The 115343-nt window shown below is 38.1% G+C and carries 114 protein-coding genes, 1 pseudogene and 2 other annotated features (1 of these 117 running past the window's edge); of the genes and pseudogenes, 97 read left to right on the top strand and 18 right to left on the bottom strand.

What is annotated here, in order from left to right; genetic code table 11:
• From QM859_RS00005 to QM859_RS00115, 23 genes are all read left to right on the top strand, one after another.
• Positions 1 to 126 (top strand): LPXTG cell wall anchor domain-containing protein (locus tag QM859_RS00005; protein WP_414262178.1); only part of this gene is annotated, 126 nt, incomplete at its 5' end.
• 151 nt (positions 127 to 277) lie between these two features.
• Positions 278 to 454 (top strand): 30S ribosomal protein S21, encoded by a 177-nt coding sequence (gene rpsU, locus QM859_RS00010; RefSeq protein WP_000048054.1) that lies wholly within the window; start codon positions 278 to 280, stop codon positions 452 to 454.
• A gap of 64 nt (positions 455 to 518) precedes the next feature.
• Positions 519 to 1481: a hypothetical protein gene (locus QM859_RS00015; RefSeq protein WP_414261644.1), complete on the top strand. Its 963-nt coding sequence runs from the start codon at positions 519 to 521 to the stop codon at positions 1479 to 1481.
• 135 nt (positions 1482 to 1616) lie between these two features.
• Positions 1617 to 2552 (top strand): HPr(Ser) kinase/phosphatase, encoded by a 936-nt coding sequence (hprK, locus tag QM859_RS00020; protein WP_247912109.1) that lies wholly within the window; start codon positions 1617 to 1619, stop codon positions 2550 to 2552.
• Entirely contained in the window at positions 2545 to 3333 is a 789-nt protein-coding gene (lgt, locus tag QM859_RS00025; RefSeq protein ID WP_414261645.1) for a prolipoprotein diacylglyceryl transferase, read from the top strand. Before hprK ends, lgt begins: the two co-directional genes overlap by 8 nt.
• A 1-nt stretch (position 3334) precedes the next feature.
• A complete protein-coding gene (locus tag QM859_RS00030) occupies positions 3335 to 3718 on the top strand; it encodes a DUF948 domain-containing protein (RefSeq protein WP_414261646.1) in 384 nt (127 codons plus the stop codon).
• A 14-nt stretch (positions 3719 to 3732) separates the two neighbouring features.
• Positions 3733 to 4128, top strand: coding sequence for a YtxH domain-containing protein (locus QM859_RS00035; protein ID WP_414261647.1), 396 nt, complete (start codon positions 3733 to 3735; stop codon positions 4126 to 4128).
• An 85-nt stretch (positions 4129 to 4213) separates the two neighbouring features.
• Entirely contained in the window at positions 4214 to 5344 is a 1131-nt protein-coding gene (gene hemW, locus QM859_RS00040) for a radical SAM family heme chaperone HemW (RefSeq protein WP_414261648.1), read from the top strand.
• A gap of 4 nt (positions 5345 to 5348) precedes the next feature.
• Entirely contained in the window at positions 5349 to 6086 is a 738-nt protein-coding gene (locus QM859_RS00045) for an acyl-ACP thioesterase domain-containing protein (RefSeq protein ID WP_414261649.1), read from the top strand.
• Positions 6087 to 6096: 10 nt separating this feature from the next.
• On the top strand, positions 6097 to 6870 hold the full coding sequence (locus QM859_RS00050; RefSeq protein ID WP_045615608.1) for a TIGR01457 family HAD-type hydrolase: 774 nt from the start codon (positions 6097 to 6099) through the stop codon (positions 6868 to 6870).
• The gene (locus QM859_RS00055; RefSeq protein WP_414261650.1) at positions 6860 to 7492 is read left to right on the top strand and encodes a TIGR01906 family membrane protein; all 633 of its coding nucleotides are present in this window, start codon (positions 6860 to 6862) and stop codon (positions 7490 to 7492) included. Before QM859_RS00050 ends, QM859_RS00055 begins: the two co-directional genes overlap by 11 nt.
• 137 nt (positions 7493 to 7629) lie before the next feature.
• Positions 7630 to 8031: a Spx/MgsR family RNA polymerase-binding regulatory protein gene (locus QM859_RS00060; RefSeq protein ID WP_006148218.1), complete on the top strand. Its 402-nt coding sequence runs from the start codon at positions 7630 to 7632 to the stop codon at positions 8029 to 8031.
• The gene (locus QM859_RS00065; RefSeq protein WP_004252549.1) at positions 8032 to 8310 is read left to right on the top strand and encodes a UPF0223 family protein; all 279 of its coding nucleotides are present in this window, start codon (positions 8032 to 8034) and stop codon (positions 8308 to 8310) included.
• Positions 8300 to 9067 carry an inositol monophosphatase family protein gene (locus QM859_RS00070; protein ID WP_414261651.1) on the top strand — a complete coding sequence of 256 codons (768 nt, stop codon included), beginning with the start codon at positions 8300 to 8302 and terminating at the stop codon, positions 9065 to 9067. Before QM859_RS00065 ends, QM859_RS00070 begins: the two co-directional genes overlap by 11 nt.
• Before the next feature lie 6 nt (positions 9068 to 9073).
• On the top strand, positions 9074 to 10387 hold the full coding sequence (locus QM859_RS00075) for an RsmF rRNA methyltransferase first C-terminal domain-containing protein (RefSeq protein WP_414261652.1): 1314 nt from the start codon (positions 9074 to 9076) through the stop codon (positions 10385 to 10387).
• 109 nt (positions 10388 to 10496) lie between these two features.
• Positions 10497 to 11375, top strand: a complete 879-nt coding sequence (locus tag QM859_RS00080; RefSeq protein WP_414261653.1) for a phosphate ABC transporter substrate-binding protein PstS — start codon at positions 10497 to 10499, stop codon at positions 11373 to 11375.
• A complete protein-coding gene (gene pstC, locus QM859_RS00085; protein ID WP_006148223.1) occupies positions 11375 to 12292 on the top strand; it encodes a phosphate ABC transporter permease subunit PstC in 918 nt (305 codons plus the stop codon). Before QM859_RS00080 ends, pstC begins: the two co-directional genes overlap by 1 nt.
• Positions 12282 to 13166 (top strand): phosphate ABC transporter permease PstA, encoded by an 885-nt coding sequence (gene pstA, locus QM859_RS00090; protein WP_414261654.1) that lies wholly within the window; start codon positions 12282 to 12284, stop codon positions 13164 to 13166. The genes pstC and pstA overlap by 11 nt, the downstream gene beginning before the upstream one ends.
• A gap of 10 nt (positions 13167 to 13176) precedes the next feature.
• Positions 13177 to 13980 (top strand): phosphate ABC transporter ATP-binding protein PstB, encoded by an 804-nt coding sequence (gene pstB / locus QM859_RS00095; protein WP_060955554.1) that lies wholly within the window; start codon positions 13177 to 13179, stop codon positions 13978 to 13980.
• Positions 13981 to 13992: 12 nt separating this feature from the next.
• The gene (pstB, locus tag QM859_RS00100) at positions 13993 to 14751 is read left to right on the top strand and encodes a phosphate ABC transporter ATP-binding protein PstB (protein ID WP_006148225.1); all 759 of its coding nucleotides are present in this window, start codon (positions 13993 to 13995) and stop codon (positions 14749 to 14751) included.
• Between the two features lie 10 nt (positions 14752 to 14761).
• Positions 14762 to 15415, top strand: coding sequence for a phosphate signaling complex protein PhoU (gene phoU, locus QM859_RS00105; RefSeq protein ID WP_004252561.1), 654 nt, complete (start codon positions 14762 to 14764; stop codon positions 15413 to 15415).
• A 92-nt stretch (positions 15416 to 15507) separates the two neighbouring features.
• Positions 15508 to 15975: an NUDIX hydrolase gene (locus QM859_RS00110; RefSeq protein WP_414261656.1), complete on the top strand. Its 468-nt coding sequence runs from the start codon at positions 15508 to 15510 to the stop codon at positions 15973 to 15975.
• Between the two features lie 118 nt (positions 15976 to 16093).
• On the top strand, positions 16094 to 16909 hold the full coding sequence (locus QM859_RS00115) for an ABC transporter substrate-binding protein (RefSeq protein WP_414261657.1): 816 nt from the start codon (positions 16094 to 16096) through the stop codon (positions 16907 to 16909).
• Between the two features lie 118 nt (positions 16910 to 17027).
• Here QM859_RS00115 and QM859_RS00120 read toward each other — a convergent pair whose 3' ends face one another.
• Complete coding sequence (locus tag QM859_RS00120) at positions 17028 to 18356, bottom strand: aminotransferase-like domain-containing protein (RefSeq protein WP_414261658.1); 1329 nt, start codon at positions 18354 to 18356, stop codon at positions 17028 to 17030.
• A gap of 283 nt (positions 18357 to 18639) precedes the next feature.
• On the opposite strand from QM859_RS00120, the gene budA reads away from it, so the two are divergent.
• From budA to alaS, 10 genes and pseudogenes are all read left to right on the top strand, one after another.
• The gene (gene budA, locus QM859_RS00125; RefSeq protein ID WP_214262084.1) at positions 18640 to 19368 is read left to right on the top strand and encodes an acetolactate decarboxylase; all 729 of its coding nucleotides are present in this window, start codon (positions 18640 to 18642) and stop codon (positions 19366 to 19368) included.
• 12 nt (positions 19369 to 19380) lie between these two features.
• Positions 19381 to 20130 carry a YhfC family intramembrane metalloprotease gene (locus tag QM859_RS00130; RefSeq protein WP_414261659.1) on the top strand — a complete coding sequence of 250 codons (750 nt, stop codon included), beginning with the start codon at positions 19381 to 19383 and terminating at the stop codon, positions 20128 to 20130.
• Between the two features lie 118 nt (positions 20131 to 20248).
• On the top strand, positions 20249 to 21154 hold the full coding sequence (gene murB / locus QM859_RS00135; protein WP_414261661.1) for a UDP-N-acetylmuramate dehydrogenase: 906 nt from the start codon (positions 20249 to 20251) through the stop codon (positions 21152 to 21154).
• Between the two features lie 134 nt (positions 21155 to 21288).
• On the top strand, positions 21289 to 22446 hold the full coding sequence (locus tag QM859_RS00140) for an ABC transporter ATP-binding protein (protein ID WP_414261662.1): 1158 nt from the start codon (positions 21289 to 21291) through the stop codon (positions 22444 to 22446).
• Entirely contained in the window at positions 22427 to 23233 is an 807-nt protein-coding gene (locus QM859_RS00145) for an ABC transporter permease (protein ID WP_414261663.1), read from the top strand. Before QM859_RS00140 ends, QM859_RS00145 begins: the two co-directional genes overlap by 20 nt.
• Positions 23230 to 24003: an ABC transporter permease gene (locus QM859_RS00150; RefSeq protein ID WP_006150756.1), complete on the top strand. Its 774-nt coding sequence runs from the start codon at positions 23230 to 23232 to the stop codon at positions 24001 to 24003. Before QM859_RS00145 ends, QM859_RS00150 begins: the two co-directional genes overlap by 4 nt.
• Entirely contained in the window at positions 24000 to 25070 is a 1071-nt protein-coding gene (locus QM859_RS00155) for an ABC transporter substrate-binding protein (protein WP_414261664.1), read from the top strand. Before QM859_RS00150 ends, QM859_RS00155 begins: the two co-directional genes overlap by 4 nt.
• Positions 25071 to 25212: 142 nt before the next feature.
• Positions 25213 to 25476, top strand: coding sequence for a hypothetical protein (locus QM859_RS00160; protein WP_025170558.1), 264 nt, complete (start codon positions 25213 to 25215; stop codon positions 25474 to 25476).
• 261 nt (positions 25477 to 25737) lie between these two features.
• Positions 25738 to 26223 (top strand): annotated as a pseudogene (locus tag QM859_RS00165) (LURP-one-related/scramblase family protein).
• 15 nt (positions 26224 to 26238) lie between these two features.
• Positions 26239 to 28857: an alanine--tRNA ligase gene (gene alaS, locus QM859_RS00170; protein WP_414261665.1), complete on the top strand. Its 2619-nt coding sequence runs from the start codon at positions 26239 to 26241 to the stop codon at positions 28855 to 28857.
• Between the two features lie 92 nt (positions 28858 to 28949).
• Here the strand turns inward: alaS and gdhA are convergent, their stop codons facing one another.
• Positions 28950 to 30296: an NADP-specific glutamate dehydrogenase gene (gene gdhA / locus QM859_RS00175; RefSeq protein WP_414261666.1), complete on the bottom strand. Its 1347-nt coding sequence runs from the start codon at positions 30294 to 30296 to the stop codon at positions 28950 to 28952.
• Positions 30297 to 30523: 227 nt separating this feature from the next.
• Between gdhA and QM859_RS00180 the strand changes: the two genes are divergently transcribed.
• From QM859_RS00180 to QM859_RS00205, 6 genes are all read left to right on the top strand, one after another.
• Positions 30524 to 31459, top strand: a complete 936-nt coding sequence (locus QM859_RS00180; RefSeq protein WP_414261667.1) for a dihydroorotate oxidase — start codon at positions 30524 to 30526, stop codon at positions 31457 to 31459.
• A 32-nt stretch (positions 31460 to 31491) separates the two neighbouring features.
• Positions 31492 to 32529, top strand: coding sequence for a DNA polymerase III subunit delta (gene holA / locus QM859_RS00185; RefSeq protein WP_414261668.1), 1038 nt, complete (start codon positions 31492 to 31494; stop codon positions 32527 to 32529).
• 69 nt (positions 32530 to 32598) lie between these two features.
• Positions 32599 to 33204 carry a superoxide dismutase SodA gene (gene sodA, locus QM859_RS00190; protein ID WP_414261669.1) on the top strand — a complete coding sequence of 202 codons (606 nt, stop codon included), beginning with the start codon at positions 32599 to 32601 and terminating at the stop codon, positions 33202 to 33204.
• Positions 33205 to 33360: 156 nt separating this feature from the next.
• Positions 33361 to 34269 (top strand): LysR family transcriptional regulator, encoded by a 909-nt coding sequence (locus QM859_RS00195; RefSeq protein ID WP_414261670.1) that lies wholly within the window; start codon positions 33361 to 33363, stop codon positions 34267 to 34269.
• Entirely contained in the window at positions 34266 to 34727 is a 462-nt protein-coding gene (lspA, locus tag QM859_RS00200) for a signal peptidase II (RefSeq protein ID WP_414261671.1), read from the top strand. The genes QM859_RS00195 and lspA overlap by 4 nt, the downstream gene beginning before the upstream one ends.
• Positions 34717 to 35607: an RluA family pseudouridine synthase gene (locus tag QM859_RS00205; protein WP_414261672.1), complete on the top strand. Its 891-nt coding sequence runs from the start codon at positions 34717 to 34719 to the stop codon at positions 35605 to 35607. The genes lspA and QM859_RS00205 overlap by 11 nt, the downstream gene beginning before the upstream one ends.
• Positions 35608 to 35636: 29 nt before the next feature.
• On the opposite strand, the gene ffh is transcribed toward QM859_RS00205, so the two are convergent.
• Together ffh and QM859_RS00215 are read right to left on the bottom strand one after the other, a co-directional pair.
• Entirely contained in the window at positions 35637 to 37202 is a 1566-nt protein-coding gene (ffh, locus tag QM859_RS00210) for a signal recognition particle protein (RefSeq protein WP_414261673.1), read from the bottom strand.
• 11 nt (positions 37203 to 37213) lie between these two features.
• Positions 37214 to 37546 carry a putative DNA-binding protein gene (locus QM859_RS00215; protein ID WP_414261674.1) on the bottom strand — a complete coding sequence of 111 codons (333 nt, stop codon included), beginning with the start codon at positions 37544 to 37546 and terminating at the stop codon, positions 37214 to 37216.
• Between the two features lie 153 nt (positions 37547 to 37699).
• Here QM859_RS00215 and rnc point away from each other — a divergent pair, with 153 nt between their 5' ends.
• The 6 genes from rnc (at position 37700) to ftsY (ending at position 45891) form a co-directional block, all read left to right on the top strand.
• Positions 37700 to 38398 (top strand): ribonuclease III, encoded by a 699-nt coding sequence (gene rnc / locus QM859_RS00220; RefSeq protein WP_414261675.1) that lies wholly within the window; start codon positions 37700 to 37702, stop codon positions 38396 to 38398.
• Positions 38389 to 41928: a chromosome segregation protein SMC gene (gene smc, locus QM859_RS00225; protein WP_414261676.1), complete on the top strand. Its 3540-nt coding sequence runs from the start codon at positions 38389 to 38391 to the stop codon at positions 41926 to 41928. Before rnc ends, smc begins: the two co-directional genes overlap by 10 nt.
• Positions 41929 to 42017: 89 nt before the next feature.
• A complete protein-coding gene (locus QM859_RS00230) occupies positions 42018 to 42677 on the top strand; it encodes a trimeric intracellular cation channel family protein (RefSeq protein ID WP_006148259.1) in 660 nt (219 codons plus the stop codon).
• Between the two features lie 149 nt (positions 42678 to 42826).
• A complete protein-coding gene (locus tag QM859_RS00235; protein WP_414261677.1) occupies positions 42827 to 43618 on the top strand; it encodes a Cof-type HAD-IIB family hydrolase in 792 nt (263 codons plus the stop codon).
• Positions 43618 to 44436, top strand: coding sequence for a Cof-type HAD-IIB family hydrolase (locus QM859_RS00240; protein ID WP_414261678.1), 819 nt, complete (start codon positions 43618 to 43620; stop codon positions 44434 to 44436). Before QM859_RS00235 ends, QM859_RS00240 begins: the two co-directional genes overlap by 1 nt.
• 3 nt (positions 44437 to 44439) lie before the next feature.
• Positions 44440 to 45891, top strand: coding sequence for a signal recognition particle-docking protein FtsY (gene ftsY / locus QM859_RS00245; RefSeq protein ID WP_414261679.1), 1452 nt, complete (start codon positions 44440 to 44442; stop codon positions 45889 to 45891).
• A gap of 39 nt (positions 45892 to 45930) precedes the next feature.
• On the opposite strand, the gene zwf is transcribed toward ftsY, so the two are convergent.
• From zwf to QM859_RS00260, 3 genes are all read right to left on the bottom strand, one after another.
• Positions 45931 to 47418, bottom strand: coding sequence for a glucose-6-phosphate dehydrogenase (gene zwf / locus QM859_RS00250; RefSeq protein ID WP_414261680.1), 1488 nt, complete (start codon positions 47416 to 47418; stop codon positions 45931 to 45933).
• 148 nt (positions 47419 to 47566) lie between these two features.
• Positions 47567 to 48307, bottom strand: coding sequence for an amino acid ABC transporter ATP-binding protein (locus QM859_RS00255; protein WP_004252615.1), 741 nt, complete (start codon positions 48305 to 48307; stop codon positions 47567 to 47569).
• Positions 48307 to 49752: an amino acid ABC transporter substrate-binding protein/permease gene (locus QM859_RS00260; protein WP_414261681.1), complete on the bottom strand. Its 1446-nt coding sequence runs from the start codon at positions 49750 to 49752 to the stop codon at positions 48307 to 48309. The genes QM859_RS00255 and QM859_RS00260 overlap by 1 nt, the downstream gene beginning before the upstream one ends.
• A 179-nt stretch (positions 49753 to 49931) precedes the next feature.
• On the opposite strand from QM859_RS00260, the gene uvrB reads away from it, so the two are divergent.
• Genes uvrB through QM859_RS00285 form a run of 5 tightly spaced genes read left to right on the top strand, consistent with a single transcriptional unit; the run spans position 49932 to position 55223 of the window.
• A complete protein-coding gene (uvrB, locus tag QM859_RS00265) occupies positions 49932 to 51920 on the top strand; it encodes an excinuclease ABC subunit UvrB (protein WP_414261682.1) in 1989 nt (662 codons plus the stop codon).
• An 18-nt stretch (positions 51921 to 51938) separates the two neighbouring features.
• Positions 51939 to 53750: a DUF2971 domain-containing protein gene (locus QM859_RS00270; RefSeq protein ID WP_414261683.1), complete on the top strand. Its 1812-nt coding sequence runs from the start codon at positions 51939 to 51941 to the stop codon at positions 53748 to 53750.
• Positions 53751 to 53798: 48 nt separating this feature from the next.
• A complete protein-coding gene (locus QM859_RS00275) occupies positions 53799 to 54299 on the top strand; it encodes a hypothetical protein (RefSeq protein WP_414261684.1) in 501 nt (166 codons plus the stop codon).
• A gap of 2 nt (positions 54300 to 54301) precedes the next feature.
• The gene (locus tag QM859_RS00280) at positions 54302 to 54736 is read left to right on the top strand and encodes a hypothetical protein (RefSeq protein WP_414261685.1); all 435 of its coding nucleotides are present in this window, start codon (positions 54302 to 54304) and stop codon (positions 54734 to 54736) included.
• Between the two features lie 19 nt (positions 54737 to 54755).
• Positions 54756 to 55223 (top strand): 8-oxo-dGTP diphosphatase, encoded by a 468-nt coding sequence (locus QM859_RS00285; RefSeq protein WP_414261686.1) that lies wholly within the window; start codon positions 54756 to 54758, stop codon positions 55221 to 55223.
• On the opposite strand, the gene QM859_RS00290 is transcribed toward QM859_RS00285, so the two are convergent.
• Together QM859_RS00290 and QM859_RS00295 are read right to left on the bottom strand one after the other, a co-directional pair.
• Positions 55220 to 55735, bottom strand: coding sequence for a transcription repressor NadR (locus QM859_RS00290; RefSeq protein ID WP_414261687.1), 516 nt, complete (start codon positions 55733 to 55735; stop codon positions 55220 to 55222). The genes QM859_RS00285 and QM859_RS00290 overlap by 4 nt on opposite strands.
• A 10-nt stretch (positions 55736 to 55745) precedes the next feature.
• Positions 55746 to 56273, bottom strand: coding sequence for an ECF transporter S component (locus QM859_RS00295; RefSeq protein ID WP_414261688.1), 528 nt, complete (start codon positions 56271 to 56273; stop codon positions 55746 to 55748).
• A gap of 636 nt (positions 56274 to 56909) precedes the next feature.
• Positions 56910 to 57045: a sequence feature (ribosomal protein L10 leader region), on the top strand.
• Positions 57046 to 57083: 38 nt separating this feature from the next.
• Here QM859_RS00295 and rplJ point away from each other — a divergent pair.
• The 4 genes from rplJ to QM859_RS00315 all read left to right on the top strand — a co-directional run bounded on the left by rplJ (position 57084) and on the right by QM859_RS00315 (position 60538).
• Positions 57084 to 57584, top strand: coding sequence for a 50S ribosomal protein L10 (rplJ, locus tag QM859_RS00300; protein WP_004252632.1), 501 nt, complete (start codon positions 57084 to 57086; stop codon positions 57582 to 57584).
• A 75-nt stretch (positions 57585 to 57659) separates the two neighbouring features.
• A complete protein-coding gene (gene rplL / locus QM859_RS00305; protein WP_001196963.1) occupies positions 57660 to 58028 on the top strand; it encodes a 50S ribosomal protein L7/L12 in 369 nt (122 codons plus the stop codon).
• A gap of 153 nt (positions 58029 to 58181) precedes the next feature.
• The gene (locus tag QM859_RS00310) at positions 58182 to 59030 is read left to right on the top strand and encodes a hypothetical protein (RefSeq protein WP_414261689.1); all 849 of its coding nucleotides are present in this window, start codon (positions 58182 to 58184) and stop codon (positions 59028 to 59030) included.
• 44 nt (positions 59031 to 59074) lie between these two features.
• Positions 59075 to 60538: an Eco57I restriction-modification methylase domain-containing protein gene (locus tag QM859_RS00315; RefSeq protein ID WP_414261690.1), complete on the top strand. Its 1464-nt coding sequence runs from the start codon at positions 59075 to 59077 to the stop codon at positions 60536 to 60538.
• Positions 60539 to 60941: 403 nt separating this feature from the next.
• On the opposite strand, the gene QM859_RS00320 is transcribed toward QM859_RS00315, so the two are convergent.
• Positions 60942 to 61586, bottom strand: a complete 645-nt coding sequence (locus QM859_RS00320) for a hypothetical protein (RefSeq protein WP_414261691.1) — start codon at positions 61584 to 61586, stop codon at positions 60942 to 60944.
• 343 nt (positions 61587 to 61929) lie between these two features.
• Between QM859_RS00320 and QM859_RS00325 the strand changes: the two genes are divergently transcribed.
• From QM859_RS00325 to QM859_RS00365, 9 genes are all read left to right on the top strand, one after another.
• Complete coding sequence (locus tag QM859_RS00325) at positions 61930 to 62409, top strand: hypothetical protein (protein WP_414261692.1); 480 nt, start codon at positions 61930 to 61932, stop codon at positions 62407 to 62409.
• 117 nt (positions 62410 to 62526) lie between these two features.
• Positions 62527 to 62883 carry a hypothetical protein gene (locus QM859_RS00330; protein ID WP_414261693.1) on the top strand — a complete coding sequence of 119 codons (357 nt, stop codon included), beginning with the start codon at positions 62527 to 62529 and terminating at the stop codon, positions 62881 to 62883.
• Positions 62870 to 64141, top strand: coding sequence for an FtsK/SpoIIIE domain-containing protein (locus tag QM859_RS00335; RefSeq protein ID WP_414261694.1), 1272 nt, complete (start codon positions 62870 to 62872; stop codon positions 64139 to 64141). The genes QM859_RS00330 and QM859_RS00335 overlap by 14 nt, the downstream gene beginning before the upstream one ends.
• Positions 64142 to 64467: 326 nt before the next feature.
• Positions 64468 to 65151 carry a rolling circle replication-associated protein gene (locus QM859_RS00340; RefSeq protein WP_414262179.1) on the top strand — a complete coding sequence of 228 codons (684 nt, stop codon included), beginning with the start codon at positions 64468 to 64470 and terminating at the stop codon, positions 65149 to 65151.
• Complete coding sequence (locus tag QM859_RS00345; protein ID WP_414261695.1) at positions 65138 to 65362, top strand: DUF3173 family protein; 225 nt, start codon at positions 65138 to 65140, stop codon at positions 65360 to 65362. Before QM859_RS00340 ends, QM859_RS00345 begins: the two co-directional genes overlap by 14 nt.
• A gap of 18 nt (positions 65363 to 65380) precedes the next feature.
• On the top strand, positions 65381 to 66559 hold the full coding sequence (locus QM859_RS00350; RefSeq protein ID WP_414261696.1) for a tyrosine-type recombinase/integrase: 1179 nt from the start codon (positions 65381 to 65383) through the stop codon (positions 66557 to 66559).
• 650 nt (positions 66560 to 67209) lie between these two features.
• Positions 67210 to 68127, top strand: coding sequence for a glycine--tRNA ligase subunit alpha (glyQ, locus tag QM859_RS00355; RefSeq protein ID WP_000038760.1), 918 nt, complete (start codon positions 67210 to 67212; stop codon positions 68125 to 68127).
• A gap of 212 nt (positions 68128 to 68339) precedes the next feature.
• Positions 68340 to 70376, top strand: a complete 2037-nt coding sequence (gene glyS, locus QM859_RS00360; protein WP_414261697.1) for a glycine--tRNA ligase subunit beta — start codon at positions 68340 to 68342, stop codon at positions 70374 to 70376.
• A gap of 29 nt (positions 70377 to 70405) precedes the next feature.
• The gene (locus tag QM859_RS00365; RefSeq protein ID WP_070678121.1) at positions 70406 to 70663 is read left to right on the top strand and encodes a DUF896 family protein; all 258 of its coding nucleotides are present in this window, start codon (positions 70406 to 70408) and stop codon (positions 70661 to 70663) included.
• 83 nt (positions 70664 to 70746) lie between these two features.
• Here the strand turns inward: QM859_RS00365 and QM859_RS00370 are convergent, their stop codons facing one another.
• The 3 genes from QM859_RS00370 to QM859_RS00380 are packed head-to-tail and all read right to left on the bottom strand — an operon-like array spanning position 70747 to position 73572.
• Positions 70747 to 71994 (bottom strand): NAD(P)H-dependent oxidoreductase, encoded by a 1248-nt coding sequence (locus tag QM859_RS00370; RefSeq protein ID WP_004252639.1) that lies wholly within the window; start codon positions 71992 to 71994, stop codon positions 70747 to 70749.
• Between the two features lie 17 nt (positions 71995 to 72011).
• Entirely contained in the window at positions 72012 to 72617 is a 606-nt protein-coding gene (locus QM859_RS00375; RefSeq protein WP_004252640.1) for an NADPH-dependent FMN reductase, read from the bottom strand.
• 34 nt (positions 72618 to 72651) lie between these two features.
• Complete coding sequence (locus QM859_RS00380) at positions 72652 to 73572, bottom strand: FAD:protein FMN transferase (protein WP_303405138.1); 921 nt, start codon at positions 73570 to 73572, stop codon at positions 72652 to 72654.
• 317 nt (positions 73573 to 73889) lie between these two features.
• Here QM859_RS00380 and nox point away from each other — a divergent pair, with 317 nt between their 5' ends.
• Positions 73890 to 75269: a H2O-forming NADH oxidase gene (gene nox, locus QM859_RS00385; protein WP_195184180.1), complete on the top strand. Its 1380-nt coding sequence runs from the start codon at positions 73890 to 73892 to the stop codon at positions 75267 to 75269.
• A 63-nt stretch (positions 75270 to 75332) separates the two neighbouring features.
• On the opposite strand, the gene QM859_RS00390 is transcribed toward nox, so the two are convergent.
• Complete coding sequence (locus QM859_RS00390; RefSeq protein WP_414261698.1) at positions 75333 to 76193, bottom strand: YitT family protein; 861 nt, start codon at positions 76191 to 76193, stop codon at positions 75333 to 75335.
• A gap of 62 nt (positions 76194 to 76255) precedes the next feature.
• Positions 76256 to 77908 (bottom strand): Rqc2 family fibronectin-binding protein, encoded by a 1653-nt coding sequence (locus QM859_RS00395; RefSeq protein ID WP_414261699.1) that lies wholly within the window; start codon positions 77906 to 77908, stop codon positions 76256 to 76258.
• 104 nt (positions 77909 to 78012) lie between these two features.
• Here QM859_RS00395 and ybeY point away from each other — a divergent pair, with 104 nt between their 5' ends.
• From ybeY to QM859_RS00540, 29 genes are all read left to right on the top strand, one after another.
• A complete protein-coding gene (ybeY, locus tag QM859_RS00400) occupies positions 78013 to 78510 on the top strand; it encodes an rRNA maturation RNase YbeY (protein WP_414261700.1) in 498 nt (165 codons plus the stop codon).
• Entirely contained in the window at positions 78491 to 78886 is a 396-nt protein-coding gene (locus tag QM859_RS00405) for a diacylglycerol kinase family protein (protein WP_004252647.1), read from the top strand. The genes ybeY and QM859_RS00405 overlap by 20 nt, the downstream gene beginning before the upstream one ends.
• 17 nt (positions 78887 to 78903) lie before the next feature.
• Positions 78904 to 79803, top strand: coding sequence for a GTPase Era (era, locus tag QM859_RS00410; RefSeq protein ID WP_004252648.1), 900 nt, complete (start codon positions 78904 to 78906; stop codon positions 79801 to 79803).
• 48 nt (positions 79804 to 79851) lie between these two features.
• Complete coding sequence (gene mutM / locus QM859_RS00415) at positions 79852 to 80676, top strand: DNA-formamidopyrimidine glycosylase (RefSeq protein WP_414261701.1); 825 nt, start codon at positions 79852 to 79854, stop codon at positions 80674 to 80676.
• On the top strand, positions 80676 to 81269 hold the full coding sequence (gene coaE / locus QM859_RS00420) for a dephospho-CoA kinase (RefSeq protein WP_414261703.1): 594 nt from the start codon (positions 80676 to 80678) through the stop codon (positions 81267 to 81269). The genes mutM and coaE overlap by 1 nt, the downstream gene beginning before the upstream one ends.
• An 83-nt stretch (positions 81270 to 81352) precedes the next feature.
• Positions 81353 to 81502, top strand: coding sequence for a 50S ribosomal protein L33 (rpmG, locus tag QM859_RS00425; RefSeq protein ID WP_007519517.1), 150 nt, complete (start codon positions 81353 to 81355; stop codon positions 81500 to 81502).
• 39 nt (positions 81503 to 81541) lie between these two features.
• On the top strand, positions 81542 to 81775 hold the full coding sequence (gene secG / locus QM859_RS00430) for a preprotein translocase subunit SecG (RefSeq protein ID WP_000282517.1): 234 nt from the start codon (positions 81542 to 81544) through the stop codon (positions 81773 to 81775).
• A gap of 93 nt (positions 81776 to 81868) precedes the next feature.
• Positions 81869 to 84211 carry a ribonuclease R gene (gene rnr, locus QM859_RS00435; protein ID WP_414261705.1) on the top strand — a complete coding sequence of 781 codons (2343 nt, stop codon included), beginning with the start codon at positions 81869 to 81871 and terminating at the stop codon, positions 84209 to 84211.
• Positions 84174 to 84641, top strand: a complete 468-nt coding sequence (gene smpB, locus QM859_RS00440) for an SsrA-binding protein SmpB (protein ID WP_001051741.1) — start codon at positions 84174 to 84176, stop codon at positions 84639 to 84641. The genes rnr and smpB overlap by 38 nt, the downstream gene beginning before the upstream one ends.
• A gap of 14 nt (positions 84642 to 84655) precedes the next feature.
• Positions 84656 to 85516: an SAM-dependent methyltransferase TehB gene (tehB, locus tag QM859_RS00445; RefSeq protein ID WP_414261706.1), complete on the top strand. Its 861-nt coding sequence runs from the start codon at positions 84656 to 84658 to the stop codon at positions 85514 to 85516.
• 188 nt (positions 85517 to 85704) lie between these two features.
• Positions 85705 to 86853, top strand: coding sequence for a PDDEXK family nuclease (locus QM859_RS00450; RefSeq protein WP_414261707.1), 1149 nt, complete (start codon positions 85705 to 85707; stop codon positions 86851 to 86853).
• 237 nt (positions 86854 to 87090) lie between these two features.
• On the top strand, positions 87091 to 88047 hold the full coding sequence (locus QM859_RS00455) for a competence protein CoiA (protein ID WP_414261708.1): 957 nt from the start codon (positions 87091 to 87093) through the stop codon (positions 88045 to 88047).
• A gap of 18 nt (positions 88048 to 88065) precedes the next feature.
• On the top strand, positions 88066 to 89868 hold the full coding sequence (gene pepF / locus QM859_RS00460; protein WP_414261709.1) for an oligoendopeptidase F: 1803 nt from the start codon (positions 88066 to 88068) through the stop codon (positions 89866 to 89868).
• Position 89869: 1 nt separating this feature from the next.
• The gene (locus QM859_RS00465) at positions 89870 to 90583 is read left to right on the top strand and encodes an O-methyltransferase (protein ID WP_414261710.1); all 714 of its coding nucleotides are present in this window, start codon (positions 89870 to 89872) and stop codon (positions 90581 to 90583) included.
• A 74-nt stretch (positions 90584 to 90657) separates the two neighbouring features.
• Entirely contained in the window at positions 90658 to 91599 is a 942-nt protein-coding gene (gene prsA / locus QM859_RS00470; protein WP_414261711.1) for a peptidylprolyl isomerase PrsA, read from the top strand.
• A gap of 212 nt (positions 91600 to 91811) precedes the next feature.
• Positions 91812 to 93023 (top strand): cell division peptidoglycan polymerase FtsW, encoded by a 1212-nt coding sequence (ftsW, locus tag QM859_RS00475; protein ID WP_414261712.1) that lies wholly within the window; start codon positions 91812 to 91814, stop codon positions 93021 to 93023.
• Between the two features lie 23 nt (positions 93024 to 93046).
• The gene (ppc, locus tag QM859_RS00480) at positions 93047 to 95872 is read left to right on the top strand and encodes a phosphoenolpyruvate carboxylase (protein ID WP_414261713.1); all 2826 of its coding nucleotides are present in this window, start codon (positions 93047 to 93049) and stop codon (positions 95870 to 95872) included.
• A 94-nt stretch (positions 95873 to 95966) separates the two neighbouring features.
• Positions 95967 to 96181: a binding site (T-box leader), on the top strand.
• Positions 96182 to 96315: 134 nt separating this feature from the next.
• Positions 96316 to 97314 (top strand): tryptophan ABC transporter substrate-binding protein, encoded by a 999-nt coding sequence (gene trpX / locus QM859_RS00485; RefSeq protein ID WP_414261714.1) that lies wholly within the window; start codon positions 96316 to 96318, stop codon positions 97312 to 97314.
• Between the two features lie 60 nt (positions 97315 to 97374).
• Positions 97375 to 98241, top strand: coding sequence for an ABC transporter permease (locus tag QM859_RS00490; protein WP_414261715.1), 867 nt, complete (start codon positions 97375 to 97377; stop codon positions 98239 to 98241).
• On the top strand, positions 98238 to 98996 hold the full coding sequence (locus QM859_RS00495; RefSeq protein WP_414261716.1) for an ABC transporter ATP-binding protein: 759 nt from the start codon (positions 98238 to 98240) through the stop codon (positions 98994 to 98996). The genes QM859_RS00490 and QM859_RS00495 overlap by 4 nt, the downstream gene beginning before the upstream one ends.
• Before the next feature lie 250 nt (positions 98997 to 99246).
• On the top strand, positions 99247 to 101007 hold the full coding sequence (gene dnaG, locus QM859_RS00500; protein WP_414261717.1) for a DNA primase: 1761 nt from the start codon (positions 99247 to 99249) through the stop codon (positions 101005 to 101007).
• 2 nt (positions 101008 to 101009) lie between these two features.
• On the top strand, positions 101010 to 102119 hold the full coding sequence (rpoD, locus tag QM859_RS00505; protein WP_004252673.1) for an RNA polymerase sigma factor RpoD: 1110 nt from the start codon (positions 101010 to 101012) through the stop codon (positions 102117 to 102119).
• Between the two features lie 17 nt (positions 102120 to 102136).
• Positions 102137 to 102466, top strand: a complete 330-nt coding sequence (locus QM859_RS00510; RefSeq protein WP_004252676.1) for a metal-sulfur cluster assembly factor — start codon at positions 102137 to 102139, stop codon at positions 102464 to 102466.
• A 109-nt stretch (positions 102467 to 102575) separates the two neighbouring features.
• Complete coding sequence (locus QM859_RS00515; protein ID WP_414262180.1) at positions 102576 to 103619, top strand: glycosyltransferase family 4 protein; 1044 nt, start codon at positions 102576 to 102578, stop codon at positions 103617 to 103619.
• Between the two features lie 8 nt (positions 103620 to 103627).
• Positions 103628 to 104944: a glycosyltransferase family 4 protein gene (locus tag QM859_RS00520; RefSeq protein ID WP_414261718.1), complete on the top strand. Its 1317-nt coding sequence runs from the start codon at positions 103628 to 103630 to the stop codon at positions 104942 to 104944.
• Between the two features lie 26 nt (positions 104945 to 104970).
• Positions 104971 to 105162, top strand: coding sequence for a PspC domain-containing protein (locus QM859_RS00525; RefSeq protein WP_247912244.1), 192 nt, complete (start codon positions 104971 to 104973; stop codon positions 105160 to 105162).
• Positions 105163 to 105191: 29 nt separating this feature from the next.
• Positions 105192 to 105326: a DUF4044 domain-containing protein gene (locus QM859_RS00530; protein ID WP_000863850.1), complete on the top strand. Its 135-nt coding sequence runs from the start codon at positions 105192 to 105194 to the stop codon at positions 105324 to 105326.
• Between the two features lie 76 nt (positions 105327 to 105402).
• The gene (gene obgE / locus QM859_RS00535) at positions 105403 to 106713 is read left to right on the top strand and encodes a GTPase ObgE (RefSeq protein WP_033630851.1); all 1311 of its coding nucleotides are present in this window, start codon (positions 105403 to 105405) and stop codon (positions 106711 to 106713) included.
• Positions 106714 to 106722: 9 nt separating this feature from the next.
• Positions 106723 to 106884 carry a hypothetical protein gene (locus QM859_RS00540; protein ID WP_414261719.1) on the top strand — a complete coding sequence of 54 codons (162 nt, stop codon included), beginning with the start codon at positions 106723 to 106725 and terminating at the stop codon, positions 106882 to 106884.
• A gap of 49 nt (positions 106885 to 106933) precedes the next feature.
• Here the strand turns inward: QM859_RS00540 and QM859_RS00545 are convergent, their stop codons facing one another.
• Positions 106934 to 109213, bottom strand: coding sequence for a Xaa-Pro dipeptidyl-peptidase (locus QM859_RS00545; protein WP_414261720.1), 2280 nt, complete (start codon positions 109211 to 109213; stop codon positions 106934 to 106936).
• Between the two features lie 170 nt (positions 109214 to 109383).
• On the opposite strand from QM859_RS00545, the gene mutY reads away from it, so the two are divergent.
• The 4 genes from mutY (at position 109384) to QM859_RS00565 (ending at position 113469) form a co-directional block, all read left to right on the top strand.
• Positions 109384 to 110538, top strand: a complete 1155-nt coding sequence (gene mutY / locus QM859_RS00550) for an A/G-specific adenine glycosylase (protein WP_414261721.1) — start codon at positions 109384 to 109386, stop codon at positions 110536 to 110538.
• Positions 110539 to 110608: 70 nt separating this feature from the next.
• A complete protein-coding gene (yycF, locus tag QM859_RS00555; protein WP_414261722.1) occupies positions 110609 to 111316 on the top strand; it encodes a response regulator YycF in 708 nt (235 codons plus the stop codon).
• The gene (vicK, locus tag QM859_RS00560; RefSeq protein WP_414261723.1) at positions 111309 to 112658 is read left to right on the top strand and encodes a cell wall metabolism sensor histidine kinase VicK; all 1350 of its coding nucleotides are present in this window, start codon (positions 111309 to 111311) and stop codon (positions 112656 to 112658) included. Before yycF ends, vicK begins: the two co-directional genes overlap by 8 nt.
• A 1-nt stretch (position 112659) precedes the next feature.
• Complete coding sequence (locus QM859_RS00565) at positions 112660 to 113469, top strand: MBL fold metallo-hydrolase (RefSeq protein WP_414261724.1); 810 nt, start codon at positions 112660 to 112662, stop codon at positions 113467 to 113469.
• A 34-nt stretch (positions 113470 to 113503) separates the two neighbouring features.
• On the opposite strand, the gene QM859_RS00570 is transcribed toward QM859_RS00565, so the two are convergent.
• Together QM859_RS00570 and QM859_RS00575 are read right to left on the bottom strand one after the other, a co-directional pair.
• Entirely contained in the window at positions 113504 to 113851 is a 348-nt protein-coding gene (locus QM859_RS00570; protein WP_268720826.1) for a thioredoxin domain-containing protein, read from the bottom strand.
• 106 nt (positions 113852 to 113957) lie between these two features.
• Positions 113958 to 115343, bottom strand: the 3' portion of a protein-coding gene (locus QM859_RS00575) for a phospho-sugar mutase (RefSeq protein ID WP_414261725.1). 333 nt of this gene lie beyond the right edge of the window; only the last 1386 of its 1719 coding nucleotides appear in the window; the start codon falls outside the window, past its right edge; it ends in the stop codon at positions 113958 to 113960.

Below are 115343 nucleotides of genomic sequence, written 5' to 3' on the forward strand. Positions count from 1 at the left end.
GTTACAACAACAGAAGATAAACCTGGTCTTCCATTTACTGGTGAAGCTACAGGAGCAACACTTGTGTTGGCAGGTGTGGTAATCTTGTCAGGTACTGTAGTAATGAAACGTAAATTTTCTAAATAATCATGTTTAGAAAATCTATAATTTCTTGAAGAGGACTATATAGTCCTCTTTCTTTATGAATCAAAATTAATAGGTACACTATTTTTTCTTGACAATTTTCACCAATTCATGTAGAATAGAATAGATCTTGAACTTGAAGGGAGTGAAAAAAATGTCTAAAACAGTAGTACGTAAGAATGAATCTCTTGACGATGCTCTTCGTCGTTTCAAACGTGCGGTTACTAAAGCTGGTACTCTTCAAGAAACACGCAAACGTGAATTCTATGAAAAACCTTCTGTAAAACGTAAACGTAAATCAGAAGCAGCTCGTAAACGTAAAAAATTCTAATTGAAATGAAAGGCTAGACTTGTCTAGTCTTTTTTTGCACATTGTTTAGAGATATGAGGAACTTATGAAAGAGTATATAAAAGAATATCAAAAGATGCGCGAAGTACGTTTTAAGGATTGGGGTTATTATTCAACTCCTATAAACTGGCAGGAATTTGAAGAGTCTAATCAGAGGATTTTTCAAAAGTATTTGAAGGATTCGAAAGTATTGTCCGATAATGTTTTAAGGACAAAGTTGTACAGTAGCTTATTGCTAGATGATATCAAGTATTTTGCATACTATATAGCTTTTTTAGACGGAGATTACAAACAATTAAATAATGCTCTGTGGCAAACAGGAAGAGAAGAATTGATCAGAGGAGGTTTGCTTGCAAGTGGAACAATCTATACAGATGGTATTTTGAGAGGCTTATTTACCTCTTTTGCATGTAACGATTTTTCAGTCATTTCATCTTATATACCAAAAGACTTGCCTTTACTGAAAGGAACCTATTATCCCCAAAATGTCATCAATCTTTTGCACGCTCTTTATTATCAGGATGAAGACAGATTATCAGAGTCTATCATATTGGCACAACAGTTTCTAGAGAAGAAAAAACGAACAGGTATGGAAGAATTTTCTGTTCGTTACTTTATAAACTTGGCAAGAAAAGACGCAGCTGGGATAAGCCAAAACTTACAAAACTTATGCCTAGCTTATCAGAGACGGGGTTATCCCTTTGAAAAGATAGATAAATGCTTCGCTGATGAAGTTCATGGTCTTTATCGCTTGGTGAAATATTTTGATGATTCCATGTTTGAAGAGGTTAGTATGCCATCTCATAAGACTTTTCTGCAGGAATTTGAAAAATGGCAAGTTCAAAATCAGTTTCCACAAGGACAACAGTTCTATATCTATCCACAAGATATGGCTGATGCAAACAAAATACTAAAAAATGAACTTCCGAGAATTCACATAGAAAAATCAGGAAGGGATTTGGGAATAGATGTTGATCGATTTGCAGTGGATTTGTCTCAACTGATTTGAGAAAGTACGAGAAGACCCACATGCTAAATCATTTTTAAGGCAACTTTAAATAAATACTGTAAATCTTGCAAAAAAAGGAAACTTCCAGCTACAATCTGATATAATAGTAAGAGAACTCGATTTAAGGAGAAATATATGTCGGTTTCAGTAAAAGAAGTAATTGAGAAGCTTAGATTAGACATTGTCTATGGGGAGCCTGAATTACTTGAAAAGGAAATTAATACTGCAGATATAACGCGACCTGGTCTCGAAATGACAGGCTATTTTGATTACTATACTCCAGAGCGTATTCAATTGTTGGGGATGAAGGAATGGTCTTACCTAGTCTCTATGCCTTCTCAAAATCGTTACGATGTCTTGAAAAAAATGTTTCAACCGGAGACACCTGCGGTCATTGTTGCGCGTGGTCTAGTTGTTCCTGAGGAAATGTTAAAGGCAGCTAGAGAATGTAAAATCGCAATTTTAACAAGTCGTACAGCAACCAGTCGTTTGTCTGGAGAACTATCTAGCTATCTTGATTCTCGTCTAGCAGAACGTACTAGTGTACACGGTGTCCTAATGGATATCTATGGTATGGGTGTTCTCATTCAAGGTGATAGTGGAATTGGTAAGAGTGAGACAGGTTTAGAACTAGTTAAACGTGGTCACCGCTTGGTGGCAGACGATCGAGTAGATATCTATTCTAAGGATGAAATGACTCTCTGGGGTGAACCTGCTGAAATTTTGAAACATCTGATTGAAATTCGTGGAGTTGGTATCATTGATGTCATGAGTCTTTATGGAGCTAGTGCTGTTAAGGATTCTTCACAGGTCCAGCTAGCTGTTTATTTGGAAAATTACGATACACATAAGACCTTTGACCGCTTGGGGAACAATGCTGAAGAGTTGGAAATTTCAGGTGTTTCTATTCCGCGTATTCGGATTCCTGTAAAAACAGGTCGCAATATTTCTGTGGTCATCGAAGCTGCTGCCATGAACTATCGTGCTAAGGAAATGGGCTTTGATGCGACACGTCTCTTTGAAGAAAGATTGACGAAATTAATTGAAAAGAACGAGGTGCAAAATGATTGATCCAGTTGCTTTTCAAATAGGTCCCTTTGCTGTTCGCTGGTATGCTATCTGCATTGTATCTGGATTAATACTAGCAGTTCTTCTTGCAATGAGAGAAGCACCCAAAAAGAAAATTTTATCTGATGATATTATTGACTTTATCCTAGTAGCCTTTCCTCTGTCCATTATTGGTGCAAGACTCTACTATGTCATCTTTAAGTTTGACTATTATAGTCAACATATTGGAGAAATCTTTGCTATATGGAATGGTGGTCTTGCGATTTACGGCGGTCTAATTACTGGAGCGATTGTACTTTATATTTTCGCAGACCGTAAATTAATCAATACCTGGGATTTCTTGGATATTGCAGCTCCGAGCGTTATGATTGCTCAGAGTCTAGGACGTTGGGGAAATTTCTTTAACCAAGAAGCTTATGGCGCAGTTGTAGAGAGTCTTGACTACTTGCCTGGTTTCATTAAGAATCAGATGTATATTGATGGCTCATATCGACAACCAACCTTCCTGTACGAGTCCATTTGGAATCTGATTGGTTTCGCTTTAATTGTTATTTTTAGACGCCGATTAAAGGGTATTCGTCGTGGTCATATCACAGCTTTTTATCTAATTTGGTATGGATTTGGCCGTATGATTATTGAAGGTATGCGTACAGACAGTCTGATGTTCTTAGGAATTCGAGTATCTCAGTTGTTATCTGTCTTCTTAATTGGTCTTGGAATTTATATTATTATGTATCAAAACCGAAAAAAAGCACCATTTTATAATGTAAAAAAGGAGAATTAAAATGTTAGAAGTTGCTTATATTTTTGTGGCTATCGCCTTGATTGTATTTATAGTTTATTTGATTATTACGCTTCAAAAAGTTGGACGTGTAATCGATGAAACTGAAAATACTGTTAAAACGCTAACTTCAGATGTAAATGTTACTCTACATCACACAAACGAGCTTCTTGCCAAGGTCAATGTTCTTGCTGATGATATCAATGTCAAAGTTGCAACCATTGATCCACTCTTTACAGCTGTTGCAGATCTTTCTGTTTCTGTTTCTGATTTAAATGAGCAGGCTCGTGTCTTGAGTAAAAAAGCATCATCTGCAGGTTCAAAAACATTAAAGACTAGTGCAGGTTTGTCTGCCATTCGTGTTGCAAGTAAATTTTTTAAAAAATAAAAAGGAGATAAGTCATGGGTAAATTATCATCAATCCTTTTAGGAACTGTTTCAGGTGTGGCTGTTGCCTTGTTTTTAACAAGTGAAAAAGGGAAACGCGTTACGAGTCAAGCACAAGACTTTTTAGAAGATCTGAAAGAAGATCCAGAATACGCAAAAGAACAAGTCTGTGAAAAGCTGGCTGATGTCAAAGATCAAACCAAAGAATTTGTTCTTAAAACTAAGGAACAAATCGAATCTGGGGAAATTACGATTGATACAGTCCTAGATAAAGCAAAATACCATGCTCAACAAGCGACTGAAGCTTCAAAAGAGACCTTGAACAATCTCAAGGAACAATTGGAAGAAAAAGTAGTTGTTGAAGAGCAAGAAGACGGTCAAGAAATCATCATTGAAATCGAAGAAGACTAAAATAGAATCACTATTCTTGATTTTCTAAAGAATCAGGAATGGTGATTTTTTTCTTGAGGCAAGTCTTTGTGGTATAATAAATACTATGCAGAAGAAACCAACATCAGCTTATGTGCACATCCCTTTTTGTACACAAATCTGTTATTATTGTGACTTTTCTAAGGTCTTTATAAAAAATCAACCGGTAGATAGCTATCTAGAGCATCTCTTAGAAGAGTTTGCTTCTTATGATATTCAAAAGTTGCGTACTCTCTATATTGGAGGAGGGACACCGACAGCCTTGTCTGCTTCACAATTGGAAGTTTTATTAGACGGTTTGACTAGGAATCTGGATTTGTCTGTTTTAGAAGAGTTAACCATAGAGGCCAATCCTGGCGATTTGGATGAGGATAAGATTGCAGTTTTAAAGAATTCAGCTGTCAATCGTGTTTCACTAGGTGTCCAAACCTTTGATGACAAATTGCTGAAAAAAATTGGTCGGAGTCACTTGGAGAAGGATATTTATGAAAACATTGATCGTCTAAAGTCAGCAGGGTTTGATAATATTTCCATTGACTTGATCTACGCTCTTCCAGGTCAAAACATGGAACAAGTCAAGGACAATGTTGCCAAGGCCATCGCTTTGGACATTCCCCACATGAGTCTCTATAGCTTGATTTTGGAAAACCATACGGTCTTTATGAATCGTATGCGTCGTGGGAAATTACCACTTCCTAAAGAAGAAGTAGAAGCTGAAATGTTCGAATATATCATTGCTGAATTAGAGCGTGCTGGTTTTGAGCATTATGAAATTTCAAATTTTTCAAAACCTGGCTTTGAAAGTCGTCACAATCTTATGTACTGGGATAATGCTGAGTATTATGGTATAGGTGCAGGTGCGTCTGGCTATGTAAACGGTGTTCGCTATAAAAACCATGGCCCTATCCGCCATTATCTAAAGGCAGTAGAAGAAGGCAATGCTCGCATCAATGAGGAACACCTGAGTCTAAGGGAACAAATGGAAGAAGAGATGTTTCTTGGACTTCGCAAGAAGACAGGAGTTTCAAAAGCAAGATTCGAAGAAAAATTTGGTACATCTTTTGAAAATTTATATGGTCAAGTTGTAAGAGATTTGTGTCATCAAGGTCTTTTACAAGTAGAAGGTCAACAAATACGAATGACAAAAAAAGGTCTCTTTTTAGGAGATACAGTAGCAGAACGATTTATATTGGAGTAGAATTATGGGCTTAACTTATCAAATGAAGATGAAAATTCCTTTTGATATGGCTGATATGAATGGCCATATCAAACTACCAGACGTTATTTTGTTGTCCCTTCAGGTATCAGGGATGCAGTCAATTGAGCTGGGGGTGAGTGACAAGGATGTTTTAGAACAGTATAATCTAGTCTGGATTATCACTGATTATGATATCGATGTTGTACGTTTACCTCAATTTGCTGAGGAGATTACAATCGAAACAGAGGCCTTGACCTACAATCGTCTATTTTGCTACCGCCGATTTACTATTTATGATGAAGATGGTCAAGAAATCATTCGCATGGTAGCTACCTTTGTCCTTATGGATCGTGAGAGTCGTAAGGTCCACCCTGTAGAACCAGAAATTGTCGCTCCTTATCAATCTGAGTTTTCTAAGAAACTCCTTCGCGGGCCAAAATACGCAGAGCTGGAAGAAGCGATTAGCAAAGATTACCATGTTCGTTTTTACGACTTGGATATGAATGGTCATGTCAATAATAGCAAATACCTAGACTGGATTTTTGAGGTCATGGGGGCAGATTTCCTAACCAATCATATTCCTAAAAAAATCAACCTCAAGTATGTCAAGGAAGTTCGACCAGGTGGTATGATTACTTCTAGTTACGAATTGAATCAACTAGAAAGCAATCACCAGGTCACAAGTGATGGCGATATTAATGCTCAGGCAAAGATAATTTGGCAAGAAATTAACACAGATTAGAAAGTAATATATGACTTATAAAGGCTATTTAATTGATTTAGACGGTACAATTTATAAAGGAAAAGATAGAATTCCAGCGGGAGAAGCTTTTGTTCACGAGCTGCAGAAAAGAGAGATTCCCTATCTTTTTGTAACAAACAACACTACTCGTACACCTGAAAGTGTCCAAGAGATGTTGGCAAATCAGTTTAATATCGACACACCTGTATCGACAATCTATACTGCAACCTTAGCGACCATTGATTACATGAATGACCTGGGACTTGAAAAGACCGTTTATGTGATTGGAGAAGCAGGGCTCAAGGAAGCTATTCAAGCAGCTGGTTATGTTGAAGATAAAGAAAATCCAGCCTATGTGGTTGTTGGTCTAGACTGGCAAGTAGACTATGAAAAATTTGCTACGGCAACCCTAGCTATCCATAAAGGTGCTCACTTTATCGGTACTAACCCAGATTTAAATATTCCAACTGAACGTGGTCTTTTGCCTGGTGCTGGTTCACTGATTACTCTTCTCGAAGCAGCAACTCGCGTAAAACCAGTTTATATTGGGAAGCCAAACGCTATTATTATGGATAAGGCTGTCGAGCACTTAGGACTTGAGCGCCAAGAAATTGTCATGGTCGGGGACAATTATCTGACTGATATTCGAGCTGGTATTGACAATGGAATTCCGAGCCTTTTGGTGACGACAGGGTTTACAAAACCTGAAGAAGTAGCTGATTTACCAATCGCGCCAACCCATGTCCTCTCAAGTCTTGCGGAGTGGAATTTCGATGAAAACTAAGTTTACTTTTGGTGGGAGTCTTCTCTTTCTTCTCTCCCTTGCCATTTTATTGACCATTTATCTAGCTTGGTTGGTTTACCCTCTGGAGATTTCTTGGTTAAATCTGACCAGCCGTATTCCTTTCCAATCTCAGACCATCCAACATAACTTTAATGTTTTGATGGATTATTTGACCAATCCATTGAGTCAAGTATTAGCAATGCCAGATTTTCCTTCGTCTGCTTCTGGAATTCACCACTTTGTGGTTGTAAAGGGACTCTTCCATCTGACTCAAGGAGTAGCCATAGTTACTCTACCGATTTTTTATCTTTTTTGGAAGCAAGTCATTCAGAAAGGTTTTCTGTCTCTATATCGCAGGGGTCTCTTGATTATGCTGTCTTTACCTTTGGTTCTTGGTTTAGTTGGCGTCTTCATTGGTTTTGAACAATTCTTTACCTTGTTTCATCAGATTCTATTTGTAGGTGATGATACCTGGCTTTTTGATCCCGCTAAAGATTCGGTCATTCTTATTTTACCAGAGGATTTTTTCCTGCATGCCTTTCTCCTATTTTTCTGCTTGTATGAGTTAATTTTTGGATTCGTTTATCTACTAAGTTGGAAAAAATTACCGAAAAGAGAATAAATGCATAAAAATGTTTTAAAAATTTTACGAAAAACTTATTTTTCTTTAAAAAGTAGGTTTTTTTACGGAAATAACTAGTCAAGCGCTTTATTTTTTTGTATAATAGAGTTAGAAAAGTATGCAAAGTAGAGAATAGCATGATTACACTATTTTTATCACCGAGTTGTACATCATGTCGTAAGGCAAAGGCCTGGCTTGATAATCATAAAGTGCCTTTCCAAGAGCACAACATTATGACCAGTCCTTTATCAAGAAAAGAATTGCAACACATTCTTTCCTTGACCGAAAACGGTACCGATGACATCATTTCAACTCGTTCAAAAATTTTCCAAAAGTTAAATATCGATGTGGAAAGTATCTCGGTGACAGAGTTGCTTAATTTAATTGAGCAATATCCTAGTCTTTTGCGTCGTCCAATCATCATTGATGATAAACGTATGCAGATTGGCTTTAATGAAGATGAGATTCGTGCATTTCTTCCTCGTAGTTATCGTAAGCAAGAATTGAAAGAAGCTACATTAAGAGCTGGTATTAATTAGATGAATAAACAGTATAGTTACCCACTAGATTTGTCGTGGAGCACTGAAGAACTTGCTTCAGTGCTTTCTTTTTTTAATGATGTTGAAGCTGCCTATGAGACACAGGTAGATGCTAAGAAACTATTAGATTCCTACAAGGTATTCAAGTCAGTTGTGCCTAGCAAGAGCGAAGAAAAACGTTTGGGACGTGAGTTTGAATCAGTTAGTGGATACTCTTTCTACCGTGCAGTCCAGTTGGCCAAAGAAAAAGGAGAAGGGAAGATTTCACTTGGAAAATAAATTTACATTTGCCAAAGAAATTGTCAGGGAAGCTGGGGAATACATTCTCCAGCATATGAAAGAAGATCTCCATGTTGAGAAAAAGTCTTCCCCTACAGATTTGGTAACTAAGTTAGATAAAGAAGTTCAAGACTTACTTATTAAAAAAATCCGTTCTCGCTATCCAGATGATCTATTTTGTGCAGAAGAAGGCTGCATGCGTGCAGCAGTAGGACAAGGTTCTGTATGGATTATTGATCCTATTGATGGAACCAACAACTTCGTAGCACAAGGTGAAGATTTTGCCGTTATGCTGGCCTATTTTGAGGATGGTATTGGTAAGTTTGGTATTATTTATGATGTCATGAAAGGTGATTGTTACCATGGTGGAGGAGACTTCCCGCCCTGTCGCAATGACGAACCTTTACCACTCTTTAAAAAGAAACCCTTGAGAGAATTTTTGGTGTCTGGTAATTCTAGAATGCTAGCGACTAACGAATGGGGCTTAGCGGATTTGGGAAATGCTGCACTTGGAACACGAGTTTATGGCAGCGCCGCTATTAGTTTTGCCAAGGTGCTATCAGGTCGACTTTTAACTTATATCACTTATTTACAACCTTGGGATTATGCGGCTGCAAGTATCCTAGGTGAGAGTTTGGGTTATAAGGTTTTTACGATTGCTGGTGAGGAAGTCGATTTTCAAACACGACAGGCCGTTATGATGGTGCCAGTCGAGATGAAAGATGAGATTCAATCCTATATCTATGAAAGGAAATAAACCTACATGCAATTTCCAGATGGATTTGTAAAAAAATACGAAACAATATTGGGAGATGAGGCAAGAGCTTTTCTTGCCTCTTTTGATGATGAGGCCATCTCAGCCTTTCGCAGCAATCCCTTAAAAGAAGCCCAAGGCACTTTCTCTGACCCTATTCCTAACACACCCTGGGGCTACTATGGGAAGGTTTCAGGAAAATCACCAGAACATGTAACTGGCTTGGTCTATTCACAAGAACCTGCCGCACAAATGGTCGCTCAAATAGCTCAGCCAAAACCTGGAATGAAGGTCTTAGACTTGGCAGCGGCTCCCGGTGGGAAATCCACTCAACTGGCCTCCTATCTTGCAGGAGACGGTCTTCTTGTTTCAAATGAGATTTCAAGCAAACGGTCAAAGATTTTAGTTGAAAATATGGAACGTTTTGGTGCGACTAATGTCGTTGTGACCAATGAATCAGCAGACCGTTTAGCCAAGGTTTTTAAAGGCTATTTTGACCTGATCGTTTTAGATGCACCTTGCTCAGGAGAAGGGATGTTTCGTAAACAACCTGATGCTATGGATTATTGGAGTGTCGATTATCCTAGCCAGTGCGCTAGTTTACAACGTGAGATTTTAGCCGATGCAGTTACTATGTTGGCTGATGGTGGTCGACTAGTCTATTCAACCTGTACCTGGGCGCCAGAAGAAAATGAAGAAATTGTCCAATGGTTACTGGATAGCTATCATTTTGAATTGATTCCAATCCAACACATCAATGGAATGGTACCTGGGATTGATTTACCTGAAACAGCTAGAATGTACCCCCATCGCTTTAAGGGAGAAGGTCAGTTCGTGGCTCATCTTCAGTTTAAGGGACAAAACAAGGCTGGGAAGTTCAAACCTTCTAAATCCAACCTATCTCGTGAACAGCTTTCCTTATGGCAGGATTTTGAGAAAAAACACCTTAAAGAAAAACTGACTGGTGTCCTACAAGTTTTTGGAGACCAGCTTTATCTCTTGCCAGAAGTGCTACCCGATATAGGAAAACTCAAGATAGCTCGTAATGGTCTTCATCTTGGAACTTTTAAGAAAAAACGTTTTGAACCAAGTTTTGCTCTTGGCTTAGCTTTAAAACCAAGCCAAGTCAAGCAAGGAATCGAAATTAATCAAGAAGACTTTGTCAAATATGTGGCTGGTGAAACGGTCCAATTAGCTGAAACTCTTCCAAATGGTTGGTACCAAGTTTTGGTTGGTGGAAATGGTCTAGGTTTTGCAAAAGTAACCGGAAATACCTTGAAGAATTATTTTCCCAAGGGATTGAGGTTTCAGGTGAAAAACTAGTCAAAAACTGTATTCTATGTTATAGTTGAAATATGGATTTTCCCTGAAAACAATAGAAAATAAGGGCGAAAATTCAAGCTATTCATCATTATTTTCAAGGAGACAAATAGTGAAAAAATTTAAAAAACTCACCATCTCTCTTGCAACTCTTTTACTTGCTGGTTCGCTAGCAGGATGTGCAAGTTGGATTGATCGTGGGGAGTCTATGACGGCTGTCGGTTCAACTGCCCTTCAACCTTTAGTCGAGGCGGCAGCAGATGAATTTGCGTCCGCACACGTTGGTAAAACAGTCAATGTCCAAGGTGGTGGATCTGGTACTGGGCTATCGCAAGTTCAGTCTGGAGCGGTAGATGTCGGTAACTCGGATGTATTTGCCGAGGAAAAAGACGGGATCGATGCCTCTGCCTTAGTTGATCACAAGGTAGCTGTTGCGGGGATAGCTGTTATCATCAATAAAGAAGTAGATGTCGATAATCTGACGACAGACCAGCTCCGACAAATCTTTACAGGAGAAATTACCAACTGGAAGGAAGTCGGCGGTAAGGATTTAGCTATCTCTATTATTAACCGAGCTGCTAGCTCAGGTTCTCGTGCTACCTTTGACAGTGTGATTATGGATGGAAAATCTGCAATACAAAGTCAGGAGCAAGATTCAAACGGTATGGTGAAGTCCATCGTTTCCCAAACCCCTGGAGCTATTTCCTACCTTGCCTTTGCTTATGTTGATGATTCGGTTGGGACCATCAAGCTCAATGGTTATGAGCCAATTTCAGAAAACGTTACAACGAATAACTGGCCTTTGTGGTCTTATGAACATATGTATACACTTGGTGAGCCAAATGAATTGGTTGCCGAATTCCTAAACTTTGTCCTTTCAGACGAAGCTCAGAATGGAATCGTTAAAGGAATGGGTTATATTTCTGTCAAGGAAATGAAGGTTGAAAAAGATGCTGCAGGTACTGTGACAGCCATAGAAGGGAGCCAATAATGAATCAAGAAGAATTATCTAAAAAATTGCTCTCTCCTTCAAAAAACTCTCGTCTTGAGAAATTAGGAAAAGGACTAACCTTTGCCTGCCTATCTTTGATTGTTATCATTGTTGCAATGATTTTGATCTTTGTAGCCCAAAAAGGCTTGTCGACCTTCTTTGTTAATGGTGTGAATATCTTTGATTTTCTTTTTGGTGCAACTTGGAATCCGTCAGGTAAACAATTTGGTGCCCTTCCAATGATTTTAGGTTCCTTTATTGTTACCATCCTGTCAGCTCTTATTGCAACACCATTTGCCATTGGTGCAGCAGTCTTTATGACAGAGGTATCTCCAAAAGGAGCTAAGATTTTGCAACCTGCTATTGAACTCTTAGTTGGGATTCCTTCAGTAGTTTATGGATTTATCGGTTTGCAGGTCGTGGTACCATTTGTACGTACTGTCTTTGGTGGAACAGGTTTCGGTATTTTATCAGGAATTTTCGTTCTCTTTGTTATGATTTTGCCGACTGTAACCTTCATGACAACAGATAGCCTACGTGCGGTTCCTCGTCACTACCGTGAAGCAAGTTTAGCCATGGGAGCGACTCGTTGGCAAACCATCTGGCGTGTAACCTTGAAGGCTGCTCGTTCAGGTATTTTTACGGCAGTAGTCTTCGGAATGGCGCGTGCCTTTGGTGAAGCCCTGGCTATTCAGATGGTTGTTGGTAACTCAGCAGTTGTTCCAACTTCATTGACAACACCAGCAGCGACTTTAACATCTGTATTGACTATGGGAATTGGTAATACTGTTATGGGAACTGTTGATAATAATGTTCTTTGGTCACTGGCCTTAGTATTGCTTTTAATGAGTCTGGCCTTTAACAGTGTGATTAAATTGATTACAAAAGAGAGAGGAAAGAAAAACTATGCACGCTAAGAAATTAGATAAACTTGCAACGGCTGTCCTCTACACCATCGCAGGAATCATTGTGACCATTCTAGCTTCCTTGATTCTTTATATCTTGGTTCGAGGCTTGCCTCATGTTTCTTGGTCATTCTTGACAGGAAAATCATCCTCCTATCAAGCAGGTGGTGGTATTGGAATTCAGCTTTATAATTCCTTCTTCCTTTTGGTGATTACCTTATTCATCTCTGTGCCTCTATCAATGGGAGCTGGAATTTACTTGGCTGAATATGCTAAAAAAGGTCGTATTACCAATTTCGTTCGTACCTGTATTGAAATCTTGTCTTCTCTACCATCCGTTGTTGTAGGTCTCTTTGGTTATCTCATCTTTGTAGTTCAGTTTGAGTATGGATTTTCTATAATTTCAGGTGCCTTGGCTTTGACCGTCTTTAACCTACCTCAGATGACTCGTAACGTTGAAGACAGTTTAAAACATGTTCACCATACGCAACGTGAAGCTGGTTTGGCACTAGGTATTTCTCGTTGGGAAACTGTCCTTCATGTCGTTATTCCTGAAGCTCTTCCTGGAATTGTAACGGGGATCGTGCTTGCATCAGGTCGTATCTTTGGTGAAGCTGCAGCCCTTATCTACACAGCAGGTCAATCTGCACCAGCTCTTGACTGGTCTAACTGGAATGTTCTCAGCGTAAGTAGTCCAATCTCAATCTTCCGTCAAGCAGAAACCTTGGCTGTCCATATCTGGAAAGTCAATAGTGAAGGAACTATTCCTGATGGAACACTTGTTTCAGCAGGTTCTGCTGCGGTGCTCCTAATCTTTATCTTAATCTTTAACTTTGGAGCACGTAAACTCGGAAGCTATCTACATAAGAAATTAACCGCATCCTAAAGGAGAAGCCATGTCAAAATATAATTGGGATGAAAGGCATATTATTACTTTTCCAGAAGAAAAAGTGGCACTCTCTACGAAGGATTTACATGTTTACTACGGTAAGAATGAATCCATTAAGGGCGTGGATATGCAATTCGAAAAAAATAAAATTACGGCCTTGATTGGTCCATCAGGTTCTGGGAAATCAACCTACTTACGCAGTCTCAATCGTATGAATGATACCATTGATATTGCTAAGGTTACAGGACAGATTCTCTATCGAGGTATTGACGTTAACCGTCCTGAAATCAATGTTTATGAAATGCGTAAACACATCGGAATGGTGTTCCAACGTCCAAACCCATTTGCTAAATCAATTTACCGCAATATCACCTTTGCACATGAACGTGCAGGAGTTAAGGACAAGAAAGTTCTTGATGAAATTGTAGAAACCTCACTTCGTCAGGCCGCCCTCTGGGACCAGGTCAAAGATGACCTTCACAAGTCTGCCTTGACGCTTTCAGGTGGTCAACAGCAACGTCTCTGTATCGCTCGTGCTATTTCTGTAAAACCAGACATCCTCTTAATGGATGAGCCGGCATCAGCCTTGGATCCGATTGCGACAGCTCAGCTCGAGGAAACTATGCTTGAGTTGAAGAAGGACTTCACCATCATCATCGTTACCCACAGTATGCAACAGGCTGCGCGTGCAAGTGACTACACTGGATTTTTCTACTTGGGTGATTTGATTGAGTACGATAAAACGTCAAACATTTTCCAAAATGCCAAGCTACAGTCTACCAATGACTATGTAACTGGACACTTTGGTTAGAAAGGAAACAGTATGACAGAACCGATTTTGCAGGTTAAAGACCTGTCTGTTTATTACAACAAAAAGAAGGCCTTGAATAGTGTTTCCTTATCATTCCAACCCAAGGAAATTACCGCCCTTATCGGTCCCTCTGGATCTGGGAAATCAACACTTCTAAAGGCTATCAATCGTATGGGAGATTTAAATCCTGAAGTGACCACTACTGGTTCAGTGGTTTATAATGGTCACAATATTTATAGCCCTCGTACTGATACCGTTGAGTTACGTAAGGAAATCGGAATGGTTTTCCAACAACCCAATCCATTCCCAATGTCTATCTACGAAAATGTTGTCTATGGACTAAGAATTAATGGAGAGAAAGACAAGCAAGTCTTGGACGAAGCTGTGGAGAAAGCTTTACAGCGTGCTTCAATCTGGGATGAGGTCAAGGATCGCTTGCATGATTCAGCAATTGGTCTATCAGGTGGACAACAACAACGTGTCTGCGTCGCCCGTGTTTTGGCGACTAGTCCAAAGATTATCCTCTTGGATGAGCCGACCTCAGCCTTAGACCCTATCTCGGCTGGAAAAATCGAAGAAACCCTATATAGTCTTAAGGACAAGTACACCATGCTATTGGTTACTCGTTCCATGCAGCAAGCATCTCGAATCTCTGATAAAACAGGCTTTTTCCTCAATGGAGATTTGATTGAATTTAACGATACCAAGGAAATGTTCCTCTATCCACAACATAAGGAAACAGAAGATTACATTTCAGGTAAATTTGGATAAGGAGAAAAAGATGTTACGATCTCAATTTGAAGAAGATTTAGAGAAATTGCATAACCAATTCTACGCTATGGGACAAGAAGTTCTTTCCCAAATCAATCGTACTGTACGTGCTTTTGTCACCCATGACCGTGACTTGGCTAAAGAAGTCATCGAGCAAGACGCAGAAGTCAATGAATACGAATTGAAACTTGAAAAGAAATCATTTGAAATCATTGCCCTTCAACAGCCAGTATCACAAGACTTACGTACAGTTCTAACAGTTCTAAAGGCAGTTTCAGACTTGGAACGTATGGGTGACCACGCAGTATCCATTGCTGAGGCAACGATTCGAATGAAGGGGGAACAACGCATCCCAGCAGTCGAAGAAGAAATCAAAAAAATGGGACGTGATGTTAAAGATTTCGTAGAAACAACCCTCGAACTTTATCTAAACGGATCCGTTGATAAGGCCTATGAAGTTGCAACCATGGATGAAAAAATCAACCATTACTTTGAAAATATTCGTGATTTGGCAACTGAAGAAATCAGAAAGAATCCAGATGCTATCGTCACAGGTCGTGATTACTTCCAAGTGATTTCATACTTGGAGCGCATCGGTGACTATGCAAAAAATATCTGTGAATGGGTTGTTTACTTTGAAACAGGTAAGATTGTCGAATTGTAAAATATTTAGAAGATAAAAATTATTGTGAAAGCTTACTTTTTAATATAGTAAGCTTTCATTGTATCGATAGTTTACTTTGTCAGAGGTGAATAATGAACTATATACAGAGTATAAGAAAAAAAGTTGGAAAAGATAAAATTATTTTAAATTTTACTTGTGGAATTTTAAGTCAATCAGGAAAAATATTATTACAAAAACGAGCAGACAAAGGAACTTGGGGTTTACCAGGTGGCGCTATTGAATTAGGTGAATCGGCTGTAGAAGCATTAGAGCGAGAGTTTTATGAAGAAACTGGAGTGAAAGTAACAGTGAAAAAACTCTTAAATGTTTATACAAAATATTCAGATAGTTATCCAAATGGTGATGAGGCACAAGTTATTACAATGTTGTATTTAGTTACATCTGAAACTTCGATCTCTACAAATGTTTTTACGAGTGATGAAACTTTAGAATTAGGGTTGTTTGATAACAGGGACATGCAAAATATCACAATTGTAAACCAGCAACATCAAGATATGATAAATGATTTTTTTGAAAATTGTTTCCCAATAGATAGATAAACCAATCATTGAATTTGTATTTTTTATAAATATATTCTATGGAAAACGCAAGAAAATGTTGACAATTATTTTTAATTGAGTTATAATTATACAAAATTTATAGAGAGGTTGTTTATTTATGAAATTTAAAAAATGGATATTTGTCTTATGTAGTTTTCTTGCAAGTTTCTTTTTAGTTGCTTGCCAATCGTCTAGTTCAAGTTCACAGTCTGCAGTAGAGGCAATCAAACAAAAAGGTAAATTAGTGGTCGCAACTAGCCCAGACTATGCACCATTTGAGTTTCAAGCACTTGTGGATGGAAAGAACCAAGTCGTAGGTGCTGATATTGATATGGCACAAGCTATTGCTGATGAACTTGGAGTAAAATTGGAAGTTTCCAGCATGAGTTTTGATAATGTTTTGACCAGTCTTCAAACAGGGAAAGCATATTTGGCCATTGCGGGAATTAGTGCAACTGAAGAAAGAAAAGAAGTCTTTGATTTCTCAATTCCTTACTATGAGAACAAGATTAGCTTCCTAATCAGAAAAACTGATCTTGAAAAATACAAAGATTTGGATTCTCTAGCAAGTGCAAATATTGCAGCTCAAAAAGGAACTGTCCCTGAATCTATGGTTAAAGAGCAACTTCCTAAAGCGCAGTTGACTTCATTGACAAATATGGGTGAAGCTGTTAATGAACTTCAATCAGGTAAGGTTGATGCTGTTCATATGGACGAGCCAGTAGCCCTCAGCTATGCAACTAAAAATTCTGACTTGGCTGTCGCAACAGTAAGCTTGACTATGAAAGAAGGCGAAGAAAATGCAGTTGCTATCAAGAAAGGCAACTCAGATTTGAAGGAAGTAGTTGATAAGGTTATTCAAAAACTGAAAGATGACGGTACTTATCAAACATATCTTGAAAAAGCTGCCAAGCTAACAGAAGTAGAGCAATAAAAAATAACAGAGGCTGGGACAAAAGTCCTAGCCTCTCAATTGTCATTGGATTATCAAGCAAGACGCAGTGGTTGAGTGGGCTCTACTACGCTGATTCCATCAGCTTTTACAGCCTTACTCAACTGTGCGGAGGTGGGACGACGAAATCGAATTCTAACGAATTACCGATTTCTGTCCCACTCTCTGTTTTTAAGTAATTTAATGTTGTTTCAAGATTTTCTAAAGGAACCTTAGCAAATTGATAAGGGCAAGTCTCAATGTAGGACGATTCGAAAAAGTCTAGATTTAAAGAGCTATGTTTGAGGCTTGCAATCTTAGGATAGTTCCTGAGATCAAGCAAAAGTCCATCATGGAGAGGATAGTTTGGTAGGGAAAGGGGATAAGATTTTAATAACCTATGAATGAAGTCTTGACTTTTCTCTTGTAGTGCAAATCTTGCTACTCTATTTTTTTCAAAGAGTTGACTATCAATATAGAGTGATAAAGCCTTTTGCATAATGAGGTTGTTATCATAGTCCAGAATGTTTTTATAAGAGACAAAAGCATCTTTCATAACATTTGGAAGTATGAGAGCAGTGATTCGAAGTGCGGGGAAAATACTTGTTGAAAAAGACTTGATGTAGATGACCAAATCATTTTGATCCAGATAATGAAAGGTTTGTCCCATTTTAGGATCTAGATCTCCCAGATAATCATCTTCAACGATATAAATTTGATATTTGGCTGCTAGAACAAGGATAGCACGTTTCTCCTCTTCAGAATATGAATGACCCAGCGGATAGTGGAATCGAGGAATGGTGTAGAAAAACTTAATGTTACCACTTTTAAAATGTTTCTCAAGTTCTTTCAGGTCAATGCCATCCACGCGACGTTCAATGGTTTGATAGGGAATATTTTGAGCCAGCAGAAGTTGGTTCATTCGGTGATAGGTTGGTTGTTCGACCAGTATTTCTTGGCTCTTACCTGGAAAGTCAATTTGAGAAAGAATAAACAGTGCTTGCTGGGTTCCAGTTGTCATGACTAATTGATCGGGTTTACTATAGATAGCTTGGTCAAACAGTAGTTTCTGAACAGACTTTCGTAATTCTTCTAAACCCTCTTGGTGTTCATAGTAGTTGTAGAGATAATTTTCTCGACCAATCAAGCTTTCATTGACACAAAGACGAAAATCATCATAGGCAGCAGCATGTTCGTCATTGACAGAGATAACGAGGTCTTCGTGGCTAGCTTGTTGTTCTAAAACATAATAGCCACTTTGAGGTTTGGAGTAAATGTATTTCTCGTATCGGAGTTCCAAAAGTGCACGCTGCACAGTATCTTTACTACAGTGGAAGTCTTGACTGAGTTTTCGGATAGAAGGTAGACGACTTCCTGTTTGAAGTTTTCCTGATTCAATCTCTTCTTTTAGATAGTGAACAACTTGTTCGTACTTACTTTCTTGCTTCATTCCAGACCTCTCTTGATTTTGTTACATTGTACCCTTTTTTTAGTTGTTTGGCAATGTTATACTCTTCGAAAATCTCTTCAAACCGCGTCAACGTCGCCTTGCCGTATGTATGTTACCGACTTCGTCAGTTCTATCCACAACCTCAAAACAGTGTTTTGAGCAAACTGCGGCTGATTTCCTAGTTTGCTCTTTGATTTTCATTGAGTTTTAAACGGCAGTCCAGCGTTCAATTCTAAGAAGAAATGTGATATACTTAGTAAGTAAATTTTCAAAGAAGAGTGAGATGATAAAGGTGCAAGAACCAGTTAAATTATTCCAATACAATACCTTGGGAGCCTTGATGGCTGGACTATACGGTGGGACCATGACCGTTGGTGAGTTGCTTGAACATGGGGATTTAGGACTAGGAACCTTGGACTCTATTGATGGAGAACTGATTGTCTTGGATGGGAAAGCCTATCAAGCTAAGGGTTCAGGGGATAAGCCTGAAATCGTAGAAGTTTCACCAGACGCACTGATTCCTTATGCGGCAGTTGTCCCCCACCAAGCAGAAGTTATTTTCCGTCAGCGTTTTGAGATGACTGATAAGGAACTAGAAAAACGAATTGAATCCTACTATGATGGGGAAAATCTTTTCCGTTCGATTAAAATTCATGGTGATTTTAAACACATGCATGTTCGCATGATTCCCAAATCAACATCCGAAACAAAGTTCGCTGAGGTTGCGACTCATCAGCCTGAATATAGTTGCGAAAATGTCTCTGGGACTATCGTTGGATTCTGGACACCTGAAATTTTCCATGGTGTCAGTGTTGCAGGCTATCATTTGCACTTTATCTCAGATGACCTAACCTTTGGTGGTCACGTTATGGACTTTGTCATCAAGGAAGGAATCGTAGAGGTTGGAGCTGTCGATCAGTTGGATCAACGTTTCCCTGTCCAGGATCGTCAGTACCTCTTTGCTAAGTTCAATGTTGATGAGATGAAAAAAGATATCGATCAGGCTGAATAAAAGGAGAAAAGTATGAAAATTCATGTAATAATCACAATGATAGCTTTATTTGTAATTCTCATAGCTGCCATTTGGTTCTCAAAAAAGAAGTACAAGATTAACCTTTCAGTTTTAGGCCTTGGGGCAGTCGCATTTTTTGTCTCATCTCAGGTACTGGAGAAAATTGTTCACCTTATCGTTCTTCATCCACAAAAAGATGGAACCATTTCGCTTATGCAGGAGCATCCTTTTCTATATGTCCTTTATGGAATCGCTATGGCAGCTTTCTTTGAAGAAACGGCGCGCCTTGTCTTCTTTAAATGGTTAGAGAAGAAGAGAGCTTTGAAAGATTCGGATGCCCTCGCCTATGGACTTGGTCATGGTGGCTTGGAATTGCTCTACCTCGGAGTGGGGAGCTTGATTAGTCTTTTGATCCTCTTTTCGTTATTAGAGTCTTCAAATCCAGATTTGGCAAATATCCTTCCCCAAAATACACTTGAAACAGTTCAATCTCTATCTGGATGGCAGGTTTATTTACTAGGTGTTGAGCGTGTGCTTGCTCTGATTATGCAAATCGGTCTCACTTTCTGGGTTTATCAAGCAGTTCGTCAAAAGAATTGGATTTATCTAGCAACTGCTTATGGCTTACATGCCTTCTTTGATTTGGCTCCGAGTCTATCTCAGGTTGGTTGGATTTCAAATCCGCTTCTAGTCGAAGGGTTGTTAGCAGTGGAAGTTGTCCTATTTGTATACTTTACAAAAACAATCTTATATAAAAAATAATCATGCAAAAGAGGTCTAACCTCTTTTTTATCTGCATGGATAAAAAAGCTCATCAAATCATCGAAAAATGCTCCTAAAAATGGTATAATAGAATGTATTTTATAAAAGGAAGAGTAAAATGACTGTATTAGATAAAATAAATGAAACCTTAAAAGGAATCGATATTCGTTTCGATGAGCCCTTAAAATCTTATGCCTATACAAAAGTCGGAGGAAAGGCAGATTACTTGGTTTTTCCTCGCAATCGTTATGAGATGGCTCGTGTGGTGAAGTTTGCCAATCAAGAAAATATCCCATGGATGGTTCTCGGAAATGCTAGTAATATTATCGTCCGAGAAGGCGGAATTCGTGGCTTTGTCATTATGTGTGATAAGTTAAATAATGTCACAGTTGATGGCTATACAATTGAGGTAGAAGCTGGAGCTAACTTGATTGAAACGACTCGTATTGCTCTACGTCATAGTTTGACGGGTTTTGAGTTTGCCTGTGGAATTCCAGGAAGCGTCGGTGGTGCTGTCTTTATGAACGCTGGTGCCTATGGTGGTGAGATTGCTCATATCTTGCAATCGTGTCAGGTTTTAACAAAAGATGGTGAAATCGAGACTTTATCTGTCAAAGACTTAGCCTTTGGTTATCGTCATTCAGCCATTCAAGAATCTGGAGCAGTCGTCTTATCAGCTAAATTCGCACTATCTCCAGGAAATTATGAGACTATCAAACAAGAAATGGAACGCTTGACTCATTTACGAGAACTCAAACAACCGTTGGAGTATCCATCTTGTGGTTCTGTCTTTAAACGTCCGGTTGGGCATTTTGCAGGACAATTGATTTCAGAAGCTGGTTTGAAGGGCTACCGTATCGGCGGTGTCGAAGTCTCAGAAAAGCATGCAGGCTTTATGATAAATGTAGCTGATGGAACTGCTAGAAATTATGAAGACTTAATTGAGTCTGTCATTGAAAAAGTTAAAGAACATTCTGGTGTTACCCTTGAGCGAGAGGTTCGTATCTTGGGTGAACACGAATAACATTATTATTAAACATTATACAAAGATTGGGATTTTATCGCTAGATATGGTTTGGGTCAATTCCTTACAGTCATTGCTAGCATTTTACAAGGTCCCAATCTGTTAATTTACGAAGAAAAAGGAATTTAGAGGAATTGAAAAAACCAATTATCGAATTCAGAAACGTTTCTAAAGTTTTTGAAGATAGTGACACTAAGGTTCTCAAGGATATTAACTTTGAGTTGGAAGAAGGAAAATTTTATACACTGCTAGGAGCTTCTGGTTCAGGAAAATCAACCATCCTAAATATCATTGCAGGTTTGCTAGACGCAACGACGGGTGATATTTTGCTGGATGGCGTAAGAATCAATGATATCCCTACCAATAAGCGCGATGTTCACACGGTCTTCCAATCTTACGCCTTGTTCCCGCACATGAATGTCTTTGAAAATGTTGCCTTTCCATTGCGATTGCGAAAGGTCGATAAAAAAGAAATCGAACAACGTGTCTTAGAAGTTCTCAAGATGGTACAGCTTGAAGGCTACGAAAAACGTTCTATCCGTAGGTTATCTGGAGGCCAACGCCAGCGTGTAGCTATTGCGCGTGCGATCATCAACCAACCTCGATTGGTCCTATTAGACGAACCTTTATCAGCCTTGGACTTAAAGTTGCGAACAGACATGCAGTACGAACTGCGTGAACTGCAACAACGATTGGGCATTACCTTTGTCTTTGTTACCCACGATCAGGAAGAAGCCTTGGCCATGAGCGACTGGATTTTCGTTATGAATGACGGTGAAATCGTTCAGTCTGGTACACCAGTTGATATCTACGATGAGCCTATCAACCACTTTGTTGCTACCTTTATCGGTGAATCAAACATCTTGCCAGGAACCATGATCGAGGACTACTTGGTCGAGTTCAATGGCAAACGATTTGAAGCGGTCGATGGTGGTATGAAGCCAAATGAACCAGTCGAAGTCGTGATTCGTCCAGAGGACTTGCGCATCACTCTTCCTGAAGAAGGGAAACTTCAAGTTAAGGTTGATACGCAGCTCTTCCGTGGAGTTCACTATGAGATTATCGCCTATGACGAGCTTGGCAATGAATGGATGATTCACTCGACTCGTAAGGCCATCGTTGGTGAGGAAATCGGTCTGGACTTTGAACCAGAAGACATCCACATCATGCGTCTCAATGAAACAGAAGAAGAGTTCGATGCTCGTATCGAAGAATACGTAGAAATCGAAGAGCAAGAAGCAGGTTTGATTAACGCTATCGAGGAGGAGAGAGATGAAGAAAACAACCTCTAAACTCTTTGTAGTGCCCTACATGCTTTGGATTGCACTCTTTGTATTGGCACCCCTGGTCTTGATTTTTGGACAATCATTTTTCAACATCGAAGGCCAGTTTAGTTTAGAAAACTATAAATCCTATTTTGCGTCACAAAACTTAACCTATCTCAAAATGAGCTTCAACTCTGTTCTTTATGCAGGGATTGTGACTCTAGTGACACTCTTGATTAGCTATCCAACAGCCCTCTTTTTGACTCGTCTCAAACACCGTCAACTCTGGCTCATGCTGATCATCTTACCAACTTGGATCAACCTACTGCTCAAGGCTTATGCCTTTATCGGAATTTTTGGTCAAAATTGCTCTATTAATCAATTCCTAGAATTTATCGGAATCGGTTCTCAGCAGTTGCTATTTACAGATTTCTCATTTATCTTTGTCGCAAGCTACATCGAGCTTCCATTTATGATTTTACCTATCTTCAACGTTTTGGATGATATGGATAATAATCTCATTAATGCTAGCTATGACCTCGGTGCAACTAAGTGGGAAACCTTCCGCCATGTCATCTTCCCTCTGTCAATGAATGGGGTAAGAAGTGGGGTTCAATCTGTCTTTATCCCAAGTTTGAGTCTCTTCATGTTAACACGTTTGATTGGGGGGAACCGAGTCATTACCTTGGGGACTGCCATCGAGCAGAACTTCCTAACTAACGACAATTACGGTATGGGTTCAACTATCGGTGTTGTTCTTATCCTGACCATGTTTGTCACTATGTGGGTGACTAAGGAAAGGAGAGAACGATGAAAAAATTATCGAATCTTTACCTAGCCTTCGTTTTTATCGTCCTCTATCTGCCAATCTTCTACTTGATTGGTTATGCCTTCAATGCTGGGGATGATATGAACAGCTTTACAGGCTTTAGTTTATCTCACTTTGAAACCATGTTTGGAGATGGAAGGCTCATGCTGATCTTGGTTCAAACCTTTTTACTAGCCTTTCTATCAGCCTTGATTGCGACAGTGATTGGTACCTTTGGTGCCATTTACATTTATCAATCACGTAAAAAGTACCAAGAAGCCTTTCTATCTCTCAATAACATTTTGATGGTTGCGCCCGACGTTATGATTGGTGCCAGCTTCTTGATTCTCTTTACCCAACTCAAGTTTTCACTTGGTTTTCTGACGGTACTTTCCAGTCACGTAGCCTTCTCGATTCCAATCGTAGTGCTCATGGTCTTGCCTCGATTGAAAGAGATGAATGGAGATATGATTCATGCGGCCTATGACCTTGGAGCTAGTCAGTTCCAAATGTTCAAGGAAATTATGCTTCCTTACCTGACGCCGTCTATCATCGCAGGCTACTTTATGGCTTTCACTTATTCACTAGATGACTTTGCCGTGACCTTCTTTGTAACGGGGAATGGTTTTTCAACCTTGTCAGTCGAGATTTACTCTCGGGCTCGTAAGGGAATTTCGCTAGAAATCAATGCTCTTTCAGCCTTGGTCTTTCTCTTTAGTATTATCCTAGTAGTTGGATATTACTTCATTTCACGTGAGAAGGAGGAGAAAGCATGAAACGACTCTATTCATTTTTAGCAGGAATTTTAGCCATTATCCTTGTCTTGTGGGGAATTTCCTATCATCTTGATAGTAAAATCAATAGTCGGGATAGCCAAAAATTGGTTATCTACAACTGGGGAGACTATATCGACCCTGAACTTCTGGAGAAATTTACAGAAGAAACAGGAATCCAAGTTCAGTACGAAACCTTTGACTCTAACGAAGCCATGTACACCAAAATCAAGCAGGGCGGGACAACCTATGATATTGCCATCCCAAGTGAGTACATGATTAATAAGATGAAGGACGAAGACCTCTTGGTTCCATTAGATTATAGTAAGATTGAGGGAATTGAGAATATTGGTCCAGAATTTCTCAACCAGTCCTTTGACCCAAACAATCAGTACTCTATCCCATACTTCTGGGGAACTTTGGGAATTGTCTACAATGAAACCATGGTGGAAGAAGCGCCTGAACATTGGGATGACCTCTGGAACCCAGAATACAAGGATTCGATTATGCTCTTTGATGGGGCGCGTGAAGTGCTTGGTTTAGGTCTTAACTCACTAGGCTATAGTCTTAACTCAAAAGATCCTCAACAACTATCACAAACGGTCGATAAACTCTATGAGGTAACTCCTAATATCAAGGCAATTGTAGCCGATGAGATGAAGGGTTACATGATTCAGAATAATGCTGCTATCGGTGTGACTTTCTCAGGAGAAGCCAGTCAGATGTTGGAAAAGAATCCTAACCTCAAATATGTCGTGCCGACAGAAGCAAGCAATCTCTGGTTTGACAACATGGTTATTCCTAAAACTGTCAAGAACCAAGATGCAGCTTATGCCTTCATCAACTTCATGTTGAAGCCTGAAAATGCTCTCAAGAATGCAGAGTATGTTGGCTATTCAACACCAAACAATGCTGCTAAGGAAATGCTCCCAGAGGAGACAAAAGAGGATAAATCCTTCTATCCAGATGCAGATACAATGAAACACCTCGAAGTTTATGAAAAATTTGACCATAAATGGACAGGAATCTATAGCGACCTCTTCCTACAATTTAAGATGTATCGGAAGTAGGAGTAAATAAACTAAAAACGAATCAATCAAGCTGGTTCGTTTTTTGAATAGTTGTATAGCTATTTATTTTTACTATCCTATTTGCTTATTTTATTTCCTAGTAGTATACTAATCTTATCATAATAGAAAGCGGTAACAAATCATGAAAATGTCTACTTTTTTCAAAAAAAGTTACTGGCCAACCTTTTTGATTGTTGACCAAACAATTATACTATTCCATTTAAAGGATGGCTTGGATCGGCAATATCTAACAACTGATTCCATACATTTGGTGATAGGGTTCTTTATATTTGCAAATATTTTCGTAGCTATCTTTAGCAATTCGAAAATGTGGGATAAAAGTTGGGATAAAAAGAGTGATAGCAGTAAGAAAAAATATATCCTGAAAAAGTCATCAGGGATATAGGGAGTTGGTTATTTAAATGAGGATTATTCCCAGTTGACGCAAGCTTAAAAAAACGTTATAATAAGAGAGTTGAGAATTGATTTTCTCTCCATCTTAGACCAGAGAAATGGCGGTGCTGCGAGCCATCTAAGATAGAAAATCATGCTACTCGATTGTAACAATTGCATAAGAATCAAGAATGACAAGTTCATTGAATGAAGGTGGTACCGCGGTTTTTCGCCCTTCGTGATATGGATTTGTCTTTTATTTTTGGAGGTGCTAATGAGAACATTTCTTGTCAAACAAAAATTTCGCCTAGGTGGTGAACGCTTTGAGATTAAGGATGAAATGGGCAATGTCGCCTATCAGGTTGAAGGTTCATTTTTTAAGATTCCAAAGACTTTTACCATCTACGATGCAGTTGGTGAACAAGTCAGTGGAATTAGTAAAGAAATTCTTACCTTCATGCCACGCTTTGAGATTCAACTTAGCAACGGTGATAGTTTTTATATTCGAAAGAAGCTCACTTTCTTCAAAGATAAGTATGAGTTCGACAATCTCGGTCTTCGTATCGAAGGCAATATCTGGGATTTGAATTTTAAACTTTTGGATGACCGTGACCAAGTGATTGCTTAGATTACCAAGGAACTTTTCCATTTAACCTCTACCTATACTGTAACAGTCTATGACGAATCTTATGCTGACCTAGTCATTTCCCTCTGTGTCGCTATAGACTATGTGGAAATGCTAGAAAGTCAATCAAATTAGTAAAAAGGAGACATTATGAAACAATTATCTAGTGCACAAGTCCGCCAAATGTGGCTTGATTTCTGGGCAAGTAAAGGCCACTCTGTAGAACCATCTGTTAGCTTGGTTCCAGTAAACGACCCAACGCTTTTGTGGATTAACTCAGGGGTAGCAACCCTCAAGAAATACTTTGACGGAACTATTATTCCTGAGAACCCACGTATTACCAATGCGCAAAAGGCTATCCGTACCAACGATATTGAAAACGTAGGGAAGACGGCGCGTCACCATACTATGTTTGAAATGTTGGGGAACTTCTCAATCGGAGATTACTTCCGTGATGAAGCCATCACTTGGGCTTATGAACTTTTGACAAGTCCTGAGTGGTTTGACTTCCCTAAAGACAAACTCTACATGACTTACTATCCAGATGACACAGATTCATACAACCGCTGGATCGAAGTGGGCGTGGATCCAAGTCACTTGATTCCAATCGAAGACAACTTCTGGGAAATCGGTGCTGGACCTTCCGGACCAGATACAGAAATCTTCTTCGACCGTGGAGAAGAATTTGATCCAGAAAACATCGGTGTTCGCCTTCTTGCAGAGGATATCGAAAACGATCGTTACATCGAAATCTGGAACATAGTCTTGTCACAATTTAACGCTGACCCAGCAGTCCCTCGTAGCGAGTACAAGGAATTACCACACAAGAACATTGATACGGGCGCTGGTTTGGAGCGTTTGGTAGCCGTTATCCAAGGTGCTAAGACTAACTTTGAAACAGACCTCTTCATGCCAATCATCCGTGAGGTTGAGAAATTGTCTGGTAAGGTCTATGACCAAGATGGCGAAAACATGAGCTTCAAGGTCATCGCTGACCATATCCGTTCGCTTTCATTTGCTATCGGTGATGGTGCTCTTCCAGGAAATGAAGGTCGTGGTTATGTCCTTCGTCGTCTCCTTCGTCGTGCTTCTATGCATGGTCAAAAATTGGGTATCAATGAGCCTTTCCTTTACAAACTCGTTCCAACTGTAGGTAAAATCATGGAAAGCTACTACCCAGAAGTGCTTGAAAAACGTGACTTTATCGAAAAAATCGTTAAAAGCGAGGAAGAGTCATTTGCTCGTACCCTTCACTCAGGTCAGCATTTTGCAGAAACAATCGTAGCAGACTTGAAAGAAAAAGGCCAAACAGTTATCGCTGGACAAGATGTCTTCAAACTCTATGATACATACGGATTCCCAGTAGAGTTGACAGAAGAAATCGCTGAAGAAGCAGGAATGACTGTAGACCGTGAAGGCTTTGAAGCAGCCATGAAAGAGCAACAAGAACGTGCGCGTGCATCAGCTGTTAAAGGCGGATCCATGGGGATGCAAAATGAAACCCTTCAAAACATTACTGTTGAGAGTGTCTTCAACTACAATGCCAGCCAATTACCTTCAAAATTAGTGGCTATCGTAGCGGACAATGCGGAAGTAGAAGCTGTTTCAGAAGGAACTGCATCACTGATCTTTGCAGAAACTCCATTTTACGCTGAAATGGGGGGACAAGTAGCTGACCATGGTCAAATCTTGGATGCTGCAGGAAATGTCGTAGCGACTGTGACAGACGTTCAAAAAGCACCAAACGGACAAGCATTGCATACCGTTGAAGTTCTTGCTCCTCTTGCTTTAAACCAAGAATACACTTTGGCTATCGATAGCAATCGTCGTCATCGTGTCATGAAGAACCACACAGCCACTCACTTGCTCCATGCAGCTCTTCATAATATCCTTGGCCACCATGCTACTCAAGCAGGATCTCTGAATGAAGTAGAATTCCTTCGCTTTGACTTCACTCACTTCCAAGCTGTCACTCCTGAAGAATTACGCGCTATTGAGCAACAAGTCAATGAGAAGATCTGGGAAGCCATCGCAGTGGAAACTGTTGAGACAGACATTGACACAGCCAAAGAAATGGGAGCTATGGCCCTCTTTGGTGAGAAATACGGTAAAGAAGTCCGTGTTGTGACCATTGGTGACTACTCAGTTGAACTTTGTGGTGGTACTCACGTAGGTAACACTTCTGAAATCGGTCTCTTCAAGATTGTTAAAGAAGAAGGAATTGGCTCAGGAACTCGTCGTATCTTGGCAGTGACTGGTAAGGAAGCCTTCGAAGCGTATCGTGAACAGGAAGATGCACTTAAGGCAGTCGCAGCAACTCTTAAAGCTCCTCAACTCAAAGAAGTACCTCACAAGGTTGAAGGACTTCAAGAACAACTCCGTCAATTGCAAAAAGAAAATGCTGAATTGAAGGAAAAAGCAGCAGCAGCGGCAGCAGGCGATGTCTTTAAGAATGTTCAAGAAGCAAAAGGACACCGTTACATTGCTAGTCAAGTTTCAGTATCAGATGCAGGTGCTCTTCGTACCTTTGCAGATAACTGGAAGCAAAAAGACTACTCTGATGTGCTTGTTCTGGTCGCAGCCATCGGTGACAAGGTGAATGTCCTTGTAGCTAGCAAGACAAAAGACATCCACGCAGGTAACTTGGTTAAAGAATTAGCTCCAATCGTTGATGGACGTGGTGGTGGTAAACCAGACATGGCCATGGCAGGAGGAAGTAACCAAGCGAAAATCCAAGAATTGTTGGATGCAGTAGCAGGTAAATTGTAATCATTTAATACCTATCCATTTGGATAGGTATTTTTCTGTGAATAAGAAAAACTCCTCACAGGAGATGTGAGGAGTTATATAGTTACTAGGAATTAAACCAAACCTTGGGCAATCATAGCATTTGCTACATTTTCAAAGGCTGCGATATTTGCCCCTGCAAGATAATCAGTACCAAGACCATATGTTTCAGCAGTTGTTTTAGCTGTGTTGAAGATGTTGGTCATGATGTCTTTGAGACGTCCATCAACTTCTTCACGAGTCCATGAAAGTCGAAGACTGTTTTGGCTCATTTCAAGAGCTGATACAGCAACACCACCAGCATTGGCAGCTTTAGCAGGTCCGTAAAGGATTCCATTTTCCTTGTAGACTTTAATCGCATCAAGGTCACTAGGCATGTTGGCACCTTCAGATACGCAGATAATGCCTTGAGCAACCAAGCGTTTCGCTGCTTCACCATTGATCTCATTTTGAGTTGCACATGGAAGGGCGATATCATAGTTGCCAGCATAAGTCCATACAGAACCTTCGTGGTAAGTAGCAGTTGGTTTTTCTGCTGCGTATTCAGTCAAACGAGCACGACGTTTTTCTTTAACATCTGTAAGAAGGTCAAAATCGATACCATTTTCGTCGATGACATAGCCATTTGAGTCAGATACAGAGATAACAGTTGCACCAAGTTCAGTCGCTTTTTGAAGTGCGTATTGGGCTACATTACCAGAACCTGAAATCACGACTTTCTTACCAGCAAAGCTGTTGCTGTTTGCTTTAAGCATTTCTTCAGTATAGTAAACCAAACCGTAACCTGTTGCTTCTGGACGAATCAAGCTACCACCGAAACCAAGAGGTTTACCAGTCAAGACACCAGCATCAAATTGGTTGAGGCGTTTGTATTGACCGTAGAGGTAACCAATCTCACGTCCACCAACACCGATATCACCAGCAGGTACGTCAAGAGATGGTCCGATGTATTTTTGCAATTCAGTCATGAAGCTTTGGCAGAAGCGCATCACTTCAGCATCAGTCTTGCCTTTGGGATCGAAGTCTGATCCACCTTTACCTCCACCGATAGGAAGTCCAGTCAAGACATTTTTAAAAATTTGTTCAAATCCTAGGAATTTCAAAATCCCTTGGTTTACAGTTGGGTGGAAACGAAGTCCGCCTTTATATGGTCCAACAGCTGAGTTAAATTGAACACGATAACCACGGTTCACTTGAACTTTACCGTCACGGTCAACCCAAGGAACACGGAAAGAAATCACGCGCTCAGGCTCAGTGATACGTGCCAAGATATTTTCTTCGATATACTCAGGGTGTTTTTCAAAGACAGGCTCCAATGTGCTGAAGAATTCTTCAACCGCCTGGAGAAATTCAGCCTCATGCCCGTTACGAGCTTTTACAGTTTCAAACACGCTTTGGATATATTCTTTAGCAGATGTCATATCGTTCTCCTTTATGTTGTCATATTTTATTACATGAGACATTATAGCAGAAAAATTTTTCAGTGTAAAGGAAAAAACACAAATTTTCTAAAAATTCTTTCAATTTGAATCAGCTCCTTTTTTTAGATGAATCTGCACAGCTTTTTATAGACCCACTTTTATGAAAGGGGTCCTGTTAAAGTATGGTATAATAGTAGAGATATAAAGGAATTCGGAGGAATAGAATCATGGTATCAACTAAAACACAGATCGCTGGTTTTGAGTTTGACAATTGCTTGATGAATGCAGCAGGTGTTGCTTGTATGACAATTGAGGAGTTGGAAGGTGTCAAAAATTCAGCAGCAGGAACCTTTGTCACTAAGACTGCAACCTTGGAATTTCGTCAGGGAAATCCTGAACCACGCTATCAAGATGTTCCACTTGGTTCTATTAACTCTATGGGGTTGCCAAATAATGGTTTAGACTATTACTTGAACTACCTTTTGGAATTGCAAGAAAAGGAACCAAATCGTACCTTCTTTCTATCTTTAGTTGGAATGTCTCCAGAGGAAACTCATACCATCTTGAAAAAGGTGCAAGAAAGTGATTTCCGTGGTTTAACTGAACTCAATCTCTCATGCCCAAATGTTCCAGGAAAACCTCAGATTGCCTATGATTTTGAAACAACAGACCGTATCTTGTCAGAAGTCTTTGCCTACTTTACAAAACCTCTTGGAATTAAGCTTCCACCTTATTTTGACATTGTTCACTTTGACCAAGCGGCAGCTATTTTTAACAAGTACCCACTCAAATTCGTCAACTGTGTCAACTCTATTGGAAATGGTCTTTATATCGAAGATGAGTCTGTCGTGATTCGTCCTAAGAATGGCTTTGGTGGAATTGGTGGAGAATACATTAAACCAACTGCCCTTGCCAATGTCCATGCCTTTTATCAACGCTTAAATCCAGAAATTCAAATCATTGGAACTGGTGGAGTATTAACAGGGCGTGATGCTTTTGAACATATCTTATGTGGTGCTAGCATGGTGCAGGTAGGAACTACTCTTCATAAAGAAGGAGTAGGTGCTTTTGAGCGTATTACCAAGGAACTCAAAGAAATTATGGTGGAAAAAGGTTATCAAAGCCTAGATGATTTCCGTGGTAAATTGAATTATATGGATTAAATAGAAGCTAAACTAACAAGAAAGGAGAATAAATGCTAGCCATAGAAGAAAGTCGAAAGCTATCCTTAGCGAACCTTCCTAGTTTGACCCTGTTTACAGGGGCTGATCAAGGACAGTACGACATCATGAAAACTCAGGTTCTAAAGCAAATCGGATACGATCCTGCAGATTTGAACTTTGCTTATTTTGACATGAAAGAAGTAGACTACAAAAGCTTGGAACTAGAGTTGGTCAGTCTTCCTTTCTTTGCGGATGAAAAAATTGTTATTTTAGATCATTTTCTCGATATTACAACTGCTAAAAAACGTTATCTAACTTATGATGAGCTCAAGGCCTTTGAAGACTATCTGGAAAATCCTGTACCCTCAAGTAAATTAGTAATCTTTGCTGAAGGCAAGTTAGATAGCAAGCGACGTTTGGTCAAATTACTTAAGCGTGATGCGACAGTATTTGAGGCTCTTGAACCTAAAGAGCAAGAGTTGCGAGCCTATTTTCAAAAGTGGACTCAGGAACAAGGACTTACTTTTGATGGAAATTCCTTTGAACAGTTGCTTATCAAGTCTGGTTTTCAGTTCAGTGAAATTCAGAAAAATCTACTCTTCTTACAGGCCTACAAGGATAATGGTGACATTACAGAAGAAGACATTGTTGAAGCCATACCAAAGACTTTGCAGGATAATATCTTTGATTTAACCCAATTGATTTTAGGGAAGAAAATCGATCAGGCACGTGATTTAGTCAAGGACTTGACCTTACAGGGAGAAGATGAGATTAAACTGATTGCCATTATGCTGGGGCAGTTTAGACTCTATACCCAAGTAAAAATATTGCAAGAGTCTGGTCAGACAGAATCACAGATGGTCAGCAGTTTAGGGAACTACCTTGGTCGTAATCCCAATCCTTACCAAATCAAGTTTGCCCTTCGAGATTCTCGAAGACTATCCCTGGATTTTCTACAGAATTCTATTCGTTATATTATCCAAGCTGATTATCAAATTAAGACAGGTGTTTACGAGAAAGGTTATCTGTTTGAGAGGGCCTTATTACAGATTGCAAGTCAGTCAAATTGAGCAAATAACTTGAAAAAATAGGATGATTGCGTTATCATCTTTATATAGAAAGAAAAAGAGGTATTACAGATGGCCATTATCTTACCAGAACTTCCATACGCATACGACGCATTGGAACCATACATCGATGCTGAAACAATGCATTTGCACCATGACAAACACCACCAAGCTTATGTAAATAACGCAAACGCAGCTCTTGAAAAACACCCTGAAATTGGTGAAGACCTTGAAGCATTGCTTGCTGACGTAGAATCTATCCCAGCTGATATCCGTCAAGCGCTTATTAACAACGGTGGTGGACACTTGAACCATGCTCTTTTCTGGGAATTGATGACTCCTGAAAAAACAGCTCCTTCAGCAGAACTTGCAGCAGCAATTGATGCAACATTTGGTTCATTTGAAGAATTCCAAGCAACTTTCACTGCAGCAGCTACAACACGCTTTGGTTCTGGATGGGCATGGTTGGTTGTTAACAAAGAAGGTAAGCTTGAAGTGACTTCAACTGCAAACCAAGACACACCAATCTCAGAAGGTAAAAAACCAATCTTGGGCTTGGACGTTTGGGAACATGCCTACTACGTGAAATACCGCAACGTTCGTCCTGACTACATCAAAGCTTTCTTCTCAGTTATTAACTGGAATAAAGTAGACGAGCTTTACGCAGCAGCTAAATAATCGCATTTGATAACACCCCTTTTTAGTTGGATCTTGGGTCTAGCTTTAAAGGTGTTTTTTGTTTGCTTTTCTTAGAAGTAACTGTCTTATGATTTTCCTTTGTTGGATAGGCTTGATTTATGGTATAATGATAAGATAGAAATCGAAGGAGAAATCATGAATATTCAACAATTACGCTACGTTGTAGCTATTGCTAATAGTGGTACTTTTCGTGAAGCGGCTGAGAAAATGTACGTTAGCCAACCCAGTCTATCTATTTCTGTAAGAGACTTGGAAAAAGAGCTTGGCTTCAAGATTTTTCGTAGAACCAGTTCAGGAACTTTTCTTACACGTCGTGGGATGGAATTTTATGAAAAGGCACAAGATCTGGTTAAAGGATTTGATGTTTTCCAAAATCAGTATGCCAATCCTGAAGAGGAGAAAGATGAGTTTTCAATAGCCAGCCAGCACTATGATTTCTTGCCACCAACCATTACAGCTTTTTCGCAACAATATCCTGATTATAAGAATTTTCGTATTTTTGAATCTACAACTGTTCAGATTTTGGATGAAGTAGCCCAAGGACATAGTGAGATTGGAATTATCTACCTCAACAATCAAAACCAAAAAGGAATCATGCAACGGGTTGAAAAGTTAGGACTTGAAGTGATTGAGTTGATTCCTTTCCAGACGCATATCTATCTGCGTGAAGGACATCCGTTAGCCAAGAAAAAAGAGTTGGTTATGGAAGATTTAGTTGATTTGCCAACAGTTCGTTTCACACAAGAAAAGGATGAATATCTCTATTACTCAGAAAACTTTGTGGATACAAGTGCCAGCTCTCAGATGTTTAACGTAACAGACCGTGCTACCTTAAATGGAATTCTTGAAAGAACAAATGCTTATGCGACTGGTTCTGGATTCTTGGATAGCGATAGTGTCAACGGAATTACGGTTATTCCACTAAATGATAATCTCAATAATCGCATGGTTTATGTGAAACGTGAGGAAGTAGACTTGAGCCAAGCGGGGACTTTATTCGTAGAGGTTATGCAAGAGTATTTTGATCAGAAGAGGAAAGCATGAAAAAAAGAGGAATAGTAGCAGGATTCATAGCAGCCTTAATCGTGTTAGACCAATTGGTAAAAGCTTATGTCGTTCAGAATATTGCTCTAGGTGAAGTTAAAACATGGATCCCAAATCTGGTTAGTTTAACTTATCTGCAAAATAGAGGGGCTGCTTTCTCCATGCTACAAGATCAACAGTGGTTTTTTGCAGTTATAACGCTAGTCGTTATGGCGGGAGCTATTTGGTATTTGCATAAGCATATCGAGGACTCCCTCTGGACGGTATTTGGTTTAATTTTGATTATCGCAGGTGGTCTGGGAAACTTCATTGATCGCATTAGCCAAGGATTTGTCGTTGATATGTTTCACTTAGACTTTATCAATTTTGCGATTTTCAATGTGGCTGATAGTTATCTGACAGTAGGAGTCGTTGTGTTATTGCTTGCAATGCTAAAAGAGGAAATGAATGGAAATTAAAGTTGAAAGAGGCGGAGTACGTTTAGATAAGGCTTTGTCAGATTTGACAGAATTGTCTCGTAGTCTCGCCAATGAACAAATCAAGTCAGGTCAAGTCTTGGTCAACGGCCAGGTCAAGAAAGCCAAGTATACGGTCCAAGAGGGGGATGTCATTACCTATCAAGTTCCCGAACCAGAGGTTTTGGAGTATGTAGCAGAGGATATTCCTTTAGAAATTATTTACCAAGATGAGGATGTAGCAGTAGTTAATAAACCTCAAGGAATGGTCGTTCATCCAAGTGCTGGTCATACCAGTGGTACCTTGGTAAACGCCCTCATGTACCATATCAAGGACTTATCAGGAATCAATGGTGTGTTGCGTCCAGGAATTGTCCATCGTATTGATAAGGATACATCTGGGCTTCTCATGATTGCTAAAAATGATGAAGCTCACATGGCGCTCGCTCAAGAATTGAAGGACAAGAAGTCTCTTCGAAAATATTGGGCTATTGTTCATGGTAATCTTCCAAACGACCGAGGTGTCATTGAGGCGCCAATTGGTCGTAGCGAAAAAGACCGTAAGAAACAAGCTGTTACTGCCAAAGGAAAACCAGCAGTGACACGTTTCCAAGTCTTAGAACGCTTTGGTGACTATTCTTTATTAGAGTTGCAACTGGAAACAGGACGAACTCATCAAATCCGTGTGCACATGGCTTATATCGGTCATCCTGTCGCTGGTGATGAGGTTTATGGACCTCGTAAAACCCTAAAGGGACATGGACAATTTCTCCATGCTAAGACGCTTGGTTTTACCCATCCAAGGACTGGTGAAACTATGGAATTTACTTCTGAAATTCCAGTTATCTTCAAAGAAACTTTAGAGAAACTTCGAAATAACTAAACAAAAAAAGGACTCAAGCGAGTCCCTTTTTATTTGCGTTTTTTCTTAGCTTTTTTCATTTTGTTGGCCATGCGTTTCATGGATTGCTTCATGGCAAATTCACCGATTTTGCCCTTAAGACCTCCACCGAACATCTGGCTCATATCAGGCATTCCTGCTCCGCCAAGAGCAGACATATCAGGCATGCCACCTTGTCCCATCATACCTTCAAGGGCTGACATATCCATACCTCCAGGCATATTTTTAGGAAGATTGTTAGGGTTGATGCCCATCTGTTTCATCATCTTGTTCATGTCACCAGACATGACACCTTGCATGAGTTGTTTAGCTTGGTTGAAATCCTTGATGAACTTGTTGACTTCGATAAAGGTATTACCAGAACCAGCAGCGATACGACGACGGCGACTTGGAGTAAGCAAGTCTGGGTTTTCACGTTCTTCAGGAGTCATAGAAGAGACGATGGCACGTTTGCGAGCAATTTGTTTTTCATCCACCTTCATATTTTGAAGGGCAGGATTGTTGGCCATACCTGGAATCATCTTGAGCAAATCTTCCATTGGTCCCATATTTTGCACCTGATCCAACTGATCGATGAAATCGTTGAAATCAAAGGTGTTTTCCCGCATCTTTTCAGCCATTTCAAGGGCTTTTTGCTCATCGTATTCTTGAGAAGCTTTCTCGATAAGAGTTAGCATATCCCCCATACCGAGAATACGGCTGGCCATACGGTCAGGGTGGAAAGTTTCAATGTCGGTAATTTTTTCACCAGTACCAGTGAATTTGATTGGTTTTCCTGTGATATGACGAACAGAAAGGGCCGCACCACCACGAGTATCCCCGTCAATCTTGGTAAGGATGACACCGGTAACTTCTAATTGAGCGTTAAATTCTCGCGCAACGTTAGCAGCTTCTTGACCAATCATGGCATCGATGACGAGAAGGATTTCATTTGGTTGAGCAAGAGCTTTAACGTCACGAAGCTCATTCATAAGAAGCTCGTCAATTTGCAGACGACCAGCAGTATCGATCAAGACATAGTCGTTATGGTTGGCTTTAGCTTGCTCCAAACCTTGGCGAACAATCTCCACTGCAGGAACTTCAGTTCCAAGAGCAAAGACAGGAACATCAATTTGTTGTCCTAGTGTTTTAAGCTGGTCAATAGCTGCAGGACGATAGATGTCGGCCGCAATCATCAGAGGACGAGCATCCTCTTCCTTTTTGAGTTTGTTAGCAAGTTTTCCAGCGAAGGTTGTTTTACCAGCCCCTTGCAAACCGACCATCATGATAATGGTCGGGATTTTTGGGGACTTGATAATCTCAGCAGTATCTGAACCAAGAACTTCCGTCAACTCTTCATTGACAATCTTGATGATTTGTTGAGCTGGATTGAGGGTATCAATGACTTCATGCCCAATGGCACGTTCACGAACCTTCTTGATAAATTCCTTAACCACTGGCAAAGCAACGTCGGCTTCTAAAAGAGCCAGACGAATTTCCTTGGTTGCTTCTTGGATATCACTCTCTGAGATTTTTCCTTTTTTACGTAGATTTTTAAAGACGTTCTGCAAACGTTCTGTTAAATTTTCAAATGCCATATTTATTCCTCTTATTCTCTATTGTCAATACTTGTTAAAATCACAATTTGCTCTTGGAGAAAAGCATCTTCTGGATAGCGCTCAATGATCTGATCAAAAATTTGACTGCGGACAATGTAGTCAGAGTACATATGAAGCTTCATCTCATAGTCTTCCAGTATCTTTTCTGTTCGTTTGATATTATCATAAACAGCCTGACGACTAACACCAAATTCTTCAGCGATTTCAGCTAAACTATAGTCGTCTGCATAGTAGAGCTCGATATAGTTCATCTGCTTATCAGTCAAAAGGGCTGCATAAAATTCAAACAGAGCATTCATTCGATTGGTTTTTTCAATTTCCATAAGATTTATTATACCAAAAAATAGCCTGAACTGCTAGTAATGGATTGATTTTAAACACAAGTCAGAAAAAGGACTTTTAACGGTTATTTTCTGACTATGATTCTATTTTTTGGTATAATGGAGTGTATTATAATGTTTTAGAAAGAGGTTCTTATGAAAGAATTAGAAACCGTGTTAGAGCAACGTTTTGGGCTTGTTTTTTCAGATAAACAATTACTTGAAACTGCTTTTACTCACACTAGTTACGCCAATGAGCACCGCCTCTTAAAAATTTCACACAATGAACGCTTGGAATTTTTAGGAGACGCTGTTCTGCAATTATTGATTTCAGAATATCTGTACAAAAAATATCCTAAAAAACCAGAAGGTGACCTGTCTAAACTCCGTGCCATGATTGTACGTGAAGAGAGTTTGGCTGGTTTTGCCCGTGATTGCCAGTTTGACCAATTTATCAAGCTAGGAAAGGGAGAGGAAAAATCTGGAGGCCGTAATCGAGATACCATCTTGGGAGATGCTTTCGAAGCCTTTTTGGGTGCCCTGCTTTTAGATAAGGATCTACTTACGGTAAAAGAGTTTATCTACCATGTCATGATTCCAAAGGTTGAGGCTGGTGATTTTGAGATGATTAAAGACTACAAGACCCACCTCCAAGAATTACTTCAAGTCAATGGTGATGTTGATATTCGTTATCAGGTGATTTCAGAGATCGGACCTGCCCACGATAAGATGTTTGAGGTTGAAGTCCTTGTCGAGGGTCAAAGTTTAGGTAGGGGTCAAGGACGATCTAAAAAATTGGCCGAACAAGAAGCCGCTAAAAATGCAGTTGAGGAAGGACTGGATTCATGTATTTAAAGGAAATTGAGATTCAGGGGTTCAAGTCCTTTGCTGACAAAACCAAGGTTGTTTTTGACCAAGGAGTAACAGCAGTTGTAGGACCCAATGGTTCTGGAAAATCTAATATAACAGAGAGTTTACGCTGGGCTCTTGGGGAATCCAGTGTCAAAAGTCTTCGTGGTGGGAAGATGCCAGATGTTATCTTTGCAGGAACAGAAAGTAGAAAACCATTAAACTATGCTTCTGTAGTTGTTACTCTAGACAATCAGGACGGTTTCATCAAGGATGAAGGACAGGAAATCAAGGTGGAGCGCCATATCTATCGTACTGGGGATAGTGAATACAAGATTGATGGGAAAAAAGTCCGTCTTCGTGATATTCATGATCTTTTCTTAGATACCGGACTTGGACGTGATTCCTTCTCTATTATTTCTCAAGGGAAGGTCGAAGAAATCTTTAACTCTAAGCCTGAGGAACGCCGCGCTATTTTTGAAGAAGCAGCTGGAGTTTTAAAATATAAAACTCGTCGTAAAGAGACGGAAAGTAAACTGCAACAAACTCAAGACAATTTAGACCGCTTGGAAGACATCATCTATGAGTTAGACAATCAAATCAAGCCCTTAGAAAAACAAGCAACAACAGCTCGTAAATTCATGGACTTGGACGGTCAGCGTAAAGCCATCTACTTAGATGTTTTAGTTGCACAAATTCAAGCCAATAAGGCTGAATTGGATCTAACAGAAGAAGAATTAAGCCAAGTCCAAGAACTGTTGACTAGTTATTATCAAAAACGCGAGTCACTAGAACTTGAAAATCAATCTCTCAAGAAGCAGAGACAAGATTTACAAGCAGAGATGGCTAAAGATCAAACTAGTTTGATGGATTTGACTGCTCTAATCAGTGATTTAGAACGGAAATTGGCCTTGTCTAAACTGGAGACAGAGCAGGTTGCTCTCAATCAACAAGAGGCTCAAGCTCGTTTAGCTAGTTTGGATGAAAAGAGAAATGCTCTTATTCAAGAGAAGGAAGAAAAAGAAGCAAATCTCAGTCAGTTAGAAGAAAATCTAGCAGTCAATACCAAGGAGCTCAATCGTTTAGAAGCTGAGTTAGAAGCATTTTCTGATGATCCTGATCAAATGATTGAGCAACTGCGTGAGCGCTTTGTTGCTTTCTTGCAGGAAGAAGCGGATGTCTCTAACCAGTTGACACGGATTGAGAATGACCTTGAAAATAGTCGCCAACAGACTCAAAAGCAAGAAGAACAATTAGTATCCTTGAAGGAACAATTAGCTTCTGCTAAGTCTAAGGCTAGTGAGCAAGAAACTGCTCTTAAATCAGCAAAAGAAAAAGTACAGACCTTGCTTGCTGACTATCAGACGAATGCTAAACAGGAAGAAGAACAAAAGCAGGCTTATCAAAGTCAACAAAATCAACTTTTTGACCGTTTGGATAGTCTGAAAAACAAGCAGGCCAAGGCGCAAAGTCTGGAAAACATTCTTAAAAACCATAGTAATTTCTATGCGGGTGTTAAGAGTGTTCTACAAGAAAAAAATCGCCTGAGCGGTATTGTCGGAGCGGTCAGTGAACATTTAACTTTTGATGTTCGTTATCAAACAGCTCTTGAAATTGCCCTCGGGGCAAGTAGCCAACATATCATCGTTGAAGATGAACAGGCTGCGACTAAGGCTATCGACTTCCTTAAACGAAACCGAGCTGGTCGTGCGACCTTCCTACCTTTGACAACCATCAAGGCTCGTAGCATTTCAGGTCAGAACCAAGATGTGATTGCCTCAAGTCCAGGTTTTCTTGGAATGGCAGATGAATTGGTTACTTTTGATGCCAAGCATGAAGCTATATTTAAAAACTTGCTAGCTACAACAGCAATCTTTGATACGGTAGAGCATGCGCGTGATGCAGCTCGCAAGGTACGTTATCAGGTTCGAATGGTAACGCTAGATGGTACAGAATTACGAACAGGTGGTTCTTATGCTGGTGGTGCCAATCGTCAAAATAACAGTATTTTCATCAAGCCTGAATTGGAGCAATTGCAAAAAGAAATTGCTCAAGAAGAAAAGCTTCTTCGTCAAGAGGAAGAAAATCTGAAGTCAGTTCAAGTAGCCTTGAATGAACTTAGTCAAACTTTGGAAACTATTAAGTCTCAAGGAGAGCAAGCTCGAATCGAGGAGCAGGGCTTATATCTGGCTTATCAACAAACTTGCCAACAAGTCGAAGAACTCGAAACGCTTTTAGAACTTCAGGAAAAAGAATTAAACAATCTAAGAGGTGGAGATTGGCAAGCTGAAAAAGAAAAATGCCAAGAACGTCTCTCAATCATCGCAACTGAAAAGCAAAAGCTGGAGTCTGAGATTGAAGAAATCAAGTCCAATAAAAATGCGATTCAAGAACGTTACCAAAACTTACAGGAAAAACTTTCTCGAGAGCGGCTTCGCAAGACAGAAATGTTAGGGCAAAAGCGTTATGAAGTTGCAGATATTGAACGGATTAACAAAGAGCTTGAATACCTTGATATAGAGCAAGATGAAATCGAACGCCTTCTCCAAGAAAAGGTAGACAATCTTGAAAAGGTTGATACGGAACTTTTGACCAAGCAGGAAACAGAAGCTAAGAGTCAGAAAGAAGAAATTCAACAAGGGCTTATTCGTAAGCAGTTTGAGCTGGATGATATTGAAGGTCAATTGGATGATATTGCTAGTCATTTAGAACAAGCTCGTCAGCAAAATGAAGAATGGATTCGTAAGCAAACACGTGCAGAAGCAACCAAAGAGAAGATTACGGACCGCCTTCGCTATCTTCAAGGTCAACTGACTGAAGAGTACCAGATTAGTTATACGGAAGCCCTAGAACAAGCCAATTCGTTAGAAGATTTGGCTGTCGCTGAACAAGAGGTCAAGGATTTGGAAAAATCGATTCGTTCACTTGGTCCAGTCAATCTGGATGCCATTGAACAGTTTGACGAAGTTCACGAACGCTTGGAATTCTTAAATAGTCAGCGTGATGACATTCTTTCGGCTAAAAATCTTCTTCTTGAAACCATTACAGAGATGAACGATGAAGTGAAGGAACGATTTAAATCAACCTTTGAAGCTATTCGTGAATCCTTCAAAGTAACCTTCAAGCAGATGTTTGGTGGTGGTCAAGCGGACCTAATCCTGACCGAGGGAGATTTATTGACAGCAGGTGTTGAAATCTCTGTTCAACCGCCAGGAAAGAAAATCCAATCTCTCAACCTCATGAGTGGTGGAGAGAAGGCCTTGTCAGCTCTTGCTTTGCTCTTCTCAATCATTCGTGTCAAGACCATTCCATTTGTTATTTTGGATGAAGTAGAGGCTGCACTCGATGAAGCTAACGTTAAACGCTTTGGGGATTATCTTAACCGATTTGACAAGGATAGCCAGTTTATCGTTGTTACCCACCGTAAGGGAACCATGGCAGCCGCAGACTCTATTTATGGTGTAACTATGCAAGAATCTGGTGTTTCTAAGATTGTCTCTGTCAAACTAAAAGATTTAGAAAATATGGATGCTTAGTTTGTTTTCAATATAACATTTCAAGCTAAAGTATTTAGAATGACCTTCAAGAAGTCAGAAAGGTTACAAAAATAAGTTGAGGAGCTTACATGGATTTTGACCTATTCCTAATGATTTGTAATTATATTGGGACTATAGCCTTTGCGGCGTCAGGAGCCATCAAAGGATTTGGTAAACGTTTAGATATTTTTGGAATTAGTTTATTGGCAATTGTAACAGCAGTAGGCGGGGGTATTTTAAGAGATTCTATTATCAGTCGTTTTCCCTCCGCTCTCGCAGATCCTGGACCGATTTATGTCTCTATTCTTGTAGCTGTTATTATGTATGCCTTTGTGACATCAAAACAAGCCAATGCTAGTCAAGAAAAAAAATTCTATAAGTGGCTGAGAGAAGCCTATCTCATCTTTGATTCGATTGGCTTAATCATCTTTTCCTTGATTGGAGCTACCGCCTTAGCTGATAGTAAATTGAACTTGATGTCTGCAGGGATTTTGGCCTGTTTAACAGGTGCTGGCGGTGGTATTATCCGAGACCTCTTGATTAATGAAGTCCCAAGTGTTCTAAAAGAGGACATCTATGCCCTTTTATCTTTTGTAATTGGCGTTATTTATTACTGGTTGGCCTTTGTCCTCCACTTTCCAAGAATAACTGCTTTTATCATTCTCTCAATTGTAGGTTTTGTGATTCGACTCTGTATTATTAAGTTTAAGCTCTCTTTGCCAAATATGGATAAAAAGACTTGGAATTAATTGATAGAGTAAAGTTCAATCACTAGATTGATAAATATTTTATAAATTACAAATTTAATCAAGCGTCTAATCTTATATGGATTAGGCGCTATTTCCTTTTTCTATGGTATAATAGAAGATAGATTTATAACTGGAGAATATGAGTATTTATGATTAAACTAGTCGCAACTGATATGGACGGGACTTTTTTGGATGAAGCTGGCCAATTTGATATGGAGCGCTTAAAAAAGCTCCTCCATTCTTATAAAGAAAAAGGAATTTACTTTGCTGTAGCTTCTGGTCGTGGTCTTTTGTCGCTTGAAAAGCATTTTGCGGATGTCAAAGATGAGATTATTTTTATCGCCGAAAATGGGAGTCTCGTTCGTTTTCATGGACAAGACCTCTATGAAGCGACCATGCCTAGAGATTTTTACCTATCAACTTTTGAAAAGTTAAAGACTTCACCTTATTTCGATGAGAAGAAGATGCTCTTGACAGGTAAAAAAGCATGCTATGTTCTAGATACGGTTGATGAAACCTATCTCATGTTTAGTCATCATTACAATGAGAATATTCAAAAAGTAGCTAGTCTTGAAGATATCACCGATGAGATTTTCAAATTCACAACTAACTTTACAGAAAAGATAGTAGAAGCTGGCGAAGCTTGGGTTAATGAACATGTTCCTGGTGTTAAGGCTATGACGACAGGATTTGAATCTATCGACATTGTCCTTGATTATGTGGACAAGGGAGTTGCGATTGTCGAATTGGCTAAGAAGTTAAATCTGGATATGGACCAAGTGATGGCCTTCGGTGACAATCTCAATGACCTTCACATGATGCAAGTTGTAGGTCACCCAGTCGCACCTGAAAATGCCCGTCCAGAGATTTTGGAACTAGCTGAAACAGTTATCGGTCACCACAAAGACCAATCAGTTATTGCTTATATGGAGGGGTTATAATGGCAGATATTAAATTAATTGCCCTAGACTTGGATGGAACCTTGCTGACGACAGACAAGAAATTGACTGATCGTACCAAGGCAACTTTAAAGGCTGCGCGTGAACAAGGGGTCAAGGTAGTCCTAACAACTGGACGTCCCCTCAAGGCTATGGATTTCTTCCTTAAAGAGCTTGGAACAGATGGTCACGATGACGAATTTACTATCACATTCAACGGTGGATTGGTTCAGAAAAATACAGGTGAGATTCTCGATAAGACAGTATTCTCTATTGATGATGTGACACGCATTTATGAGGAAACTGAAAAACTAAATATTCCCTTAGATGCCATTTCAGAAGGAACCGTTTACCAAATTCAATCAGATCAAGAGAGTCTGTATGCTAAATTTAATCCTGCTCTGACTTTTGTTCCAATTGACTTTGAAGATTTGTCTAGTCAGATGACCTACAACAAATGTGTGACAGCCTTTGCCCAAGAACCACTGGATGCAGCAATTGCTAACATTTCATCAGACTTGTTTAACAGTTATGAAATTTTTAAATCTCGCGACATGCTTTTGGAATGGTCACCAAAGAACGTTCATAAGGCTACTGGATTAGCTAAATTGATTGACCACCTAGGAATTGACCGAAGTCAGGTGATGGCATGTGGAGATGAGGCCAATGACCTTTCTATGATTGAATGGGCAGGACTAGGTGTTGCTATGCAAAATGCTGTGCCTGAGGTCAAGGAAGTTGCAAATGTAGTCACCCCTATGACCAATGACGAGGAAGCTGTTGCCTGGGCCATCGAAAAATATGTACTGAAGGAGAACTAAAGTATGGGATTATTTGACCGTTTATTTGGTAGAAAAGAAGAACCAAAAATCGAAGAAGTTGTTAAAGAAGCTTTGGAAAACTTGGATCTGACAGAATCTGGCGACGAAGTTGAAGCACTTGGAACTGAAGAAGTTGAAGCGAAAAATACTGAAGAAATCGACCAAAGTTCAGAATTTGAGAAAACTTATTCTAAAGAAGCTAGTGAGTCGGAAGAACCAGTAGCAGAAACTACTACAGAAACAGTTGAACCAATAGCAACTCCTCAGGAAGAAATTCAGCTTGAAGAAGAAACTGAGTGTCACTGTTGTCAGGAAGAGTCAGAGTCAACAGAAGTTGAAGAAACTGAAGCCAGCTCTCAAGAAGTAGTGGAATTTGTTGCAGAAGAATTTGAGTCAACAGTCGAAGAAGTGCCTTCAAGTGATAGTGACGAGGAAGAATCTGATCAAGTTCAACCAGACGAAACGGAATTAGACACTTCTGAAGAAGAGGAAGAGGATCTAGTAATCGAAGAAACTCCTCAAGTCCAAGAGACTGAACAAGAAAAATATGACCGTAGTCTTAAGAAAACTCGTACAGGATTCGGTGCCCGTTTGAATGCTTTCTTTGCAAATTTCCGCTCAGTCGATGAAGATTTCTTTGAGGAACTAGAAGAGCTACTTATCATGAGTGACGTTGGTGTGCAGGTAGCTTCAAATCTTACGGAAGAATTGCGTTATGAAGCCAAGCTTGAGAATGCTAAGAAACCTAATGCCCTTCGTCGTGTTATCATCGAAAAATTAGTGGAGCTATACGAAAAGGACGGCATATATAATGAAAATATTAACTTCCAAGATGGATTAACGGTTATGCTTTTTGTTGGAGTTAATGGGGTCGGGAAAACAACTTCAATTGGTAAATTAGCTAATCGCTACAAACAAGCTGGTAAAAAGGTTATGCTTGTTGCTGCTGATACCTTCCGTGCGGGTGCGGTTGCTCAGTTAGCAGAATGGGGTCGTCGTGTAGATGTTCCTGTTGTAACTGGTCCTGAGAAAGCCGATCCAGCCAGCGTTGTCTTTGATGGTATGGAGCGAGCAGTAGCAGAAGGTATTGATATTTTGATGATTGACACAGCCGGTCGTTTGCAAAACAAAGAAAACTTGATGGCTGAGTTGGAAAAAATTGGTCGCATCATCAAACGTGTCGTACCAGAAGCCCCTCATGAAACCTTCCTAGCTTTGGATGCTTCAACAGGGCAAAACGCTCTCGTACAAGCTAAAGAGTTTTCAAAAATTACTCCTGTTACAGGGATTGTATTGACTAAGATTGATGGAACTGCCCGAGGTGGTGTTGTTCTTGCTATCCGTGAAGAACTCAATATCCCTGTTAAATTGATTGGTTTTGGTGAAAAAATCGATGATATCGGTGAGTTCAACTCTGAGAACTTTATGAAGGGCCTTTTAGAAGGTTTGATATAAAAGATAATCCTGCAAGAATTCTTGCAGGATTGTTTTTGATTATTCTAGTCGACCATCCTTACGATAGGCGATATCTGGTTGCCATGTCCATTTGGCTCCGTATTTTTCAAGTAAATCAAAGCTGGCTTGTGGTCCCATGCTACCAGCCTTATAGTCATGAAGTGGAGCACCGTTTTCAGCCCAAAGCTTCTCGATACGGTCAATCAATTTCCATGATGCACTCACTTCATCCCAGTGGCTAAAGTTTGTTGAGTTATTGTTCAAAACATCATAGATCAGTTTTTCATATGGATCTGGTGAAGCACCTGTAGCTGTAGCATCAGTTCTGTAGTCAAGCGAATTATGTGCGAGGCTAAACTCTTCCCCAACCTTTTTACCGTTAAGACTGAGAGAGAATCCTTCAGTTGGTTGAATGTAGATGGTAAGCACATTCGGCGCTAGTGGTTCTCCGAAAATAGAATCCATTTGTTTGAAGACAATGTTTACGTGTGTTCCTTTTTCAGTTAGGCGTTTACCTGTACGGAAGAAGAAAGGAACACCACGGAAGCGATCAGTATCTACAAAGAATGCACCTGATGCAAAGGTTTCTGTCATTGATTCTGGGTTGACATTTGGTTCGCTGCGGTAAGAGATGTATTTCATGCCATCAACTTTACCAGAACGATATTGACCACGGATGAAGTGCTCTTTAAGTTCCTCATCTGTAGGGTGGTAAAGGTTATTGAAGACCTTGATTTTCTCTGCGCGAATGTCATCCTTTGTAAAGCTTGCAGGTTTGTCCATAGCAAGGAGTGATAGAAGCTGTAGGGTATGGTTTTGAACCATGTCACGAAGGGCACCAGACTCATCATAGTAGCCACCACGCTCCTCAACACCGAGACGCTCTGCAAAGGTAATCTGAACGTTATCGATGTGCTCACGATTCCAAACATTTTCAAAAATCATATTGGCAAAGCGAATAGCAAAAATGCTTTGAATCATTTCCTTACCAAGATAGTGGTCGATACGATAGATTTGCTCTTCGTTAAAAGTAGCTAGAAGCTCTTCGTTTAGTTTGCTTGCAGTTTCATAATCTGTACCAAAAGGTTTCTCAACAATCAAACGTTCAAAGCCTTTACCGTCAACGATTTGCTCAGACTTGAGGTGTTTGGCGATGGTACCGAAGAATTGTGGTGCCATTGAGAGGAAGAAAAGCTTGTTGTGTTCAGTTTGATACTTTTCATTTAACTCAGCCTGAAGCTTGCGCAATTCGATATAGTGCTCAGTGTCATTAACATCGTGACTTTGATAGTAGAAGTGACTAGCAAAAGCTTGAGCCTCTTCTGCGCTATCTGCCAAGTCTAAAATAGATTCGACAACAACAGATTCGAAATATTCCTTACTCCATGGTCTACGAGCAGTTCCAATAACAGCAAAATGATCAGAAAGATTACCTGATTTATAAAGTCTAAAGAGTGAAGGGTAAAGCTTGCGTTTAGCCAAATCTCCACTAGCACCAAAAATTGTAACAATAACTTTAGATGACATCCAGCTACCTAATTTCTATTTACTTTCCTAGATATCCTAGGCATGAGGAATCCCCATTTTCATACCCTTTATTTTATCATAATTTTCTAAAAAATCCAAAATTCAAATACAAGTGAGAAAAAAACTGCAAGGTTTACCTTGCAGTTTTTTAAGCATTGAGAACCTTGTCTAAAAATTCTTTTAGTCGAGGGTGTTGTGGGTTATCAAAGATTTGATCAGGGGTACCATCTTCTAGGAATTCACCATCTGCTGTAAAGATAACTCGATTGGCAACCTTACGAGCAAATCCCATTTCATGGGTTACGATGATCATGGTCATACCTTGTTCAGCCAATTCTTTCATAACGTTAAGAACGTCGCCGACCATCTCTGGGTCAAGGGCAGAAGTTGGTTCGTCAAAGAGCATGATATCTGGATTCATAGCCAAACCGCGAGCGATAGCCACACGTTGTTTTTGACCACCGGATAGACTTTCAGGATTGGCATTGGCCTTGTCAGCAAGCCCAACTTTTTCGAGGAGTTCCATACCCAATTTTTCAGCTTCAGCCTTAGTCATTAACTTGTGTTCTACAGGAGCAAAAGTGATATTTTCCAATACGGTCATATGTGGAAAGAGATTGAAGTGCTGGAACACCATTCCTATATTTTCACGAACATGGTCTACATTGGTTGCTTTATCCGTCAAATCATAGCCATTAACTGTGATGCTTCCTTTTGTTCCTTCTTCGAGGAGATTTAAGCTACGCAAGAAAGTTGACTTACCTGAACCAGAAGGTCCAATGATACAAACAACATCTCCTTCATAGAATTTCGCTGAAATTCCTTTAAGGACTTTGTTTTTACCATATTGTTTATGTAAGTTATGAACGTCAATTTTTAATTTTGCCATTATTGAATCCTCTTTTCTAAGAGTTTTGCAAGTCTAGTTAGAAGAGTGATAATCACAAGGTAGAAGACTGCGAGAATTGCATACATTTTGAAACTTTGATAGTTACGAGCAATGATAATCTTACCAGTCTGGAAGAGTTCTACCAGACCGATTGCAGATACGATCGTTGTATCTTTAAGAGCGATAACAAATTGGTTGACGAAGTTTGGAAGCATGAGCTTGGTTGCTTGTGGCAAGACAATCTTACGCATGGTTTTTCCATATGAAATACCAAGGCTTCGACTGGCTTCCATTTGTCCAACAGGTACGGCCTTGATACCACCACGAACGATTTCAGCAATGTAGGCAGCTGAGTTTAGGGAAAGTGCGATAGTACCAGCGACAAAGTCGTTGATTGGACTTTGTTGACCTGTAAGAGATTCGATAAAGTTAGGAATGCCCCAGAAAATGAAGGCTGCGAGAATCATGAGTGGAATACCACGGATAACGTCAACGAAAATCTCTGAAATCAAACGGAGTGATTTATAAGGGCTGACACTAAAAATACCAAAGATAATTCCGATGAAAATCGCAATTACAAATGAAATCAGTGCTAATGAGAGGGTAATTTCAAGTCCGCTGAGAAGTTGTTTGTAGTTGTTTTTCAACAAGCCCCAGATAGTTGTTTCATCAGCGGTTGAACTTGTAGTAGTAGAATCGCTAGCTAGATACTTATCAAGGATTCTTTGGAATTCTCCGTTTGCCTTAAGGTTTGCAAGTCCTTTGTTATATTTCTCTAGCAATTCTGGATTGCTTCCTTTTTTAACAGCAAAAGCAGTTTCGCCAATTGGAGTACCTGCGATAGGTGTTTTTAACTTTTGTCCTTGACTGATAGAGTATTTAATAACAGGTTCGTCATCCATAACGGCATCAATTGAACCGGTATTTAAACTATCATACATATATGCAGCATCTGAAAAAGTTTTAATCTTGTAACCGTACTTGCTTTGATTCTCTGTTAGGAAGGTTTGTGAAGCAGTACCATTTTTCACACCTACAGTCTTGCCGTTTAAATCTTCATAAGAAGAAATGGTACTTGATTCCTTAACACCAAGAATAGTATTAGCTGTATAGTAAGAATCAGAGAAATCAAAAGTTTCTTTACGAGCATCAGTCACTGACATACCTGCAATGATACCGTCAGCTTGTCCAGATTGGACTGCGTTAATAGCAGCATCAAAACCTGGATTGGTAATCTCGATTTCAAAACCTTGGTCTTCAGCGATTGCCTTGATTAGATCCATATCGATACCAGTGTATTGGTTGCTTGAGTCTTGGAAAACAAATGGCGCAAAAGATGAGTCACTGGCGATGACATACTTTGTTTTCTCAGTATCAGCTTTTACTAGTCCTAATGAAAAAATAGGAAATAAAATAAGCAAACATGCTAGTATTTTTTTCTTCATGTGATGTCTCCTTTCAGGGTATTTTCAAATTATAGCAGAAAAAATTGAATCCGGCAAATATTTTATATTTCTATGTTAGAAGATGTAACATAGAATAAAGTGAGGTAGTCTGTTGAGAAACAGAAACTCTTTCCTTTTTATGGTAAAATAGAAGGATAGAAAATATGTATGAGGCTATTATGATAAATAGAATTACAGACAACAAATTTAAACTTGTATCCAAATACCAACCGTCTGGGGATCAACCACAGGCCATTGAGCAGTTGGTGGATAATATCGAGGGTGGAGAAAAGGCTCAAATCTTAATGGGGGCGACTGGTACAGGGAAAACCTATACCATGAGTCAAGTGATTGCGCAAGTTAATAAGCCAACCTTGGTCATTGCCCACAATAAGACACTAGCAGGCCAGCTTTATGGGGAGTTCAAGGAATTTTTCCCAGAGAATGCGGTCGAGTACTTCGTATCCTACTATGATTACTATCAACCTGAAGCTTATGTTCCCTCTAGTGATACTTATATCGAAAAAGATAGTTCAGTCAACGATGAGATTGATAAACTTCGTCACTCCGCTACATCAGCGCTCTTGGAGCGTAACGATGTCATCGTTGTAGCATCTGTATCTTGTATTTATGGTTTGGGTTCTCCTAAGGAATACGCTGATAGTGTAGTAAGTCTGCGCCCAGGTCTTGAGATTTCTCGTGATAAACTGCTTAATGAATTGGTCGATATTCAATTTGAGCGTAATGACATTGATTTTCAGCGTGGTAGATTCCGTGTACGTGGGGATGTGGTGGAGATTTTCCCAGCCTCTCGTGATGAGCATGCCTTTCGTGTTGAGTTCTTCGGGGATGAGATTGACCGTATCCGTGAAGTTGAAGCTCTAACTGGTCAAGTTCTGGGCGAAGTGGATCATTTGGCGATTTTCCCAGCCACTCACTTTGTGACCAATGATGACCACATGGAAGTAGCAATTGCTAAGATTGAGGCTGAGTTGGAGGAGCAGTTAGCTATTTTTGAGAAGGAAGGTAAGCTCCTGGAAGCGCAACGCTTGAAACAGCGAACAGAATACGATATCGAGATGCTTCGTGAGATGGGTTATACAAACGGGGTTGAAAACTACTCACGCCACATGGATGGACGAAGCGAAGGAGAGCCACCGTACACCCTTCTTGACTTCTTCCCTGATGATTTTTTGATTATGATTGATGAGAGCCACATGACCATGGGACAAATCAAGGGCATGTACAATGGAGACCGTTCACGTAAGGAAATGTTGGTGAATTACGGTTTCCGTTTACCTTCTGCCTTAGACAACCGTCCCCTTCGTCGTGAAGAGTTCGAAAGTCATGTTCACCAGATTGTCTATGTTTCAGCGACACCTGGTGATTATGAACACGATCAGACTGACACCGTTATTGAGCAAATCATTCGTCCGACTGGTCTTTTGGATCCAGAAGTGGAAGTGCGTCCGACTATGGGACAAATTGATGACCTCTTAGGTGAAATCAATGCCCGTGTTGAAAAGAACGAGCGTACCTTTATTACAACCTTGACCAAGAAAATGGCTGAAGACTTGACTGACTATTTCAAAGAAATGGGCATCAAGGTTAAATACATGCACTCGGATATCAAGACTTTGGAGCGAACAGAGATTATCCGTGACCTGCGTTTGGGAGTCTTTGATGTCTTAGTTGGGATTAACCTCCTTCGTGAAGGGATAGATGTTCCAGAAGTAAGTTTAGTTGCTATTCTTGATGCCGACAAGGAAGGCTTCCTTCGTAATGAGCGTGGACTCATTCAGACTATTGGTCGTGCTGCCCGTAATAGCGAGGGGCATGTCATCATGTATGCTGATACTATGACTCAGTCTATGCAACGCGCCATCGATGAAACAGCTCGTCGTCGTAAAATCCAGATGGCTTATAATGAAGAACACGGTATTATTCCACAAACTATTAAGAAGGAAATCCGTGACCTGATCTCTGTAACCAAGGTAGTTGCCAAGGAAGAGGACAAGGAAGTCGATATCAATAGCCTCAACAAACAAGAACGCAAGGAACTCGTCAAAAAACTCGAAAAACAAATGCAAGAAGCAGTCGAAGTGCTTGACTTTGAACTCGCAGCTCAGATTCGTGATATGATGTTGGAAGTCAAGGCGCTTGGGTAGGTTTTTGAAGGAGATAAAATGGAAAAGTTAAATTATTTTACAGGTGAATTTAGTGAATCTGAATTAAAGAATCATTTTGACTCGTTGGACGAAAATAAACTGAAATACGAACTTGAAAACTTTACTAATCAATATTTAGAGTTATCCAAAGAAGAACAATTGAAATATGTTGAACCTGTTCTTTATATTTTTAGAGATTTTGAAGAGAATATTGATAAAATTATCCAAAAGAAGATTTTAGAATCCATAAATAAAATACTATCAAATAATTCACAAGTATATAGTTGGCGTGTATGCTCTAGGTATTTAGATTCTCTTTATTATTATTTATTTGAAATCGAAAGATATGAAGAATATTCTAAACTGTTTGAAAATGATAGTTATTTCTTTAAAATCCTTGATTTAATATTAAAAGAAAATCTAGAGCATGTAGAATACCGTATTTCGGACATATTTTCAGTTTTTGTTCAACTATTTAGACAAAATAGTTTACCAGAAGAAAGAAGAATCTATTTTAAGAGGGAATTAGAATCATTTATAAGTTTTATATTCCAAGATATTGATTTTGAGAGAATTGACTATTGGTATTTTGAATTAGATGAGATGGTATCTGTTTTTAAAAATGAACATCTCGAAAAAATTAATAAATATTATTTCAATAACCCTCAATCTAATTATGTTGAGAAATACTTGGATTTTGTATCAAGACACTTTGATGACGTAATTAAAAATTCGATTGATGTTGTTCGAAAGATAGAAGAAGAAAATGATTCGGATATCATCCGAAATCAAGCTATTAAGATAATTGAGAAATATGATAACGATTATTTAAATGAGAAAAGTGATCCAGAATCTATCTCAGCATTTGATGCTGAACAACTTTTAGAACAAGCGGACAAGATTATATACTATATTCGTTCTAAATTGACTGTTGATGCAAAAGAGTTGAAAGAAATAGGTTCCTTTGGACATTATACTAAGATTGATACTTTAACAAATTTTCTTATAAAAGCAGACTGGAAAAATGAAAATAATTCTGAAATTCACCCTCCATTTTTACGACTTACTAATCTAAAACAGTTAAATGACCCGATGGAAGGAAGAGTAATATATGATTATTTGGGTATAGATAATACGTTTTTCAAACAATATCAAACTTCCAATGTTTTTATATCTTCTCTAACCACGGTATCTGATAGTTTACCAATGTGGAAGGAATATGCAGATTCATCTCAGGGAGCATTTCTTGAATATGATCTGTCTTATCTTGAAGATATAGTTGCTCATAAATCGATAGAGTTTGTTAAAGTTCATTATTTAGATTTATTGTCAGAGAATAAAGATGAAACAGATGTTGGTAAATCTCTTGATGATTTAAAACAGCTATTTGAAAAATTGCAAGACCTGGAAGCTGAAAAAGAATTGATAAGTTTTGCTGAGAAATTGAAGAAGATTTCTTACCTTTTCAAAGTTAAAGACTATGAGTATGAAATGGAGTATCGTATTTTAATTAATTTAGATGATACAGCTATACAAAATATTATTAAAAGAGATGCTAATGATTCATCAAATGAGAAGTACTTTAAGAAAGAAGAAATTGGGTTAGAAGTTTTTGATAAAGTTAACTATAAAGATTTTAGAAAGTATATTGTGTTAAGCTCGAAAGACAATGGCAGATATGATTTATTTGTATACATCAATCTGGCTCCTTTAAAATATTCGAAGGTTATCCTAGGTCCAAAGGTTACGGATGCAGACTATATTGCTCCTTATCTCAAACTTGCTAATCCTGATATAAAGATAGAAAGTTCGAAGATTCCTTATCGTTAATTAAAAAATATTTATGAAAGACGAGTGATTCTACTTTTTGGTATAACAATGAACAAGAGTAAAATAAAAACTAGTAGAAAAAAAGATTTATCCAGTTTAGAAAAGATCAATTCTTGGCTAGATTCTCATAAATTTTTAGGATTCTTCTTGATCCTCGGTATTATCCTAGCAATAGGACTAAGTTTGAATCTAATTTTTGAAAGTCTTCCTATTCCGTCGCCATACAGAGATATCAACTATAGTTTTCCACTATATATAAATCTTTTTTGTCTGGTATATCGATTATTTGACTATTGGTTCCTAGACTTGTCTGGGGCAAGGATGACAATAAAAAGATTTGCAGATTTATTTATTTATCTTAATAGTATCGGTTTAATAGTCCATCTCTTTATTGGAATTAGCGGAAAAAACAGTAAAGGGATTTTACCTTCTCTCTTATCCCTAGATCACCGCTATATTTGGTTTCCTATAGCAACCTATCTAATCTTTTTTACTGTAGCTGCTTTAACGATTTTGTTTATGAAATTTATTGAAAATAAAAGGAGTTAATTATGAGAAAACATCTAACTATATTTAGGATTCTTTACTTACTGTTCTTGGTATTTGCCTTAATTCATTTTGTCTTAGGTTTATTTGGTTTAGCTTTTACCCCAGTTTTGTGGAATATCTGGTTTTTTGGTCTCTGCTTAACCCTATTTATTCATCCATGGACCATCTTTTATAAAACAAGAATCTTTCAATGGCATCATTTGATTTTTCAAGCTCTTAGCGGATTCTTTGCTCTCATAATCTGGTTCGTGATATTTTTCTTTTTCTCCATGGTTCCAGATTCATCTATGCCAATCAATATAGACTACTACGTTAATAAAGAAAATAATGAAATTAGAATCATCAGAGGTTCCTTACTCCATGAAATCCATGAATATCATGACTTAGTTAATCCTTTAATTATGAAATCTAAAGTTAAGTATAAGATAGAAAATTAAAGATTAGAAAGTGAGTCCTATGTCTCGAGCACAATTAACCGTTCTTACCAATATTTGTATGATTGAAGATCTAGAAAAGCAGCGCGTGGTTATGCAGTATCGATCACCCGAAAGCAATCGCTGGTCTGGCTATGCCTTTCCAGGAGGACATGTCGAAGACGGAGAGGCCTTTACAGAGTCTGTTATTCGTGAAATCTATGAAGAAACAGGTCTAACTATCAGAAATCCTCAACTTGTTGGCATTAAAAATTGGCCCTTAGATACAGGTGAGCGTTATATTGTCTTTTGTTACAAGGCGACTGAGTTTACTGGTACTCTACAATCATCTGAAGAAGGAGAAGTGTCCTGGGTACAAAAAGACCAGATTCCAAATTTGGATCTGGCTTATGATATGTTACCTTTGATGGAAATGATGGAAGCTCCAGACAAGTCTGAATTTTTCTACCGTCACCGTACAGAAGACGGATGGGAAAAAAGAACTTTTTAATCCTTTACCAAATACCCTAACTTGTCCAAGGCCTTCTCAATATAGAGGAGGTCTTGTTCGTTTTCAGCTTCGACTAGGTGATAATGGACGCCATCTGTTAATTCAGATAGGGGGCGAAAATCAGACGTCTTAACTTGGTTTAAAAAGTGCTCCACATCGCGTCTACAACTTAGTTTGAGGAGGGTTTCGATTTCCCCGTAGACAGGATGGTCAATAAGGATATTTTGAACCCGTCCTCCGTTATCAACGATAGCAAGTAATTCTTGCTCCATATCTTCCTCTTTATGTTTGACCTTAAAGAGTTTATGAACAAAAGAATTGGCTTTGTTTTCTTTATAGATATACCCACGATTGGTTGATAGGATAGGAGCACCATCTGCACGAAGCACAGCTATATCCTGAACAATAATCTGGCGAGTGACATGAAAATGTTCTGCTAAGCTTTGTCCGTTTAGAGGTTTTTGAGCTTCTTTTAAGAGTTGTAAAAGGGTTTCTTTTCTATTTTTTGTCATAGTCTCTTTCTTAATGGCGTTTTTTTAGTGCTTTATAAACAGCTAATGCTAAGTAATAGTCTATCATACTATGAACAATAGTTCCAAAACCAACCAATACAAAGAGAACGTAGAACATATTTTTTAGGTCTGTTCCTGTACTAGCATAGAAGATAATACAAGCAAAGACTTCGGCGATAGCGTGTACTAAACCAAGTACAAAGTTAAAAATCAATGAAGATTTTGGATTATCTAAGGTTTGAGGATGTTTTTGTAGATAGAAGGCGCCCAAAGTGCCGAAAAAGATATGGGAGAAAGCTCGAAGTACAATAACGATCGGATAACCAGCCATGAGAAATCCTAGGCTAGAAGCTATAATGACAAAGATTGCCATCCAAGGAGAAAGAAACATAGCGATAAAGATGGCCACATGGCTTCCTAAAGTATAAGAAGCGGGTGGAATAACAATCTTGAAGGGCATTACCAGGGGAATCAAAATAGCGATAGCAGTTAGCAATGCGGTTACAGTCATGAATTGGGTTTTCTTTTGTGTATTCATAATAACTCCTTTTTGTGTGTATATACAGTTGTATAGTACACTAAATAATATTATCCGTCAAGATAGAAATTGAATTTTGAAGGAAAAATAGTTAAAATAAAGTAAAGTATCTTAGTAAGAATAGAGAGTCAAGATGGTAGATATTCTTTATCCAATTTTTATCATTCATTACATATCTAAGCAGAAAAAATTAGGATTCCAAGTATCTAAATTTACTACATTTACAGCCTATAGTTTCTTAATGATTTCGATAATAAGAATCGCATTTGGTTCCTTAGCTCTGATTGTTTTCTCGATACCCATTTTTGGTTTCCTCTATTTCAGTATCATAGGGCTCATTCTTTATCACATTAGCATTATTTATGGCATAATCCTACTTTTCTTGTCATTAACTTTTTTCTTAGACAGTCAAAAATCTAATCAGGACATTCAAACCATGGAAAATACTCCATTCATATTTCATGTGTTAATGTTGATCTTTCATGCGCTCTTAATCTATAATACCTTGGTACCAATCTTTTCAATTTACTGAGAAAATATTTAAATATTCTTCTCTAAGTGGCAGTAGAATTGAGAAAAAACTAAAATTTTTTTAAAAAATACTTGCTTTGATAGAATTCTTGTGATATACTTATAAATGGTTTGAAAAAACTGCCTAAGACAGTAGGGGAGCAAGACTCATAAATATCCTACCGAGGACAAAACGTATCATGTAAAAAGAAGCGTATTGTACTTTCGTGTCTAGGTTTGGGCGCGTTTTTCTTTTGGAAAAATTTCCCAAGCAAAATAATTACGGAGGTGAACACACTAATGAGTGAAGCAATTATTGCTAAGAAAGCGGAACTAGTTGACGTAGTAGCTGAGAAAATGAAAGCTGCTGCATCAATCGTCGTTGTAGACGCTCGTGGTTTGACAGTTGAACAAGATACAGTTCTTCGTCGTGAGCTTCGTGGAAGCGAAGTTGAGTATAAAGTTATTAAAAACTCAATCTTACGTCGTGCAGCTGAAAAAGCTGGTCTTGAAGATCTTGCATCTGTTTTTGTTGGACCATCTGCAGTAGCATTTTCTAACGAAGATGTTATTGCACCAGCGAAAATCTTGAACGACTTTGCTAAAAACGCTGACGCACTTGAAATCAAAGGTGGTGCAATCGAAGGCGCTGTCGCATCAAAAGAAGAAATCGTTGCTCTTGCAACTCTTCCAAGTCGCGAAGGACTTCTTTCTATGCTCCTTTCTGTACTTCAAGCGCCAGTGCGCAACGTTGCTCTTGCAGTCAAAGCGGTTGCAGACAACAAAGAAGACGCAGCTTAATCATAAGCTACGCAGCGTATCCTAGCTACAAAAAAATAACAAAATTAAATTTAAACTTATTTGGAGGAAATAACAATGGCATTGAACATTGAAAACATTATTGCTGAAATTAAAGAAGCTTCAATCCTTGAATTGAACGACCTTGTAAAAGCTATCGAAGAAGAATTTGGTGTAACTGCAGCTGCTCCTGTAGCTGTTGCTGCAGCTGGTGCTGCTGACGCTGGTGCTGCTAAAGACTCATTTGACGTTGAATTGACAGCTGCTGGTGACAAAAAAGTTGGCGTTATCAAAGTTGTACGTGAAATCACTGGTCTTGGACTTAAAGAAGCTAAAGAACTTGTTGACGGTGCACCAGCACTTGTTAAAGAAGGCGTTGCAACTGCAGAAGCTGAAGAAATCAAAGCTAAATTGGAAGAAGCTGGAGCTTCAGTTACTCTTAAATAATCATCTACAAGTTATTTAAGGCTGAAAGCCGAGTTCTAATGGCCTTTACGTTATTAGTTAAGGTGATTTATTTGGGGAGTTAGTGATGTAAACTTCCCCATAAACACCCCCACAATTTTTTGTGGGGGTGTTTTTAAAAGGAGAAAATTTAATATGAATTTAAAAGATCAATATCTTGAGTATTTTCGGCAAGGGATTAGTTCTACTATTAATGAAGGAAAATCGTATAATGATAAAAAAGAGGCTTCAAAATTGGTAAATAAGAAGATGAAAGAACTTTATGATTTACTTAAAGATGAAACCATTGAATCAGATATAAATAAAACTCTAATGTTAAATTATACTTATTATGTGGTTATGCTTGAAGCAAGAAATTCAGTTTGGCCATATGATAATATGAGTTTTAGTCGTAGAATCGGTGAGATATGGGAGCCGTTTTGTAAAATTCCATTTTCTTTTAATAGCTATACTAAATTTTATAATCCTCCAACTTTTGAAGATTTTAAAACTAAATTTGATAAATCAGTAGTAGATAAATTTATAGAAGAATTTAATTTAACTATTGAAGGAATAAATGAATTAAATAATGTAGTTAATAAAATTTGGTCTTTTAGTGAAAGTGGTGCTATAAATCTTAAAGAAGATTTACACTTTGAGCATGGTGGAAAGAAATACGTAGTTGATTTCAAAAGTGGATTTGGTTCAAATGAGAAAGGTAATGTGAATAGATTATTACTTGTTGCTAAAATATACTCTGAATTAGAATATCCATGTCTTTTATTTGTCCGCCAAGAAGAAAATAATAGCTATTTAAATGTGATAGAGAATTCTGGGTTGTGGAAGGTATATCGTTCTGATGAAGTATATGATAAAATTTTTAAATTAACTAGTATTAATTTAAAAGAATGGATGGATATTAATATTGATTGGAAAAATGATATTAGTGTTGAATTTAAAAATTATTTAGAAACTAATGAATTGATTCAATATTTGACTTGGTAAGAATAATATGATACACTTCCTTAGTTAATAACTAAGGAGTATTTATGAAAGAAATTTATCAAGCCTATTATACTAATTCTGATATAATAACTGATTATATGATTTCAAAATTAGAATTAAAATCAAGTGATACCGTCCTTGAACCAAGCGTTGGTGAAGGTGTGTTTATAGATAAAATATTAGATTTTTTTCCTAATATTGATATTACTACATATGATATTGATCCATATTCAAAAAAAGTTATTGATCAAAAATATAAAAATAAAAAAAATGTAAAGTCGTATGAGTCAGATACTCTCCTAGATATAGATCTAGATTTTAGAGAAATGGTAGATGATGGATTTGACAAAATCATTGGTAATCCACCATATGGTTCTAAATTCAGTTCAAAAGTGAAAGAAATTATTTCAAAAAAATATTCAAATATATACTCCAAGGAATCATATGTTTTATTTTTATATAGATGTTTATCACTATTAAGAGAAAAGGGAAAATTAGTATTTATAATACCGGATACTTTTTTGTTTTTAAATTCACATAAAAAATTTAGAAAAATATTATTGGAAAATTATGTTGTAGAAGAAATAGCAATTTTTCCAAGTAAATGGTTTCCTGGTATTTCATTTGGTTATAGCAATCTTTCTATAATTACAATAAAAAGAGAACAAGAGTGTATAGAGAAGAACATAATTAAAGTTTTTGATTGTCTACAGAATAAGACAGACTTATTAAAACTTACTTCCAAAAATTGTAAATATTTACCAAAATTAATTCAACAAAAAAATGTTTTGTTAAATATGAATTGTAGTTTTCACTTTAATATCGATATTGAAAAATCTATTACCGATCATAAAGTTAAGTTAGGAGATATTGCTGATTGTGTAACAGGCTTATACACTGGTAATAATCAAAAATTTTTGAAAGTTAAAGATGAAAATGTAAGGAATTCGAAAAATTATAAAGTTATTAAAAACAATGAAATTGAATTCAATCATGCTAGTATTAAAGGGCTAAATGATAAAAAATATATACCTATTATAAAGGGGGCCATACGAATAGCTTATCAACAGCCTGGAGATGAATGGTTTGTAAAATGGGATCAGGAGACAATTAGCTTTTATAACAGTGATAAGAAAGCAAGATTCCAAAATAGCAGTTTTTATTTTAAAACTGGTATAGCAGTACCAATGTTAAAAAGTAAAAGAATAAAAGCTTCAATCATGAAAAATCGTGTTTTCGATCAAAGTATAGTTGGGATATTTCCAAAAAATAATGATGATTTATATTATTTATTAGCTTTGTTAAATTCATCCATTGTTAATGAAATTATCCATAATATTAATCCTTCAGTAAATAATTCAGCAAATTATTTAAAAAGAATCCCCATACCTGAGGTGAGCAAAGATCAGAAGAAAGTTATAGATTCATTGGTTATTGAAATGATAAAAGGTCATAAGAATAATTCTGAAAAAATTGAAGAAATAATTTCTAGACTCTATAAATTATAATTTTTTATCTTCTTCTATTTTTTCTTTAAAGAGTTTGAAAAATCACAAATCAATTATGTTCTGAAAGCTTAATAAGAATTATCTCTTTTGTTAGATAAAGGTAAAAGTATAATAAATAAGATTAAGATTTGTTAGAATCCAATATGTAAAAAGGTTACAATTTTTGTAACCTTTTTCTATTTTAAGTAATCGATTTCTTCAAGTAAATCAACTAATTCAGATGTAAGGTAGTCAAATTTTAATTGAATTTCTGGACTTTTAATTTTTAAAGAATACCTGTGGATCATTAAGTTGAGATAATACTTAGCAAAAGTGTCACTTTCCTCTGGTTTGGGAGCTGTGTAATCTAAAAATTCTTTCTTCATTAAAATAAAAAACTCAGAATAATACTTTTCTAAATTTCTTAAAGGATTTTTTTATTCTGAAAAAAATCAAGGAAGTATTCATGAAAATTTTTAAAACCTTTTTTAAGAGCAATTGCATCAAATTTAATGGCAAGTTTATTTTGAAAGATAAATATAAAAATTCTACGCATACTATCATGATACTCTTCTTTAGTAGTGTAGGCTCCTTGTATGTATTTAATAGTAATATCAGAAAAATCATAGTATTCTAAAATATAATTTTTCATGTAATCATGATAATCATTTGAACAAAATGCATCATATAGCATAGGGATAATAATATTTAAATAAAATACAAATGAACTGTAGTTATTATCTTTAGTTGGAAGTTTAAGCCAAACTATTTCATCAATACTTTTATCTATATTCTTACAAATGAGTTCTATGATACCATCTGAATATTTCTCTTTACATTGTAGTAAGTTACTTATTTTTGAAGATGCACCTTCTTTAGAATGAGAGTAATAATTTTCGGCATCGATATTTTTAATTTCACCGTTCAAAATTCGTTCTGGAACAGAATTATCAATTAATAAATTATATTGAGGTTGTTTGTTTTCTTTCAAGAATTCATTTAAGTTAAAAGAAATTGATGTATGAAGAAATTCTGAAGAGTTTTTAAATATTCTATTTTTGTGTTTCATAAGCACCTCTTATATAAATTTATAAAAATTTATTGCAAATAAAGTATAAGTTTTAAATGAATTTTCTTTAAAACTTGATATTAAATTTAGATATTTATTATAAAAAAATCAATAGAATTCGAGTTTTTTCTTTTATAAAAAATAGTTATCGTTATCATTAAGTATAACATTTCTTATATGAATTGTGCAACTAACTATATATAATATTGTAGTATTCAAATTATAGAAAATCTATGTTTTAATATGATTATGAATATTCAATTACAATGATGCATCATTAAAGGATGAGGTGATTTATCTTCAGAATAAGTTAATAAAACAATCTAAAAAAAAGGAGAATTATATGTCGATAGTGTTAATTATTTCTTCAGATTTTAATTGTAGTAACTCTCATATTTTAATTAAGCCTTTACACGAATGCTGGGCATTAGATTCAAATGATAAGATCAAATATATTCAAATAAATTATAAAGATCAATCAAATCATGTTCTTACGGCTTATGAAGTAGTTTTTACAGATAAATTCTATAAAAAGACTGAAATAACTAATTTTGTCGAAAAAATTGCTTGTGGTGATTTGAAACTAGTTTGTTCAGATACAAGATTAGTTGAAGACTCAAAAATTGCATGGAAATTTAAAGATCTTCCAAAGACGAAATTAATAATTTTTGATCACCATGATAGGAAAAATATGGATGATAATTTAATTATTAATACTATACAAGAAATACTGTTTAGTAAAAAATGGACTAAAGATACACTGACTGACAAAGATATTTCAGATGCGATAGAATTAGCTGTTTATGAGCATATAATTAGTTAGCTGAAGAATTATAAAAATAAATTTTGCATCTAGATCAGTAAAAAAATATTGAATTTAAGAATTTTGGTCTGGATGCAAAATGATTTTAATATTTTAAATTTTGAAAGAGGGATAAAAATGGCATTAAAAAATTTAAGAAACTTTTTAAAGTTTGATAAATCATTTTTTGATAACAAAGAACTTGTTTATTTGGGTTCTAAACTTACACAAGATAACAAATTAAAAGTGAGCTTGCTTATTGTTAAAGATAATACAGAATATCAGAATGGTCAGACCAATCTGGGAGAGCAAGTAGTTGTAACTGTAAATAATAAAGGAATTGATGAATATTCTTCATTTATTCCAATGAAAACAATTTGTAGAATTGGAAATATTACTAAAGCGGTTGTTTACGGTGAGTTCCAAAATCAATTGTCACTAACTGCAGATGTAATTACAGATCCACAAGGTAATAAACAGCATGAAAAGGGTTAGTATAAATTGGATGTTTCCCTTCTGGGCAAGTAGAATAATATTTTTATTATTTGTAATAGTAGTTCTTTTTATCGATTTATATTTGATACCATTGTTCAATTTGAAATTAAGTATAAATCAAATTTTGATTATATATTTTTTAGAATTACTACTAGTTTCTTTGTTTGTTTTCGGTCAATTGAACAGAAGTAAGTATTTAAAGCAGAAAAAATTATATAAATTTATTAAATTAAACCAATTATATATTACACAGACAACTGAAACTAAAGAAAAAAAATATATAGAAACCTTGGAAATGGAATGGATTGATAATAAAAAAGATACAAGTATATTTACTATAAGAGTTTACAATATAGGTGGACTTCTAAGCCATAAAGTTAATGACCTAGGAGGCAAGTTGGAAGCATACTTTGGAAAAACATTGATATCTAGTGAAAAGCAGTTAACATACACCGATTATACTTTTGAATTAATAAAAGATGAACGTTTAAAAGTATCGGATTTAAACTTAGAAAAAAATAGAAATTCGACAGTAATTCAACTAACAAAAAAAATATCATACGATATTAGCAAAGTCCCCCATGGATTAACAGTTGGCACAACAGGATCAGGAAAAAGTATGTTCTTAAACTATAAACTTTTGCAATATGCATCAATGGGTGCTGATATTTATATCTGTGATCCGAAAAATGCAGATTTAAGTTTATTGAGGTATGTCAGTGGTTTTCCAGAAGATAATGTTGCTGTTACTTCTAATCAAATCTGTAAAATACTTAGAGTTGTAAATACTAAAATGATGAATAGGTACGATAAGTATTTTTCTGGTCAAGGATCATTTGGTAAAGATTTTACAGATTTTGGACTAAAACCAATCGTAGTTTTTATTGATGAAGTTACAGCTTTTGTAAAAGTATCTGATAAAAAAATTGCTGAAGAAGCTATGTCTTATCTTTATAACTTAGTGATGATGGGAAGACAAGTCGGAGTACTAATCGAGGCCTCTTTGCAGCGTCCAGATGCGAGTATTCTTGATGGTGCTATTAGGGATCAATTAGGTTGTCGAGTTGCACTTGGTAATCTATCAGAAGATGGATACAAAATGGTTTTTGGCTCAAATTTTAAGGACTATAAATCAATTCAAATAAAAGGAGGAGGCCATGTACAGATTGATGGGAAAATGACTTTACCAACTTATTTTGAAACTCCATTTTTTGATAAAAATTTTGACTTTTTAAAAGAATTGCAAAAATATTATTAGAGCACTTTCGAAAGTAAAGAATAGGGGTGCTCAGCTCAGAGAGCTGGAGCAAGTGGAGCGTCCTTCTTTCTTTACTTTGAGAAATGTGCCCAGCAATAGAAGCTTGCTTCTATTGCTTTTAACTTGATAAACGTCAAACAATAGAACAATAAGGAAAGTCAGGAGTGAAAATAAATAATTCAAAAGTACATGCAGGAGCTATCGTAAAATCTTATAGATATGGTAATACCCTTGAATTAACAACTTCTAATGGAATACACAAGCAGACCATAAAAGTACTTCCGAATAAAAAATATGTTGTTTTGGATACCGGGGAAATATTTGATATGAATACTAGTGGAGAGACAAGAAGTGATAATTTAAAGTCAACTCGTATTACAATGAGAAAGTTAAGGCGTCTTATTTCTCATAACTTCAATGGTACTAAAAATGAACTTTGGATAACGTTGACCTATGCTAAGTACACTAATGAACTTGAAATTGTATATAGAGACTTTAAATTATTTATAAGAGATTTAAGAAAACAATATTCAGATTTAGAGTATATCAATGTTATTGAACCACAAGCTAGTGGGAGCTGGCATTGTCATCTTCTTATCAAAGCACCTAAAAGAAGTTCTCTTTATATTCCAAACAAAATTATTGAACAGTGCTGGAAAAAAGGTTTTACTAAAACTAAAAGGCTTAAAAATAGTGATAAAGTAGGTAATTATGTTGTTGCATATTTAACTAACTTGGAGATAAATGATAATCAAAATACAAAAAAAATCGTCAAAGGTGCACGTCTATATTTATATCCAAAAGGTGTCAGGATTTATAGGTGTTCTAGAGGAATAGAAAAACCAATTGAAATAACGGCTACTAAAGGAGAAGTAATGACAATTAATGGACTAGATATTGATTTAGATGCTAATTATTCAAAAAAAACAAGTCATATTATTAGTACTGGAGACGAAATTAGTTATATTACTGAATTTTATAATATAGGAGAAAAGAATGAAGACAGTTAATCATAAAGATATTATGAAGCTTGGTTTTTCTAAAACAGCTTCAAAAGAAATAATTAAGCAAGCTAAACAGATTGCAATAAATCAATTTTATGAATCTTTGAATTCTTCAAATAAAATGGTAAAATTAAGTAAATCGCCGTTCGATAACAAAAGACTTGATCTTGCCCCTAGTTTTATAGTGGAAGAATTACTCGGCTTTCAATTTAATTAATGAAAGGAATTGAAAGCAATGTCAAAGAAATATAAAGGTGTATTTAGAGATAACAAAGGTAGAATATATTGTCAAACTGAATTTAAGGCTTCTGCAACTGGAAAGCGTCAACGTTTTAAACGATATCGTAATATGTGGGGGAAATCCTTCGAGACGGAAAAAGAAGCCTATGACGAGCTTTGTAGAGCAAGGGTCGAATTCTATGATAGGTTTGATTACTCAGACTATAACTTGACTTTTGCCCAATTTATGGTAGATATTTTCCTGCCATACTACAAACAAACTGTCCAAGATTCTACATACAGAACGGCAATCACTCACTTTAATACTTTTACCAAAGTATTTGGAAAAAAGAAGTTGCGAGATATCAAGCCTCGTGACTGTGAGAAGTTTCGTTTAGAACTTGTTGATAGATACTCTCCTAATTATGCTAAATGTGTTTGGATACGCTTTAAGCAGTGTTTGGGTTATGCTGAACGTATGGAGTATATCAAATCATTTCCATGTAAAAGTCTTGATAATCCAAAAGGTTCACGACCAGAAACAAAATTTTGGACTTTTGAGGAGTTCAAGAAAGTTATTGAAACTTTTGACCTGAGTGATTATGAAGATTTACACCGGTTCACAACAACATGGATATATTATATGACTGGTGTTCGTGTAAGTGAGGGATTTGCTCTTTTATGGTCGGATTATGATAGAGAAAACAAACGATTGTTTGTTCATGCAACTTTAGAAGCTCTTAAAGGTGGTGTTTATCGTCGTAAAGAGCAGACAAAGACAGAAGCAGGAATTAGATTTATTGATCTTGACGATGAAACATTAAGAGTCCTTGATCGATGGAGAGAGATACAGGTTTCAAATTCTGAAGATGACTATATCTTATCTAAATTTGGTGAACCAATGGTTAAAAGTACCCTAACTCGAATGTTAAAACGTCATGCTAAACTTGCTAATGTTCCAGAAATTACTGGAAAGGGGCTACGACATAGTCATGATTCATTTATGATAAATGTTCTTGGAAAAGATGTGTTGGCAGTTTCCCAACGTTCTGGACGAGTTGATAAAGCTACTACTCTGAATACGTATTCACACTATTACAATGCTAACAAGCAAACAGTTGGTAGTGAAATTACTGACTTACTGCACAAGCAAGGGATAACTTCAACACCCCTACAAACACCCCCACAGGTTTAAAACTAGTCGAAAATAGCTTAATATTAGACATCGAAGGTGTAACGCCTACATTACTCTTAAATAATAGAGCGACTACATTTGTAGCTTAAAAACATGATTAAACCGCTATTCTTAGGAGTAGCGGTTTTTCTTTTTGTTCAAAAAGGGGCATGAAAAGGAATGACTTTAGATTAGTATTTCTATTTAAGGTGAATTATTGGAGATTCCTTATGAAAAAAATTTACTTTTTAATTGCATTTTGTTATAATAGACGCAAGAAAGAATATCTTATCGGTAGATCTTAAGCGAGCCTGAGATAGTGAGAGTCAGGTGATTGAGAGATAAGTGTGGCGCTTTTGGTATTTTAATAAAGATAATGAAGTAATAAATTAGGGTGGAACCGCGTTTCTGACGCCCCTAGGTCACTTGACTTAGGAGCAAAGACACGGTTTTTTTGTTTTCTGAGTTGAGCGCATAAAAAATATAAAGGAGTAAAATATGTCCAATAAACTAACCTTTCACTGCGTCAGTGGCAGAGACCTCCTTTCAGTCGGGCTGTCCCACGCTCAGCACTAGGGTGCCTGAGCTAGACGCAGTACTAACTCGTCTTGCCTCGTATGATCGACGAGGCAGACTCGTGTCGCAAGAAATTATAGAAAATGGAGTAAAACATGTCTAAAAAATTGACTTTTCAAGAGATTATTTTGACTTTGCAACAATACTGGAATGACCAGGGTTGTATGCTCATGCAGGCTTATGATAACGAAAAAGGTGCGGGAACCATGAGTCCTTATACTTTCCTTCGTGCCATTGGTCCTGAGCCATGGAATGCGGCTTATGTAGAACCATCTCGTCGTCCTGCTGACGGTCGTTACGGAGAAAACCCAAATCGTCTCTACCAACACCACCAATTCCAAGTAGTTATGAAACCATCTCCATCAAATATCCAAGAACTCTACCTTGAGTCTTTGGAAAAATTGGGAATTAATCCATTGGAACACGATATCCGCTTCGTTGAAGATAACTGGGAAAACCCATCAACTGGTTCAGCTGGTCTTGGATGGGAAGTGTGGCTTGATGGTATGGAAATCACTCAGTTCACTTACTTCCAACAAGTCGGTGGTTTGGCAACTGGTCCTGTTACTGCTGAGGTTACCTACGGATTGGAACGCTTAGCTTCTTATATCCAAGAAGTAGACTCAGTTTACGATATTGAGTGGGCTCCAGGTGTTAAATACGGAGAAATCTTCCTTCAACCAGAATACGAACACTCAAAATACAGCTTTGAAGTCTCAGACCAAGATATGCTTCTTGAAAACTTTGAAAAGTTTGAAAAAGAAGCTGGACGTGCTTTGGAATTAGGCCTTGTGCACCCAGCCTATGACTACGTTTTGAAATGTTCACATACTTTTAACTTGCTAGATGCTCGTGGAGCGGTATCCGTTACAGAACGCGCAGGTTACATTGCCCGCATCCGTAACTTGGCCCGTGTCGTAGCCAAAACCTTCGTCGCAGAACGCAAGAAGCTCGGTTACCCACTACTTGACGAAGCCACACGCGCAAAACTCCTAGCAGAAGAGGAAGAATAGACAGAATTACAGGAATAAATGACTGAAAGTCGACCGTAGGTCGCTAAATAAAACAAGACCGCAGTAGTGAAAGTCGGTTAAGAAGTTTCTTATCCGACTGGGGAACTGACGAGACTTAAGGCTTGACAGTTAGCAATGAAACCGAAGGTTTGCTTGCGTCCCCCACTACTAAAGGTCTTGTTTAAGAACATTAATTGTGTAAAGGAAAAAACATGACAAAAAACTTATTAGTAGAACTAGGACTCGAAGAGTTACCAGCCTACGTTGTCACACCAAGTGAAAAACAACTCGGCGAAAAAATGGCAGCCTTCTTGGATGACAACCGCCTTTCATATGAAGGGATTCAAACATTTTCAACTCCACGTCGTTTGGCTGTTCGTGTACTAGGTTTAGCTGACCAACAAACAGATTTGACTGAAGATTTTAAAGGACCTTCTAAGAAAATTGCTTTGGATGCAGAAGGAAACTTTTCTAAAGCAGCACAAGGTTTTGTCCGTGGAAAAGGCTTGACTGTAGATGACATTGAATTCCGTGAAATCAAAGGTGAAGAATACGTCTATGTAACTAAGCATGAAGCTGGAAAACCAGCGGAAGAAGTTCTGACTGGAATTCCAGAAGTCTTGGCTAGCTTAAGTTTCCCTGTTAGCATGCGTTGGGCAAACAATACCTTTGAATACATCCGTCCAGTCCACACTTTGACAGTGCTTTTGGATGATGAAGCTCTTGACCTAGATTTCTTAGATATTCATTCAGGCAGAGTGACTCGAGGACATCGCTTCCTTGGACATGAAGTTGAAATCCGTCATGCCGATAGTTACGAAGAAGACTTACGCAAAGTCTATGTCATTGCTGATAGTATTGAACGTGAAAATATGATTCGTGAACAAATCAAGGAAATTGAAGCAGAACAAGGCGTTCAAGTACAGATTGATGAAGGACTTTTAAACGAAGTCTTAAACTTGGTCGAATATCCAACCGCTTTTATGGGGAATTTTGATCCTAAATACCTAGAAGTTCCAGAAGAGGTTTTGGTTACTTCAATGGAAACTCATCAACGTTATTTTGTTGTCCGTGATCTTGAAGGAAACCTAAGACCAAACTTCATTTCAGTTCGTAACGGAAATGCTGAACACTTGGAAAATGTCATTCGAGGAAATGAGAAAGTTTTGGTTGCTCGTTTGGAAGATGGAGAATTCTTCTGGCGTGAAGACCAAAAACTCAAGATTGAAGATTTAGTTGCTAAACTTTCATACGTTACCTTCCATGAAAAGATTGGTTCTCTTCGTGAACACATGATTCGTACAGGGCAGATTGCTATCCTGCTAGCAGAAAAAGCTGGTTTATCAGTTGATGAATCTATTGAACTTGCTCGTGCTGCAGCCATTTATAAGTTTGACCTCTTGACTGGTATGGTTGGAGAGTTTGATGAATTGCAAGGAATCATGGGTGAGAAATATGCTCTTCTTGCAGGTGAAAATGCTGCAGTGGCGCAAGCTATTCGAGAGCACTATCTTCCTGATTCAGCAGACGGTGCTCTTCCTGAATCTAAAGTTGGAGCAATCCTTGCACTAGCCGATAAATTAGATACTCTCTTATCTTTCTTCTCTGTTGGTTTGATTCCATCTGGTTCAAACGACCCTTATGCCCTTCGTCGTGCAACACAAGGGATTGTTCGAATCTTAGAGGACTTTGGATGGAATATTCCAATGGACGAGTTGATTGCGAGTCTTTATGCTTTATCGTTTGATAGTTTAACTTACGATAACCAAGAAGAAGTGCTTAACTTTATCAAAGCTCGTGTTGATAAGATGATGGGTTCTACTGCAAAAGATATTAAAGAGGCTGTTCTAGCAAGTTCAAACTTTGTTGTCTCTGATATGATTGAAGCAGCAGAAGCTCTTTCAGAAGCTGCGAGAACTGAAGATTACAAATCATCAGTTGAGTCATTATCTCGTGCCTTTAACCTAGCAGAAAAGGCAGAAGGTTCAGTCAAAGTTGATGCAAGTCTCTTTGAAAATGAGCAGGAAAAAGAACTAGCTCAAGCTGTAGAAAGCTTAGAATTGAAAGGTTCAGCAAGTGATAAATTAGATCAACTATTTGGCCTTAGCCCAGTTATTGATGCTTTCTTTGACAATACCATGGTTATGGCAGAGGATATTGATGTTAAGAATAATCGTTTGGCTATTCTAGCTGAACTTGTCAATAAAGCAAAAACAGTGGCTGCTTTTAACCTTCTTAATACAAAATAGTAATTGAAAAATAGATTGGAGGTCCAAATATGACACCAGAAAAAATCGCTCGTATTAATGAACTTGCTAAAAAGAAAAAAACAGAAGGCTTGACTGCGGAAGAAAAAGTAGAACAAGCCAAACTTCGTGAAGAATACATCGAAGGCTATCGTCGTTCAGTTCGTCATCACGTTGAAGGAATCAAAATCGTCGATGAAGATGGTAATGATGTGACTCCTGAAAAACTTCGTCAAGTACAACGCGAAAAAGGTTTACACGGCCGTAGTCTTGATGATCCGAATTCATAAATAAAAAAATTCTCGGTTTGTATGTGCGAACCGAGATTTCTATTATAAAAAAGGAACCATTTTGGGTTCCTTTTTGTTAGTTATTAGTTACTTGCACCAGAAGTAGCATCAGCAGCTCCGTGGCCACCATCACCATGTCCTCCAGCGTCAGATGCACCAGAAGTAGCATCGGCATCTCCGTGACCTCCAGCAGCAGGAGCAAAAGGTCCGCTACCGCCTACCAAACGTTGACCAGTTTCTTTCAAGTACCAGTCAAGCCATGGTTGGAAGTTAAAGACAATTTCATTGATACCAGCATATGATCCATCAGGATAGTACATAGCTTGGTAGTTGTGAGTATTGATAACACCTGCAGGTGAACCAGGAACAATTGTACGTACGTATTCTTGGTTGCCATTGCGAAGCGTACCAATAACCCACTCAACGTTTTTCATACGTGCAGGTGGAAGTGATCCGTGAACTGTTGACATACGGCTACCAGATTGAGGTGGTACACGTTTCGCAAACATTGTTTCTGGATCTTGGTGAGCGTTGTTGTAGTATAGGAATTGGTTGTTGTCATCAGCATATGTCAATTCAAAAGGCATAGCTTTCAAGAACATATCGATTTGGTTAACTGTAAGGATACCATGGTCAAGTTTAACGTATGTATCACCTGAAACAGCTCCTGTGATTTCTGCAACTTTTTCTACCCATTCTGGATCATCAGGGTCAACTTCTGTAATAGTTGTGGCAATTGGTTTTCCACAATCCAAGTCTTCTGGTTCAATTGGTTTTGGTTTTTTCAAATTAGATACGACTCCTACGTATTTGACAAAGTTATCTAAGCAAGTTTCAAGGAATTTAACAGTTCCTTCGTTAATAATATTTCCTTTTGCATCAAAAGCTTCTTTGGCTTTTCCAAGAAGGAACTCATTACCTGGTAATGTGTAGGCATTTACTCCTGGTGCATCAAGAATTTTACGAAGGTGAACTTGAGCACGTGAAGTTCCTTGATCGTAGTATGAAGCACCCACAATCATAACTGGTTTGTTTTCAAATGGATGAACTTCGTATGAAAGCCATTCAAGGACTGACTTAAGTGAAGCAGAAATAGTGTGGTTGTGCTCTGGAGTAGCAATAATCACACCATCAGCTCGAGTAATTTTGTTGTAAAGAAGGCGCAACTGGAAGCTCTCGTCCCATTTTTCGTCTTGGTTAAACATTGGAACTTCATCGATTTCCAAAACTTCTAGTTCAAATTTAAATTTAAACTGACGGCGGATGAACTCCAAGAGTTTGCGGTTATATGATTGATCGTAGTTTGATCCAACAAGTCCAACAAATTTCATTCTTTCGATCTCCTATCTTACAAATTTTCCCAATCAAAATCTTCAGCATCTTTGCGAAGAAGCTCTTGTGCGTTACGCAATTTCTCAGTAACTTTAACAAAGATACGGAAGTCATCAAAGATGGCATCCAATTTCTTGATGACATCAAGATCTACCAAGTCACCATTTTGATCAAATGCTTGAAGAGAATGTGAAAGCAAGAATTCATCTGGGAGAACATTTGCTTTGATTTCAGGAGCATTAAGAATTTGACGAAGTTGCAATTGAGCACGTGATGAACCGAGTGTACCATATGAAGCACCTGTAATCATGACAGGTTTGTTCAAAAGCGGGAATACACCATATGAAATCCAAGCAAGAGCGCTCATAAGAACAGCTGGGATTGAGTGGTCGTATTCTGGAGTACCGATAATAACTCCATCAGCAGCTTCGATTTTAGCAGCGATTTCCGTAGCTTCAGCTGGGATTTGTTTGTCAGCTGGTTTGTTAAATACAGGTAGATCTTTAATTTCTACCAATTCGATTTCTGCTTTATCAGCAAAGTGTTTCTGCATGTATTGAAGCAGTTGGCGGTTTGTGGAACGTTTTGAGTTAGTTCCTACAATAGCAATAAGTTTAAGCATGGGCTTTCCTTTCTCTTTTTGCATTATTAATGATTTATCGTTGGATACCAGATGAACAAGCTAAGCGTCCATCTTTGTCAATGAGGATAGCTTCGATACCATCAATATTTTCGACTTGCCACATAATAGAGGCGCTGCGTTCTCCAAATAATCGTGTGGTCCATATCTCGCCGTCAACAGAGCGGTCAGATATTATGGTTAAACTAGCTAAATCCGTTTCAATAGGATAGCCTGTTTCACTATCGAAAATGTGATGATAATCCTTGCCATTGATTGCAAGATGCCGTTCATAAATCCCAGATGTAACCACTGATTTTCCAGTAATAGACAAGGTTATCAGGTGATTACCGCGTGGATTATTTGGATCTTGAATGCCGATTTGCCACGGACGTCCATCTTTTGATTGATTGTTCCCAATTGTGAGGATGTTTCCTCCAAGATTGATAAGAGCAGAAGTGACGCCGTTTTCTTTCAAGAAAGCTGCAACCTTATCTGCACTGTATCCCTTTGCTAAACACCCTAAGTCAATTTTCATTCCCTTTTTTTCTAGGAAAACCGTAGAATTGACTGAATCGAGTTTAATAAAATGAGGGTCTATTAGTGGTAAGGCTGAAGCAATTTCTTCAGGGCTTGCAACCTTTGCATCGGAAAAACCGATACGCCAGGTTTGAACCAAAGGCCCTATACTAATATTGAGATGACTTTTAGGCGCTAGACTGTGTTCTAGACCTAATGAAATCAACTCAAACAAATCAGGGTGGACTTTAACTGGGGCAATACCTGCCTGATAGTTAATTTCCATTAATTCAGATTCAGTACTGTTAGCATTGAAGCGGAATTCAAGTTCCTTGAGCAAATCAAAAGCTTGACGGAGAAGATTATCGGCTTGTTCATGTACTAAGGAAATAGTAATCGTAGTTCCCATTAATCGCTCAGATGATGAACTAAGAGGCAAAGAATCAACTCCCTTCAAATCACTGGAAAATAGCTACAAATCTTGAATTAATAAGAAATTTAAAATTTATAATTTATTTCCATATAAATAGAATATCATAAAGTCAGCGTTTTCACAAATCATTTTTTACAAAAAGTCAAGAAATATGCTTAAAAAATTAAAAACAGCTCCAAATCAATGAGGACTCTTTGAAAAAAATTGATATATCTTTCAAAAACTTTCTTAAATGACACCAAACTGGTCAAAAGTCTTGAAAACGTTCACAGATAATGGTATACTTGAAAGGTAAATAAAAAAATAAAGGTAGGATTTATCTTATGAGTAAAATCGTAGTCGTGGGTGCTAACCACGCTGGAACTGCATGTATCAACACTATGTTGGACAACTTTGGAAACGAAAACGAAATCGTCGTATTTGACCAAAACTCAAACATTTCATTCCTTGGATGCGGAATGGCACTTTGGATCGGTGAACAAATTGACGGACCTGAAGGTTTGTTCTACTCTGACAAAGAAAAATTGGAAGCAAAAGGTGCTAAAGTTTATATGAACTCACCAGTTCTTTCAATCGACTACGACAACAAAGTTGTTACTGCAGAAGTTGACGGTAAAGAACACAAAGAATCTTATGATAAATTGATCTTCGCTACTGGTTCAACTCCAATCTTGCCACCAATCGAAGGTGTTGAAATTGTTAAAGGTAACCGTGAGTTCAAAGCAACTCTTGAAAACGTACAATTCGTTAAATTGTACCAAAATGCTGAAGAAGTTATCAACAAACTTGCTGATAAGAGCAAACACCTTGAGCGCATCGCTGTTGTAGGTGGTGGTTACATCGGTGTTGAGCTTGCAGAAGCTTTTGAACGTCTTGGAAAAGAAGTTGTCCTTGTTGATATCGTTGACACAGTATTGAACGGATACTATGACAAAGACTTCACACAAATGATGGCTAAAAACTTGGAAGACCACAACATCCGTTTGGCACTTGGTCAAACAGTTAAAGCTATCGAAGGCGAAGGAAAAGTTGAACGCTTGATCACTGATAAAGAAACATTTGATGTGGATATGGTTGTTCTTGCAGTTGGTTTCCGTCCAAACACAGCTCTTGCTGACGGTAAGATCGAACTCTTCCGTAACGGTGCTTTCCTTGTAGACAAGAAACAAGAAACTTCAATCCCAGGTGTATACGCTGTTGGTGACTGTGCGACTGTTTATGACAACGCTCGTAAAGACACTAGCTACATTGCCCTTGCATCAAACGCTGTTCGTACTGGTATTGTAGGTGCTTACAATGCATGTGGACATGAGCTTGAAGGAATTGGTGTTCAAGGATCAAACGGTATCTCAATCTATGGTCTTCACATGGTTTCAACTGGTTTGACACTTGAAAAAGCTAAAGCAGCTGGTTACAATGCTACTGAAACTGGATTTAACGACCTTCAAAAACCAGAATTCATGAAACATGACAACCATGAAGTAGCTATCAAGATTGTCTTTGATAAAGACAGCCGTGAAATCCTTGGTGCTCAAATGGTATCTCGTGATTCTGCAATCTCTATGGCTATCCACATGTTCTCACTTGCTATCCAAGAACATGTAACAATCGACAAGTTGGCATTGACTGACCTATTCTTCTTGCCACACTTCAACAAACCATACAACTACATCACAATGGCTGCTCTTACAGCTGAAAAATAATTGATGATATGACAATAAAAAAAGTAACTTCAATAGTTGAAGTTACTTTTTTTTATTTTTAGGTTAAGAAACCTCGTCTCTTGCTGGGAAAGTAAACCCTTCTCCAAGGATTTCGTGAGCTTCCGTGATAGTGATAAAGGCCATTGGATCAACTGTATGAATCATTTCTTTCATCTTGACAATTTCATTTCTTGCGACAATACAGTAAATAATCTTTAAGTCCTTTTTGCTATAGTAGCCTTGTCCTGAGATAAAGGTAACGCCACGACCGAGTTCTTCGTTAATTTTCTCGGCTAATTCCATCGGTTTTTGAGTGATAATCATAAATCCTTTTCCAGCATATCCACCCTCACCGATTAAGTCAATAACTCTTGAAACGATGAAGTCAAATAAGAGAGTATAGGTTACAAGACGTAGGTCTTGGAAGATGATTAAAATCAGCATCAGAATCAGAAAATCAAGTCCAAAAAGTAATTTTCCAACAGAGATATTGGTGTATTTATTAAGGATACGAGCGACGATATCAGTACCACCAGTTGTTCCACCCGCGTTGAAAATAACACCGAGTCCAACACCTAGGAGGACACCAGCTACTAGAGCAACCACAACGAGATCTCCTTCAAGGTTAAACTGAAGAGGAATCTTCTCAAAGATAGCTAACCAGACGGAGACGGCAATGGTTCCAAGTAGACTGGAATACAGTGATCTTAGTCCAAATATTTTCCAAGCTAGTAGGAAGAGAGGGATATTAATCAAGATATTCATCAGCGAAATAGGGATATTAAAGAGATAGTAGGTAATCAAGGTTATCCCTGTTGCTCCACCTTCGAACAAGTGATGTGGAACAACAAAATAAGTAAGTCCGAAGGCGAAGATAGCAGCTCCGAATATAATAGTTATAGTTGGTTTAATATGCCGTAGCATTGAGCTCCCCTCCTATTTTTGTGTAAAAGTGAAGTAATAATATTTTTAAAATAAGACTGATATTACAACTTCATAGATTCAATTTTCTCAGAATCAGGTGTGACACGAAGCGTTTTTTGACCTGTATAAGTCACAAATCCAGGTTTCCCACCAGTTGGTTTATTAAGCTTTTTAACCTCAATCATATCAACTTGAACGAGATTGGAAAGGCGTCCTTTCGAATAGTAGGCAGCTAGTTCTGCAGCATCCGTCTTGACTTCGTCAGAAGGATTCAGATTTCCTGAGATGACCACGTGGCTTCCTGGGATATCCTTAGCATGGAACCAAAGTTCCTCTTTGCGTGCTATTTTAAAGGTCAACTCTTCGTTTTGAAGATTGTTTCGTCCAACGAGAATAATGGTTTTACCATCGCTAGCTAGATATTTTTCTGGCTTTTTACGTTTTTGAATTTTCTCGCGTTGGCGTCTTCTAATAAAGCCTGTTTGAATTAATTCTTCACGAATTTCAGCAATTTCATCTAGTCCAGCTTGGTTGAGGACTGTTTCGACGCTTTCCAGATAAAGAATGGTAGCCTTGGTTTCTTCAATTAGATCAGTCAGATATTTGACAGCCTCTTTTAACTTCTGATAACGTTTGAAGTATTTTTGAGCATTTTGGTTTGGTGTTAAAGCTTTATCGAGAGAAATTGTGATAGGTTGATTGGTGTAGTAGTTATCCAAGATTACTTGGTCTTGGTCGTTTGGAACTTGATGAAGGAAAGTCGTTAGTAACTCGCCTTTTTGACGGAATTCTTCAGCATTTTCGGTAGCTTGAAGTTCTTTTTCTTGTTTCTTCAGTTTTTGCCGATTTTTTTGTAGTTCATTTTCAACACGACGAATGAGTTCACTAGCCTGTTGTTTGACACGGTCGCGTTCAGCCTTGTCTTTGTAAAAAACATCAAGAAGTTGAGATAAGCTTGAAAAATGTCCTTCAATTTTAGTTGAAAAAGGGACACAAGAAAAAGATTTATCAGTTAAGCAAGGCTTGGTTTCTTGCTTAAAAAAGTCACGAAAATTGGAAAGCCTATTATCAGTTAATAATTTCTCTAATTCAATTGCCGTATCACGGCCTAAACCTTGAAAGAGGCTTTGAAGGTTTTTAGCTGTCAATTCCTGTGTTTGTAGGATTTCAAAAAGTTTTTCATCCTTAATGGTAAAAGGATTGAGGGCCTCTGTACTTGGTGGGGCTATGTAAGTTGCACCAGGTAGGAGTGTACGGTAACTATTTTGAGAGAAACCAATGTGCTTGATAACTTCAAGAACTTTGTTGCTATACTTATCTACAAGGAAGATATTACTATGTTTACCCATAATCTCAATGATGAGGTTGGCTTGAATATCGTCCCCAATCTCATTCTTGTTAGAAACAGTGATTTCAACGATTCGATCGTTTTCAATCTGCTCGATTGACTCGATAACAGCACCCTGTAAATATTTCCTTAAAACCATGATAAAGGTAGAAGGTTGAGCTGGGTTTTCAAAGGTCGTTTCTGTCAACTGGATGCGCCCAAAAACAGGATGAGCAGAAAGGAGCAGACGATGACTTTGGCGATTGCTACGGATTTGTAAGACCAATTCTTGATCAAAGGGTTGATTAATTTTTTGAATGCGACCGTTTAGTAGTTCAGCTCGCAATTCCTCAACCATGTGGTGTAAAAAAAATCCATCAAATGACATGGTTCTCTCCTTATGAATGTATTCCATAGTATTATATCAAAAAGGTAGAATAAAATCATAGAAATATGGTATAATAAAGCCAAGTAAAGAGAATCGAGAAGCACATGTATATTGAAATGGTAGATGAAACTGGTCAGGTTTCTGAAGAAATTTTAAAGCAAACACAAGAAATTTTGGAATTTGCTGCTAAAAAAATTGGAAAAGAAGACAAGGAGATGGCAGTCACTTTTGTGTCCAATGAACGCAGTCATGAACTCAATTTAGAGTTTCGTGATACTGACCGTCCAACAGACGTTATTAGTCTTGAATACAAACCTGAATTAGAGATTACCTTTGACGAAGAGGATTTGGCAGAAGATCCTGATTTAGCAGAAATGATGTCAGAATTTGATTCTTATATTGGTGAGCTATTCATTTCAATTGATAAAGCGCATGAGCAAGCTGAAGAATACGGTCATAGTTTCGAACGTGAAATGGGCTTCTTAGCTGTGCACGGTTTTTTACACATAAACGGTTATGATCACTACACTCCGGAAGAAGAAGCGGAGATGTTCGGTTTACAAGAAGAAATTTTAACAGCCTATGGACTCACAAGACAATAAACGAAAATGGAAGAATCGCGACTTGCTCTCAAGTTTAGATTTTGCCCTGACAGGTATTTTTACTGCCATAAAAGAAGAGCGTAATATGAGAAAGCATGCAGTGACTTCTCTCTTAGTTCTACTTGCAGGCATTGTTTTTCAAGTTTCCAGAATTGAATGGCTCTTTCTCCTATTAAGCATTTTTTTAGTAATTGCTTTTGAGATTTTAAATTCTGCTATTGAAAATGTAGTGGATTTGGCTAGCCATTATCACTTCGATATGCTTGCAAAGAAGGCTAAAGACATGGCTGCAGGTGCAGTTCTTGTTGTGTCTTTATTTGCTGCAGTGACTGGACTTATCATTTTCATCCCTAGGATTTGGGATTTGCTATTTTAAACATTATAGAGGTAACTATGACATTTAAATCAGGCTTTGTAGCCATTTTAGGACGTCCCAATGTTGGGAAGTCAACTTTTTTGAATCATGTCATGGGGCAAAAAATTGCCATCATGAGTGACAAGGCGCAGACAACGCGCAACAAGATTATGGGAATCTACACGACCGATAAGGAACAGATTGTCTTTATCGATACGCCGGGAATTCACAAACCTAAGACAGCTCTTGGAGATTTCATGGTAGAGTCAGCCTATAGCACTCTTCGTGAAGTCGATACCGTTCTCTTTATGGTTCCTGCTGATGAACCACGTGGGAAGGGTGACGATATGATTATCGAACGACTCAAGGCTGCTAAGGTTCCTGTGATTCTCGTGGTAAACAAGATTGACAAGGTGCACCCAGACCAACTTTTGGCTCAGATCGATGACTTCCGTAATCAGATGGACTTTAAGGAAATTGTACCGATTTCAGCTCTACAAGGAAATAATGTTTCGCGTTTGATCGATATTTTGAGCGAAAACTTAGAAGAAGGTTTCCAATATTTCCCGTCAGATCAAATCACAGATCACCCAGAGCGTTTCCTAGTATCAGAGATGATTCGTGAAAAAGTTTTACACTTAACGCGTGAGGAAATTCCACACTCAGTTGCAGTAGTGGTTGATTCTATGAAACGAGATGAGGAAACCGATAAAGTTCATATTCGAGCAACCATTATGGTCGAGCGTGATAGCCAAAAAGGGATTATCATCGGTAAAGGTGGTGCTATGCTCAAGAAAATTGGTACCATGGCTCGTAAAGATATCGAACTCATGCTAGGAGACAAGGTCTTCCTAGAAACATGGGTCAAGGTTAAGAAAAATTGGCGCGATAAGAAATTAGATCTTGCTGATTTTGGTTACAACGAAAAAGAATATTAAGAAGAGGTGGGCAGTAGCCTGCTTCTTGTTTTTAGAGAAGGAGGAGCTATGCCTGAATTACCAGAAGTTGAGACTGTCCGACGTGGTCTGGAAAAATTGATCCTAGGGAAAAAAATTTCAAACATTGACATTCGTTACCCCAAGATGATTAAAACTGATTTGCAGGAATTTCAGAAGGAAATGCCTGGTCAAGTCATTCAATCAATGGGACGTCGTGGCAAGTATTTACTTTTCTATTTATCCGACAAAGTTCTAATCTCTCATTTGAGAATGGAAGGCAAGTATTTTTATTACCCAGACCAAGTTCCAGAACGTAAACACGCTCATGTGTTGATTGATTTTGAGAATGGTGGTACTTTGGTGTACGAGGATGTTCGTAAGTTCGGAACTATGGAGTTGCTTGCTCCTGAGCTTTTAGAAGCTTACTTTATTTCAAAAAAACTTGGTCCGGAACCCACTGAGAAGGATTTTGATTTAGGGAGTTTTAAACTAGCCTTGAAAAAATCTAAAAAACCAATCAAATCGCATCTTCTCGACCAGACTTTGGTTGCAGGATTAGGTAATATCTATGTGGACGAAGTACTTTGGAGGGCGAAAGTCCATCCAGCTAGGATTTCTCAAAGTTTAACAGCACAAGAGGCTAGAAAAGTCCATGATGAAACGATCAATGTTTTAGGTCAGGCGGTTGAAAAGGGTGGTTCAACAATTCGCACTTATACCAATGCATTTGGAGAAGATGGCACCATGCAGGAATTCCATCAAGTATACGACAAGGCAGGTCAAGCTTGTTCGCGTTGTGAAACCATCATCGAAAAAATTCAATTAGGTGGTCGTGGAACCCACTTTTGTCCTAAGTGTCAAAGGAGAAAGTGATGGGAAAAATAATCGGAATCACCGGTGGTATTGCGTCAGGTAAGTCCACTGTCACAGAATTTTTAAGACAAAAAGGGTTTCAAGTTGTAGATGCAGATGCAGTCGTCCACCAACTACAAAAACCTGGTGGACGATTATTTCAGGTTTTAGTGGAGCATTTTGGGGAGAAGGTCCTTCTTGAAAATGGTGAACTGAATCGCTCCTTGCTTGCTAGCCTTATTTTTTCAAATCCTGAAGAGCAAGAATGGTCTAAGAGAACCCAAGGTGAGATTATTCGTGAGGAGTTAGCTGCATTACGAAATCAGTTTGCTCAGACAGAAGCTCTCTTTTTCATGGATATCCCCCTACTTTTTGAACAGGACTATGCTTCATGGTTCGATGAAACTTGGTTAGTCTATGTAAATCGTGATGTTCAATTGGAGCGATTAATGAAACGGGACCAAATTTCAAGAGAAGCAGCTGAATCCCGTTTAAACTCTCAATGGCCTTTAGAAAGAAAAATTAGTCTTGCTAGTCACAGTCTAGACAATAATGGAAATCAGGAACAGTTGATAGCTCAAGTAGTTCAGTTGCTTGAAGAAATGTGTCTATAAATTAACATTGTTAGGAAGGAGAATTTTGGTATTGTTTGTTCAAATCATCTTAGATTGAAATAGTATCAAATACAAAAAATCTAGTGCGTGTAAAAATTAATCTAAAATGCTCCTCTTGTGGCAGCATGAATTATCTAACCAGTAAGAACTCCAAAACACATCCAGATAAGATTGAAGTCTTAAAGTATTGTCCCAAAGAAAGAAAAGTGACTCTACATCTTGAATCTAAGTAGAAATTATGGTAGAATAATAGGGATTTTAAGGAGTTTGATATGTATAACCTATTATTAACCATTTTATTAGTATTATCTGTTGTGATTGTGATTGCAATTTTTATGCAACCAACTAAAAATCAATCTAGCAATGTATTTGATGCCAGCTCAGGTGATTTGTTTGAACGTAGCAAAGCGCGTGGTTTTGAAGCCGTAATGCAACGTTTGACAGGAATCTTAGTCTTTTTCTGGCTAGCCATTGCCTTAGCATTGACGGTATTATCAAGTAGATAAGAAAATAATGGGCGAGACTAGGTCTTTGCCTATTTTTATTTTTGAAAGAAATAAGTTTTACACCAAAAAAATTTAATAATCTAGAAGGAAAACATGAAAGATAGAATAAAAGAATATTTAAAAGAAAAGGGACGAGTCACTGTAAATGACTTGGCTCAAGCTCTTGGAAAGGATGGTTCCAAGGACTTTCGAGAGCTCATTAAAACCTTGTCCCTTATGGAGAGAAAGCACCAAATTCGCTTTGAAGAAGATGGTAGTCTCACCTTGGATCAAAAGAAGAAACACGAGATTACTCTTAAAGGGACTTTTCATGCCCATAAAAATTGCTTTGGTTTCGTTAGCCTAGAGGGGGAAGAAGATGACCTTTTTGTAGGAAAAAATGATGTTAACTATGCCATTGATGGTGATACTGTTGAGATTGTAATCAAAAAGGTTGCAGATCGTCAAAAAGGAACAGCAGCTGAAGCAAAGATTATCGATATTTTAGAACACAGTTTGACGACGGTTGTTGGTCAAATCGTTCTTGATGAGGAAAAACCCAAGTATGCAGGTTACATCCGTTCAAAAAATCAAAAGATTAGTCAACCAATCTACGTTAAGAAGCCAGCTATTCAGTTAGACGGTACAGAAGTTCTCAAGGTCTTTATCGACAAGTACCCAAGTAAGAAACACGACTTCTTTGTAGCTAGTGTCCTAGATGTGGTTGGACATTCTACAGATGCAGGGATTGATGTCCTCGAGGTCTTGGAGTCAATGGACATTGTATCTGAGTTTCCAGAGGCTGTTCTTAAAGAAGCGGAGAGTGTTCCGGATGCACCATCTGAGAAGGATCTGGAAGGTCGTCTGGACTTAAGAGATGAAATTACCTTTACGATTGATGGAGCTGATGCCAAGGACTTGGATGATGCTGTTCATATCAAACCACTGAAGAATGGCAATATTGAACTAGGTGTTCACATCGCAGATGTTTCTTACTACGTAACAGAGGGATCTGCCCTTGATAAGGAAGCTCTCAATCGTGCGACCTCTGTTTATGTAACAGACCGAGTGGTTCCAATGCTTCCAGAACGTCTGTCAAACGGTATCTGTTCCCTTAACCCTCAAGTGGACCGCTTGACCCAGTCTGCTATTATGGAAATTGATAAAAATGGTCGTGTTCGTAATTATACGATTACTCAGACTGTTATCAAGACAAGTTACCGTATGACTTATAGTGATGTCAATGACATTTTATCTGGTGACGAGGAGAAGAGACAAGACTATAAGAAAATTGTACCTAGTATCGAACTTATGGCCAAGCTCCATGAGACTTTGGAAAGTATGCGAATCAAGCGTGGAGCTTTAAATTTTGATACCAATGAAGCTAAAATTTTGGTTGATAAAAAAGGCAAGCCAGTTGATATTGTCCTTCGTCATCGTGGTGTTGCTGAACGTATGATTGAGTCCTTTATGTTGATTGCTAACGAAACAGTTGCCGAGCACTTTAGCAAGCTGGACCTACCTTTTATCTATCGTATCCATGAGGAACCTAAAGCTGAGAAAATTCAGAAGTTTATTGATTATGCTTCAAGTTTTGGATTGCGTATCTATGGAACAGCCAGTGAGATAAGTCAGGAAGCCCTCCAAGATATCATGAGTACTGTTGAGGGAGAGCCATATGCGGATGTATTGTCTATGATGCTTCTGCGTTCGATGCAGCAGGCTCGTTATTCTGAGCATAATCACGGTCACTATGGATTAGCTGCAGGCTACTACACTCACTTTACCAGCCCAATCCGTCGTTATCCTGACCTTCTTGTTCATCGTATGATTCGTGACTATGGACGTTCTAAGGATGTAGCAGATCATTTTGAACAGGTCATTCCTGAGATTGCCACCCAGTCTTCCATCCGTGAGCGCCGTGCTATCGAGGCAGAGCGTGAAGTCGAAGCTATGAAAAAAGCTGAGTACATGGAAGAGTACGTTGGTGAAGAGTATGATGCAGTTGTTTCAAGTATCGTCAAATTTGGTCTTTTTGTTGAGTTGCCAAATACAGTCGAAGGCTTAATTCACATCACTAATCTGCCTGAGTTTTATCATTTTAACGAACGTGATTTAACCCTTCGTGGGGAGAAATCAGGAATTACTTTCCGAGTTGGGCAGCAGATCCGTATTCGTGTCGAAAGAGCGGATAAGATGACTGGCGAGATTGATTTCTCCTTTATTCCAAGTGAATTTGATGTGATTGAAAAAGGTTTGAAAGGCTCTGGTCGTAAGGATAGAGGGCGTCGTTCAGATAAGAAAGAAGACAAGAGAAAATCTGGTCGCTTAGGTGATAAGCGCAAGCATTCTCCAAAAGACAAAAAGAAAAAAAGCAAGAAACCTTTTTACAAAGAAGTAGCAAAGAAAGGAGCCAAGCATGGCAAAGGGCGAGGGAAAGGTCGTCGCGCAAAATAAAAAGGCGCACCACGACTATACAATCGTAGATACGCTAGAAGCAGGAATGGTCCTGACAGGAACTGAGATCAAGAGTGTTCGAGCAGCCCGCATCAATCTGAAAGATGGGTTTGCCCAGGTTAAGAATGGGGAAGTTTGGCTGAGTAATGTCCATATCGCTCCTTATGAAGAGGGCAATATCTGGAATCAGGAGCCCGAACGTCGTCGTAAACTTCTCCTTCATAAAAAACAAATCCAGAAATTGGAGCAAGAAACCAAAGGGACAGGGATGACCTTGGTTCCTCTTAAAGTTTATATCAAAGATGGCTATGCCAAGTTACTTTTAGGACTTGCAAAAGGGAAACATGATTACGATAAACGTGAGTCTATCAAACGCCGCGAGCAAGATCGTGATATTGCGCGTGTTATGAAAGCTGTTAACCACCGATAGAAAGAGTGAAGAATATGGAAAAACTAGTTGCCTACAAACGCATGCCTGTCTGGAATAAAGACACCATGCCAGAGGCTGTTCAAAGAAAACACAATACTAAGGTCGGAACTTGGGGAAAGATTACCGTATTAAAAGGGACTCTTAAGTTTATTGAGTTGACTGAAGAGGGAGAAATTTTAGCTGAGCATCTCTTTGAAGCAGGTGCTGATAATCCCATGGCTCAGCCCCAAGCCTGGCACCGTGTAGAAGCTGCTACAGATGATGTGGAATGGTACTTAGAATTCTATTGTAAAGCAGAGGATTATTTCCCCAAGAAATACAATAGCAATCCAGTCCATTCGGAAGTTTTAGAAGCTATGGATACAGTAAAACCATGTAAGGCACTAGACCTAGGATGTGGTCAAGGAAGAAATGCACTCTTTCTAGCTCAACATGGCTTTGATGTCACAGCTGTAGATCAAAATAAGCTATCTCTTGAAATCTTGCAAAGCATTGTGGAGCAAGAAGACTTAGAAATGCCTGTCGGTATCTACGATATCAATTCAGCTAGCATTGGACAAACTTACGATTTTATCGTATCAACGGTTGTTCTCATGTTTTTACAAGCAGATCGCATTCCTGCAATTATCAAAAACATGCAGGAGCATACCACAGTCGGTGGTTATAATCTTATCGTTTGTGCCATGGACACGGAGGATTATCCATGTTCTGTTAATTTCCCCTTTACCTTCAAAGAGGGTGAGTTGGCAAATTACTACAAGGACTGGGAATTAATCAAGTACAATGAAAATCCTGGCTATCTCCACCGTCGTGATGAAAACGGAAATCGTATCCAACTACGTTTTTCAACAATGTTGGCTAAAAAAGTAAAATAAATGAATAAAAGGGATAGAGAGCAGTCGTTTTCTATTCCTTATTTGTTACCCTAATAAGAAAGGAAAATCTCAATTTATGCTATACTAGAAGTAGGAGAAGTCGATGAAATTAAACAGAATTGTGATAGTTTTAAAACGATTCTGATCGACCACTATTCTTTCAGACTTTTTGCCTAGGAGGTCTTAAGATGACTAGCCTTTTAATTGAACTATACGACCGTCATACCATTGAGAAGAATGTCTACCAAGCTTTTGTCAGTGATTGTGATGAGATTTTATACCTTTCTACAAGTAAAATTGCTGAGGAAGATAAACTATCCTTGAAGCATTTTCTAATGGAACAAGTTCCACACTTAAAACAAGTACATTTTCGACAATTTCACCTAGAAAAAATCTGCCAGGAATTAGACGTGTTTATCAATGATTTTGAGACAGTGACCATCGATGTTTTTGGTGGAGATAATCTATTAGCAATAGTTCTATATCAGTATGGTTTGGAGAAAGGTATTCCCATTATTGCTATGGATGTTGAACAAGGAAAGCAGTATGCCTGGGAAAGGGATAAGATTTATGATAAACAGTTAGAGATTCCTAGTTTATCCATTGAACAATTGATAGCTTTACGTGGTGGAAAAGTCCTTAAATCAAGAAGGCCTCAGCATTCTAATAAGCAAGTGCTAGCTATTAAAAAATTGGCCAAATATGCTATCGAAAATCCTGAAAAATGGTACCAGATTACCCAATTCTTTGCACTGGCAAAAACAAATGATTTTCACGCTGAAACAGCAAAAGTTTTGGGAAGTAATGGAAAAATTTATTCTTACCCCAGTAGCTTGATTCCTTTGTTCACAAAAGCTAATTTATTGAAAGTAGAAGAGGAAACAACAGATACTGTCACTTATACATTCCCAACACCAGAAGCACATCTGTTATGTCGAACTAAAGGGCATATTTTAGAATTGTATATCTATTTACTAGTCCTTGAGTCGGAGTATTTTGATGAATGTATGATTGGTACTGAAATTGACTGGAATGGGATTTTCCCTGAGGCTGACAATGTTCAAAATGAGATTGATGTTATTCTTCGTAAAGGTCACTCTGTAGTTTTCATTTCTTGTAAAATGACTGATCTAGCAGTTGAAGCTATTAACGAACTTGAAGTTTATGCCAATCATTTTGCAGGTGATAATTGTTTGAAAATGATTGTTTGCTCTGGAAAAATCAATCCTGTTTACAGTCATCGTTGTCAGGAATATGGTGTAATGGTGATAAAGCAGGATCAAATACAGAATCTCATTCCCATGTTACGGAAATATATGAAGAACAAACGTCAATGATACTAGATGTTATAGTGAAGAAGAGTCTGGGATAATAGTTCTAGATTCTCAATTGTCTTTGGATTGTCGAGCAAGACGCAGTGGTTGAGTGGGCTCTACTACGCTGATTTCATCAGCTTTTACAGCCCTACTCAACTGTGCGGAGGTGGGACCACGAAATCGAATTCTAACAAATTACTGATTTCTGTCCCACTCTCTTTTCTTATCCTTTTCGAATAATGTAGAAAAGGGGGATATATGTTTTTAGCTAGAGATAAAAAAGGTCATTTAATCAACGCGTTAGAGAATGAAGTAAAGAAACAAGCTTATTATTGTCCAGCTTGCGGAACGAGTGTTCGCTTGAAAAAAGGAAAAAATGTAAGAACTCATTTTGCGCATGAAAGTTTAAAAAGTTGTAATTTTTATCATGAGAACGAAGGACCAGAACATTTAGAGAATAAGGTGGCACTTTTTAATTGGGCTAAGAAAGATGCTGAAGTAGAAATGGAATATCCGATTCCTGAACTTAAGCAAATCGCAGATATCTTTATCAATAAGCAATTAGCACTGGAAGTTCAGTGTAGTCCTATTTCTTGCGAACTTTTACGGGAGAGAAGTAATGGTTATCGAAGTTTGGGAATTCAAGTTCTTTGGCTATTGGGAGAAAAGCTCTGGCTAAAAGAGCGACTAACTAAACTTCAAAGAGATTTTCTTTATTTTAGTCATAATATGGGATTTTATCTTTGGGAGTTAGACCATAAAAGACAAGTTTTGAGGCTCAAGTACCTCCTTCACCAAGATTTAAAAGGGAAACTCCATTATCAGCTCAAGGAATTTTCTTATGGCAAAGGAAATCTCCTAGAAATTTTACGTAGTCCCTACCAGCAGCAAGAGCTAACTGCTTTTTCGGTCGAACAGGACAAGAATATTTGTCATTACATTCAAAAACAACTTTATTATCAAAATCCCTATTGGATGAAGCAACAAGCTCAAGCCTATTTGAGCGGAGAGAATCTTTTGAATCGGAAGAAACAGGACTGGTATCCCCAAGTAAGGCCGATAGAAAAAGGTTATTTTTGCCAAATCAAACAAGATATTCATGATTATTATCGAAACTTTCAGGCTTATTATGAGAAAAATTCTCAAAATAAGCAACAAAAGCTCTATCCACCTGTCTTTTATCAGCGTTATTTCCTGAAAAATATGGTAAAATAAAAAGGATGGAGGAAATTTATGGTATTACAACGAAATGAAATAGATGAAAAAGATACATGGGATTTGTCCACTATCTTTGAAACAGACCAAAAATGGGAAGAAGAACTTGCCCTTCTAACGGAAGATACAAAACAAGCAGATAGTCTTGAGGGACATCTCTTGGATAGTGCAGAGAGTCTTCTTGACATTACAGAGCGTTATCTAGAATTGAGTCGTCGTCTTGAAAAACTTTATGTTTATGCACATATGAAAAACGACCAAGACACACGAGTAGCTAAGTATCAAGAATACTATGCAAAAGCCATGGCTCTTTATAGTCAACTTGATCAAGTCTTTTCTTTCTATGAGCCAGAATTTATGGCTATCACAGAAGAGCAGTATCAAAACTTTCTAGCAGAAGAATCAAAACTCCAACCATATAAACACTTCTTTGATAAACTATTGCAAAATAAGGACCATGTCCTTTCACAACGTGAAGAAGAGTTGCTTGCAGGTGCTGGTGAAATCTTCGGTGCTGCTAGTGAAACCTTTGCTATCATAGATAATGCAGATATCGTCTTTCCATTCGTTAAAGATGAAGATGGAAATGAAGTTCAATTGTCACACGGTGTTTATATGCGCTTGGTAGAATCTAAAAATCGTGAGGTTCGTCGTGGAGCTTATGAAGCTCTTTACTCTACCTATGAGCAATACCAGCACACTTACGCAAAAACTTTGCAGACCAATGTTAAAGTGCAAAACTATCGTGCTAAGGTTCGTAACTACAAGAGTGCGCGTGAAGCAGCTCTTGCAGCTAACTTTGTGCCAGAAAGTGTTTATGATAACCTAGTGTCTGCCGTTCGTAAGCATTTGCCACTCTTACATCGTTATCTAGCTCTTCGCTCAAAAATCTTGGGTATTCCAGACCTCAAGATGTACGATGTCTACACTCCTTTGTCTTCAGTGGAATACAGCTTTACTTATGAGGAAGCATTAAAGAAAGCAGAAGAAGCTTTAGCGGTTCTTGGTGAAGATTACTTGAGTCGTGTGAAACGTGCCTTCAGCGAACGTTGGATTGATGTTTATGAGAATCAAGGGAAGCGATCAGGTGCCTACTCTGGTGGTTCATATGATACCAACGCCTTCATGCTTCTTAACTGGCAGGATAACCTCGATAATCTCTTTACTCTTGTACATGAGACAGGTCACAGTATGCATTCTAGCTATACACGTGAAACTCAGCCTTACGTTTACGGAGATTACTCAATTTTCCTAGCTGAGATTGCTTCAACAACCAATGAAAACATCCTGACAGAAAAATTATTGCAAGAAGTTCAAGATGATGCAACACGCTTTGCCATTCTCAACAACTTCTTGGATGGTTTCCGTGGAACAGTATTCCGCCAAACTCAATTTGCAGAATTTGAACATGCCATCCACCAAGCAGATCAAAACGGTGAAGTCTTAACAAGCGAGTTCCTAAACAAACTTTATGCAGACTTGAACCAAGAATACTATGGTTTGAGCAAAGAAGATAATCCACAAATCCAGTACGAGTGGGCTCGAATTCCTCATTTCTACTATAATTACTATGTATATCAATATTCAACTGGTTTTGCAGCAGCCTCAGCCTTGGCTGAAAAGATTGTTCATGGTAGCCAAGAGGATTGTGACCGTTATATTGATTACCTCAAGGCAGGGAAGTCAGACTATCCACTCAATATCATGCGTAAAGCTGGCGTTGATATGGAAAAAGAAGACTATCTCAACGATGCCTTTGCAGTCTTTGAACGCCGTTTGGATGAGTTTGAAGCCCTTGTTGAAAAATTAGGATTAGCATAAAATGGTTGAGTCATACAGTAAAAATGCTAACCATAACATGCGACGGCCTGTTGTTAAGGATGAGATTGTGGAATTTATGCGCCACAGGCAAGAGCAGGTGACTGGTTCTTTAAAAGAACTAGAAAACTTTGCTCGCAAGGAGAATATTCCTATCATTCCTCATGAAACAGTCGCTTATTTCCGTTTCCTAATGGAAACAATTCAACCAAAAAATATTTTAGAAATTGGAACGGCAATTGGCTTTTCAGCTCTTTTAATGGCAAATCATGCTCCAAATGCAAAAATAACAACCATTGACAGAAATCCTGAAATGATTGGTTTTGCCAAGGAAAATTTCGCCAAGTTTGATAATCGCCAACAAATCACTCTTTTGGAAGGCGATGCGGTAGACGTTTTGTCAACATTGACAGAGACCTATGATTTTGTTTTTATGGATTCTGCAAAATCCAAATACATCGTATTTTTGCCAGAAATCCTAAAACACCTTGAGGTTGGTGGAGTAGTTGTCTTAGATGATATTTTCCAAGGTGGAGACATTGCTAAGGATATTATGGAAGTCCGACGCGGGCAACGAAGCATTTATCGTGGTTTGCAAAGACTATTTGACGCAACTCTAAACAATCCGGGATTAACAGCTAGTCTAGTTCCTCTTGGAGATGGAATCTTGATGCTAAGAAAGAATCAAGCAGAAATAGAACTGCCTGATGTTGATTAATTTCAGATATTTTTAAGACAATTTAGTAAAATAGATAAGGTAAACATTTATCTAGTGTATAAAAAGGAGTAAACATGAAGAAAAAATTATTGGCTGGTGCCATCACTTTGTTATCAGTAGCTACATTGGCTGCTTGTTCAAATAGCTCTCAAGGAGCTGACTTAATCAGTATGAAAGGTGATGTCATCACTGAACATCAATTCTTTGAAGAAGTTAAGAATAATCCAACTGCTCAACAAGTCTTACTTAACATGACTATTCAAAAAGTTTTTGAAAAACAATATGGTTCTGAAGTAAGTGATAAAGAAGTTGAAGAAGCTGTAGCAGAAGAACAGAAAAAATATGGTGATAGCTATCAAATCGTTCTTTCTCGTGCCGGTATGACAGCTGAAAGTCGTAAGGCTCAAATTCGTACAAGTAAATTGGTTGAGTATGCTGTTAAAAAAGCTGCAGAAGCTGAATTGACGGATGAGAACTACAAAAAAGCTTACGATGAGTACACACCAGAAGTAACTGCGCAAATTATTAAACTTGATAGTGAAGATAAGGCTAAAGAAGTTCTTGCGAAAGCTAAAGAATCTGGAGCTGACTTCGCACAATTGGCTAAAGATAATTCAACTGACGAAAAGACAAAAGCAAATGGTGGAGAAATCACTTTTGACTCTGCATCAACAGAATTGCCAGACGTTGTTAAAAAAGCAGCCTTTGCCCTTAATGTTGATGGAATCTCTGATGTGATCACAGATCCAGGTACACAAGCTTATTCAAACAGTTTCTATATTGTGAAATTAACTAAGAAAACTGAAAAATCTTCTAATATCGATGATTATAAAGAAAAATTGAAGACAGTTATCCTGACTCAAAAACAAAATGATGCTACTTTTGTTCAAGGTATTATTAGTAAAGAGTTGCAGTCGGCAAATATCAAGGTTAAAGATCAAGCCTTCCAAAATATCTTTACTCAATATATCCAAAGTGATTCAACAACAGAAACTACAACTACATCTTCTAACTAAAGATGAAAACTCTATCTTTCTACTCTTGAAAGGTAGAGTTTTTTTGAAGTTTTCTTAGCTAAAAGCCCAAAATATAAATAAATGTTTGTGAATTCTAAAAGCTTAAATTCTAGGCTTTAACGGATAAGAGTTTTTTTCTAGTCTAAAAAGTGGTATAATAGCATGTAAAACTAGAATGAATAGAAAATTAAAAATTTAGTAGATGGTGAAATATGAAAATTAGTAAAAGGCACCTGTTGAATTACTCTATTTTAGTGCCCTATATTCTCTTATCCGTTCTGGGATTGATAGTGGTATATTCGACAACGAGTGCATCCTTGATTCAGGAGGGAAAGAGCGCTTTTCAATTGGTTCGAAATCAGGGCTTGTTTTGGATCGTTAGTTTGTTGCTTATTGCAGTAATCTATAAGCTGAAACTTGGTTTTCTTCGAAACGAACGTTTGTTATTTATTGTTATGTTTGCTGAGTTAGTGTTACTAGCTTTAGCTCGTTTGATTGGGATTCCCATCAATGGTGCCTACGGTTGGATCAAAGTAGGACCTATTACTGTTCAGCCTGCGGAATACTTGAAAATTATCATCATTTGGTACTTGGCTCAACGTTTTTCAAAACAACAAGAAGAAATTGCCGTTTATGATTTCCAAGTTTTAACTCAAAATCAATGGTTTCCTAGAGCATTTAACGATTGGCGCTTTGTACTTCTGGTCATGATTGGTAGTTTGGCTATTTTCCCTGACCTTGGAAATGCTACAATTCTCTTTTTGGTAGCATTGTTGATGTACTCAATTAGTGGGATAGCTCACCGATGGTTTGCAACTATTCTTGGAGTATTGACCAGTTTATCCTTTGTTTCTCTATCAACCATTAAGCTTGTTGGTGTTGATAAGTTTTCTAAGATTCCAGTATTTGGATACGTAGCTAAACGATTCAGTGCTTTCTTTAATCCATTTGATGATGTCGCTGGTGCAGGACACCAGTTGGCAAATTCATACTATGCTATGGTAAATGGAGGATGGTTTGGGCTAGGATTAGGAAACTCTATCGAAAAACGAGGCTATCTACCTGAGGCACACACGGACTTTGTTTTCTCTATTGTAATTGAAGAGTTTGGATTTGTTGGTGCCAGTCTTATTTTAGCTCTATTATTCTTCCTAATTCTTCGTATTATTTTAGTGGGGGTACGAGCAAAAAATCCGTTCAACTCAATGGTAGCAATCGGTATTGGTGGAATGATTTTAATTCAGGTATTCGTTAATATTGGAGGGATTTCAGGATTGATCCCTTCAACAGGTGTAACCTTCCCATTCCTTTCACAAGGGGGGAATAGTCTCCTGGTTCTATCAGTAGCTATCGCCTTTGTGTTAAATATCGATGCTAGTGAAAAACGTGCAAAACTCTACCGCGAATATGAAGCACAACTCTAAGAAAATGTGACAAGGAGAAAAATATGTCTCTTCAAAAACTAGAAAATAACAGAAACAAAACTGTAGTCCAAGAAGAAGTTCAAATCTTGACAGATTTACTTGAAGATATCACGAAAAATATGCTTCCTGCTGAGACTTTTGACAAGATTATGCAGTTGAAGAAGCTATCATCAAATCTAGACTATCAAGGACTAGATAAGGTAGTGAGAAGCCTTTCAAATGATGAAATGGTCTACATCTCTAGATATTTCTCTATTTTACCACTTTTGATTAACATCTCCGAAGACGTAGACTTAGCCTATGAGATTAACCATCTAAACAATATTGATCAAGATTATCTTGGTAAATTATCTACAACCATTGAAATGGTTGCTGAAAAAGAAAATGCGGCTGAAATTCTTGAACATCTGAACGTGGTGCCAGTATTAACAGCCCATCCAACTCAGGTTCAACGTAAGAGTATGCTGGACTTGACTAATCATATCCATACTCTCTTGCGTAAATACCGTGACGTGAGAATGGGGCTTATTAACAAAGAAAAATGGCACAATGATCTTCGTCGCTACATTGAGATTATCATGCAGACGGATATGATTCGTGAAAAGAAACTAAAAGTAACGAATGAAATCACAAACGTGATGGAATATTACAATAGTTCTTTCCTACAAGCTGTACCAAATCTAATGTTAGAGTATAAGCGTCTTGCAAAAGAGCAGGGAATTGACCTAAAACAAGCAAAACCTATCACCATGGGAATGTGGATTGGTGGAGACCGTGATGGCAATCCATTTGTAACTGCTGAGACACTCATGCGTTCTGCTACCATTCAAAGTGAAGTGATCTTAAACTACTACATCAGTAAGATTTCTAGTCTCTACCGTACTTTCTCTCTTTCTACTAATTTATCTAAGACAAGTAAGGCTGTTGAAGAAATGGCAGCTCAATCTCAAGATACTTCTATTTTCCGCGAGAAAGAACCTTATCGTCGGGCTTTTCACTTTATTCAATCAAAATTAATTCAAACTCTTTTAAATTTGAAAGAGTGGGCTCTTGTCGGCTCATCAGCAGATGAACGCCATCACATTGAACGACTCTTTGGAACTCAAGGACATCAACAAGGAGTGGTTACTGACTATATTAGTAATCGTCTCTCAGGAGCCATTCAAGAATTGGCTGAAGATCGTCCTCCTTACTACGAAACAATTGAAGAATTTAAACAAGACTTAGCTATCATTAAAGATTCATTGCTTGAAAATAAGGCAGAAGCCTTGCTTACTGGAGAGTTTGCTGAGCTTTTGGAGGCTGTTGAAGTCTTTGGTTTCTTCTTAGCATCTATCGATATGCGCCAAGACTCAAGTATTCATGAAGCCTGTGTTGCTGAATTGTTAGCATCTGCTGGAATTAATGATCATTATAGCGATCTTTCAGAAGATGAGAAGTGCGAGTTGCTTTTACATGAACTATTAGAAGACCCTCGAATCTTGTCAGCCACTCATGCTGAAAAGTCTGAACTTCTTGAAAAAGAATTAGCCATTTTCCAAACTTCACGTGAATTAAAAGATCGTTTGGGAGAAGACGTCATTCGTCAAACGATTATTTCTCATGCAACCAGCGTGTCTGATATGTTAGAATTGGCGATTATGCTGAAAGAAGTCGGTCTTGTGGATGCTGAAAAAGCACGTGTTCAAATCGTGCCTCTCTTTGAAACAATTGAGGACTTGGATCATTCTGAAGAGACTATGAGAAAGTATTTCTCTTTACCGCTTGCTAAGAAGTGGATTGCTTCAAAAGATAATTATCAAGAAATCATGCTAGGTTACTCAGATAGTAACAAGGATGGTGGTTATCTATCATCTTGTTGGACTCTATACAAAGCTCAACAACAATTAACCGCTATCGGTGATGAATTTGGGGTCAAAGTAACCTTCTTCCACGGTCGTGGTGGTACTGTTGGTCGTGGTGGTGGCCCTACTTATGACGCCATTGCTTCTCAACCACTCAAATCAATCAAGGACCGTATTCGATTAACTGAACAAGGTGAAGTTATCGGAAATAAATACGGAAACAAGGATGCAGCCTACTATAACTTGGAAATGTTGGTATCAGCGGCTATCAACCGTATGATTACACAGAAGAAGAGTGATACTAATACATCAAATCGCTATGAGGCGATCATGGACCAAGTAGTCAGTCGTAGCTATGATATCTACCGTGAACTAGTATTTGGAAATGATCATTTCTACGATTATTTCTTTGAATCTAGTCCAATCAAGAATATTTCAAGCTTTAATATTGGTTCTCGTCCAGCAGCACGTAAAACAATCACTGAAATTGGTGGTCTACGTGCCATTCCTTGGGTATTCTCATGGTCACAAAGTCGTGTCATGTTCCCAGGTTGGTATGGTGTTGGTTCAAGCTTCAAGGAATTTATTGATCAAGATCCAAAAAATATTGAATACCTTCGAGACATGTATCAGAACTGGCCTTTCTTCCAGTCACTCCTATCTAACGTTGATATGGTTCTATCAAAATCAAATATGAATATTGCTTTTGAATATGCTAAACTTTGTGAAAGTGAAGAAGTGCAAGCAATCTACTATACTATTTTGGATGAATGGCAATTGACCAAGAACGTTATCTTAGCTATCGAAGGCTATGATGAACTTTTGGCAGAAAATACTTACTTGAAAGACAGTTTGAACTACCGCATGCCTTATTTCAATGTTCTTAACTATATTCAGTTAGAGTTGATCAAGCGTCAACGTCGCGGAGAGCTTTCTTCAGATGAAGAAAGATTAATTCATACAACTATTAACGGAATTGCTACAGGATTACGTAATTCAGGTTAATACAGGCAATATTTTCCAAAAACCGTAGGAATTTTCATTATTTTATAAAATAATTCATGAAAACCCTTGACAAGCTTTTGGAAAATGATATAATTTAAGCATTCAGAAAGTAATCATCGAATTTTTTTAGCGAGTCTGTGGTTGGTGGAAACAGATAGAAGAAGATGATGAAATTGGGCTGGATGTTATTAAGAATTTGAAATCATAAGAATTCGGTGAGCACACCTTATAGTGCAACTCGTGAAGCGAGTAAGAGAGATAGGAATAATTCCTATAATTGAGGTGGCACCGCGCATCGACGTCCTCACACAAGTTTTTTGTGTGAGGACTTTTTCTATGGGGAGGAAAAAATGATGGAAATCAAACGATGGCGACGCTTGGTAAAGTTATATTGAAAGTGACATGAACATTACTAAGTTTAAGTGAAATAAGGAGAAATAGATATGAATAAACGTTTAATTGGTATTATTGCAGTACTAGCACTTGTAGTTGGAGGAAGCTTGGTATACTCTAACTTAACGAAACAAGATACTAAAACCGAGACAGCTAACAAAACTTCTAAGGTTGGTGTTCTACAGTTCGTCAGTCACCCATCGCTCGACTTGATTTACCAAGGTATCCAAGATGGACTTGCTGAAGAAGGCTATAAAGGTGATCAAGTTAAAATCGACTTTATGAACTCAGAAGGTGACCAAAGTAAGGTTGCGACAATGAGTAAACAATTGGTAGCAAACGGAAACGATGTTGTTGTCGGTATTGCAACTCCAGCAGCTCAAGGGCTTGCAAGTGCAACAAAAGACCTTCCTGTTATCATGGCAGCTATTACAGACCCAGTTGGAGCTAACCTTGTACAAAACTTGGAAAAACCAGGTGGAAACATCACAGGGGTATCTGACCATAACCCTGCTGAACAACAGGTTGAATTGATTAAAACTTTGACACCTGACGTTAAAACAATCGGAGCTCTCTACTCAAGTAGTGAAGATAACTCTAAATCACAAGTTGAAGAGTTCAAAGCTTACGCTGAAAAAGCTGGTTTGAAAGTCGAAACTTTTGCAGTTCCATCAACTAACGAAATTGCTTCAACAGTTAATGTTATGACTGGTAAAGTGGATGCAATCTGGGTTCCAATTGACAACACAATCGCATCAGCATTTTCAACTGTAGTATCAAGTAACCAAACAGCTAAAAAACCAATCTACCCAAGTGCAACTGCAATGGTAGAAGCAGGTGGTTTGGCATCAGTGGTTGTTGATCAACACGATCTTGGTGTGACTACTGGTAAGATGATTGCCAAAGTCTTGAAGGGTGAAAAACCTGCAGATACACCAGTTAATGTCTTCTCAACTGGTAAATCAGTAATCAATAAAAAAGTGGCTCAAGAACTTGGAATAACAATTCCTGAATCAGTTATCAAAGAAGCTGGTCAAGTAATCGAATAAGAATGAAGGAGGAGTTGGAGACATCTCCTCCAATTTTTAAAAGAAGGAAATGAATGTAACATGATAGTATCGATAATTTCACAAGGATTGGTCTGGGCTATTCTGGGGTTGGGAATCTTTATGACCTTTCGAATCCTGAACTTCCCAGATATGACAACCGAAGGTTCCTTCCCGCTTGGAGGAGCGGTAGCAGTAACCCTAATTACACAAGGTGTCAATCCTTTTCTTGCTACCTTAGTAGCTGTTGGAGCAGGCTGTCTTGCAGGTTTAGCGACTGGTCTTCTTTACACGAAAGGAAAGATTCCAACACTCTTGTCTGGTATTTTGGTGATGACTTCTTGCCATTCTATCATGCTCATGATTATGGGACGGGCAAACCTTGGGCTCTTAGGAACTAAACAAATCCAGGACGTTCTTCCTTTCTCATCTGAGCTTAATCAATTATTTACAGGTTTGATTTTTGTGACTTTGGTTATCCTTCTTATGCTTTTCTTCCTAGATACTAAATTGGGGCAAGCTTATATCGCAACAGGAGATAATCCGGATATGGCACGTAGTTTTGGTATCAATACGGGACGTATGGAACTTATGGGCTTGGTCTTGTCAAATGGTGTGATCGCACTTGCTGGCGCTCTTATCGCTCAACAAGAAGGTTATGCAGATGTTTCTCGTGGTATCGGGGTTATCGTAGTTGGTCTTGCAAGCTTAATTATCGGTGAAGTACTCTTTAAGAGTCTTACATTAGCAGAACGCCTGGTTACTATTGTTGTTGGTTCTATTAGTTACCAATTCTTGGTATGGGGAGTCATTGCTCTCGGCTTTAACACAAGCTACCTTCGACTATATAGTGCTCTTATCCTAGCAACTTGTCTAGTTCTTCCAACTCTTAAGGATAAATACTTGAAAGGAGTCAAGTTAAGCAAATGACAGCGATTGTAGAATTGAAAAATGCCACAAAAATTGTGAAAAATGGCTTTGACGAGGAGAAAATTATCCTAAACGATGTTTCGCTTGATATTTATGAACATGACTTCATCACAATCTTAGGTGGAAATGGAGCAGGAAAGTCAACGCTCTTTAATAGCATTGCCGGAACTCTACCTTTAACTAGTGGGACTATCCGTATTATGGGAGAGGATGTGACTCATTTTAGTCCTGAAAAACGCGCTAAGTATCTTTCTCGTGTCTTTCAGGATCCTAAGATGGGAACTGCCCCTCGTATGACGGTTGCAGAAAATCTCTTGATTGCAAAGTTCCGTGGTGAAAAACGTGGTCTATTTCCAAGAAGACTATCAGCTTATAAAGAGGAGTTTCAAGAAACCATTGAGAAGGTTGGAAATGGCCTAGAAAAACATTTGGATACACCGATTGAATTCTTGTCAGGTGGACAAAGACAGGCCTTGAGCCTCTTGATGGCAACCTTAAAACGTCCTGAACTCCTTTTGTTGGATGAACATACGGCAGCCCTTGACCCTAAAACAAGTGTGGCCTTGATGGAATTGACAGAAGACTTTGTCAGCAAGGACCATCTAACAGCATTGATGATTACCCACCATATGGAAGATGCTCTCAAGTATGGAAATCGTCTCATTGTTATGAAGGAAGGACGAATCATCCAAGATTTAAACAAGGAAGAAAAAGCTAAAATGAAGATTTCAGATTACTATCAGTTGTTTGAATAAGATTACTCATTTACAAAAATCTTAGAGGTAAAATTTTATCTCTAAGTTTTTTTGTTGAAGCAAATAGAGATTTTTTTATTTATGTATTTTTTTCAATTTTAAGTAAATGTGTATTTTCCTAAAATTTTACTCTTGAAACTGCTTATTTTCTATGAAATAGAAGCATGTAAAAGGTATGAAATGGTTTACTTTTTTTCAGAAATAAAGTATACTATATAAAGTAAACTGTGATAAAATGGAGGTATTGTCTATGGTTGACAAGAGAGTCATCGAAGAAATCAAAAACAATACCAATATTGTCGAAATCATAGGAGAAGTGATTTCTTTACAAAAATCTGGACGGAACTTTTTGGGGCTCTGTCCTTTTCATGGTGAAAAGACCCCTTCCTTTAACGTGGTCGAAGATAAGCAATTTTACCACTGTTTTGGTTGTGGTCGTTCTGGAGACGTCTTTAAGTTTATAGAAGAGTATCAACAAGTAACTTTTTCAGATGCGGTAAGGATTTTAGGTGAGCGTCTCGGAATGCACCTTGAAACTCCTGCACATAACCCTGTCCCACATACGTCACCCCATCAAAATCTCTACGATATGCATGACAAGGCTGCACGCTTTTATCATGCAATTCTCATGACTACTAAAATGGGTGAGGAGGCAAGAAACTATCTCTATAAACGTGGCTTGACTGATGATGTCATTAAACACTTTATGATTGGTCTAGCTCCAGCAGAACGCTCTTATCTTTATCAGCGTTTAGCAGACGATTATAGTGAGAAGGACTTGCTGGATTCAGGTCTATTTTATCTATCTGAGAGCAACCAATTTTTTGATACTTTCCATAACCGGATTATATTTCCACTCTCAAACGACCAAGGAAAGGTAATTGCTTTCTCTGGACGGATTTGGCAAGAGACAGATTCTCAAACTGCCAAGTATAAAAATAGTCGAGCGACGGCGATTTTTAACAAGAGTTACGAATTATATCATTTGGATAGGGTAAAAAAAGGCTCAGGGAAAGCTCCTGAAATTTATCTGATGGAAGGCTTTATGGATGTTATTGCAGCCTACCGTGCTGGTATTGAAAATGCAGTAGCTTCCATGGGAACGGCCTTGACCGCTGAACACGTCGAACATCTCAAACGCTTTACAAAAAAAGTGATTATCACTTATGACGGTGATAAGGCAGGACAAGCTGCAACTGCTAAAGCTTTGGACGAGCTTAAAGATCTACCTGTACAAGTAGTCCAGATTCCCGATGCAATGGATCCTGATGAGTATTTACAAAAGAATTCTCCAGAGGATTTGGCTTATCTTTTATCCAATACTCGAATCAGTCCGATTGAGTTTTATATCCATCATTACAAACCTAGTAATAGTGAAAATCTCCAAGCACAGATTGAGTTCATTGAGAAAATTGCACCTCTTATCGTCAAAGAACCTTCTATCACAGCCCAGAACACCTTTATTCATTTGTTGACGGATCATTTACCATCTTTTGATTATCAACAAGTTGAGCACATTATCAACGAAAGTCGTGTCAGACAAAGACAAGAAAAAGTGAAGCAGGTTGTTAATCCGACACCAATTATTATGTCGGTTTCTAAACAATTGACGGCAGTCATGAGAGCTGAAGCACATATTCTTTATCGTATGATGGAGCACCCTCTTGTGTTGAATGATTATCGTTTGCGAGATGATTTTGTATTTGAAACTCCAGAGTTTCAGACCTTGTATGGACTCTTGATTGATAATGGTTCGATTTCTTCTGAAGACTTGGCAAATCAGACTAGAGAAGTGGAAAATGCTTGGTACCAGGTGTTAGCATTGGATCTACCTTCTGAGATGTCTCCAGAAGAACTAAAGGAAGTAGAGGAGTCTCGTAATCGTGCTCTTTTGAATCAACAAAACTTGCAAATTAAAAAGAAAGTTCAGGAAGCTAGTCATGTAGGCGACACAGATGCTGCTTTAGAAGAGCTTGAACGCTTAATTGCCCAAAAAAGAAGAATGGAGTAAGAATGGCAAAAAAACAAAAAGAAGTAACAACTTTTGATGTCCAAGTTGCAGAATTTATCCGTAACCATAAGAAAACTGGTACTGCGACAGATGATGAAATTAACAATGTCCTTGTAATTCCTTTTGCTCTTGATGTAGAAGGTATTGAGAACCTTTTGCAACGGATTCAAGATGCAGGTATTGCAATCACTGATAACGAAGGAAATCCGAGTGAACGTGTCTTAAGTACAGAGGAAGAACCAGAACTTAGTGATGAAGATTTAATTGGTTCAACATCTGCCAAAGTCAATGACCCAGTTCGTATGTACTTGAAGGAAATCGGTGTCGTACCTCTTCTTACTAACGAAGAAGAAAAAGAATTAGCTCTTGCCGTTGAAGCAGGAGATGTTGAAGCGAAACAACGTCTAGCAGAGGCTAACCTTCGTTTGGTAGTGTCTATCGCGAAACGCTATGTTGGACGCGGTATGCAATTCCTAGATTTGATCCAAGAAGGAAATATGGGATTGATGAAGGCAGTTGATAAGTTTGACTACTCTAAAGGATTCAAATTCTCAACTTATGCAACTTGGTGGATTCGTCAGGCCATTACGCGTGCCATTGCTGACCAAGCTCGTACCATTCGTATTCCAGTTCACATGGTTGAAACAATCAACAAACTTGTTCGTGAGCAACGTAACCTTCTTCAAGAGTTGGGACAAGATCCTACTCCTGAGCAAATTGCTGAACGTATGGATATGACACCTGACAAGGTTCGTGAAATTTTAAAGATTGCGCAAGAACCAGTTTCTCTTGAGACACCAATTGGGGAAGAGGACGATAGCCATCTTGGTGACTTTATCGAAGATGAAGTGATTGAAAATCCAGTTGACTACACAACTCGTATCGTCTTGCGTGAGCAGTTGGATGAAGTTCTAGATACCTTGACTGATAGAGAAGAAAATGTCTTGCGTCTTCGTTTTGGACTCGATGATGGTAAAATGCGTACGTTAGAAGATGTGGGTAAAGTCTTTAACGTCACTCGTGAGCGTATTCGTCAGATTGAAGCAAAAGCTTTGAGAAAACTTCGCCAACCAAGTCGAAGCAAACCGCTTCGTGACTTTATCGAGGATTAAGATAGAGGAGACTAAATATGGCTTACACAGAAGAGCAAATTGAAACTATCAAAACGAAAATCTTATCTGCTCTAGAAGAAGTTATCGACCCAGAATTAGGAATCGATATCGTCAACCTAGGTCTGATTTATGAGATTCGATTTGATGGTGATACCGGTGATACTGAGATTGATATGACCTTAACGACTATGGGTTGTCCATTAGCAGATCTCTTGACCGATCAAATTTATGATGCTATGACAGATGTACCAGAGGTTACTAACGTTGAAGTGAAATTAGTTTGGTATCCAGCTTGGACGGTTGAAAAAATGAGTCGCTATGCACGTATCGCTTTAGGTATTAAATAGAATGATATAAAAAAAGAAATAGTATAAGTGTTAGGAAATTCCCTAGCTTTTATGCTATCTCTTTTTTAATTTGCTGATTTTCTTTCAATAAAATGATATAATGGATAGTATGGAAAAAGAGAAATTACGCATCAACATGCTAAGTTCGAGTGAAAAGGTAGCAGGACAAGGTGTTTCTGGAGCTTACCGTGAACTTGTGCAACTTTTGAAACGTGATGCGAAAGACCAACTAATTGTAACGGAGAATCTTCCTGTGGAAGCTGATGTTACTCATTTTCATACAATAGATCTTCCATACTATTTATCCACTTTCCAAAAGAAACGCTCTGGACGTCGAATTGGTTATGTTCACTTCTTACCTGATACCTTAGAGGGCAGTTTGAAAATTCCGTTCTTCCTAAAAGGAATCGTGAAGCGCTACGTATTTTCCTTTTATGACCGTATGGAACACTTGGTTGTGGTTAATCCTACTTTTATCGAAGATTTGGTTGCAGCTGGTATTCATCGTGAAAAGGTGACCTATATTCCTAACTTTGTTAACAAAGAAAAATGGCACCCACTTTCAGCAGAAAAAGTAAGCCAACTTCGACAAGATATGGGGTTGAGTGAAAATCAATTTGTAGTAGTAGGAGCTGGGCAGGTTCAGAAGCGTAAGGGAATCGATGATTTCATCACTCTTGCTGAGGAACTACCGGACATCACCTTTATTTGGGCTGGAGGCTTCTCATTTGGTGGGATTACAGATGGTTATGAACGCTATAAAAAAATCATGGATAATCCTCCAGAGAATCTGATTTTCCCTGGAATTGTTGAGCCAGAACGGATGAAAGAACTGTATGCCTTGGCAGATCTGTTCTTACTTCCTAGTTATAATGAGCTCTTTCCGATGACTATTCTAGAAGCTGCGAGTTGTGAAGCTCCCATTATGCTTCGGGACTTAGATCTTTATAAGGTGATTCTAGAAGGAAATTACAGACCAACCACCGATGTGGAAGAGATGAAACACGCTATTATGGAATATAGAGAGCATCCAGAAGCTTTGAAAGAGTTAAGAGAAAAGGCCAAGGCTATTTCAAGAGAATACTCAGAGGAGCATCTCCTTGAAATATGGCTTAAATTTTATCAGGAGCAAGCGGCTTTAGGAAAAAAATGAGGTAGTATATGCGAATTGGATTATTTACAGATACTTATTTCCCACAGGTTTCGGGTGTTGCAACCAGTATTCGAACCTTAAAAACAGAGCTTGAAAAGCAAGGACATGCAGTCTTTATCTTCACGACAACCGATAAGGATGTCAATCGTTATGAAGACTGGCAAATTATTCGTATTCCTAGTGTTCCTTTCTTTGCTTTTAAAGATCGTCGTTTTGCTTATCGTGGATTTACGAAAGCTCTTGAAATTGCTAAACAATACAAACTCGATATTATTCATACCCAAACTGAGTTTTCTCTTGGTTTATTGGGAATTTGGATTGCTCGAGAACTGAAAATCCCAGTCATTCATACATATCATACCCAGTACGAGGATTATGTCCATTATATTGCTAAGGGGATGTTGATTCGTCCAAGTATGGTCAAATATCTTGTGAGAGGATTTCTTCACGACGTTGATGGAGTTATTTGCCCGAGTGAAATTGTACGCGATCTTTTATCTGACTATAAGGTAAAAGTTGAAAAGCGTGTTATTCCTACTGGAATTGAACTTGCCAAATTTGAACGCCCTGAAATTGGTCCTGAACACATTAGTGACTTACGAGATAAACTAGGGATCCAACAAGATGAAAAAATGCTTCTAAGTCTTTCTCGAGTCTCTTACGAGAAGAATATTCAAGCAGTTCTTAAAGCTTTACCAGATGTCCTAAAAGAAGAACCAAATGTTAAACTGGTTGTAGCTGGAGATGGACCTTATTTAGACAATCTTAAGGTGCAAGCAGAAGATTTAAAAATTCAAGATTCTGTTATCTTTACAGGTATGATTCCGCCAAATGAGACGGCACTCTATTATAAGGCAGCTGATTTCTTCATATCGGCTTCTACAAGTGAGACTCAGGGATTGACTTATCTGGAAAGTTTAGCTAGTAAGACACCTGTTATTGCCCATGGTAATCCTTATTTGGATAATCTCATCAATGATAAAATGTTCGGAACCCTTTATTATGAGGAAAGGGACTTGGCAGGAGCGATTCTTGAGGCTTTACTTGCTACACCGTCAATGGATGAAAAACACTTGGCTGAAAAATTATATGAAATTTCTGCTGAGAATTTTGGTAGAAGAGTCCATGAATTTTATCTAGACGTCATTATTTCAAATAATTTTGCCAAAGAAACAGGGGCTGACGAACCTGTTACAAAACGTATTTTAAAGACAGTCTTCTATATTCCGCAACAGGCTGTTACTATGCCAGTTAAAGGTTCGAAGCGTATGCTTAAGGCATCTAGAAAACAATTAAGAAATTTAAGAAAATATTTAAATGATTAATCAAATCAAAGAAAGGAAATAAAAATATGCAAAAGAAATTTATGAGAAGTGGTAAAGATCAAAAAATCGGTGGTGTATGCGCTGGTTTAGCACATTATTTTGATATTGACCCTACAATCGTACGTGTTATTTGGGGAGTTTTGGCTTTCTGTTATGGCGCAGGACTTATTGCTTACTTGATCTTGTGGGCAATCGCTCCTGTATCTGATGAGTATTAATATTAGAGTATTAGAGTAAAGGAGAAAACATGGCATTCGGTGATAATGGTAAACGTAAAAAAACATTCTTTGAAAAACTTACAATGTTTGTCGTATTAATCATGTTGTTTGTTACTTTAGCCGGTATTTTTGCGACTGCAATTGGTGTATTTAGTAGATTCTAAATTGCTAGTTGTAGGATTTATTTCAAATAGTTGGTGACTGGGATTTTCCCAGCCCTTTTTAAAGTGAGAAAAGAATATGAGTATGTTTTTAGACACAGCCAAGATTAAAGTAAAGGCTGGTAATGGTGGCGATGGCATGGTTGCCTTTCGTCGTGAAAAATACGTCCCTAACGGTGGACCATGGGGCGGTGATGGAGGACGTGGTGGTAACGTTGTTTTCGTTGTAGACGAAGGCTTGCGTACCCTTATGGACTTCCGTTACAATCGTCATTTCAAGGCCCAATCAGGTGAAAAAGGGATGACAAAAGGAATGCATGGCCGAGGTGCAGAAGACTTGATTGTCCGTGTACCTCAAGGGACAACTGTGCGTGATGCAGAGACTGGGAAAGTTCTCACTGATTTGATAGAGAACGGACAAGAGTTCATCGTGGCTCACGGTGGTCGTGGTGGTCGAGGAAATATCCGTTTTGCAACACCTAAAAATCCTGCGCCAGAAATCTCAGAAAACGGAGAACCTGGTCAAGAACGTGAATTACAGTTAGAACTTAAAATCCTTGCGGATGTAGGTTTAGTTGGATTCCCATCTGTTGGTAAATCAACTTTACTTAGTGTTATCACATCTGCAAAACCTAAGATTGGTGCCTACCACTTTACAACAATTGTCCCTAATCTTGGTATGGTACGTACTCAGTCCGGTGAATCCTTTGCCGTTGCAGACCTTCCTGGATTAATTGAAGGTGCTAGCCAAGGTGTAGGCTTAGGGACCCAGTTCCTTCGTCATATCGAGCGTACTCGCGTTATTCTTCATATCATTGACATGTCAGCTAGTGAAGGACGTGATCCTTATGAGGACTATTTAGCAATCAATAAGGAACTTGAATCTTATAACCTTCGTCTTATGGAGCGTCCACAGATTATTGTTGCCAATAAGATGGATATGCCAGAAAGTCAGGAAAACCTTGAAGAGTTCAAGAAAAAATTGGCTGCTAATTATGATGAATTTGAAGAATTACCACCAATCTTCCCAATTTCAGGTTTGACTAAGCAAGGTCTTGCACCTTTATTAGATGCAACGGCTGAGCTTCTTGATAAAACGCCAGAATTCCTTCTTTATGATGAGTCAGAGATGGAAGAAGAGGCTTACTATGGCTTCGATGAGGAAGAAAAACCATTTGAGATTGGTCGTGACGATGATGCAACTTGGGTTCTTTCAGGTGAAAAACTCATGAAACTCTTTAACATGACTAACTTTGACCGTGATGAGTCTGTCATGAAATTTGCGCGTCAGTTGCGTGGTATGGGAGTTGATGAAGCTCTTCGTGCTCGTGGTGCTAAGGACGGCGACCTTGTCCGTATTGGAAAATTTGAGTTTGAGTTTGTAGACTAGGAGATAGCTATGGGTGATAAACCAATATCTTTCCGAGATGCTGATGGAAATTTTGTTTCTGCTGCAGACGTCTGGAATGAAAAGAAATTAGAAGAACTTTTTAATCGCCTCAATCCCAATCGTTCATTGAGACTTACGAGAATGAAGAAACAAGCCGAAGAAAAAAAATAAGAATAAAAGAACCCGTGATATTTTTATCACGGGTTTTCTGATTAACGAACTACTTTTGATAAGGAATTTCGAGACTAGACTGAGGTAGATCCACAGTTAATTGATAGTCTGTATTATCACGTATAGTTATTTCAAAATCAGTTGTATAAAGAACGAGACGGGCCGTATCGCCTTCTTTTAGTTTGTAAATTGTTGGTTGGAGTTCAAATTGGAATTCCATCCATTCATCTGGTTTAACTTCTTCAATTTTTAATAAATCATGACGATTTTGGAAGTTGAGGTAGCCTTTGGTGATAACACGTTGGGCATTTGGGCTAAATGGTAGTTCGCAAAGGTTTTCCAGCATATGGTAACGACCATTATCAATAGTACGAGCAGCCAAGACTCCAGGATAAGGTTGAAGGTATTTCTTTTGACCAAGTTCGAGAAGTTGAGCAGAAAGTAAGCCTTTGTTGGTACTTGACTTGAGACGAAGGTTTAGTTTAACACGACCATTGATATGAAGATTTTCAGTCACAGGAAGATCAATGGTAATCTGATTCACCTTACCTTGATAAAGTTCATTGTTAAATGTTTGGTAAGTCTTTCCAAATCGTTCGAAGTCAGAATCTTGGTAATGATTTTCAATGACAGCTTCCTCGGTACCTAAAGAGAAAGTTTTATGGTCAGTTTGATTTCCAAAATCTTCAAGTGACAGCCAAGTTTGAGGAGCAGTATTGTCTTGCCACACGACACTTGGAAGTTGGTAGTTAGTGCTTTGACCCAATAATTTCTGTGTCAAAAGGGCATTCATGGATTCACGGAAATCAATAGACTGCCAGTTGTTCATATAAACATGGGCGCCGTTATGGTAAAAGAGATGTTTTTTAATATTGCTTGGAAGAGCATTGAACATTTGATAGACATGAAGTGGTTTGACATTCCAGTCTTGTGAACCGTGGGTAAAGACAACTTCAGCCTTAACCTTTTTAGCATTAAGAAGGTAGTTTCTGTCATGCCAAAATTGGTTATAATCGCCCGTTTTACGGTCTAGATTTTTCTTGAGTTCTTCTATGGAAGCTTTATGAGCCTCGTTTCCACGAATAAAGTCACCAGCTAAGAGATTGCGAGAATAAGTTAACTCATCTAATGAATCGAAGTCCTCCCCTGGATAGCCGCCTGGGCTTGTCACTAGACCATTTTCACGGTAGTAGTTGTACCAAGAAGAAATACCAGCTTCTGCAATAATAACATCTAAACCATCAACTCCTGTAGTAGCAAGACCGTTAGACATTGTTCCTAGGTAAGAAAGTCCTGTAGTTGCCACTTTACCATTTGACCAATCTGCTTTAACTTGACGTTTACGACTATGATCTGTAAAGGCACGACAACGACCATTTAGCCAATCGATAACATTCTTATAAGCTTCAACTTGACGGTAATCTCCGTTGGTCATCTGACCTTGAGAATCCCTGGTACCAATACCTGATACGTAGATATTGGCAAATCCTCTTGGAAGGAAGTAGTCGTTAAGTGTGTAGCTACTATTGGTATGAGTGAGTTTTTCTTCAGCTTCAGCAACAAGTTCTGCATCCCCAACAGATTCAACCAAGTCCAGGGGTGGATTTTCTAACGTAATTTCATGTGGTTCCTTGACTTCTAGTTCAACTTCCATCTTATAGAGAGCCTTATCGCTTGCTTTGTCATTGGTTCCTTGATGGTATGGACTTGCTGTCATGACAGCTGGAATCTTTCCATTGTATGCTGGACGAATGATATTTACCTTGATGAGGTCAGGTAGACCATCTTTATCAGAATCAACACGAGTCTCTACATAAACTACTTCACGAATGACATTATTAGTATTGAAGGTTGCTAAACTCTTGCCATTGAAGTAGTGATAATTATTGTCCTCAAGAATAAGACCATCACTAACTAACTGATCGATAAGGGTGTTCCCTTTTTTAGTGCGTGTATTTAAAAGCTGGTAGAGATTGTCGATTAAATCTCCGTAAACGATCGGAAACGCTGTTTCTTTGTGAAAAGCAAGAGCATCTTCAAAGTCTACTAAGTAACTGAATCCAAGCAATTGAAAGGCAACAGTGTAGAAAATTTCTGCTGTCAATTCACGGTCCGAATTGAAGAAAGTGAGTAAATCTGTTTCTTTATCAACTGCTAAAGTAGTGAGGGGATAATCCGTATTTGTGTAATTAAAAAAACAATTCCTAACAAAAGCTTCAAACTGTTCTTTATGTGAAGCTGAAAGATCAAGCTTGAATCCAAGCTCAGATAATTCCTGTAAAGCTTGTTGGTTTGTAACAGGATAATAACTAAATTGATTAAAACGCATGGATATCTCCTTTTAAAGAATCATTCAAGAGTCATTATATCAAAAAATCATAGAAAATAACAGAAAGAGTAGAGTATGTCTGATAGTCAGGTATGATAAGAGAGTAGATACTAAAACATGGACAATTTTCATTTTTTGAGTATCCTATAAGGATATGCTATACTAGATATATGTTAGATTTGGAGAAATATGGCGTGTCCATGTGGGAAGAGGAGAAAATTCTGTCTTTCCGTCAAAAACTTTTAGCCTGGTATGATGAAAATAAGCGGGATTTACCTTGGAGAAGGAGCAAGAATCCCTATCATATCTGGGTGTCTGAAATCATGTTGCAACAGACCAGAGTCGATACCGTCATTCCCTATTATGAACGTTTTCTAGAATGGTTTCCGACTGTAGAGAGTTTAGCAAATGCATCTGGAGAACGCTTATTAAAGGCTTGGGAAGGTCTTGGATATTATTCGCGTGTTCGCAATATGCAGACTGCTGCTCAGCAGATTATGAATGAATTTAATGGAGAATTTCCTTCAACTTACGAAGGTATTTCAAGCTTGAAAGGGATAGGTCCCTATACAGCCGGAGCTATTTCAAGTATTGCCTTTAATCTAGCACAGCCTGCAGTTGATGGGAATGTCATGCGTGTTTTGGCTCGTTTATTTGAAGTCAATCACGACATTGGTAATCCAAGTAATCGCAAGATATTTCAAACCATGATGGAAATTTTGATTGATCCAGAACGTCCAGGTGATTTCAATCAAGCCTTGATGGATTTGGGTTCAGATATTGAGGCACCCGTTAATCCGAGGCCAGAAGATAGTCCAGTTAAAGATTTTAGTGCTGCCTATCAAAATGGAACAATGGATCGCTATCCCATTAAAGCGCCAAAGAAAAAGCCAGTTCCCGTCTATCTTAATGCTTTAGTTGTTCAAAATGCTAAAGGACAGTTTTTACTAGAAAAAAATGAAAGTGAAAAGTTACTAGCTGGATTTTGGCATTTTCCCTTGATTGAGGTAGATGAATTTTCAAAAAATGAAGAACTAAATCTCTTTAATCAGGTAGCTGAACCATCTATTCAACTTGGGCCATCACCGCAAGAAAGTTTTAAGCAGGATTATGATTTAGAAGTTGAGTGGCAGGATAGTCATTTCGAAGAAGTCAAACATATCTTTAGCCATCGAAAGTGGCATGTACGAATCCTATCCGGGCAAGTAGTTGATAGCAAAGAATATTGTGATAAAGAGGTAGTTTGGTTAACTCCTGAAGAGTTTGAACTATATCCACTAGCAAAACCTCAACAAAAAATTTGGCAAGCATATTTAAAAAGATAGGATAATACCAGTCTTTCGTGTCTTCTTTGCATTTTTTTGGTATAATTGATATAAGGAAAAAGGTGACTATATGAAAAAAATATTGATTGTAGATGATGAAAAACCAATCTCAGATATTATTAAGTTTAATATGACCAAGGAAGGTTATGAGGTTGTTACAGCCTTTAATGGACGCGAAGCGATCGAATTGTTTGAAGCTGAGAAACCAGATATTATTATCTTGGATTTGATGCTTCCAGAAATTGATGGTCTTGAAGTGGCTAAAACAATTCGCAAGACAAGTAGTGTTCCAATTATCATGCTTTCAGCAAAAGATAGTGAATTTGACAAGGTTATTGGTCTTGAACTTGGTGCGGATGATTATGTGACTAAGCCATTTTCAAACCGTGAACTACAAGCGCGTGTTAAGGCTCTTCTTCGTCGTACGGAGTTAGTTGCAGTTGACAACCAAGAAGAAGAAGATACTAAATTGCAAAGTCTTCAAATTAGGGATTTAGAGATTCTTCCAGATGCTTATGTAGCCAAAAAATATGGAGAAGAATTGGACTTAACTCACAGAGAGTTTGAGTTGTTGCATCACTTAGCTTCTCATCTTGGTCAAGTTATTACCCGTGAACATCTCCTTGAGACTGTTTGGGGTTATGATTATTTTGGTGATGTTCGTACTGTCGATGTTACCATTAGACGTCTACGTGAGAAGATTGAAGACACACCAAGTAGACCTGAATATATCTTAACTCGTCGTGGTGTGGGTTATTATATGAGAAATAATGATTGATATAATTAAACAAACAATTTTAACCAGAGATTTCGTCTTTGTACTCATATTAATTGGTTTTATTATGCTCGTTAGCTTTCTCTTGCTTGAAGGCCGTAGGGATAATATTCGACTCAAACAGTTAAATCAAAAGATTAAAGATTTAATTGCTGGTGATTATTCTCAGGTATTAGATATGCAGGGGAATACTGAAATCACTAACATTACGAATAACTTAAATGATTTGTCTGAAGTTATTCGTCTAACTCAAGAAAACCTTGAGCAGGAAAGTAAAAGATTGCATAGTATCCTGTCATACATGACTGATGGGGTTCTTGCAACCAATCGTCGTGGTCAAATCACTATGATTAACGATATGGCCAAAAGACAACTTGGAGTTGAAAGTGATGACGCGCTCAATCAAAACATTTTAGAGTTGCTCAAGATTGAAGATGAGTACGAGCTTAGAGACTTAATTACGCAAAGTCCTGAAATGATGATTTATTCCCAAAATGTAAATGGGGAGTATATTAGTTTGCGTGTGCGTTTTGCCTTGATTCGTAGAGAATCAGGCTTTATCTCTGGTTTGGTAGCAGTTCTACATGATACGACTGAACAAGAGAAGGAAGAGCGCGAGAGAAGACTATTCGTATCAAACGTTAGTCATGAATTGAGAACTCCGTTGACCAGTGTAAAATCTTACCTAGAGGCCTTGGATGAGGGTGCATTATATGAACCTGTTGCTCCTGATTTTATCAAAGTATCTTTAGATGAGACCAACCGTATGATGCGAATGGTAACGGACCTCTTGCATCTATCGCGTATTGATAATGCAACTAGCCATTTAGATGTTGAATTGATTAACTTTACAGCTTTCATTACGTTTATCCTAAACCGTTTTGATAAGATGCGAGCCCAGGAGCAAGAAAAAAAATACGAGTTGGTTCGAGATTATCCGATTACATCGGTCTGGATTGAAATTGATACAGACAAGATGACTCAGGTAATCGATAATATTCTTAACAATGCCATCAAGTATTCGCCTGATGGTGGGAAAATTACGGTTAGCATGAAAACCACTGATGACCAGATGATTTTATCTATTTCGGACCAAGGACTTGGGATTCCTAAAGAAGATTTACCGAAGATTTTTGACCGTTTCTACAGGGTTGATAAGGCTAGAAGTCGTGCCCAAGGTGGGACTGGTTTAGGTCTTGCTATAGCAAAAGAAATCATCAAACAACACAATGGTTTTATCTGGGCCAAGAGTGAATATGGCAAGGGTTCAACCTTTACCATTGTTCTTCCTTATGATAATGATGCTGTAAAAGAAGAAGTATGGGAGGATGAAGTAGAAGACTAGAATGAGTGAAACAGGCTTTAAATATAGTATTTTAGCATCGGGTTCTAGTGGAAATTCCTTCTATCTAGAAACCCCCAAGAAAAAGATTTTAGTGGATGCCGGTTTATCTGGTAAAAAAATTACAAGCTTATTAGGTGAAATCAATCGTAAACCAGAAGATTTGGATGCTATTTTGATTACGCATGAGCATGCTGACCATATACATGGTGTTGGAGTTTTAGCTCGTAAGTATGGCGTGGATCTTTACGCCAATGAAAAGACCTGGCAAGCTATGGAAAATAGTAAGTATCTAGGTAAAGTTGACTCTTCACAAAAGCATATCTTTGAAATGGGAAAAACTAAAACATTTGGAGATATCGACATTGAGAGTTTTGGAGTTAGCCATGATGCAGTTGCTCCCCAATTCTATCGTTTTATGAAGGATGACAAGAGCTTTGTTATGCTGACGGATACAGGCTATGTTAGTGACCGTATGGCTGGCATTGTCGAGAATGCAGATGGTTACTTGATTGAGTCTAATCATGATGTGGAAATCCTGAGAGCAGGATCTTATGCTTGGCGACTCAAGCAACGCATCCTGTCTGACCTTGGCCACCTCTCAAATGAAGATGGAGCAGACGCCATGATTCGCACACTAGGTAATCGTACCAAGAAGATTTACCTAGGACATCTATCTAAAGAGAATAATATCAAGGAGCTAGCCCACATGACCATGGTCAATCAGTTAGCTCAAGCAGATCTAGGAGTAGGAGTAGACTTTCAAGTTTACGATACATCTCCAGACACTGCAACACCACTAACAGACATATAAAAAAGAAGGCAGACGCCTTCTTTTTTATATATTTTTACAATCCAGCAAATTCTTTGATTTCTTGAGCTGACATAGAAGAATCACAACGGACCTTAATCTCACCATTTTCAACATGAACAAAACCTGGTACAGTTGGGATTTCGTAACGTGATCGGAAGTCTTGCAATGCATCTAGTTGACTTGGTTCTTCACTATTGATGAAATAGATGTGTGCTTTTGTTTCAGCTACCACACCAGCCAAAGTGCCAGCAAATTTACGGCAGTAAGGGCAAGTCTTGCGTCCAACAAAGAAAGTCGCTGTTTCTTTTTTGTCGATGGCTTCTTGTGCACGCGCAACAGTTGTCACTTCAAGATCTTTAATGTTTTCTAAAAATTGTTCCATGAGTTTTCCTCGCTTTCTTTTAAATCTAGTATGCCATAAAATTTTTAAAAATGCTTAGATTTGATACGAAAAAAGATGAGATTGGTTGATCTCATCTTTTAATTGTTTATTTTACAAAGGCATTGATTTCAGCTTCGATATTAGCAATCTTAGCTTGTGAATCTTCGTTGCTTTCTCCAACAACGGCAATGTAGAACTTGATTTTTGGTTCAGTACCGGAAGGACGAACTGCAATCCATGAACCATCAGCAAGTGTGTATTTCAAGACATCACTTGGAGGAGTAGTCAAGGCTGTTACAGTACCGTCAGCAGCAGTGGATGTTCGTGCTTTAAAGTCTTCTACGACAGTGATTTCTGTTGCGTTCCATTCTTTTGGAGCATTGTTACGGAATTTCGCCATGATCGCTTTGATTTGTTCAGCACCATCGACACCTGAAAGGGTAACAGAGATTGTCTTTTCTGCGTAGTAGCCGTACTCTTTGTAGATTTCCTCGATACCGTCAGCAAGTGTCAAACCACGTGAACGGTAGTAAGCAGCAAGTTCAGCAACGACAAGGACGGCTTGGATAGCATCTTTATCACGTACGAATGGCTTAATCAAGTAACCGAAGCTTTCTTCAAATCCCATCATGTAAGTATGATTATGTTTTTCTTCGAATTCTTGGATTTTTTCAGCGATAAATTTGAACCCAGTCAAGACGTTGAACATAGTTGCGCCGTAGCTTTCAGCAATCTTCGTTACCAAGTCAGTTGATACGATAGATTTACATAGGGCTGCATTTTCAGGAAGAGTTCCAGCATTTTTATGAGCTTCCAATATGTATTTAGCCATGATAGCACCGATTTGGTTACCTGATAGGTTGAGGTAGCTACCATCTTTTTGAAGAACTTCAACACCAACACGGTCAGCGTCAGGGTCAGTTGCCACAAGAACATCAGCGCCTACTTGGCGACCAAGTTCTTCAGCAAGGGCAAAGGCTGCTTGACTTTCTGGGTTTGGAGATTTAACAGTTGAGAAGTCTGGGTCTGGAGTTGCTTGAGCTTCCACGACTTGTACAGAGTCAAATCCTGCTTGAGCAAGAGCACGACGAGCCAACATTTCACCAGTACCATGAAGTGGTGTGTAGACAATCTTCATGTCTTTACCGAATTCTTCAATCAAGGCTGGGTTGATGTTTACGTCCTTCACCTCTTTGAGGTACTCAACATCGACAGCTTCACCGATGACCTCAATCAAACCAGATGCTTTTTCAGCTTCCACATCCGCAACTTCTACAGCGAAAGGATTGTCGATAGCACGGATGTAGGTAGTCAAAGCGTCTGCATCGTGTGGAGGCATTTGACCACCGTCTTCACCATATACCTTGTATCCGTTGAACGGAGCAGGGTTGTGGCTGGCAGTAATCATGATACCTGCGAAACAATTGAGGTGACGAACAGCAAATGAAAGTTCTGGAGTTGGACGGAGACTTTCAAAAACATACGATTTAAT

Source organism: Streptococcus infantis, assembly GCF_047463175.1.
In the GTDB taxonomy this organism is placed as follows: Bacteria; Bacillota; Bacilli; order Lactobacillales; family Streptococcaceae; genus Streptococcus; species Streptococcus infantis_AC.

Bases quoted from the DNA above. Each gene is read 5' to 3' on its own strand.
- QM859_RS00155 (WP_414261664.1), top strand. From the start codon at position 24,000: ATGAAACGACTCTATTCATTTTTAGCAGGAATTTTAGCCATTATCCTT.
- alaS (WP_414261665.1), top strand. From the start codon at position 26,239: ATGAAACAATTATCTAGTGCACAAGTCCGCCAAATGTGGCTTGATTTC.
- QM859_RS00215 (WP_414261674.1), bottom strand. From the start codon at position 37,546: ATGGAAATTGAAAAAACCAATCGAATGAATGCTCTGTTTGAATTTTAT.
- QM859_RS00375 (WP_004252640.1), bottom strand. From the start codon at position 72,617: ATGCTTAAACTTATTGCTATTGTAGGAACTAACTCAAAACGTTCCACA.
- QM859_RS00065 (WP_004252549.1), top strand. From the start codon at position 8,032: ATGAATAAACAGTATAGTTACCCACTAGATTTGTCGTGGAGCACTGAA.
- pstC (WP_006148223.1), top strand. From the start codon at position 11,375: ATGAATCAAGAAGAATTATCTAAAAAATTGCTCTCTCCTTCAAAAAAC.
- QM859_RS00295 (WP_414261688.1), bottom strand. From the start codon at position 56,273: ATGAATACACAAAAGAAAACCCAATTCATGACTGTAACCGCATTGCTA.
- QM859_RS00325 (WP_414261692.1), top strand. From the start codon at position 61,930: ATGTCGATAGTGTTAATTATTTCTTCAGATTTTAATTGTAGTAACTCT.
- QM859_RS00035 (WP_414261647.1), top strand. From the start codon at position 3,733: ATGGGTAAATTATCATCAATCCTTTTAGGAACTGTTTCAGGTGTGGCT.
- QM859_RS00350 (WP_414261696.1), top strand. From the start codon at position 65,381: ATGTCAAAGAAATATAAAGGTGTATTTAGAGATAACAAAGGTAGAATA.
- ftsY (WP_414261679.1), top strand. From the start codon at position 44,440: ATGGGATTATTTGACCGTTTATTTGGTAGAAAAGAAGAACCAAAAATC.
- vicK (WP_414261723.1), top strand. From the start codon at position 111,309: ATGATTGATATAATTAAACAAACAATTTTAACCAGAGATTTCGTCTTT.
- gdhA (WP_414261666.1), bottom strand. From the start codon at position 30,296: ATGACATCTGCTAAAGAATATATCCAAAGCGTGTTTGAAACTGTAAAA.
- QM859_RS00260 (WP_414261681.1), bottom strand. From the start codon at position 49,752: ATGAAGAAAAAAATACTAGCATGTTTGCTTATTTTATTTCCTATTTTT.
- rplL (WP_001196963.1), top strand. From the start codon at position 57,660: ATGGCATTGAACATTGAAAACATTATTGCTGAAATTAAAGAAGCTTCA.
- QM859_RS00515 (WP_414262180.1), top strand. From the start codon at position 102,576: ATGGAAAAAGAGAAATTACGCATCAACATGCTAAGTTCGAGTGAAAAG.
- ybeY (WP_414261700.1), top strand. From the start codon at position 78,013: ATGTATATTGAAATGGTAGATGAAACTGGTCAGGTTTCTGAAGAAATT.
- QM859_RS00390 (WP_414261698.1), bottom strand. From the start codon at position 76,193: ATGCTACGGCATATTAAACCAACTATAACTATTATATTCGGAGCTGCT.
- ftsW (WP_414261712.1), top strand. From the start codon at position 91,812: ATGAAAATTAGTAAAAGGCACCTGTTGAATTACTCTATTTTAGTGCCC.
- QM859_RS00510 (WP_004252676.1), top strand. From the start codon at position 102,137: ATGGCTTACACAGAAGAGCAAATTGAAACTATCAAAACGAAAATCTTA.
- pepF (WP_414261709.1), top strand. From the start codon at position 88,066: ATGGTATTACAACGAAATGAAATAGATGAAAAAGATACATGGGATTTG.
- mutY (WP_414261721.1), top strand. From the start codon at position 109,384: ATGTTAGATTTGGAGAAATATGGCGTGTCCATGTGGGAAGAGGAGAAA.
- hemW (WP_414261648.1), top strand. From the start codon at position 4,214: ATGCAGAAGAAACCAACATCAGCTTATGTGCACATCCCTTTTTGTACA.
- pstB (WP_006148225.1), top strand. From the start codon at position 13,993: ATGACAGAACCGATTTTGCAGGTTAAAGACCTGTCTGTTTATTACAAC.
- QM859_RS00055 (WP_414261650.1), top strand. From the start codon at position 6,860: ATGAAAACTAAGTTTACTTTTGGTGGGAGTCTTCTCTTTCTTCTCTCC.
- coaE (WP_414261703.1), top strand. From the start codon at position 80,676: ATGGGAAAAATAATCGGAATCACCGGTGGTATTGCGTCAGGTAAGTCC.
- QM859_RS00285 (WP_414261686.1), top strand. From the start codon at position 54,756: ATGTCTCGAGCACAATTAACCGTTCTTACCAATATTTGTATGATTGAA.
- prsA (WP_414261711.1), top strand. From the start codon at position 90,658: ATGAAGAAAAAATTATTGGCTGGTGCCATCACTTTGTTATCAGTAGCT.
- trpX (WP_414261714.1), top strand. From the start codon at position 96,316: ATGAATAAACGTTTAATTGGTATTATTGCAGTACTAGCACTTGTAGTT.
- QM859_RS00160 (WP_025170558.1), top strand. From the start codon at position 25,213: ATGAAAATGTCTACTTTTTTCAAAAAAAGTTACTGGCCAACCTTTTTG.
- QM859_RS00145 (WP_414261663.1), top strand. From the start codon at position 22,427: ATGAAGAAAACAACCTCTAAACTCTTTGTAGTGCCCTACATGCTTTGG.
- QM859_RS00530 (WP_000863850.1), top strand. From the start codon at position 105,192: ATGGCATTCGGTGATAATGGTAAACGTAAAAAAACATTCTTTGAAAAA.
- dnaG (WP_414261717.1), top strand. From the start codon at position 99,247: ATGGTTGACAAGAGAGTCATCGAAGAAATCAAAAACAATACCAATATT.
- QM859_RS00270 (WP_414261683.1), top strand. From the start codon at position 51,939: ATGGAAAAGTTAAATTATTTTACAGGTGAATTTAGTGAATCTGAATTA.
- pstB (WP_060955554.1), top strand. From the start codon at position 13,177: ATGTCAAAATATAATTGGGATGAAAGGCATATTATTACTTTTCCAGAA.
- QM859_RS00540 (WP_414261719.1), top strand. From the start codon at position 106,723: ATGGGTGATAAACCAATATCTTTCCGAGATGCTGATGGAAATTTTGTT.
- rnc (WP_414261675.1), top strand. From the start codon at position 37,700: ATGAAAGAATTAGAAACCGTGTTAGAGCAACGTTTTGGGCTTGTTTTT.
- holA (WP_414261668.1), top strand. From the start codon at position 31,492: ATGCTAGCCATAGAAGAAAGTCGAAAGCTATCCTTAGCGAACCTTCCT.
- QM859_RS00075 (WP_414261652.1), top strand. From the start codon at position 9,074: ATGCAATTTCCAGATGGATTTGTAAAAAAATACGAAACAATATTGGGA.
- smc (WP_414261676.1), top strand. From the start codon at position 38,389: ATGTATTTAAAGGAAATTGAGATTCAGGGGTTCAAGTCCTTTGCTGAC.
- QM859_RS00405 (WP_004252647.1), top strand. From the start codon at position 78,491: ATGGACTCACAAGACAATAAACGAAAATGGAAGAATCGCGACTTGCTC.
- QM859_RS00060 (WP_006148218.1), top strand. From the start codon at position 7,630: ATGATTACACTATTTTTATCACCGAGTTGTACATCATGTCGTAAGGCA.
- zwf (WP_414261680.1), bottom strand. From the start codon at position 47,418: ATGTCATCTAAAGTTATTGTTACAATTTTTGGTGCTAGTGGAGATTTG.
- QM859_RS00230 (WP_006148259.1), top strand. From the start codon at position 42,018: ATGGATTTTGACCTATTCCTAATGATTTGTAATTATATTGGGACTATA.
- QM859_RS00330 (WP_414261693.1), top strand. From the start codon at position 62,527: ATGGCATTAAAAAATTTAAGAAACTTTTTAAAGTTTGATAAATCATTT.
- obgE (WP_033630851.1), top strand. From the start codon at position 105,403: ATGAGTATGTTTTTAGACACAGCCAAGATTAAAGTAAAGGCTGGTAAT.
- rnr (WP_414261705.1), top strand. From the start codon at position 81,869: ATGAAAGATAGAATAAAAGAATATTTAAAAGAAAAGGGACGAGTCACT.
- QM859_RS00180 (WP_414261667.1), top strand. From the start codon at position 30,524: ATGGTATCAACTAAAACACAGATCGCTGGTTTTGAGTTTGACAATTGC.
- QM859_RS00120 (WP_414261658.1), bottom strand. From the start codon at position 18,356: ATGAAGCAAGAAAGTAAGTACGAACAAGTTGTTCACTATCTAAAAGAA.
- nox (WP_195184180.1), top strand. From the start codon at position 73,890: ATGAGTAAAATCGTAGTCGTGGGTGCTAACCACGCTGGAACTGCATGT.
- QM859_RS00315 (WP_414261690.1), top strand. From the start codon at position 59,075: ATGAAAGAAATTTATCAAGCCTATTATACTAATTCTGATATAATAACT.
- QM859_RS00150 (WP_006150756.1), top strand. From the start codon at position 23,230: ATGAAAAAATTATCGAATCTTTACCTAGCCTTCGTTTTTATCGTCCTC.
- QM859_RS00110 (WP_414261656.1), top strand. From the start codon at position 15,508: ATGAACTATATACAGAGTATAAGAAAAAAAGTTGGAAAAGATAAAATT.
- QM859_RS00395 (WP_414261699.1), bottom strand. From the start codon at position 77,908: ATGTCATTTGATGGATTTTTTTTACACCACATGGTTGAGGAATTGCGA.
- QM859_RS00455 (WP_414261708.1), top strand. From the start codon at position 87,091: ATGTTTTTAGCTAGAGATAAAAAAGGTCATTTAATCAACGCGTTAGAG.
- budA (WP_214262084.1), top strand. From the start codon at position 18,640: ATGATAAAGGTGCAAGAACCAGTTAAATTATTCCAATACAATACCTTG.
- era (WP_004252648.1), top strand. From the start codon at position 78,904: ATGACATTTAAATCAGGCTTTGTAGCCATTTTAGGACGTCCCAATGTT.
- secG (WP_000282517.1), top strand. From the start codon at position 81,542: ATGTATAACCTATTATTAACCATTTTATTAGTATTATCTGTTGTGATT.
- hprK (WP_247912109.1), top strand. From the start codon at position 1,617: ATGTCGGTTTCAGTAAAAGAAGTAATTGAGAAGCTTAGATTAGACATT.
- QM859_RS00545 (WP_414261720.1), bottom strand. From the start codon at position 109,213: ATGCGTTTTAATCAATTTAGTTATTATCCTGTTACAAACCAACAAGCT.
- rpoD (WP_004252673.1), top strand. From the start codon at position 101,010: ATGGCAAAAAAACAAAAAGAAGTAACAACTTTTGATGTCCAAGTTGCA.
- phoU (WP_004252561.1), top strand. From the start codon at position 14,762: ATGTTACGATCTCAATTTGAAGAAGATTTAGAGAAATTGCATAACCAA.
- QM859_RS00255 (WP_004252615.1), bottom strand. From the start codon at position 48,307: ATGGCAAAATTAAAAATTGACGTTCATAACTTACATAAACAATATGGT.
- lspA (WP_414261671.1), top strand. From the start codon at position 34,266: ATGAAAAAAAGAGGAATAGTAGCAGGATTCATAGCAGCCTTAATCGTG.
- ffh (WP_414261673.1), bottom strand. From the start codon at position 37,202: ATGGCATTTGAAAATTTAACAGAACGTTTGCAGAACGTCTTTAAAAAT.
- QM859_RS00335 (WP_414261694.1), top strand. From the start codon at position 62,870: ATGAAAAGGGTTAGTATAAATTGGATGTTTCCCTTCTGGGCAAGTAGA.
- QM859_RS00520 (WP_414261718.1), top strand. From the start codon at position 103,628: ATGCGAATTGGATTATTTACAGATACTTATTTCCCACAGGTTTCGGGT.
- rplJ (WP_004252632.1), top strand. From the start codon at position 57,084: ATGAGTGAAGCAATTATTGCTAAGAAAGCGGAACTAGTTGACGTAGTA.
- QM859_RS00370 (WP_004252639.1), bottom strand. From the start codon at position 71,994: ATGAAATTTGTTGGACTTGTTGGATCAAACTACGATCAATCATATAAC.
- tehB (WP_414261706.1), top strand. From the start codon at position 84,656: ATGGAAAAACTAGTTGCCTACAAACGCATGCCTGTCTGGAATAAAGAC.
- QM859_RS00235 (WP_414261677.1), top strand. From the start codon at position 42,827: ATGATTAAACTAGTCGCAACTGATATGGACGGGACTTTTTTGGATGAA.
- QM859_RS00290 (WP_414261687.1), bottom strand. From the start codon at position 55,735: ATGACAAAAAATAGAAAAGAAACCCTTTTACAACTCTTAAAAGAAGCT.
- yycF (WP_414261722.1), top strand. From the start codon at position 110,609: ATGAAAAAAATATTGATTGTAGATGATGAAAAACCAATCTCAGATATT.
- QM859_RS00310 (WP_414261689.1), top strand. From the start codon at position 58,182: ATGAATTTAAAAGATCAATATCTTGAGTATTTTCGGCAAGGGATTAGT.
- QM859_RS00280 (WP_414261685.1), top strand. From the start codon at position 54,302: ATGAGAAAACATCTAACTATATTTAGGATTCTTTACTTACTGTTCTTG.
- QM859_RS00495 (WP_414261716.1), top strand. From the start codon at position 98,238: ATGACAGCGATTGTAGAATTGAAAAATGCCACAAAAATTGTGAAAAAT.
- QM859_RS00050 (WP_045615608.1), top strand. From the start codon at position 6,097: ATGACTTATAAAGGCTATTTAATTGATTTAGACGGTACAATTTATAAA.
- QM859_RS00340 (WP_414262179.1), top strand. From the start codon at position 64,468: ATGAATACTAGTGGAGAGACAAGAAGTGATAATTTAAAGTCAACTCGT.
- QM859_RS00015 (WP_414261644.1), top strand. From the start codon at position 519: ATGAAAGAGTATATAAAAGAATATCAAAAGATGCGCGAAGTACGTTTT.
- sodA (WP_414261669.1), top strand. From the start codon at position 32,599: ATGGCCATTATCTTACCAGAACTTCCATACGCATACGACGCATTGGAA.
- QM859_RS00465 (WP_414261710.1), top strand. From the start codon at position 89,870: ATGGTTGAGTCATACAGTAAAAATGCTAACCATAACATGCGACGGCCT.
- QM859_RS00195 (WP_414261670.1), top strand. From the start codon at position 33,361: ATGAATATTCAACAATTACGCTACGTTGTAGCTATTGCTAATAGTGGT.
- pstA (WP_414261654.1), top strand. From the start codon at position 12,282: ATGCACGCTAAGAAATTAGATAAACTTGCAACGGCTGTCCTCTACACC.
- QM859_RS00115 (WP_414261657.1), top strand. From the start codon at position 16,094: ATGAAATTTAAAAAATGGATATTTGTCTTATGTAGTTTTCTTGCAAGT.
- QM859_RS00490 (WP_414261715.1), top strand. From the start codon at position 97,375: ATGATAGTATCGATAATTTCACAAGGATTGGTCTGGGCTATTCTGGGG.
- ppc (WP_414261713.1), top strand. From the start codon at position 93,047: ATGTCTCTTCAAAAACTAGAAAATAACAGAAACAAAACTGTAGTCCAA.
- QM859_RS00045 (WP_414261649.1), top strand. From the start codon at position 5,349: ATGGGCTTAACTTATCAAATGAAGATGAAAATTCCTTTTGATATGGCT.
- QM859_RS00205 (WP_414261672.1), top strand. From the start codon at position 34,717: ATGGAAATTAAAGTTGAAAGAGGCGGAGTACGTTTAGATAAGGCTTTG.
- QM859_RS00450 (WP_414261707.1), top strand. From the start codon at position 85,705: ATGACTAGCCTTTTAATTGAACTATACGACCGTCATACCATTGAGAAG.
- QM859_RS00365 (WP_070678121.1), top strand. From the start codon at position 70,406: ATGACACCAGAAAAAATCGCTCGTATTAATGAACTTGCTAAAAAGAAA.
- QM859_RS00525 (WP_247912244.1), top strand. From the start codon at position 104,971: ATGCAAAAGAAATTTATGAGAAGTGGTAAAGATCAAAAAATCGGTGGT.
- rpsU (WP_000048054.1), top strand. From the start codon at position 278: ATGTCTAAAACAGTAGTACGTAAGAATGAATCTCTTGACGATGCTCTT.
- glyQ (WP_000038760.1), top strand. From the start codon at position 67,210: ATGTCTAAAAAATTGACTTTTCAAGAGATTATTTTGACTTTGCAACAA.
- lgt (WP_414261645.1), top strand. From the start codon at position 2,545: ATGATTGATCCAGTTGCTTTTCAAATAGGTCCCTTTGCTGTTCGCTGG.
- glyS (WP_414261697.1), top strand. From the start codon at position 68,340: ATGACAAAAAACTTATTAGTAGAACTAGGACTCGAAGAGTTACCAGCC.
- QM859_RS00030 (WP_414261646.1), top strand. From the start codon at position 3,335: ATGTTAGAAGTTGCTTATATTTTTGTGGCTATCGCCTTGATTGTATTT.
- QM859_RS00565 (WP_414261724.1), top strand. From the start codon at position 112,660: ATGAGTGAAACAGGCTTTAAATATAGTATTTTAGCATCGGGTTCTAGT.
- QM859_RS00345 (WP_414261695.1), top strand. From the start codon at position 65,138: ATGAAGACAGTTAATCATAAAGATATTATGAAGCTTGGTTTTTCTAAA.
- QM859_RS00275 (WP_414261684.1), top strand. From the start codon at position 53,799: ATGAACAAGAGTAAAATAAAAACTAGTAGAAAAAAAGATTTATCCAGT.
- QM859_RS00240 (WP_414261678.1), top strand. From the start codon at position 43,618: ATGGCAGATATTAAATTAATTGCCCTAGACTTGGATGGAACCTTGCTG.
- murB (WP_414261661.1), top strand. From the start codon at position 20,249: ATGACTGTATTAGATAAAATAAATGAAACCTTAAAAGGAATCGATATT.
- smpB (WP_001051741.1), top strand. From the start codon at position 84,174: ATGGCAAAGGGCGAGGGAAAGGTCGTCGCGCAAAATAAAAAGGCGCAC.
- uvrB (WP_414261682.1), top strand. From the start codon at position 49,932: ATGATAAATAGAATTACAGACAACAAATTTAAACTTGTATCCAAATAC.
- QM859_RS00570 (WP_268720826.1), bottom strand. From the start codon at position 113,851: ATGGAACAATTTTTAGAAAACATTAAAGATCTTGAAGTGACAACTGTT.
- QM859_RS00130 (WP_414261659.1), top strand. From the start codon at position 19,381: ATGAAAATTCATGTAATAATCACAATGATAGCTTTATTTGTAATTCTC.
- QM859_RS00320 (WP_414261691.1), bottom strand. From the start codon at position 61,586: ATGAAACACAAAAATAGAATATTTAAAAACTCTTCAGAATTTCTTCAT.
- mutM (WP_414261701.1), top strand. From the start codon at position 79,852: ATGCCTGAATTACCAGAAGTTGAGACTGTCCGACGTGGTCTGGAAAAA.